Source organism: Leifsonia sp. Leaf264 (assembly GCF_001422325.1).
Taxonomy (GTDB): domain Bacteria; phylum Actinomycetota; class Actinomycetes; order Actinomycetales; family Microbacteriaceae; genus Orlajensenia.
Map to the genome: position 1 here is coordinate 570,103 of NZ_LMMR01000007.1, position 110,639 is coordinate 680,741.

The 110,639-nt window shown below is 69.6% G+C and carries 109 protein-coding genes and 3 pseudogenes (2 of these 112 only partly in view); 65 read left to right on the forward strand and 47 right to left on the reverse strand.

Features of this window, described 5'->3' with window-relative positions; all coding sequences use genetic code 11:
• The 4 genes in view from ASF30_RS18410 to ASF30_RS18425 are tightly spaced (at most 45 nt apart) and all read left to right on the forward strand, a layout consistent with a single transcriptional unit that may run on beyond the window.
• On the forward strand, nt 1-648 hold the 3' end of the coding sequence (locus ASF30_RS18410; RefSeq protein WP_055910075.1) for an ABC transporter substrate-binding protein. It extends 1,008 nt beyond the left edge of the window; the window shows 648 of its 1,656 coding nt (coding positions 1,009-1,656); its start codon lies beyond the left edge, outside the window; its stop codon occupies nt 646-648.
• Between the two features lie 45 nt (nt 649-693).
• A complete protein-coding gene (locus ASF30_RS18415) occupies nt 694-1,653 on the forward strand; it encodes an ABC transporter permease (RefSeq protein ID WP_055910077.1) in 960 nt (319 codons plus the stop codon).
• Entirely contained in the window at nt 1,650-2,510 is an 861-nt protein-coding gene (locus tag ASF30_RS18420) for an ABC transporter permease (RefSeq protein WP_055910080.1), read from the forward strand. The genes ASF30_RS18415 and ASF30_RS18420 overlap by 4 nt, the downstream gene beginning before the upstream one ends.
• Nucleotides 2,507-4,225, forward strand: coding sequence for a dipeptide ABC transporter ATP-binding protein (locus ASF30_RS18425; RefSeq protein ID WP_055910083.1), 1,719 nt, complete (start codon nt 2,507-2,509; stop codon nt 4,223-4,225). The genes ASF30_RS18420 and ASF30_RS18425 overlap by 4 nt, the downstream gene beginning before the upstream one ends.
• Here the strand turns inward: ASF30_RS18425 and ASF30_RS18430 are convergent.
• Together ASF30_RS18430 and ASF30_RS18435 are read right to left on the reverse strand one after the other, a co-directional pair.
• Nucleotides 4,222-4,614 carry a YciI family protein gene (locus ASF30_RS18430; RefSeq protein ID WP_055910086.1) on the reverse strand — a complete coding sequence of 131 codons (393 nt, stop codon included), beginning with the start codon at nt 4,612-4,614 and terminating at the stop codon, nt 4,222-4,224. The genes ASF30_RS18425 and ASF30_RS18430 overlap by 4 nt on opposite strands.
• 22 nt (nt 4,615-4,636) lie before the next feature.
• Complete coding sequence (locus tag ASF30_RS18435; RefSeq protein ID WP_055910088.1) at nt 4,637-5,104, reverse strand: VOC family protein; 468 nt, start codon at nt 5,102-5,104, stop codon at nt 4,637-4,639.
• Between the two features lie 167 nt (nt 5,105-5,271).
• On the opposite strand from ASF30_RS18435, the gene ASF30_RS18440 reads away from it, so the two are divergent.
• The 6 genes from ASF30_RS18440 (at nt 5,272) to ASF30_RS18465 (ending at nt 9,509) form a co-directional block, all read left to right on the forward strand.
• A complete protein-coding gene (locus ASF30_RS18440; protein ID WP_055910090.1) occupies nt 5,272-6,240 on the forward strand; it encodes an ABC transporter ATP-binding protein in 969 nt (322 codons plus the stop codon).
• Complete coding sequence (locus ASF30_RS18445) at nt 6,237-7,010, forward strand: ABC transporter permease (RefSeq protein ID WP_082468048.1); 774 nt, start codon at nt 6,237-6,239, stop codon at nt 7,008-7,010. The genes ASF30_RS18440 and ASF30_RS18445 overlap by 4 nt, the downstream gene beginning before the upstream one ends.
• A 207-nt stretch (nt 7,011-7,217) precedes the next feature.
• A complete protein-coding gene (locus tag ASF30_RS18450; protein ID WP_055910095.1) occupies nt 7,218-7,577 on the forward strand; it encodes a PadR family transcriptional regulator in 360 nt (119 codons plus the stop codon).
• 2 nt (nt 7,578-7,579) lie between these two features.
• On the forward strand, nt 7,580-7,948 hold the full coding sequence (locus ASF30_RS18455; RefSeq protein ID WP_055910098.1) for a DUF1048 domain-containing protein: 369 nt from the start codon (nt 7,580-7,582) through the stop codon (nt 7,946-7,948).
• Nucleotides 7,945-8,748: an ABC transporter ATP-binding protein gene (locus tag ASF30_RS18460; RefSeq protein ID WP_055910100.1), complete on the forward strand. Its 804-nt coding sequence runs from the start codon at nt 7,945-7,947 to the stop codon at nt 8,746-8,748. Before ASF30_RS18455 ends, ASF30_RS18460 begins: the two co-directional genes overlap by 4 nt.
• Nucleotides 8,745-9,509, forward strand: a complete 765-nt coding sequence (locus ASF30_RS18465; protein WP_055910102.1) for an ABC transporter permease — start codon at nt 8,745-8,747, stop codon at nt 9,507-9,509. Before ASF30_RS18460 ends, ASF30_RS18465 begins: the two co-directional genes overlap by 4 nt.
• A 15-nt stretch (nt 9,510-9,524) precedes the next feature.
• Here the strand turns inward: ASF30_RS18465 and ASF30_RS18470 are convergent, their stop codons facing one another.
• On the reverse strand, nt 9,525-9,899 hold the full coding sequence (locus tag ASF30_RS18470) for a hypothetical protein (protein ID WP_055910104.1): 375 nt from the start codon (nt 9,897-9,899) through the stop codon (nt 9,525-9,527).
• Nucleotides 9,900-10,046: 147 nt separating this feature from the next.
• On the opposite strand from ASF30_RS18470, the gene ASF30_RS18475 reads away from it, so the two are divergent.
• Nucleotides 10,047-12,611, forward strand: a complete 2,565-nt coding sequence (locus ASF30_RS18475; protein ID WP_055910106.1) for an ATP-dependent Clp protease ATP-binding subunit — start codon at nt 10,047-10,049, stop codon at nt 12,609-12,611.
• A 34-nt stretch (nt 12,612-12,645) separates the two neighbouring features.
• On the opposite strand, the gene ASF30_RS18480 is transcribed toward ASF30_RS18475, so the two are convergent.
• The gene (locus ASF30_RS18480; RefSeq protein WP_235480390.1) at nt 12,646-13,422 is read right to left on the reverse strand and encodes an EI24 domain-containing protein; all 777 of its coding nucleotides are present in this window, start codon (nt 13,420-13,422) and stop codon (nt 12,646-12,648) included.
• An 86-nt stretch (nt 13,423-13,508) separates the two neighbouring features.
• Here ASF30_RS18480 and ASF30_RS18485 point away from each other — a divergent pair, with 86 nt between their 5' ends.
• Entirely contained in the window at nt 13,509-14,468 is a 960-nt protein-coding gene (locus ASF30_RS18485) for a Dyp-type peroxidase (protein WP_055910108.1), read from the forward strand.
• 24 nt (nt 14,469-14,492) lie between these two features.
• Here the strand turns inward: ASF30_RS18485 and ASF30_RS18490 are convergent, their stop codons facing one another.
• Both ASF30_RS18490 and ASF30_RS18495 read right to left on the reverse strand, forming a co-directional pair.
• Nucleotides 14,493-15,065 carry a GNAT family N-acetyltransferase gene (locus ASF30_RS18490; protein WP_055910111.1) on the reverse strand — a complete coding sequence of 191 codons (573 nt, stop codon included), beginning with the start codon at nt 15,063-15,065 and terminating at the stop codon, nt 14,493-14,495.
• A 15-nt stretch (nt 15,066-15,080) separates the two neighbouring features.
• Nucleotides 15,081-15,677 carry a dihydrofolate reductase family protein gene (locus ASF30_RS18495; RefSeq protein ID WP_055910114.1) on the reverse strand — a complete coding sequence of 199 codons (597 nt, stop codon included), beginning with the start codon at nt 15,675-15,677 and terminating at the stop codon, nt 15,081-15,083.
• A gap of 149 nt (nt 15,678-15,826) precedes the next feature.
• Here ASF30_RS18495 and ASF30_RS18500 point away from each other — a divergent pair, with 149 nt between their 5' ends.
• Both ASF30_RS18500 and ASF30_RS18505 read left to right on the forward strand, forming a co-directional pair.
• Complete coding sequence (locus ASF30_RS18500) at nt 15,827-16,642, forward strand: CPBP family intramembrane glutamic endopeptidase (RefSeq protein ID WP_055910116.1); 816 nt, start codon at nt 15,827-15,829, stop codon at nt 16,640-16,642.
• Between the two features lie 99 nt (nt 16,643-16,741).
• Entirely contained in the window at nt 16,742-17,536 is a 795-nt protein-coding gene (locus ASF30_RS18505) for an SDR family NAD(P)-dependent oxidoreductase (RefSeq protein ID WP_055910118.1), read from the forward strand.
• Between the two features lie 6 nt (nt 17,537-17,542).
• Here the strand turns inward: ASF30_RS18505 and ASF30_RS18510 are convergent, their stop codons facing one another.
• Nucleotides 17,543-18,544 (reverse strand): LacI family DNA-binding transcriptional regulator, encoded by a 1,002-nt coding sequence (locus tag ASF30_RS18510; protein WP_082468109.1) that lies wholly within the window; start codon nt 18,542-18,544, stop codon nt 17,543-17,545.
• Nucleotides 18,545-18,738: 194 nt separating this feature from the next.
• On the opposite strand from ASF30_RS18510, the gene ASF30_RS18515 reads away from it, so the two are divergent.
• The 4 genes from ASF30_RS18515 (at nt 18,739) to ASF30_RS18530 (ending at nt 23,862) form a co-directional block, all read left to right on the forward strand.
• On the forward strand, nt 18,739-19,659 hold the full coding sequence (locus ASF30_RS18515) for a carbohydrate ABC transporter permease (protein WP_055910124.1): 921 nt from the start codon (nt 18,739-18,741) through the stop codon (nt 19,657-19,659).
• A complete protein-coding gene (locus ASF30_RS18520; protein WP_055910125.1) occupies nt 19,656-20,540 on the forward strand; it encodes a carbohydrate ABC transporter permease in 885 nt (294 codons plus the stop codon). Before ASF30_RS18515 ends, ASF30_RS18520 begins: the two co-directional genes overlap by 4 nt.
• A gap of 94 nt (nt 20,541-20,634) precedes the next feature.
• Nucleotides 20,635-21,984, forward strand: coding sequence for an ABC transporter substrate-binding protein (locus ASF30_RS18525; RefSeq protein ID WP_055910126.1), 1,350 nt, complete (start codon nt 20,635-20,637; stop codon nt 21,982-21,984).
• 84 nt (nt 21,985-22,068) lie between these two features.
• Entirely contained in the window at nt 22,069-23,862 is a 1,794-nt protein-coding gene (locus ASF30_RS18530) for a glycoside hydrolase family 35 protein (protein WP_055910128.1), read from the forward strand.
• Nucleotides 23,863-23,880: 18 nt separating this feature from the next.
• On the opposite strand, the gene ASF30_RS18535 is transcribed toward ASF30_RS18530, so the two are convergent.
• From ASF30_RS18535 to ASF30_RS18565, 7 genes and pseudogenes are all read right to left on the reverse strand, one after another.
• Nucleotides 23,881-24,837: a hypothetical protein gene (locus tag ASF30_RS18535; RefSeq protein ID WP_055910129.1), complete on the reverse strand. Its 957-nt coding sequence runs from the start codon at nt 24,835-24,837 to the stop codon at nt 23,881-23,883.
• Nucleotides 24,838-24,924: 87 nt separating this feature from the next.
• A pseudogene (locus ASF30_RS18540) lies at nt 24,925-25,173 on the reverse strand (ATP-binding protein); the annotation flags it as partial.
• 201 nt (nt 25,174-25,374) lie between these two features.
• Nucleotides 25,375-25,826: pseudogene (locus ASF30_RS22375) on the reverse strand (saccharopine dehydrogenase family protein); the annotation flags it as partial.
• Nucleotides 25,827-25,831: 5 nt separating this feature from the next.
• Nucleotides 25,832-26,674 (reverse strand): annotated as a pseudogene (locus ASF30_RS18550) (saccharopine dehydrogenase family protein); the annotation flags it as partial.
• A gap of 3 nt (nt 26,675-26,677) precedes the next feature.
• Nucleotides 26,678-27,682, reverse strand: a complete 1,005-nt coding sequence (locus tag ASF30_RS18555; protein WP_055910136.1) for a carbohydrate kinase family protein — start codon at nt 27,680-27,682, stop codon at nt 26,678-26,680.
• Nucleotides 27,655-27,981 carry a hypothetical protein gene (locus ASF30_RS18560; RefSeq protein WP_055910138.1) on the reverse strand — a complete coding sequence of 109 codons (327 nt, stop codon included), beginning with the start codon at nt 27,979-27,981 and terminating at the stop codon, nt 27,655-27,657. Before ASF30_RS18560 ends, ASF30_RS18555 begins: the two co-directional genes overlap by 28 nt.
• Nucleotides 27,981-28,907, reverse strand: a complete 927-nt coding sequence (locus ASF30_RS18565) for an SIS domain-containing protein (protein WP_055910139.1) — start codon at nt 28,905-28,907, stop codon at nt 27,981-27,983. The genes ASF30_RS18560 and ASF30_RS18565 overlap by 1 nt, the downstream gene beginning before the upstream one ends.
• A gap of 179 nt (nt 28,908-29,086) precedes the next feature.
• Here ASF30_RS18565 and ASF30_RS18570 point away from each other — a divergent pair, with 179 nt between their 5' ends.
• From ASF30_RS18570 to ASF30_RS18605, 8 genes are read left to right on the forward strand one after another with little or no spacing between them, the layout of a single operon-like run.
• The gene (locus ASF30_RS18570; protein WP_055910141.1) at nt 29,087-30,394 is read left to right on the forward strand and encodes an ABC transporter substrate-binding protein; all 1,308 of its coding nucleotides are present in this window, start codon (nt 29,087-29,089) and stop codon (nt 30,392-30,394) included.
• Nucleotides 30,394-31,335: a carbohydrate ABC transporter permease gene (locus ASF30_RS18575; protein ID WP_082468049.1), complete on the forward strand. Its 942-nt coding sequence runs from the start codon at nt 30,394-30,396 to the stop codon at nt 31,333-31,335. Before ASF30_RS18570 ends, ASF30_RS18575 begins: the two co-directional genes overlap by 1 nt.
• A 9-nt stretch (nt 31,336-31,344) precedes the next feature.
• Nucleotides 31,345-32,262, forward strand: coding sequence for a carbohydrate ABC transporter permease (locus tag ASF30_RS18580; protein WP_082468051.1), 918 nt, complete (start codon nt 31,345-31,347; stop codon nt 32,260-32,262).
• Nucleotides 32,259-33,266, forward strand: a complete 1,008-nt coding sequence (locus ASF30_RS18585; RefSeq protein ID WP_055910144.1) for a D-2-hydroxyacid dehydrogenase — start codon at nt 32,259-32,261, stop codon at nt 33,264-33,266. The genes ASF30_RS18580 and ASF30_RS18585 overlap by 4 nt, the downstream gene beginning before the upstream one ends.
• A complete protein-coding gene (locus tag ASF30_RS18590; protein ID WP_055910147.1) occupies nt 33,250-34,029 on the forward strand; it encodes a DeoR/GlpR family DNA-binding transcription regulator in 780 nt (259 codons plus the stop codon). Before ASF30_RS18585 ends, ASF30_RS18590 begins: the two co-directional genes overlap by 17 nt.
• Nucleotides 34,023-34,901: a class II fructose-bisphosphate aldolase gene (locus tag ASF30_RS18595; protein WP_055910149.1), complete on the forward strand. Its 879-nt coding sequence runs from the start codon at nt 34,023-34,025 to the stop codon at nt 34,899-34,901. Before ASF30_RS18590 ends, ASF30_RS18595 begins: the two co-directional genes overlap by 7 nt.
• Nucleotides 34,902-34,912: 11 nt before the next feature.
• Nucleotides 34,913-35,278, forward strand: a complete 366-nt coding sequence (locus ASF30_RS18600) for a hypothetical protein (protein WP_055910151.1) — start codon at nt 34,913-34,915, stop codon at nt 35,276-35,278.
• Nucleotides 35,275-35,955, forward strand: a complete 681-nt coding sequence (locus ASF30_RS18605; protein ID WP_055910153.1) for a polysaccharide deacetylase family protein — start codon at nt 35,275-35,277, stop codon at nt 35,953-35,955. The genes ASF30_RS18600 and ASF30_RS18605 overlap by 4 nt, the downstream gene beginning before the upstream one ends.
• Before the next feature lie 13 nt (nt 35,956-35,968).
• On the opposite strand, the gene ASF30_RS18610 is transcribed toward ASF30_RS18605, so the two are convergent.
• On the reverse strand, nt 35,969-36,667 hold the full coding sequence (locus ASF30_RS18610; protein WP_055910156.1) for a hypothetical protein: 699 nt from the start codon (nt 36,665-36,667) through the stop codon (nt 35,969-35,971).
• A gap of 86 nt (nt 36,668-36,753) precedes the next feature.
• On the opposite strand from ASF30_RS18610, the gene ASF30_RS18615 reads away from it, so the two are divergent.
• The 5 genes from ASF30_RS18615 to ASF30_RS18635 are packed head-to-tail and all read left to right on the forward strand — an operon-like array spanning nt 36,754 to nt 42,196.
• Nucleotides 36,754-37,590: a fumarylacetoacetate hydrolase family protein gene (locus ASF30_RS18615; RefSeq protein WP_055910159.1), complete on the forward strand. Its 837-nt coding sequence runs from the start codon at nt 36,754-36,756 to the stop codon at nt 37,588-37,590.
• A gap of 31 nt (nt 37,591-37,621) precedes the next feature.
• Complete coding sequence (locus ASF30_RS18620) at nt 37,622-38,989, forward strand: family 4 glycosyl hydrolase (protein WP_055910162.1); 1,368 nt, start codon at nt 37,622-37,624, stop codon at nt 38,987-38,989.
• Entirely contained in the window at nt 38,986-40,830 is a 1,845-nt protein-coding gene (locus tag ASF30_RS18625) for an IlvD/Edd family dehydratase (protein WP_082468055.1), read from the forward strand. The genes ASF30_RS18620 and ASF30_RS18625 overlap by 4 nt, the downstream gene beginning before the upstream one ends.
• Complete coding sequence (locus ASF30_RS23035) at nt 40,830-41,312, forward strand: hypothetical protein (RefSeq protein WP_162240777.1); 483 nt, start codon at nt 40,830-40,832, stop codon at nt 41,310-41,312. The genes ASF30_RS18625 and ASF30_RS23035 overlap by 1 nt, the downstream gene beginning before the upstream one ends.
• Nucleotides 41,309-42,196 (forward strand): 1-phosphofructokinase family hexose kinase, encoded by an 888-nt coding sequence (locus ASF30_RS18635; RefSeq protein WP_162240778.1) that lies wholly within the window; start codon nt 41,309-41,311, stop codon nt 42,194-42,196. Before ASF30_RS23035 ends, ASF30_RS18635 begins: the two co-directional genes overlap by 4 nt.
• A gap of 33 nt (nt 42,197-42,229) precedes the next feature.
• Here the strand turns inward: ASF30_RS18635 and ASF30_RS18640 are convergent, their stop codons facing one another.
• Nucleotides 42,230-42,697 (reverse strand): winged helix-turn-helix transcriptional regulator, encoded by a 468-nt coding sequence (locus tag ASF30_RS18640; RefSeq protein WP_055910168.1) that lies wholly within the window; start codon nt 42,695-42,697, stop codon nt 42,230-42,232.
• A 100-nt stretch (nt 42,698-42,797) separates the two neighbouring features.
• Here ASF30_RS18640 and ASF30_RS18645 point away from each other — a divergent pair, with 100 nt between their 5' ends.
• On the forward strand, nt 42,798-43,979 hold the full coding sequence (locus tag ASF30_RS18645; RefSeq protein ID WP_055910170.1) for an MFS transporter: 1,182 nt from the start codon (nt 42,798-42,800) through the stop codon (nt 43,977-43,979).
• A gap of 36 nt (nt 43,980-44,015) precedes the next feature.
• On the opposite strand, the gene ASF30_RS18650 is transcribed toward ASF30_RS18645, so the two are convergent.
• Nucleotides 44,016-44,363, reverse strand: coding sequence for a hypothetical protein (locus tag ASF30_RS18650; protein ID WP_055910173.1), 348 nt, complete (start codon nt 44,361-44,363; stop codon nt 44,016-44,018).
• A 101-nt stretch (nt 44,364-44,464) separates the two neighbouring features.
• On the opposite strand from ASF30_RS18650, the gene ASF30_RS18655 reads away from it, so the two are divergent.
• Both ASF30_RS18655 and ASF30_RS22885 read left to right on the forward strand, forming a co-directional pair.
• The gene (locus ASF30_RS18655; RefSeq protein ID WP_055910176.1) at nt 44,465-45,994 is read left to right on the forward strand and encodes an ATP-dependent DNA ligase; all 1,530 of its coding nucleotides are present in this window, start codon (nt 44,465-44,467) and stop codon (nt 45,992-45,994) included.
• Nucleotides 45,995-46,077: 83 nt separating this feature from the next.
• The gene (locus tag ASF30_RS22885; protein ID WP_157497495.1) at nt 46,078-46,248 is read left to right on the forward strand and encodes a hypothetical protein; all 171 of its coding nucleotides are present in this window, start codon (nt 46,078-46,080) and stop codon (nt 46,246-46,248) included.
• Here the strand turns inward: ASF30_RS22885 and ASF30_RS18660 are convergent.
• The 4 genes from ASF30_RS18660 to ASF30_RS18675 all read right to left on the reverse strand — a co-directional run bounded on the left by ASF30_RS18660 (nt 46,242) and on the right by ASF30_RS18675 (nt 49,402).
• Nucleotides 46,242-47,333 (reverse strand): DNA glycosylase AlkZ-like family protein, encoded by a 1,092-nt coding sequence (locus ASF30_RS18660; protein ID WP_055910179.1) that lies wholly within the window; start codon nt 47,331-47,333, stop codon nt 46,242-46,244. The two genes, ASF30_RS22885 and ASF30_RS18660, sit on opposite strands and share 7 nt — an antisense overlap.
• A 94-nt stretch (nt 47,334-47,427) precedes the next feature.
• Nucleotides 47,428-47,733 carry a hypothetical protein gene (locus ASF30_RS18665; RefSeq protein ID WP_055910182.1) on the reverse strand — a complete coding sequence of 102 codons (306 nt, stop codon included), beginning with the start codon at nt 47,731-47,733 and terminating at the stop codon, nt 47,428-47,430.
• Nucleotides 47,734-47,786: 53 nt separating this feature from the next.
• Nucleotides 47,787-48,851 carry a trans-sulfuration enzyme family protein gene (locus ASF30_RS18670; RefSeq protein WP_082468061.1) on the reverse strand — a complete coding sequence of 355 codons (1,065 nt, stop codon included), beginning with the start codon at nt 48,849-48,851 and terminating at the stop codon, nt 47,787-47,789.
• A gap of 68 nt (nt 48,852-48,919) precedes the next feature.
• Complete coding sequence (locus tag ASF30_RS18675) at nt 48,920-49,402, reverse strand: tautomerase family protein (RefSeq protein ID WP_082468063.1); 483 nt, start codon at nt 49,400-49,402, stop codon at nt 48,920-48,922.
• 41 nt (nt 49,403-49,443) lie between these two features.
• Between ASF30_RS18675 and ASF30_RS18680 the strand changes: the two genes are divergently transcribed.
• On the forward strand, nt 49,444-50,013 hold the full coding sequence (locus tag ASF30_RS18680) for a TetR/AcrR family transcriptional regulator (RefSeq protein WP_055910187.1): 570 nt from the start codon (nt 49,444-49,446) through the stop codon (nt 50,011-50,013).
• 7 nt (nt 50,014-50,020) lie between these two features.
• Here the strand turns inward: ASF30_RS18680 and ASF30_RS18685 are convergent, their stop codons facing one another.
• A complete protein-coding gene (locus tag ASF30_RS18685; protein ID WP_055910190.1) occupies nt 50,021-50,632 on the reverse strand; it encodes a TOPRIM nucleotidyl transferase/hydrolase domain-containing protein in 612 nt (203 codons plus the stop codon).
• 88 nt (nt 50,633-50,720) lie between these two features.
• Between ASF30_RS18685 and ASF30_RS18690 the strand changes: the two genes are divergently transcribed.
• The 3 genes from ASF30_RS18690 (at nt 50,721) to ASF30_RS18700 (ending at nt 53,774) form a co-directional block, all read left to right on the forward strand.
• Nucleotides 50,721-51,668 (forward strand): cytochrome b/b6 domain-containing protein, encoded by a 948-nt coding sequence (locus ASF30_RS18690; RefSeq protein WP_235480391.1) that lies wholly within the window; start codon nt 50,721-50,723, stop codon nt 51,666-51,668.
• A gap of 65 nt (nt 51,669-51,733) precedes the next feature.
• Nucleotides 51,734-52,618, forward strand: coding sequence for an alpha/beta fold hydrolase (locus ASF30_RS18695; protein ID WP_055910196.1), 885 nt, complete (start codon nt 51,734-51,736; stop codon nt 52,616-52,618).
• Nucleotides 52,619-52,736: 118 nt separating this feature from the next.
• A complete protein-coding gene (locus ASF30_RS18700) occupies nt 52,737-53,774 on the forward strand; it encodes an AI-2E family transporter (RefSeq protein ID WP_055910199.1) in 1,038 nt (345 codons plus the stop codon).
• A gap of 373 nt (nt 53,775-54,147) precedes the next feature.
• On the opposite strand, the gene ASF30_RS18710 is transcribed toward ASF30_RS18700, so the two are convergent.
• The gene (locus tag ASF30_RS18710; RefSeq protein ID WP_055910205.1) at nt 54,148-54,939 is read right to left on the reverse strand and encodes a hypothetical protein; all 792 of its coding nucleotides are present in this window, start codon (nt 54,937-54,939) and stop codon (nt 54,148-54,150) included.
• A gap of 156 nt (nt 54,940-55,095) precedes the next feature.
• The gene (locus ASF30_RS18715; protein WP_055910208.1) at nt 55,096-55,488 is read right to left on the reverse strand and encodes a PLD nuclease N-terminal domain-containing protein; all 393 of its coding nucleotides are present in this window, start codon (nt 55,486-55,488) and stop codon (nt 55,096-55,098) included.
• Between the two features lie 350 nt (nt 55,489-55,838).
• Here ASF30_RS18715 and ASF30_RS18720 point away from each other — a divergent pair, with 350 nt between their 5' ends.
• Both ASF30_RS18720 and ASF30_RS18725 read left to right on the forward strand, forming a co-directional pair.
• Nucleotides 55,839-56,474 (forward strand): ScbR family autoregulator-binding transcription factor, encoded by a 636-nt coding sequence (locus ASF30_RS18720; protein WP_055910211.1) that lies wholly within the window; start codon nt 55,839-55,841, stop codon nt 56,472-56,474.
• A 98-nt stretch (nt 56,475-56,572) separates the two neighbouring features.
• Nucleotides 56,573-57,358 (forward strand): polyprenol monophosphomannose synthase, encoded by a 786-nt coding sequence (locus ASF30_RS18725; RefSeq protein WP_055910214.1) that lies wholly within the window; start codon nt 56,573-56,575, stop codon nt 57,356-57,358.
• On the opposite strand, the gene ASF30_RS18730 is transcribed toward ASF30_RS18725, so the two are convergent.
• Both ASF30_RS18730 and ASF30_RS18735 read right to left on the reverse strand, forming a co-directional pair.
• Nucleotides 57,285-59,858 (reverse strand): transglycosylase domain-containing protein, encoded by a 2,574-nt coding sequence (locus tag ASF30_RS18730; RefSeq protein WP_055910217.1) that lies wholly within the window; start codon nt 59,856-59,858, stop codon nt 57,285-57,287. The two genes, ASF30_RS18725 and ASF30_RS18730, sit on opposite strands and share 74 nt — an antisense overlap.
• A 156-nt stretch (nt 59,859-60,014) precedes the next feature.
• Nucleotides 60,015-60,773: an MBL fold metallo-hydrolase gene (locus tag ASF30_RS18735; protein WP_157497497.1), complete on the reverse strand. Its 759-nt coding sequence runs from the start codon at nt 60,771-60,773 to the stop codon at nt 60,015-60,017.
• 67 nt (nt 60,774-60,840) lie between these two features.
• Between ASF30_RS18735 and ASF30_RS18740 the strand changes: the two genes are divergently transcribed.
• From ASF30_RS18740 to ASF30_RS18760, 5 genes are all read left to right on the forward strand, one after another.
• Complete coding sequence (locus tag ASF30_RS18740; protein ID WP_055910225.1) at nt 60,841-61,515, forward strand: NUDIX hydrolase; 675 nt, start codon at nt 60,841-60,843, stop codon at nt 61,513-61,515.
• Between the two features lie 117 nt (nt 61,516-61,632).
• A complete protein-coding gene (locus ASF30_RS18745) occupies nt 61,633-62,766 on the forward strand; it encodes a ThiF family adenylyltransferase (protein ID WP_055910227.1) in 1,134 nt (377 codons plus the stop codon).
• 16 nt (nt 62,767-62,782) lie between these two features.
• Nucleotides 62,783-63,979 carry a molybdopterin molybdotransferase MoeA gene (locus tag ASF30_RS18750; protein WP_055910230.1) on the forward strand — a complete coding sequence of 399 codons (1,197 nt, stop codon included), beginning with the start codon at nt 62,783-62,785 and terminating at the stop codon, nt 63,977-63,979.
• A complete protein-coding gene (gene moaCB / locus ASF30_RS18755; RefSeq protein ID WP_082468065.1) occupies nt 63,976-65,103 on the forward strand; it encodes a bifunctional molybdenum cofactor biosynthesis protein MoaC/MoaB in 1,128 nt (375 codons plus the stop codon). The genes ASF30_RS18750 and moaCB overlap by 4 nt, the downstream gene beginning before the upstream one ends.
• On the forward strand, nt 65,096-65,509 hold the full coding sequence (locus tag ASF30_RS18760) for a molybdenum cofactor biosynthesis protein MoaE (RefSeq protein ID WP_055910233.1): 414 nt from the start codon (nt 65,096-65,098) through the stop codon (nt 65,507-65,509). Before moaCB ends, ASF30_RS18760 begins: the two co-directional genes overlap by 8 nt.
• Before the next feature lie 9 nt (nt 65,510-65,518).
• Here the strand turns inward: ASF30_RS18760 and ASF30_RS18765 are convergent, their stop codons facing one another.
• Together ASF30_RS18765 and moaA are read right to left on the reverse strand one after the other, a co-directional pair.
• The gene (locus tag ASF30_RS18765; RefSeq protein ID WP_055910235.1) at nt 65,519-65,767 is read right to left on the reverse strand and encodes a MoaD/ThiS family protein; all 249 of its coding nucleotides are present in this window, start codon (nt 65,765-65,767) and stop codon (nt 65,519-65,521) included.
• Nucleotides 65,768-65,769: 2 nt separating this feature from the next.
• The gene (gene moaA / locus ASF30_RS18770) at nt 65,770-66,837 is read right to left on the reverse strand and encodes a GTP 3',8-cyclase MoaA (protein ID WP_055910237.1); all 1,068 of its coding nucleotides are present in this window, start codon (nt 66,835-66,837) and stop codon (nt 65,770-65,772) included.
• A 109-nt stretch (nt 66,838-66,946) separates the two neighbouring features.
• Between moaA and ASF30_RS18775 the strand changes: the two genes are divergently transcribed.
• From ASF30_RS18775 to ASF30_RS18785, 3 genes are read left to right on the forward strand one after another with little or no spacing between them, the layout of a single operon-like run.
• Nucleotides 66,947-67,540 (forward strand): sulfite oxidase-like oxidoreductase, encoded by a 594-nt coding sequence (locus ASF30_RS18775; RefSeq protein ID WP_055910239.1) that lies wholly within the window; start codon nt 66,947-66,949, stop codon nt 67,538-67,540.
• Nucleotides 67,537-68,325, forward strand: coding sequence for a ferredoxin reductase (locus ASF30_RS18780; protein ID WP_200918480.1), 789 nt, complete (start codon nt 67,537-67,539; stop codon nt 68,323-68,325). The genes ASF30_RS18775 and ASF30_RS18780 overlap by 4 nt, the downstream gene beginning before the upstream one ends.
• Complete coding sequence (locus ASF30_RS18785; protein WP_055910242.1) at nt 68,322-68,576, forward strand: DUF6510 family protein; 255 nt, start codon at nt 68,322-68,324, stop codon at nt 68,574-68,576. Before ASF30_RS18780 ends, ASF30_RS18785 begins: the two co-directional genes overlap by 4 nt.
• A gap of 119 nt (nt 68,577-68,695) precedes the next feature.
• Here ASF30_RS18785 and ASF30_RS23235 read toward each other — a convergent pair whose 3' ends face one another.
• On the reverse strand, nt 68,696-68,860 hold the full coding sequence (locus ASF30_RS23235) for a hypothetical protein (protein WP_183060217.1): 165 nt from the start codon (nt 68,858-68,860) through the stop codon (nt 68,696-68,698).
• A 234-nt stretch (nt 68,861-69,094) separates the two neighbouring features.
• Here ASF30_RS23235 and ASF30_RS18790 point away from each other — a divergent pair, with 234 nt between their 5' ends.
• Nucleotides 69,095-70,144: a Gfo/Idh/MocA family protein gene (locus ASF30_RS18790; protein ID WP_055910243.1), complete on the forward strand. Its 1,050-nt coding sequence runs from the start codon at nt 69,095-69,097 to the stop codon at nt 70,142-70,144.
• An 18-nt stretch (nt 70,145-70,162) separates the two neighbouring features.
• Here the strand turns inward: ASF30_RS18790 and ASF30_RS18795 are convergent, their stop codons facing one another.
• From ASF30_RS18795 to ASF30_RS18815, 5 genes are all read right to left on the reverse strand, one after another.
• On the reverse strand, nt 70,163-71,011 hold the full coding sequence (locus ASF30_RS18795; RefSeq protein ID WP_055910245.1) for an SDR family oxidoreductase: 849 nt from the start codon (nt 71,009-71,011) through the stop codon (nt 70,163-70,165).
• Nucleotides 71,012-71,055: 44 nt separating this feature from the next.
• On the reverse strand, nt 71,056-71,967 hold the full coding sequence (locus ASF30_RS18800) for a sugar phosphate isomerase/epimerase family protein (protein WP_055910247.1): 912 nt from the start codon (nt 71,965-71,967) through the stop codon (nt 71,056-71,058).
• Nucleotides 71,964-73,178, reverse strand: a complete 1,215-nt coding sequence (locus ASF30_RS18805) for a dihydrodipicolinate synthase family protein (RefSeq protein ID WP_055910250.1) — start codon at nt 73,176-73,178, stop codon at nt 71,964-71,966. Before ASF30_RS18805 ends, ASF30_RS18800 begins: the two co-directional genes overlap by 4 nt.
• A 2-nt stretch (nt 73,179-73,180) precedes the next feature.
• Complete coding sequence (locus ASF30_RS18810; protein WP_055910551.1) at nt 73,181-74,398, reverse strand: Gfo/Idh/MocA family protein; 1,218 nt, start codon at nt 74,396-74,398, stop codon at nt 73,181-73,183.
• 175 nt (nt 74,399-74,573) lie between these two features.
• Entirely contained in the window at nt 74,574-75,605 is a 1,032-nt protein-coding gene (locus tag ASF30_RS18815; RefSeq protein ID WP_055910252.1) for a LacI family DNA-binding transcriptional regulator, read from the reverse strand.
• A gap of 327 nt (nt 75,606-75,932) precedes the next feature.
• Here ASF30_RS18815 and ASF30_RS18820 point away from each other — a divergent pair, with 327 nt between their 5' ends.
• The 6 genes from ASF30_RS18820 to ASF30_RS18845 all read left to right on the forward strand — a co-directional run bounded on the left by ASF30_RS18820 (nt 75,933) and on the right by ASF30_RS18845 (nt 82,077).
• A complete protein-coding gene (locus ASF30_RS18820) occupies nt 75,933-76,871 on the forward strand; it encodes a carbohydrate ABC transporter permease (protein WP_055910254.1) in 939 nt (312 codons plus the stop codon).
• Nucleotides 76,864-77,796, forward strand: a complete 933-nt coding sequence (locus ASF30_RS18825) for a carbohydrate ABC transporter permease (RefSeq protein ID WP_055910257.1) — start codon at nt 76,864-76,866, stop codon at nt 77,794-77,796. The genes ASF30_RS18820 and ASF30_RS18825 overlap by 8 nt, the downstream gene beginning before the upstream one ends.
• 46 nt (nt 77,797-77,842) lie before the next feature.
• Nucleotides 77,843-79,159 (forward strand): ABC transporter substrate-binding protein, encoded by a 1,317-nt coding sequence (locus ASF30_RS18830; protein WP_082468067.1) that lies wholly within the window; start codon nt 77,843-77,845, stop codon nt 79,157-79,159.
• A gap of 139 nt (nt 79,160-79,298) precedes the next feature.
• Nucleotides 79,299-80,414 (forward strand): Gfo/Idh/MocA family protein, encoded by a 1,116-nt coding sequence (locus ASF30_RS18835; protein WP_055910261.1) that lies wholly within the window; start codon nt 79,299-79,301, stop codon nt 80,412-80,414.
• Nucleotides 80,411-81,355: a PmoA family protein gene (locus ASF30_RS18840; RefSeq protein ID WP_055910264.1), complete on the forward strand. Its 945-nt coding sequence runs from the start codon at nt 80,411-80,413 to the stop codon at nt 81,353-81,355. Before ASF30_RS18835 ends, ASF30_RS18840 begins: the two co-directional genes overlap by 4 nt.
• Nucleotides 81,352-82,077, forward strand: a complete 726-nt coding sequence (locus ASF30_RS18845) for a cupin domain-containing protein (protein WP_055910266.1) — start codon at nt 81,352-81,354, stop codon at nt 82,075-82,077. Before ASF30_RS18840 ends, ASF30_RS18845 begins: the two co-directional genes overlap by 4 nt.
• 21 nt (nt 82,078-82,098) lie before the next feature.
• Here ASF30_RS18845 and ASF30_RS18850 read toward each other — a convergent pair whose 3' ends face one another.
• Complete coding sequence (locus ASF30_RS18850; protein ID WP_055910268.1) at nt 82,099-83,562, reverse strand: HNH endonuclease signature motif containing protein; 1,464 nt, start codon at nt 83,560-83,562, stop codon at nt 82,099-82,101.
• A gap of 233 nt (nt 83,563-83,795) precedes the next feature.
• Between ASF30_RS18850 and ASF30_RS18855 the strand changes: the two genes are divergently transcribed.
• Nucleotides 83,796-85,955 carry a DUF6807 family protein gene (locus ASF30_RS18855; protein ID WP_055910270.1) on the forward strand — a complete coding sequence of 720 codons (2,160 nt, stop codon included), beginning with the start codon at nt 83,796-83,798 and terminating at the stop codon, nt 85,953-85,955.
• On the forward strand, nt 85,952-87,034 hold the full coding sequence (locus ASF30_RS18860) for a M24 family metallopeptidase (RefSeq protein WP_055910273.1): 1,083 nt from the start codon (nt 85,952-85,954) through the stop codon (nt 87,032-87,034). Before ASF30_RS18855 ends, ASF30_RS18860 begins: the two co-directional genes overlap by 4 nt.
• Before the next feature lie 57 nt (nt 87,035-87,091).
• Here the strand turns inward: ASF30_RS18860 and ASF30_RS18865 are convergent, their stop codons facing one another.
• Genes ASF30_RS18865 through ASF30_RS18885 form a run of 5 tightly spaced genes read right to left on the reverse strand, consistent with a single transcriptional unit; the run spans nt 87,092 to nt 92,919 of the window.
• On the reverse strand, nt 87,092-88,594 hold the full coding sequence (locus tag ASF30_RS18865) for an aldehyde dehydrogenase (NADP(+)) (protein ID WP_055910276.1): 1,503 nt from the start codon (nt 88,592-88,594) through the stop codon (nt 87,092-87,094).
• Nucleotides 88,591-89,682: a mandelate racemase/muconate lactonizing enzyme family protein gene (locus ASF30_RS18870; protein ID WP_055910279.1), complete on the reverse strand. Its 1,092-nt coding sequence runs from the start codon at nt 89,680-89,682 to the stop codon at nt 88,591-88,593. The genes ASF30_RS18865 and ASF30_RS18870 overlap by 4 nt, the downstream gene beginning before the upstream one ends.
• Nucleotides 89,679-90,578, reverse strand: a complete 900-nt coding sequence (locus tag ASF30_RS18875) for a 5-dehydro-4-deoxyglucarate dehydratase (protein WP_055910281.1) — start codon at nt 90,576-90,578, stop codon at nt 89,679-89,681. The genes ASF30_RS18870 and ASF30_RS18875 overlap by 4 nt, the downstream gene beginning before the upstream one ends.
• Nucleotides 90,575-91,495 (reverse strand): NAD-dependent epimerase/dehydratase family protein, encoded by a 921-nt coding sequence (locus ASF30_RS18880; protein ID WP_055910284.1) that lies wholly within the window; start codon nt 91,493-91,495, stop codon nt 90,575-90,577. The genes ASF30_RS18875 and ASF30_RS18880 overlap by 4 nt, the downstream gene beginning before the upstream one ends.
• The gene (locus tag ASF30_RS18885) at nt 91,492-92,919 is read right to left on the reverse strand and encodes a Gfo/Idh/MocA family protein (protein WP_157497499.1); all 1,428 of its coding nucleotides are present in this window, start codon (nt 92,917-92,919) and stop codon (nt 91,492-91,494) included. The genes ASF30_RS18880 and ASF30_RS18885 overlap by 4 nt, the downstream gene beginning before the upstream one ends.
• 170 nt (nt 92,920-93,089) lie before the next feature.
• Here ASF30_RS18885 and ASF30_RS18890 point away from each other — a divergent pair, with 170 nt between their 5' ends.
• The 6 genes from ASF30_RS18890 to ASF30_RS18915 all read left to right on the forward strand — a co-directional run bounded on the left by ASF30_RS18890 (nt 93,090) and on the right by ASF30_RS18915 (nt 98,771).
• Nucleotides 93,090-94,121 (forward strand): LacI family DNA-binding transcriptional regulator, encoded by a 1,032-nt coding sequence (locus ASF30_RS18890; protein WP_157497501.1) that lies wholly within the window; start codon nt 93,090-93,092, stop codon nt 94,119-94,121.
• Nucleotides 94,118-95,269, forward strand: coding sequence for a hypothetical protein (locus ASF30_RS18895; RefSeq protein ID WP_055910290.1), 1,152 nt, complete (start codon nt 94,118-94,120; stop codon nt 95,267-95,269). Before ASF30_RS18890 ends, ASF30_RS18895 begins: the two co-directional genes overlap by 4 nt.
• Nucleotides 95,270-95,352: 83 nt before the next feature.
• Nucleotides 95,353-96,501 (forward strand): glycerate kinase, encoded by a 1,149-nt coding sequence (locus tag ASF30_RS18900; protein WP_055910291.1) that lies wholly within the window; start codon nt 95,353-95,355, stop codon nt 96,499-96,501.
• Nucleotides 96,502-96,558: 57 nt separating this feature from the next.
• Entirely contained in the window at nt 96,559-97,143 is a 585-nt protein-coding gene (locus ASF30_RS18905) for a hypothetical protein (protein ID WP_082468069.1), read from the forward strand.
• A gap of 246 nt (nt 97,144-97,389) precedes the next feature.
• The gene (locus tag ASF30_RS18910; protein WP_055910294.1) at nt 97,390-97,740 is read left to right on the forward strand and encodes a GntR family transcriptional regulator; all 351 of its coding nucleotides are present in this window, start codon (nt 97,390-97,392) and stop codon (nt 97,738-97,740) included.
• Nucleotides 97,737-98,771, forward strand: coding sequence for a DUF1648 domain-containing protein (locus ASF30_RS18915; protein WP_055910296.1), 1,035 nt, complete (start codon nt 97,737-97,739; stop codon nt 98,769-98,771). The genes ASF30_RS18910 and ASF30_RS18915 overlap by 4 nt, the downstream gene beginning before the upstream one ends.
• A gap of 25 nt (nt 98,772-98,796) precedes the next feature.
• Here the strand turns inward: ASF30_RS18915 and xylB are convergent, their stop codons facing one another.
• A complete protein-coding gene (gene xylB, locus ASF30_RS18920) occupies nt 98,797-100,200 on the reverse strand; it encodes a xylulokinase (RefSeq protein WP_055910298.1) in 1,404 nt (467 codons plus the stop codon).
• A 136-nt stretch (nt 100,201-100,336) separates the two neighbouring features.
• A complete protein-coding gene (gene xylA / locus ASF30_RS18925) occupies nt 100,337-101,527 on the reverse strand; it encodes a xylose isomerase (RefSeq protein ID WP_055910301.1) in 1,191 nt (396 codons plus the stop codon).
• 102 nt (nt 101,528-101,629) lie between these two features.
• Between xylA and ASF30_RS18930 the strand changes: the two genes are divergently transcribed.
• Nucleotides 101,630-102,652, forward strand: coding sequence for a LacI family DNA-binding transcriptional regulator (locus ASF30_RS18930; protein WP_055910305.1), 1,023 nt, complete (start codon nt 101,630-101,632; stop codon nt 102,650-102,652).
• Between the two features lie 30 nt (nt 102,653-102,682).
• Here the strand turns inward: ASF30_RS18930 and ASF30_RS18935 are convergent, their stop codons facing one another.
• Genes ASF30_RS18935 through ASF30_RS18955 form a run of 5 tightly spaced genes read right to left on the reverse strand, consistent with a single transcriptional unit; the run spans nt 102,683 to nt 109,504 of the window.
• Nucleotides 102,683-103,927: an endo-1,4-beta-xylanase gene (locus ASF30_RS18935; protein WP_082468113.1), complete on the reverse strand. Its 1,245-nt coding sequence runs from the start codon at nt 103,925-103,927 to the stop codon at nt 102,683-102,685.
• A 4-nt stretch (nt 103,928-103,931) separates the two neighbouring features.
• Nucleotides 103,932-106,322, reverse strand: a complete 2,391-nt coding sequence (locus ASF30_RS18940; RefSeq protein ID WP_055910308.1) for a beta-glucosidase family protein — start codon at nt 106,320-106,322, stop codon at nt 103,932-103,934.
• The gene (locus ASF30_RS18945) at nt 106,319-107,218 is read right to left on the reverse strand and encodes a carbohydrate ABC transporter permease (protein ID WP_055910310.1); all 900 of its coding nucleotides are present in this window, start codon (nt 107,216-107,218) and stop codon (nt 106,319-106,321) included. Before ASF30_RS18945 ends, ASF30_RS18940 begins: the two co-directional genes overlap by 4 nt.
• Before the next feature lie 2 nt (nt 107,219-107,220).
• Nucleotides 107,221-108,201, reverse strand: a complete 981-nt coding sequence (locus tag ASF30_RS18950; protein ID WP_055910313.1) for a carbohydrate ABC transporter permease — start codon at nt 108,199-108,201, stop codon at nt 107,221-107,223.
• Between the two features lie 10 nt (nt 108,202-108,211).
• A complete protein-coding gene (locus ASF30_RS18955) occupies nt 108,212-109,504 on the reverse strand; it encodes an extracellular solute-binding protein (protein WP_055910316.1) in 1,293 nt (430 codons plus the stop codon).
• Between the two features lie 144 nt (nt 109,505-109,648).
• On the opposite strand from ASF30_RS18955, the gene ASF30_RS18960 reads away from it, so the two are divergent.
• On the forward strand, nt 109,649-110,639 hold the 5' portion of the coding sequence (locus ASF30_RS18960; RefSeq protein WP_055910563.1) for an ROK family protein. It continues 185 nt past the right edge of the window; 991 of the gene's 1,176 nt are visible here — the first part of the coding sequence; its start codon is at nt 109,649-109,651; its stop codon lies off the right edge, out of view.

The window sequence follows — 110,639 nt, forward strand, 5'->3', positions numbered from 1 at the left end:
CTCAAGGGCTACGGCGAGCCGACGAATGCCCTGACGACTCCGTCCGTCTGGGTCGGTGCGAGCGATCAGGGCGTCTCGGATGCCTTCGACGGCCTCGAGGAGTATCCCTACGACCTCGACGCGGCCAAGAAGCTCGTCGAGGAGGCCGGCGCGACAGGGGAGGAGATCACCTACCTGACGGCGCCGATCAGCAGCGACTTCAACGTGTACGCCCAGGCGACGGCCGCGGCCGCGCAGGCGATCGGACTCAAGGCGAAGATCGAGACCGTGACGCCCAGCGCCTACACGGCGCTCTTCTCCGACCCGACGGCTCGCGAGGGCGTCGACCTCTTCTACACGGCCTGGTACCTGTCGAGCCCCGATCCGCTCGAGATGTTCAGCGTGCTGCGCACGGGCGAGTTCAGCAACTACGGCGAGTGGAGCGACGCCGACTTCGACGCCGTGGTGAACGAGGCCATAGCGATCGACGACCCGGCCGAGCGCTCGGAGAAGACCGCGGAGGCCCAGCGGATCGCCAACGAGCAGTTGCCGTGGCTGCCGCTCTACCAGGCGCCGACGACCCTGTTCCTCGGCAAGCGCATCACCGGCGTCGCGCCCTCGATCGCCTTCCTCTACGCTCCGTGGGCGGCCTCCATTGGCGCACGCTAGCCGCGTGCCCACGGGCATCGGCCCCGGCCGGGCGGCGGTCATCCCATGATCGCCGCCCGGCGGGTGGCCGCGAAGCTCGGTTCACTGCTCCTCACCCTGTTCCTCGCATCCCTCCTGGTCTTCTTCTCCAGGTTCCTGGTGCCGGGTGATCCCATCAGCTTCCTGCTGCGGGGCCGCAAGCCGAGCGCCGAGGCCGTCGCCGAGGTCTCGGCGCAGTACGGACTCGACCTGCCGCCGTGGCAGCAGTACCTGAACTGGCTGGGCGGGGTGCTGCACGGCGACTTCGGGCGCTCGCTCCAGTACCGACAGGACGTCTCCCTCGTGATCGGCGATCGCCTGCCGGTCACTCTCGGCCTGGTGGTGATGGCCGGCACGATGATCGCCGTCGTCGGCCTCGCCGCCGGCATCGTCGCGGCCCTCAACCGGGGACGACTGCTCGACCGCGCCGTGCTGATCGGCCTCACCGTGCTCGGCGCCATCCCGTCGTTCGTCGGATCGATCGTGCTCATCGCCGTCTTCGCGGTGCAGCTCGGCTGGTTCCCGTCATTCGGATCGGGGGACGGGAGTCCGCTCGACACGATCTACCACCTCGTGCTTCCCTCGATCGCCCTCGCGATCGTCTTCGTCGTGCTGGTCAGCAAGGTGACGCGTTCCTCGATGGTCGAACAACTCGGCCGGGAGCACGTCGAGGTGGCGACCAGCCGTGGCCTGAAGCGCGGCACGGTCATCCGCCGACACGTGCTCCGCAACGCGATCGGGCCCATCCTCACTGTGAGCGGCGTGCTCGTCGCGGGCCTGCTCGTGGCCAGCGCCATCGTGGAGGCCGCCTTCGGGCTCTCCGGCATCGGCTCGCTGCTCGTGCAGTCCGTCGACAGGCTCGACTTCCCCGTCGTGCAGGCGATCGTGCTCCTCGTCGTCGCGGCGTTCGTCGTGGTGAACGCCGTCATCGACATCCTCGAACCCTGGGTCGATCCGCGATCCGCAGCAGGAGCTGGTGCCCGATGACCACCCCCACCGTCGCCATCAGGGTGCTGCGCGCCCCTCGGCTGCCACGCTCGAGCGCCTGGTTCGTCGCGAGCGCCGTGGTTCTCGCGGCCTTCACCATCGCCGCCGTGTTCGCCCCGTTCCTCGCACCCTACGATCCCGACCACGTCGACCTGCTCAACATCCAGGCGCCGCCGAGTGCCGCGCACTGGCTCGGTACCGACGCCGTCGGTCGCGACACCCTGAGCCGGATGATGTACGGCGCGCGGACGGCACTGTTGGCGCCGCTGCTCGTCGTGGTCTCCTCGACGATCCTCGGAATCCTGTTGGGACTCGTCGCCGGATGGCGAGGCGGATGGCTGGATGCCGTGCTCGGCCGCGTGTTCGACGTGGTGTTCGCCTTCCCGTCCCTGCTCATCGCCATCATGGCCGTCGCGTTGTTCGGCAAGGGCCTCGTGGCCCCGGTCATCGCAATGAGCATCGCCTATGCGCCGTTCGTCGCCAGGCTCACCCGGTCGCTGGTCATCGCCGAGCGCACCCGCCCCTACGTGGCCGCCTATCGGGTACAGGGATTCGGCGGGGCGTGGATCGCATCGCGGCGGGTGCTGCCCAACGTGACGCCGATCATCGGCGCGCAGTCCACGCTCAACTTCGGCTACGTCCTCGCCGAGCTCGCGGCCCTGTCGTTCCTCGGCCTGGGCGTCCAGGCCCCGACGGCCGACTGGGGCGCGATGATCAACGAGGCCCAGGCCGGGCTCATCGGCGGCTACCTCCTTCCGGCCATCGTGCCGGCCGTCGCCGTCGTGCTCGTCGTCGTCGCCGTCAACGTGATCGGCGAAGAGCTCTCTGACCGCATCGGAGGCGGGATCCGCGCATGACACTCCTCGACATCTCCCAGCTCACGCTCGATCTCCCTGGTGGCATCCGCCTGCTCGACGGCGTCAGCCTCACCGTCGCAGCGGGCGAGACCGTCGGGCTCGTCGGCGAGTCGGGTTCCGGCAAGTCGCTGACGGCGCGATCCGTTCTCGGTCTGCTCCCCGCCGGCTCCGCCACGACAGGATCGATCCATCTCGCCGGGCACTCGGTGCTCGACGCGACTCCCGCGCAGATCCTCGAGCTGCGCCGCACGAGTGCGTCGATGATCTTCCAGGACCCGCGCTCCGGCATCAATCCCATGCGCACCATCGGCGATCACCTCACCGAGGTGCTGCGGCTGTGCCGACGGATGCCGGTCGACGAGGCCGAGACCACGGCGCTCGCCCTCCTCGAGGCCGTGCGCCTGCCGCGCCCGGCCGAGCACCTGCGGCAGTACCCGCACGAGCTCTCGGGCGGGATGCTGCAGCGGGCCATGATCGCCGGTGCGCTCACCAGCTCGCCGCAGCTGCTCATCTGCGACGAGCCCACGACGGCGCTGGACGTGACGACGCAGGCCGAGATCATCGCCGTCCTCGCCGAACAGCGCGCGAGCCGGGGGATGGGCATGCTGTTCATCACCCACGACCTGAACCTGGCCGCGTCGATCTGCGATCGGGTCGCCGTGCTGAGCGCCGGCAGGGTCGTCGAGCAGGGTGGAGCCCGCGAGGTGTTCCTGCATCCGAAGGCCGACTACACCCGCAGGCTGCTCGCCGCGACCCCCACGCTGCCCCGACCACGCGCTTCGATCGCCGTCGCGGACGTCGGCACCACCGTCGCCGCCACCGCCACCGCCACCACCGCCACCGCCGACACCGACACCGACACCGACACCGGCACCGGCACCGGCACCGGCACCGGCACCGACGCCGACGCCATGCTGTCGGTGCGGTCGCTCTCGAAGACCTATCACCGTCGGGGCAAGGAGTCCGTGCCGGCCGTCGTCGAGGCGTCGATCGAGATCCCGCGGGGCGGAGCGCTCGGCGTCGTCGGCGAGTCGGGCTCCGGCAAGTCGACGCTCGCCCGCATGATCGTCGGCCTCGAGCGGGCGGATGCCGGCGACATCCGCATTGCAGGCAGTGAACGCACCATCGCCCGATCGCGCGCCGAACGTCTCGCCCATGCGCGGTCGGTGCAGATGGTCTTCCAGGACCCCTACCTCTCGCTCGACCCGCGGATGACGGCCGGCCGGGCGATCGAGGACGCCCTGCGCCTGCACGCGTCCAGCCGAACCGTGGATGCGCGGGCCCAGGTTCTCGCCCTGCTCGACCAGGTCGGCCTGGGCGAGAAGCACGCGCAGGCCCGCCCGCGCACCCTGTCGGGCGGTCAGCGGCAGCGGGTGGCCATAGCCCGTGCTCTGGCGATCGAGCCCGACCTGCTGGTGCTCGACGAGGCGACGAGCGCCCTCGACGTGTCTGTGCAGGCGCAGGTGCTCGGCGTCGTCGAGCGGATCCGCCGGGAGCGCGGGCTCACCGTGCTGTTCATCAGCCACGACCTCGCCGTGGTGCGCAGGGTGTGCGAACAGACCGTCGTCATGAAGACCGGCGTCATCGTCGAGCGCGGGCGCACCGATGACCTGCTCGAGGCGCCGCGGCATCCGTACACCCGACTGCTCATCGAATCGGTGCCGCGGCCGGACTGGGACGGGTCCGAGCGCCCGAGGGCGGAGTCTGCGGTCTAGTCGTCGGGCATCGAGCGGCGGTCGCCGATCGGGGCGCCGCCGTCCGCTGACAGCGGGAAGGCCAGTGAGTCCGCACGCACCCACCACTCCATGACCTCGTAGTCGAGGCGTCTCGCCACCACCGACGGGTCTGCGCGCGTGAGCCGCTCGGCTTCGGCCGTGTCGCAGGCGAAGATCGACATCCCCCGGAACGAGTCGTCGCTCTGCCCGTCGAACGGTCCGTTCACGACCAGCACCCCACGGCGGGCGAGTTCGGCCCTGTAGGAGAGGTGGCGTCGCTGGAGCGCGTCGAGGTCGGCGTCGGTCATCTCCGCCGCATCGGCCGGCCTGCGCAGGATCACCAGCGTGTAGACGTCGAACGCATCGGGGATGTCGGGGTTGTGCGGCATACGTGCCTCCGGTCGGCTGGCGTCAGGCGTTCTCGAGTTCGGCGATCACGATCCTGCCCTGGCCCATCATGACCTGAATCTGTGCCGGCGTGCGGGTGAGGTCGCCCATGTTCGCCGGAATGATCTGCCAGCTCACGCCGAACCGGTCCTTGCACCAGCCGCACTGCTCGGACTCGGGCACGTGCGAGAGCCTCGACCAGTAGTGGTCGATCTCGTCCTGGTCGGCGCACGACACGATGAACGAGATCGACTCGTTGAAGGTGAACAGCGGACCGCCGTCGAGGCAGACGAAGTCGGTGCCGTTCAGCGTGAACCGGCCGTTCAGTACCTTGCCCGTCATTCCGGTGAAGTGCTCATCGAGCGATTCGTCGGGATACTCCTCGATCGAACGGATGCTGGAATTCGGGAACACGTCGACGTAGTACTCCATCGCCTCCCGTGCGGTGTCGTCGAACCACAGGCACGGCGTGATGGGTGAGAGCTCGGCCATGGTGAACCTCCTCGTTCGCGGTGACACGTCGTCTCCACGGTACGCGGATGCAGCGTCGCTGACGAGGGGTGCCGACCGCGGCGCCTGCACGATAGCGTCGATGGAGACGCCACGATCCACCGGCCTGGCGTGCGCCCAGGGGAGGTACGGAACGTGGAGCGGATCGCATGATCGAAGTCGAGGGTCTCACCCAGGTCTTCGGCGACAAGACTGTCGTCGACGACTTCAGCTTCACGGTCCAACCCGGTGGAGTCACAGGAATGCTCGGACCGAACGGGGCCGGGAAGTCCACCACGATGCGGATGATCGTCGGACTCGACCGCCCGGTTCGGGGTTCTGTAAGGGTGAACGGTCGCGACTTCAGACAGTCGTCCACGCCGCTGCGCGACCTCGGAGCGCTGCTCGACCCGACCGCGCTGCATCCCGGACGGTCGGGACGCGTGCACCTCCAGGCGCTCGCGGCCACCAACGGCATCGGCCGCTCGCGGGTCGACGAGGTGCTGGGCCTGACCGGAATGGCGGATGCCGCCGGCCGGCGGGTGGGAACGTACTCGCTCGGCATGCGCCAGCGCCTCGGCATAGCCGCGGCACTCCTGGGTGACCCGCAGACCCTGGTGCTCGACGAGCCCGTCAACGGCCTCGACCCCGACGGTGTGCACTGGGTGCGCGAGCTGATGAAGCACCTCGCCGCCGAAGGCCGCACAGTGCTCGTCTCGAGTCACCTGATGAGCGAGATGGCGCTCACCGCCGATCACCTCGTGGTGATGGGCCGGGGCCGCCTCATCACCCAGGGGCCGGTGGCGCAGGTCATCGCCCAGGCCACCCAGGCCGATGTGCTCGTGCACGCACCGGAGTCCGAGCGGCTCGCTGCAGCGCTCGCCGGCATCGGCGCGACGTCGCGGACGACAGCCGACGGCGCGTTGCTCGTGACGAACGTGACGGCGGCACAGGTCGGCGACGTTGCAGCATCCCTCTCCATCGCCCTGCATGAACTGACGCCGCAACAGGGCTCGCTCGAGGATGCGTTCCTCGCTCTCACGAAGGACGACCAGGAGTACGTGGCCGGGGGAGTGCCGGATGCCCGCACCGCTGCAGCTGCACCCGGTGCCACCACCCAGGACGGACCCCAGCGATGACCACGAGCTCCCCACCCGTAGCTGGCACCCGAGTGAGCTTCGGCGGTGTCTTCGCCTCGGAGTGGCTCAAGTTCCGCTCGCTGCGTTCCAGCTGGTGGCTGGCGGGCTCCGCCATCGTCGGCACCCTGCTCATCGTGGCGTTCTGGAGCGCGGCCGTCCCCGGCGCATCCCTGGCCAATGTGCTCGCGGCCGTGGCGAACGGCTACATCGTCTGCGGATTGCTGCTCATCATCGTCGGAACGATGATCTCGACCTCGGACTACGAGAACCACGCGATCACGGTCTTCCTCGCAGCTGTGCCGAGCCGCACTCCCATCGTGCTGGCGAAGGTTCTCCTGGCCGCGATCATCGGGGCCGTGGTCGGAGGGGTGGCCGGTGCGCTGGCGCTCGCGGTGTCGATAGCGCTGCACGGAGGCGGTGCGTCGTTCGGTGATCCCGGAGTGCTCCGCGTCCTCGGCGACGTCGCGTTCTACGGCGCCGTGCTCTGCGTGACCGGCACGACCGTCGGCCTCGTCTTCCGATCGACCATCGCGAGCGTCGGGGTCGCCATCGGCTACCTGTTCATCGTGCCGATCATCATCAGCCTCGTGCCGCTGGATGCGTTCGGGCTGTTCAGTCAGACCTTCCCCGGGAATGCATCCAGCAACTTCTTCGGGGTCGCCGTCGATCCCGGCCACCTCGACCCGGTGTCCGGCGTGATCGCCTCCGTCATCTGGACGACGGCATGGGTGGTCTTCGCCGTCGTGTGGGTCAAGCGCCGCAACGCCTGAACCTGCGCCGGCCTGCCCCCGGCGCCTCCTCTCGAGTGCCGTGCGCGAATCGCGCACGGCACTCGGCGTCTGCCTGCCCGGAAGCTGCATCGAGGGCTGCGGAAGATTCTCCTTGCGCCCGGCGGTATTCGGTGTCACTATGTACTGGTAGTCAACATCACTGAGTACTAGTACTCATCACCGCAGAGTAGTTGAAAGGAGGGTCCCATGGGCAAGCAGCAGATGACCGAGATGCTCAAGGGCACACTCGAGGGCATCGTGCTCGCGATCGTCGCCTCCGAGCCCGCGTACGGCTACGAGATCACGGCGAAGCTGCGGGACGAGGGCTTCTCCGACATCGTCGAGGGCACCGTCTACGCGCTGCTGGTCAGGATCGAGCAGCGCGGGCTCGTCGATGTGACGAAGGTCCCGTCCGAGAAGGGTCCGCCCCGCAAGGTGTACTCGCTGAACGCACAGGGCGGCGAGTACCTCGAGGAGTTCTGGAAGAGCTGGAGCTTCCTTGCAGAACGGATCGAACAGCTCCACAACCACCACCACACCGACAACGCGCAGCACGAAGGAGAATGACCATGGCCGCGAAGTGGATCGAGACCCTCACCGGGTCGCTCGAACAGAAGAAGCAGTACAAGCAGGACAAGGCCCGCATCGACGGCCTTCCCGAGCCCTACGGAACCGCCGCGAAGGCGATGCACCGGTACCTCATGTACGCGGGCGGCGTCGTCGACGGCGAGACCCTCATCACCATGTTCACCGACCTGGCCGACCTCTGGGAGCGCGCCGCCGTCGACGGTACCCCGGTGCGCGACATCGTCGGCGACGACCCGGCCGAGTTCGCCGAGACCTTCGCGGCGGCCTACAGCGGCAAGCAGTGGATCGAGAAGGAGCGCGCTCGCCTCAACAAGGCGATCGACGACGCAGAAGGAGACGCACTGAAATGACCGGGAACGCAGCCATCAGCGTGCAGGGCATCGAGAAGTCGTTCAAGGACCTGCACGTGCTCCAGGGCGTCGACTTCGACGTCGCATCCGGAAGCATCTTCGCGCTGCTCGGCTCGAACGGCGCCGGTAAGACCACGCTGGTGCGCATCCTGTCGACGCTGCTGAAGGCCGACTCCGGCACCGCATCGGTGCACGGATTCGACGTCGCCGCCAAGCCCGGTGACGTACGCGAGTCGATCAGCCTCACGGGCCAGTTCGCCGCCGTCGACGAGGTGCTCACAGGTAGGGAGAACCTCGTGCTGGTGGCGAAGCTCCGCCACCTGAAGAACCCCGGCGAGATCGCCGACGGACTGCTCGAGCGTTTCGCGCTGACGGATGCCGGCAGTCGGCGGGCCGGCACCTACTCGGGCGGAATGCGCCGCCGACTCGACATCGCGATGAGCCTGATCGGCAACCCGCCGATCATCTTCCTCGACGAGCCTACGACGGGCCTCGACCCGCAGGCGCGCAAGGAGGTCTGGCAGACGGTCAAGCAGCTCGCCGGCCAGGGCACCACGGTTCTGCTCACGACGCAGTACCTCGACGAGGCCGAACAGCTCGCCGACCGCATCGCGATCCTGCACAAGGGCACCATCATCCAGAACGGCACCCTCGCCGAACTGAAGCAACTCCTCCCAGCCGCGACGGTCGAGTACGTCGAGAAGCAGCCGTCCCTCGAAGACGTCTTCCTCGCACTGACCGGCGAGACCGGGGAGGCTGACGCCGCTGCGGCGGCCCAGACAGAAGGAGAACAGCGATGACCACCAACGTCATCGGCGACACCGGTGTGCTCACCGGCCGGTCGCTGCGCCACATCCTCCGCAGTCCCGACACGATCATCACCACGGCGGTCACCCCGATCGCGCTGATGCTTCTGTTCGTGTACGTGCTCGGCGGTGCGATCAACACGGGGTCCGACGAGTCGTACATCGACTACATGCTCCCCGGCATCCTGCTCATCACCATCGCGTCGGGAATCGCGTACACCTCGTACAGGCTCTTCCTCGACCTGCAGGGCGGGATCTTCGAACGCTTCCAGTCGATGCCGATCGCCAGGTCGAGCGTGCTGTGGGCGCATGTGCTCACCTCACTGGTCGCGAACCTGGTGTCCGTCGCGATCGTGATCGGCGTCGCGCTGATCATGGGGTTCCGCACCGGAGCCTCCCTCGGCGCCTGGTTGGCCGTCGCCGGCATCCTGGTGCTGTTCACCCTGGCCCTGACCTGGCTCGCCGTCGTCGCCGGACTCTCGGCGAAGACCGTCGACGGCGCGAGTGCGTTCAGCTACCCGCTGATCTTCCTGCCGTTCATCAGCTCGGCCTTCGTGCCGACGGAGTCGATGCCGGCGCCGGTGGCGTGGTTCGCCGAGAATCAGCCCGTGACCTCGATCGTCGACACCACGCGGGCGCTGTTCGCCGGGCAGCCCGTCGGCAGCGACATCTGGGTCGCCCTGGCCTGGCTCGTCGGCATCCTGATCATCGCCTACGTCTGGGCAGGCTCCATCTACCGCCGCAAGTTCAGTTGAGGTCGGGCGCTGGGCTCAACCCAGCGCCACCAGCAGGCTGAGGATCGCGAGAATCGCCACCACCGGCGTCATCGTGAATCGCTCGGCCTTGCTGCGTGAGACGGCATTGAGCGGGATGCCGAGCACGAAGTATCCGAACGCCACCCACATGCCGACGCTCGACACGAGGTCGGGAACGACGTCGATGACGGATGCGCGATCCAGGGCCAGCGTGCCGATCACCGCGTAGATCAGGATCGCCACGGCGCTCCCCACCCGCAGCTTGGCCGGCAGCACCCGATGCTGACCGCCCCACGCGAAGCGCCCGATGGGGGTGCCGAGGATCAGGGCGAGCTGGAAGACGGCGAGGGCGCCGAGGATCACGCAGAGGGCGATGGCGGCGGCAGGCATGGGCTGAGCCTAGGGGGCGACGTAGCGGCCGGCGCCCACGACGCGAGTTCGAGGGCGCTCCGATGGAATCGAGGTCACCGGGAATACCCGCGCCCCCGCCGCGTTGAAGTTGAGTGCAAGGCACTCAAGTTTCATCCAGGAGGTCCCGTGCCCGACGAATCCACACCCCAGAACGGCGACGCAGGCAACTCGTTCGACGAGTTCCTCGCTCGCTACCTCGACGGCGAGCGAGCCCGCAGCTCCCGCTCGATCGACCTGAGCCGTTTCCTGACCGCGCGCACGCAGGAGATCCTGCAGCAGGCCGGTCGGTTCGCACTCGAGCGCGGCCAGAACGAGCTCGATGCGCTCCACATCCTGCGCATCATCATCGCGGAGGACGCGGCGAAGGACGCCGTGCGGCGCCTCGGCGTCGACCCCGCAGCCATCGCCACCGCCGCCGAGAAGCGGCTGCCCGGTGCGTCGGGTGAGGCATCCGTCAACGCGGCGACCATCACCAACTCGGCCCAGCGCGCGCTCTTCCACGCCTACCAGGTGGCCCGCGCCTCCGGATCGACCTACATCGAGCCCGAACACCTGTTCTTCGCCCTCGTGCTCAACCAGGACACCCCCGCCGGACAGGTGCTGGCGAACGCCGGCGTCACGGCAGAGGCCCTCACCCAGGGCATGCGCGAGACCGTCGGCGACGAGACCGGCTTCGAGGGCACGGATGCGGCAGACGATGAGTCACCGGCATCCGACACCCCGATGCTCGACAGGTTCGGCACCGACCTCACCGCCCTCGCCGAGAACGGCGAGCTCGACCCCGTGATCGGCCGCGCCGACGAGATCGAGCAGACCATCGAGATCCTCAGCCGCCGCACCAAGAACAACCCTGTGCTGGTGGGCGAGGCCGGCGTCGGCAAGACCGCCATCGTCGAGGGTCTCGCCAGCGCGATCGTCGACGGCAGTGTTCCCGAGCAGCTGCGCGACAAGCGCGTCATCTCGCTCGACCTGCCCGCGATGCTGGCAGGCACCCGCTACCGCGGCGACTTCGAGGAGCGCCTGACCAAGACGATGGATGAGATCGCGGCCCACAAGACCGAGATCATCGTGTTCATCGACGAGGTGCACAGCGTGGTCGGAGCCGGGGGAGCCGGCGAGGGCATGGACGCTGGCAACATCCTGAAGCCCCGCCTCGCCCGCGGCGAGCTGCACCTCATCGGTGCGACCACGCTCAAGGAGTACCGCACCATCGAGAAGGACCCGGCCCTCGAGCGCCGCTTCCAGCCCGTGCGGGTCGGCGAGCCCTCCATCGAGGACGCGGTGCTGATCCTGCACGGACTCAAGCCCGCCTACGAGGAGCACCACGCTGTGAGCTACACGGATGCCGCCCTGCGCGCATCGGTCGAGCTCTCGGCGCGCTACCTCACCGATCGGGTGCTGCCCGACAAGGCGATCGACCTCATCGACCAGGCCGGAGCGCGACTGCGCCTGCGCCTCGGCGTGAAGGTCGACGTCTCGGCCCTGATGGAGCGCCTCGCCGACCTGGAGGCGTCGAAGAACGCCGCGGTGAGCTCCGAGCACTACGAGGAGGCCTCACGCATCCGCGACGAGATCTCGGGAGTGCAGGCCAAGCTCGACGAGGCCACGGCCGGGGCCCGAGCGTCGGCGACAGCTGCTGACGCCGTCATCGACGAGGCCGAGATCGCCGCCGTGATCTCCCGCGCCACCGGCATCCCGGTGAACCGCCTCACCGAGGGCGAGCGCGACCGCCTGGCCGTGCTCGAGACCGAGCTGCACTCGCGCGTCATCGGTCAAGACGACGCCGTGACCGCCGTCGCCAAAGCCGTGCGTCGCAACCGCACGGGCATGGGCGACGCCAACCGTCCCGTGGGGAGCTTCCTGTTCCTCGGCCCGACCGGCGTCGGCAAGACCGAGCTGGCCAAGTCGCTGGCGACCTCGCTGTTCGCCGACGAGAGTGCCGTCATCCGTTTCGACATGAGTGAGTTCGGCGAGCGTCACACCGTGTCGCGCCTCGTCGGCGCCCCTCCCGGATACGTCGGCTACGACGAGGCCGGACAGCTCACCGAACGGGTGCGGCGCAACCCGTACTCGATCGTGCTGTTCGACGAGATCGAGAAGGCGCACCCCGACGTGTTCAACCTGCTGCTGCAGGTGCTCGACGACGGGCACCTGACCGACGGCCAGGGTCGCCGCATCGACTTCCGCAACACCGTCGTCATCATGACGAGCAACATCGGAAGCGAGTTCCTCGCCTCGCGCTCCGGCGCCCTCGGCTTCGTCGGGGGAACGGATGCGTCGGGCTTCAGCTCCGAGCAGGACCTGAAGAACCGCGTCATGGGCAAGCTGCGCGAGGCCATGCGGCCCGAGTTCCTGAACCGCATCGACGAGATCGTGCTGTTCCGCAAGCTCGATCAGCCGCAGCTGCGCGAGATCGTCTCGCTCATGCTCGGTGCGACATCCGCCCGTCTGGCCGCCCGTGAGGTGACCATCGAGGTGACGGATGCCGCGGTCGACTGGCTCGCCGAGCACGGCTACGAGCCCGAGTACGGGGCGCGCCCGCTCCGTCGCCTCATCCAGCGCGAGGTCGACGACCGCATCGCCGACCTGTTCGTGGATGGGTCGGTGGGCGACGGCGGCGCCGTGCGGGTCGACGCCCACGACGGCGCGATCGTCGTGACGGCATCTGCTCGCCTGGCTCAGGCGGCCTAGGGACAGAACAGGATGAGCCGCCCGATGGCGTCCCTCAGGGGCGTATCGGGCGGCTCATCCTGTTTTCCGGCTGCGGATGCGGCTGCTCGTCGAGCGCCGCGCGCGCCAGCATCGTCGAGCCGGCGACGGCGGCGGGCATCGTGAGCACGGCGCCGAGCGGGATCATGAACAGCAGTTGCGTCGCGACGCCGAAGCCGAGCACCTGGGCGCGGTGCGGGCGGAGCACGGTGCGGCGCTGCTCGGGAGTGAGACCGCGAGCCTCGAAGGCGCGCGAGGTGAGCTCGCGCGCGAGCAGGCGACCGGAGAGGACGACCCCGAGCACGGGTGCCGCCACGGCACCGACGACGGGGATGAGACCGGCCAGAGCCACCACGAGCGCCGACAGCACGCCGAGGGCGATGAGAGCCGTCGAGTCGCGCACTGCCCGCCAGACGCCCGCGCCCTGATCCGGTACCTCGCCGCCGAGTTCGAGCTCCACCGCGCGCCAGATGCGCTCGTAGAACGGGTCGCCGACAGCCAGGGTGATGGCGGTGAACGTGACGGCGGCCAGCAGCCCGGCGGCTCCCAGGGTGATGGCGCCGAGCGTGAGACGCAGCGCCGTGGCCCAGGCGTCGGGCCAGGATTCGGCGAAGGGGGTGATCGCCTCGATGGCCGGCGCGAGTGCGAAGCCGAGGCCGACGAGGGCGATCACGATCAGCACGAAGACCACGAATGCCGGAACCAGGCCGAGCAGCATGGCGCCCGGGTTGCGTCGCCAGTAGCCGAAGCCCCGGAGGAGCATCGCCACACCAGACAGGAATCCGCTCAGCACGCCGCTCAGCCTAGGCGGTACCGTGGGCGGGACCGGCGCGCTCGACGTTCCGTCCGGCGCCCGTGACAGCAGCGTGAGGAGACCGTGTGACCGATCCGTCCGGCGACCGCGTACCGATCGAGCCGCAGAGCGTGCTCGCGCCGCTGTCGAGCTCCGCCGTCTTCCTCGTGGTCACGATCCGCGCGGGCGCTGCTGCCGCGGCACTGGCCCGCGACGTCATCGTCGACATCGCCGACCTCGTGAAGACCGTCGGCTTCCGCGATCTCGATGCGCGCCTGAGCTGCGTGGTCGGCATCGGAGCAGCGGCCTGGCCGCGCCTGACCACGCAGGCGGCGCCGGCGCAGCTGCGCCCGCTCACGCCGATCGTCGGACGCGTGCACGCGGCGGTGTCGACACCCGGCGACCTGTTCTTCCACATCCGCGCCGACCGTCACGACCTCTGCTTCGAGTTCGAGCGACTGCTTCTGGCGGCCCTCGACGGCGCGGTCGACGTCGCCGACGAGGTCTTCGGCTTCCGCTACTTCGACGCCCGCGACCTGCTCGGCTTCGTCGACGGCACGGCCAACCCCGTCGGAGGAGAGCTGTTCGATGACGTCATCGTCGGCGACGAGGATGCCGTGCATCGCGGCGGCAGCTACGTCACGGTGCAGAAGTACGTGCACGACATGGCCGGCTGGAAGGCTCTCACGACCGAGCAGCAGGAGGCCATCATGGGTCGGACGAAGGCCGACAACGTCGAACTCGACGACGCCCCGGCCGGCGCACAGTCCGCGCACAAGACCCTCGCGACGATCACGGATCCCGATGGCACCGAGCACGGCATCCTGCGCGACAACATGCCGTTCGGCCGGCCCGGCGCCGGCGAGTTCGGCACCTACTTCACCGGCTACGCCCGCTCACCGCAGACGATCGACCGGATGCTGCGACGCATGTTCATCGGCTTCCCCGTCGGCGCCTACGACAGGCTGCTCGACTTCTCGACCGCACTCACGGGATCGACCTACTTCGTACCGAGCCTGCCCGTCCTCGAGGGGCTGGCCGACTAGGGCGTGCCGCATCGCAGCAGGCGCTCAGCTCAGGTCGAGGCGCATGAGGACGCGGGGGAAGCCGTTCAGCACGCTCGTCGTGTCGGCGGCCTTGCGAAAGCCGGCCTTCAGGAACAGCGCTCGGGTTCCGACGTAAGCCATCGTGAGGTCGACCTTCTCGCCTTTGTTGTCGACGGGGTAGCCCTCGATGGCCGGTGCGCCGTTCTCGCGTGCGAAGGCGACCGCGCCGTCGAGCAGCTGATGGGAGATGCCCTGCCCGCGATGACCCGGACGGACCCGGATGCACCACACCGACCAGACATCGAGGTCGTCGATGTGCGGGATCCGCCGGTTCGCAGCGAAGCCCGTGTCGGCGCGCGGGTGCACACCGGCCCAGCCGACCACCTCATCGCCGTCGTAGGCGAGCACCCCGGGCGGCGGATCCTCGCGGCAGAGCTTCTTCACGCGCTCGCCGCGGGCGGTGGCCGACAGTGCCAGATTCTCCTTCGACGGGAGGCGGTAGCTCAGGCACCAGCAGACGTTGGCGTCGGGTCGCTTCGGCCCGACCATGGTCCTCACGTCGGCGAACCGCGTGGCGGGACGCACCTCGATGGACATCGCCGCCGCCGCGCTCTACATCTCGCGAAGCTCGACCTCGTCGGCCGCACGCTCGTAGACCAGCGACACCGCACCGAGCGGGAAGCTGCGCGCCGGTTCGGCGAGTCGGAACGTGGTCGGGAGGGAGGTGCCGTCGAACAGGCGCTTGCCCTGCCCCAGAGTCACCGGATACAGGTACAGGTGCAGCTGGTCGAGCACGTCCTCGGCGAGCAGGGAACGGATGAGGACTCCGCTGCCGAACATGTGCACCTGGTCGTACTGCTCGCGGAGGCGGCCGGCGGCTGCGGCATCCGGGATCACCGTCGTTCCCTCCCATGTCGGATCGGTGAGAGTGCTGGAGACGACGAACTTGGGGATGCGGTTGAGCACGCCGCCGATGTCGTCGGACTGGTTCGGCCAGTAGGCGGCGAAGATGTCATAGGTCGCACGGCCCAGCAGCAGGGCGTCCATGCGGTCGATCTCCGAGGTGATGAGGGCGCCGGCCTCCTCGTCTGACACCGCAGCCTGCCAGCCGCCGAGACTGAATCCGTTCGAGGGATCCTCCTCGCGGCCGCCCGGGCCCTGGTAGACCCCGTCGAGGGTGATGAACATGTTCGCGACGATGCTGCCCACGGATGCGTCCTTCCGTCGTCACCGGAACCTCGTGCGCCGGCGCACGGCATCCATCCTCGAACACTCGCGCAGCGCTGTCCAGCCCCGCCCGCCGGCCGATACGCTCGAAGGGATCGCCCTCCCACCCCACCCTCCGAGAGGACCCTCCCATGACGACCGAGACCCCGACGGCCTCCGCCCAGATCCGCCCGCTCACGCCGAAAGACCGCTTCGGGCGTGCCATCGAGCGCCGAGACGGCGTCGACTTCCCGTTCTACAACGGGGAGCCGATCGAGCTCTCCGTCGGCAGGTGGATCATCGTGTGGGCGGCCGTCGTCGTCGGCTTCGTGGCCCTGATCTCCATTCCGCAGCCGAACAACTTCGTCGCCCTGCTGCCGCGGGCCCTGTTCGTCGCGACCCCGCTGGCCGTGCTCGCCCTCGTGGCCGGCCGGTACTGGTCGGCGATCTTCCGCCGTGTGCGCTGGGTCGACGTGGGCAACATGTTCTTCTTCGCCGTGCTCAACATCGTGATCACCTTCGCCGTCGGTGCCGTCGTCGCCGCGTTCTTCCCGGTGAGCGCCAATACGACGATCTCCGACGCGGGCTCCGGGGGAGTGGCGAACACCATCGCGCTCTACGTGGGCAGCGGCATCCAGCTCCTCGGAGAGGAGCTCTTCGTGATGCTGCCCCTCCTCGCCCTGATGTACTTCCTCTTCGCCAAGGCCGGTCTCTCGCGCAAGACCGCGCTCATCCTGGCGTGGGTCATCTCCTCGCTCTGGTTCGGTGCCGCTCACCTGCCCACGTACGACTGGAACGTCGTGCAGGCGCTCGTCGTGATCGGGTCTGCGCGCATCGCCCTGACCCTCGCCTTCATCCGCACGAAGAACCTCTGGGTCTCGACCGGCGCGCACATCATCAACGACTGGTTCTTCATCACCCAGTCGCTGCTGATCGCCGGTGCTGCCGCGGGGGTGGCCGGAAGCTGAGCCGGGCAGCCCCGGTCACCGAACGTTCGCGCGCGCCTGTTGACCTCTCTCTTCCATCGGCGTACATTCAACCAAAAGGGTGAATGATTGGAGCCGGACATGTTGCTGCAGGACAAGGTCGCCGTGATCCACGGCGGTGGGGGATCGATCGGCGCCGCCGCGGCGCGGGTGTTCGCCCGGGAGGGCGCTCGGGTATTCCTCGCCGGGCGCAGCCTGCCGCGGCTGGAGGCTGCGGCATCCGCGATCGGAGCCGACGGGGGAGCGGCCGAGATCGCCGTGGTGGATGCCATGGACCAAGATGCCGTCGACAGTCACGTCGATGCCGTCGCCCGGGCGCACGGCGGCATCGACGTGGCGTTGAACACCGTCGGCTTCGACCACGTGCAGGGGCTCTCCATCGCCGAGACGTCGCTCGCGGACTACCTGCATCCGGTCACGGGCTACCTGCAGACCAACTTCGTCACCGCGAAGGCGGCTGCGCGTCACATGACGGCGCGGGGGAGCGGCGTGATCCTCACGATCTCGACGCCCGGCGCACGGTTGACCGGACGGGGGCTCATCGGCAACGCCGCCCAGAGTGCCGGGCTCGAGGGGTTCTCACGGGCGCTGGCCGGCGAGCTCGGTCCGGCCGGCGTGCGCGTGGTGTGCGTGCGGCCGAACGCGCTGCCGGATGCCGTCGACACCTCGTACACCGGGGAGATGTTCGGCCGCATCGCCGCGCTCACGGCCACGCCCCGTGCGGACTGGCTGGCCGGGCTGGCCGGCAACACCCTGCTCGACAGGTTGCCGTTGCTGGACGAGGTCGCGGAGTACCTGGCGTTCGCCGCCTCGGATCGCGCGCGCTCGATGACCGGGGTGGTGGCGAACCTCACGGCCGGGATGATCGTCGACTGAGCGCCGTCAGGCGCGGAGCTCCCGAATGCGGGCTGGACCCGTGCTCGCCCGCACGACGAGCTCCGTCGGCACGCGCACGTTCACGGCGGCCGGCAGCTCGCCGTCGATCTCGTCGAGGAGCTGGCTCACGCTCTGACGACCCACCTCATCGAAGTGCTGGTGCACCGTGGTGAGCGGCGGCCAGAAGCTGCTCGCCTCAGCCATGTCGTCGAAGCCCACGACGCTCACGTCACCGGGCACCTCGACGCCGAGCTCGTGCAGGGCGCGCAGCACTCCGAGGGCCATCTGGTCGTTGGCGGCGAAGACGGCGGTGACGGCGGGGTCGGTGGCGAGCTCGAGGCCGGCCCTGTAGCCGGCATCCGTCGACCAGTCGCCGACGATCACCGGTGGCACCTCGCGTCCGTGGGCGGCGAGAGTCTGCTCCCACGACTCGCGACGGCGGCCGGCTGAGAACGAGGTCGGCGGACCGGCGACGTGCCACACGGTGGCGTGGCCGAGTTCGAGCAGGTGCTCTGTCGCGAGGCGCGCGCCCTGGGCCTGATCGGTGTCGACGACGGGGTACTGGTACCGGGCGCTCGAGTCGACGACCACCACGGGCAGGCCGGGGGGAAGGGTGATGTCGGCGTCGTCGAGCATGTGCGCCTCGATGATGATGATGATCCCGTCGACGGCCTGCTCGCTGAGCCTGCCGAAGGCCACCGACACCTCGCCCTGGGTCAGGTGCTGCACCGGGAGCAGGGTGATGGAGTAGCCGGATGCCGCAGCCGTGACGGCGATGGCGTCGAGGGTGCGCAGGTTGCCGTAGGACGACAGGGTGAACATGATGACGCCGAGAGTGCGGAAGCGGCCGGAACGGAGAGCGCGCGCAGCACTGTTCGGGCGGTAGCCGAGCTTGCGCATGGCCGCCAGCACACGATCGCGGGTGGCCTCGTCGACATTGGGACGCCCGGTGGAGACTCTCGAGACGGTCTGGCCCGAGACGCCGGCCTCGCGGGCGACATCGGCCATCGACGGCCCGCGGCGGCGAGCGGAGTCGGCGGCGGGGTCGCCGGGGGCGCCGTTCGCCGGTCCGGCCTCTCCGGTGCTCGTGTCGGTGGTCGTCATCGGTCCGCCTCTCGCATCCTTGAGGATGGTTACGTCAACATGCTACTGTTCCATCACCGCATGTTGACGTAAACATGGGTTCTCCACGAAAGAGTGAAATGACGACGTTGTCACGACAGCAGGGACTTCCGATCCCGCGACCGAGCCGGAAGCCGCGACGCGACTGGCGCGGCTGGGCCTTCGTGGGTCCGTTCATGGCCGTATTCCTTCTGGTGTTCATCGCCCCGGTGATCTACGCGGTGTACCTCAGCCTGTTCCGCGAGCAGCTGGTGGGCGGCAACGCCTTCGTCGGCCTCGAGAACTACCTCCTGGTGCTCTCCGACGAGAAGTTCTGGGAATCGTTCCTGCGCGTGCTGCTCTTCCTCGTCATCCAGGTGCCGATCATGCTCGTGCTCGCCCTGGCCGCTGCCATGGCCATCGACAGCGCGCGTCTGCACGCCACGGGCTTCTTCCGCATCGTGATCTTCCTGCCCTACGCCGTTCCCGCTGTCGTGGCCGTGCTCATGTGGGGCTTCATCTACGGCGGCAACTTCGGCCTGGCCGCCAACATCAACGAGTTCCTCGGCTCCGACGTCATCACGCCGTTCACCCGGGAATGGATCCTCCCGGCCATCGGCAACATCGTCACGTGGGAGTTCGTGGGCTACAACATGCTCATCTTCTACGCCGCCCTGCGCACGATCCCCACCGAGCTCTACGAGGCGGCCGAGCTCGACGGGGCGGGCCCGTTCCGCGTGATCACCGGCATCAAGATCCCCGCGCTCCGCGGCGCGATCGTGATCGCCGCCATCTTCTCCATCATCGGAAGCTTCCAGCTCTTCAACGAGCCGAACATCCTCAAGCCATTGGCGCCGAACATCATCACGAGCTACTTCACCCCGAACATGTACGCCTACAACCTCTCCTTCGCCGGCCAGCAGTTCAACTACTCGGCCACGGTGGCGATAGTCATGGGCGTGATCACCGCGGTGATCGCCTACGTCGTGCAACTCCGCGGCTCGCGGAAGGAAGACCGATGAGCGCCCCCGCCTACGTGCGCAGTCGCGACAACTCGCGGCCGCGGTCGCGCAAGTCCATCGCGCTCACGCTGCTGATGCTCCTGTTCGTGGTCTACACGCTCGTGCCGCTCGTGTGGCTCGTCATCAACGCCACGAAGACCCAGCCCGAGCTGTTCTCCACCTTCGGACTCTGGTTCGGCAGCGACTTCGCGCTGTTCGACAACATCGCCCAGACGCTCAGCTACAACAACGGCATCTTCGTGCGCTGGCTCGGCAACACGCTGCTCTACGTCGTGGTCGGTGCCGGCGGCGCGACGCTGCTCGCGACCATCGCCGGGTACGGCCTGGCGAAGTACCGGTTCCCGGGTCGCCGTGCGGTGTTCGCCGTCGTGCTCGGTGCGATCGCGATCCCCGGAACGGCCCTCGCCGTGCCGACGTTCCTCATGTTCAGCCAGCTGGGGCTCACCAACACCCCGTGGGCGATCATCATCCCGTCGCTCATCAGCCCGTTCGGCCTGTACCTGATCTGGGTCTACGCAGCCGAGTCCATTCCCACGGAACTGCTCGAGGCCGCGCGCATCGACGGTGCCGGCGAGTTCCGCACCTTCTTCACCATCTCCATCCGGCTGCTCGCGCCGGGAATCGTCACCGTGCTGCTGTTCGCCGTGGTCGCGACCTGGAACAACTACTTCCTGCCGCTGATCATGCTGAGCGACCCGGCCTGGTTCCCCCTCACCGTCGGCCTCAACCAGTGGAACGCGCAGGCGACCGGAGTCGCTGCGCAGCCGATCTACAACCTCGTGATCACGGGCTCCCTGCTCACGATCCTGCCCATCGTCGCCGCCTTCCTCGTCCTGCAGCGTTTCTGGCAGTCGGGGTTGAGCGCCGGAAGCGTCAAGTGAGTGTTCGAGAGGCATCCGCTTGCGAGATACAGCACCACTCTCACCCCGGGGCGTCCTGCGCCGGAACCGTTTACAAGGAAGTGAAAGGAACACCATGACCATCAAGCGCAGCAGCTCCGGCATCCGTCGGAGCGCGGCAGCGATCGTCGCCGTCGCGGCCATCAGCGCCGCCCTCGTCGGCTGCTCGGCCGACTCCGGTTCGTCCGGAGGCTCCGGCTCGGCCTCCGACCTCGACGCAGCCCTCGAGAAGGGCGGCACCATCACGTACTGGAGCTGGACCCCCTCCGCCGAGGCCCAGGTCGCAGCCTTCGAGAAGGCCTACCCCAAGGTCGACGTGAAGCTGGTCAACGCCGGAACCAACACCGACGAGTACACCAAGCTCCAGAACGCGATCAAGGCCGGCTCGGGTGCGCCCGACGTCGCGCAGATCGAGTACTACGCCATCCCGCAGTTCTCGCTGTCCGACTCGCTCGTCGACCTCTCGCAGTACGGCTTCGGCGACCTGAAGGACGACTACTCGGCATCGACCTGGGGCTCCGTGACCTCGGGCGACAAGGTCTTCGGCCTGCCGCAGGACTCCGGCCCCATGTCGATGTTCTACAACAAGACCGTCTTCGACCAGTACGGCATCGAGGTGCCGACCACGTGGGACGAGTACGTCGCTGCGGCCGAGAAGCTGCACGCCGCCGACCCGACGAAGTACATCACCTCCGACACCGGTGACTCCGGCTTCGCGACCAGCATGATCTGGCAGGCCGGCGGCAAGCCGTTCCAGGCCGACGGCACGAACGTGACCATCGACCTCGCCGACGCCGGCAGCAAGAAGTGGGCCGACAACTGGAACCGCCTCATCGACGGCGGACTGCTCTCCGACATCCCCGGGTGGAGCGACGAGTGGTACAAGGGCCTCGGCGACGGCACCATCGCCACCCTGATCACCGGTGCCTGGATGCCCGGCGTGCTCGAGGGCAGCGTTCCGGACGCCTCCGGTGACTGGCGTGTCGCTCCGATCCCGACCTACGACGGCACGCCCGTCTCGGCCGAGAACGGCGGCGGCGGACAGGCCGTCATCAAGCAGTCCAAGAACCCGGCGCTCGCCGCCGCGTTCCTCAAGTGGCTGAACAACGACCCGGAGTCGATCAAGGTCTTCCTCGAGAAGGGCGGATTCCCCGCCACGACCGCCGACCTCAGCTCCGACGAGTTCCTCGCCCAGGCCCCCGAGTACTTCGGCGGCCAGAAGATCAACGAGGTGCTCACCGATGCCGCGAAGAACGTTCCGACCGGCTGGCAGTACCTGCCGTTCCAGGTCTACGCGAACAGCATCTTCGGTGACACCGTCGGGCAGTCCTACGCCAACAAGGGCGACCTGAACGACGGCCTCGCCGAGTGGCAGAAGCAGTTGGTCGACTACGGCAACGGCCAGGGCTTCACCGTCAACAAGTAGTACGTGAGAACGGATGCGGACCCGGCGCGAGTCGCCGGATCCGCATCCGTTCCCCATCTCCACCCCCATCGACTGAGGACCTCCATGTCTGAATTCACCATCGGCGAGACCGACTTCCTCCTCGACGGTCGCGCGCACCAGGTCATCTCCGGTGCCATGCACTACTTCCGGGTGCACCCGGAGCAGTGGGCCGATCGCCTGCACAAGGCGCGACTCATGGGTCTCAACACCATCGAGACCTACGTGGCCTGGAACGCGCACTCGCCCCGACGCGGGGAATTCGCGACCGATGGTGGACTCGATCTGGCCCGGTTCCTCGAACTCGTGGCCGCCGAGGGCATGCACGCTATCGTGCGTCCCGGGCCCTACATCTGCGCCGAGTGGGACAACGGCGGCCTGCCGGCCTGGCTGCTACGCGACCCCGAAGTGCGTCCGCGCAGTTCGGAGCCGCGCTACCTCGAGGCTGTGACCGAGTACCTGCAGCAGGTCTACGCGATCGTCGCCCCGCTGCAGATCGATCGCGGCGGACCCGTCGTGCTCGTGCAGATCGAGAACGAGTACGGCGCCTACGGCTCCGACAAGGACTACCTCGCGCACCTCGTGCAGGTCACCCGCGACGCCGGCATCACGGTACCGCTCACCACCATCGACCAGCCCACCCCCGAGATGCTCTCGGACGGGAGCCTGCCGGGCCTGCACCTCACGGCCTCCTTCGGGTCGCGCACCGCCGAACGCTTCGCCACCCTGCGCGAACACCAGCCGACAGGCCCGCTCATGTGCGCCGAGTTCTGGAACGGCTGGTTCGACAGCTGGGGCACGCACCACCACACCAACACCGTTGAGCAGACCGCAGCGGACCTCGACGCCATCCTCTCGGTCGGCGGCTCGGTCAACTTCTACATGTTCCACGGCGGCACGAACTTCGGCCTCACCAGCGGCGCCAACGACAAGGGCATGTACCAGCCGATCGTCACCAGCTACGACTACGACGCCCCGCTCGACGAGGCCGGGCATCCGACCGACAAGTACTTCGCCTTCCGCGACGTCATCGCGAAGTACGCTCCGGTTCCCGCGGAGGTTCCGGATGCCGCAGCCGAGGCGCCGGCGTTCGAGGCGCCGCTGCGGCCCGTCGTGGCCCTGTTCGATGCCGTCGCGGCAGCGGGCTCACCGCTCGGAACGACGAGTGCGCACGGTGATCTGCCGACCTTCGACGACCTCGAGCACGACCGGGGGCTGGCGTTGTTCACCACGACGCTGACGGGTGACGCTGCCGGCAGCGGGATCCTCGGCTTCGAGGAGGTGCGCGACCGCGCCTGGGTGTTCCTCGACGGATCCCCGGTCGGCGTGCTCGCCCGCGACTCGCACGAGAACGCCATCAGGCTGCCGCGCACCGAGGGCGAGCTGAGCATCCTCGTCGAGGACCAGGGCCGGGTGAACTACGGCCAGCGCATCGGCGAGGCCAAGGGGCTCATCGGCGGGGCGCGGCTCGACGGCGCTCCGGTGCTCGACTGGGCGGTGACGCCGATCGACCTGGATGCCGTGCCCGAGGTGGCTGCGGTCGCTGCTGCGTCCGGCGCTGCGGCGAGCCTCGCGGCATCCGGAACCGCCGGACCCGTGATCGCGCGCGGCGAGTTCACCCTCGATGCCGACGTCGACGGCCTGTTCCTCGACACCGCCGGCTGGGGAAAGGGCTTCGTCTGGGTGAACGGCTTCCTGCTCGGGCGCTACTGGCGCCGTGGGCCTCAGCGCACGCTGTTCGTGCCGGGGCCTGCGGTGCACGCCGGCGTCAACGAGATCGTCGTACTCGAACTCGAGGTGCTCGCTGAGGCGAGGGCCGTGTTCCTCGCCGGGCCCGAGCTCGGGCACACCGAGGTCTAGCGGCACAGCCCGCCGGCGCTACCCGAGCTCGCCGTCCCACCAGCGCAGCACCCGGAGTGCTCGCAGCGTGTTCCAGCGGCTCGGCTGGTCTTCGGGAGCGTCGAGGGCGAAGTACACCTCGCCCGGCCACGGCTGCCCGGCCAGCCAGCGACCGTCGTCCTGGCGCTGGGCGATGAGCTTGTCGATGGCGTCCTCGACGCGCGGATCGGCGACCTGCCCCGTGCTGCGGAAGTAGTCGAGCGACCGCAGGATGTCGTAGAACCAGTACGGCGGGAACGACAGGTTGCCGTACCGCGGAAGCACGACCTCGCCGGTGGAGAGCCGGCGGAACAGGTTGTGCTCGAGCAGGTACTCCTCGCCGCGGTGGCGTGCCGTCGTCACGGCCGTCAGCACCACGCGGTCGGCGTCGGTCTCCTCGGAGGTGTTCACCTGGCTCGCCGCGCGCTCGTACTCGGCGAGTCCCTCCAGCACGCAGAGCGTGGTGTCGAAGGAGGCCTTCGACGACTCCGTCTCGCAGTTCCAGCCGCCGTCCTCGAGTTGCTCGGCGAGCAGTCGCGCGATGATGCGGTCGCTGCCCTCGCCGAGCGCGCCGAAGTAGGCTGCCGACGCCAGGACGCCGCCGTTGATGCACGGCTCGACCTCACCCGAGAAGTAGGGCAGGTCGTCCCAGTAGTGCCAGACCACGTTGTCGTGCACGAGCTTCACCGCCGAGGCGACGGATGCCGCATCCGGATCGATGCCGAAACGACGCAGCGATTGCAGCGTCCAGTGCACGCTCTTGCGGTCCTCGCCGTACTCGTCGCCGCCCCAGTAGCCCTTCTCGTCCTGGAGGGCGAGGAGCGCGGCACCCCAGCCCTCCGTCGTCACCTTCGCTCGTTCGGCCTCGGCGACGGATGCCGGTTCATCGGTGAGGTCACGCAGGACCTGCCACCGGATCGCGGGGTCGGAGTCGAGCAGCCAGTCTGTGACGTCCATGGCTCGACGCTAGGCCCGCCCACGGACATGGGCAAGGGGCTGAGGCCCCTTGCCCATGTCCGTGCGTGCGACCCGCGCGTTCGATCGTTACCGCGCGGTGCGGTCGTCGAGTCCCCAGGGTTGGCCGTAGCCGCCGTCGGTCTCGGGGGCGGCCATGAGGGCGAGGAAGGGGGCGGCGTCGAAGGCCTCGGGGCCCAGCACCCCGGTGCCGGTCCAGGCGCCGGAGGCCAGCAGTTCCAGGGCGATGACCGGGTTCAGGGCGGTCTGCCAGACCACGCACTGGCTGTCGTACTCGTTCATCGTCCACTCGTTGTCGGCCACGTGGTAGAGGTACACCTCGCGCGGGTTCCCGTCGGTGCCGGTGCCGGTGACCCATACGCCGGCGCAGGTCTTGCCCGTCATCAACGGTCCGATCCCGGCCGGATCGGAACAGGATCCAGCCGTCGGCCGTGCGCTCGCCGAGGGCGTCGGCGAGGTGCCCGAGGCTCGTGCGCGCCGAGGCGACGGCGACGGACACGACTGCGCAGAGCAGGAAANGCCAGACCACGTTGTCGTGCACGAGCTTCACCGCCGAGGCGACGGCACTCGTTGTCGGCCACRTGGTAGAGGTACACCTCGCGCGGGTTCCCGTCGGTGCCGGTGCCGGTGACCCATACGCCGGCGCAGGTCTTGCCCGTCATCAACGGTCCGATCCCGGCCGGATCGGGCAGCGACGCGGCGACGACATCCCGGGCGGCGACCTCGACGGGGCCGTTCTTGCTCCGCACCCGCACCGGGGTGGTGGAGTCCAACCCGAGCAGGTGCAGGGTCTTCAGCACGGTGATGAACTCGGCGCCGAGACCGTACTTGAACGTGACCCGCTTCGCGTCCAACCAGCGCGGCATCAGGAGCACCTCCTCGTGCTCCACGTTGACGCACTCGACCGGGCCGATACCGCCCGGGAAGTCGAACACCTCCGGCTCGGAGAACGGGGCCGTGGTGAACCAGCCGGCAGGTGCAGGGTCTTCAGCACGGTGATGAACTCGGCGCCGAGACCGTACTTGAACGTGACCCGCTTCGCGTCCAGCCAGCGCGGCATCAGCAGCACCTCCTCGTGCTCCACGTTGACGCACTCGACCGGGCCGATACCGCCCGGGAAGTCGAACACCTCCGGCTCGGAGAACGGGGCCGTGGTGAACCAGCCGGCCTCCTTCTCCCAGATCACCGGCGGGTTCAGGCACTCCTCGATCGTGGTCCAGATCGAGAACGACGGGGCGAAGATCTCGTTCCCGTCACCGTCACGCACCACCAGGTTCGCCCCGTCGCGGGTGCCGAGCTCGTCGATCTCACGGAACAGGTGATCGGAGGCGTACCGGGCGAACACGTCCGACAGGCCCGGTTCGACGCCCATGCCCACCAGGGCGAGCCGACCCGACGCCTCCCAGTCGCCGGCCTGCGCGAACTGATCATCACCCAGCATCACCCCGGTGAGGGTGTGCGGGTCGGTCGGGTGCGGCTCCGACAGGCTCATCGCCATGTCGAGGTAATCAGCACCGGCAGCCAACGCCCCGGCGAAGATCGCCTGCACGAACTTCGGCTCCACCGCGTTCATCACATGCGTCACCGCGAACTCCCGAGCCACAGCCGCGACAGACTCCGGGTCCGACGCGTCGATCCGCGCCGCCGTGAACCGGGCCGCGACATCAGCACCATGCCTGCCGGCGATCCACGCCACAGCACTCTCAGCCCGACCCAGATCGTAATCACTGACCACGATCAGCTCATAGAACGAACGGCGGGCAGCGATCTTGGCAATGGCATTTCCGACGCCTCCGGCGCCGACGAGCAGGACTCGCATGAATCACTCTTTCGTTTCGTGGACCGCGACTGTCGCGGCCAGGTTCTGTGCTGTGTACAGGTCGGGTTGGGCTCCGACGCCGCCGGCTCCGCGGGTGGAGGCCGTGCCGCAGGCGACGGCCAGGGCCAGGGCGTCCGGCAGATCGGCCCCGCGCATCCGTGCCGCGAGGAACCCGGCCGCGAGGGTGTCACCCGCTCCCACGGTGTCGACGAGTTCGCCGTCGACCTGCGGGGTGGTCGCGCTCCAGCGGGTCGTCTCGCGCGTGCCGCTCGCTCGATGCGCGACGACGGCGCCGGCGGCGCCGAGCTTGCAGACGACCACGCCGCCCTGGGGCATCCGATCGAGAATCGATTCGACTGCGGCGTCGAGATCGGCCAGGCCGCTGATGCCGCACGCCTCCTGCTCGTTCCCGAAGAACACGTCGACATGCTGGAGCAGATCCAGCACGCCGCTGTCCCAGTTCTCGGCCGGGTCGAAGTTCCCGTCGAGTGATGTCGTCAGGCCCGCGGCCCGGGCTCGCGCGAACACGGCCGGTGCCTTCGACCAGAGTGCCTCCTGCAGGAAGTAACTGCCGACGTGCAGGTGGTCGTAGTCTTCGAGGCCGTCAGGGATGTCGGCGGGTGAGGTGCGACCGATGGAGCCCATCGACGTCAGGATCGCCCGATCGCCGTCGGCACGCGTGAGGTGGGTCGACGCTCCGGTGGGAACCGTCGTGTCGACGCGCACCAGAGCCGTTGACACTTCGCGACGGATCAGCTCGGCATCGAGGTAGTCCCCGAAGGTGTCGTCTCCTCGCACGCTCGCGAGCGTCGTTCGCAGCCCGAGCGCGGCTGCACCGCAGGCGGTGATCGCCGACGAGCTGCCCATGGTGAGCGTGGTGCTCGGAACGAGCTGCTCGTGCTGGCCGAAACGCAGCTCGCCGTCGAGCGCGATGATGATGTCGACGCACAACTCCCCGGCGATGAGGAGGTGCGGACTGCTCAGGGAAGCGGGTGGGGTGGAACCCATTCGGTCCAGACTCCTTCGAATTCGATCGAGTGTGCAGAGGCCCAGTCTGCAACGGCACCGGCTGCGGCGGCGCGCGCGGCGCGGCTCGCGGCTTCACCACGGTCCGAGCCATGGATGCTGACCACCGGCCATCCGGTGAGGATCGCACCGCCGCTGGCGACGAACGTGGACGCCGGGACCGAAGTCGCGATGACGTCGCCGTCGCTCAACTCGAGAGCGCGAGCCACGCTGTCAGCCACGCTCGTCAGCAGCTCCGTCAGCGCGGGATGGTCGCCGACGGTGATGGTGATGACGGGCATCAGGTCGTCGCCAGCACCGAACGGTTGAGGAACGGGGGAGTGTCGGGGTTGCGGCCGGCCTCCAACGCGAGGGCCAGCGCGAGACGATGCGCCAGCACGAGGTTGGCCTGCGGGTCGAGATCGTTGGAATACACCGTCGCGCCGGTCGACCGCACATCGTCGGCGACGACGTCGGGGGCCGCGTCGAGGAACCACACCAACGAGTCCGGGCCGGCACAGGAGATCGGACCGTGCTGGTATTCCCATACCGGATACGACTCGGTCCAGGCGCCGGCGGACTCGCGCAGCTTCAACGCCGCTTCATAGGCGAGGCCGGTGCTCCAACGGTGTCCGAGGAACACCACGTGCTTGACGCGGGCAGGGTCGGCCGGGAGGTCGACCTCGAGAGCTGTGCGGGCGCCGGAGACGAGGTCGCTCGGAACGGCGCCGATCGAGAGCCTGAGCACCGTGAGCACGGTGGTGGCGAAGCGCGTCTGCACGATCGACTTCTCATCGGCGAATCCGAGGTGAACGGTGCGATCGGCGCACAGTGAGCCGAGGGGGGTGGCGATGTCGCCGAGGATCGCCGTGATGCGATGCGTGTGCTGGTAGCGCTCGACGATCTCGACGACGTCGGCCGTGGTGCCGGAGCGTGAGATGACGACGATGTGCTCGTCATCGTCGACCCAGTTCAGTTCGCTGGGAACGGCGGCGCGGGTGCGGCCGATGCCGGCGTCGTTGCGAAGGAAGGCGTAGGAGTCGCCGATGTAGTACGAGGTGCCGCATCCGATCACGAGAACCTTCTCGTCGGCGTGCGGCAGCAGAGCGAGTTCGTCCGCGCTGAGCGCGAGGGCCCTCGTCCAGATCTCCGGCTGGCTGGTCAGCTCCGACCGGGTGATACTGCCGGGCGCTGTGACGCTGTCGGGCGCTGTGACGCTGTCGTTCATGGGTGTGCTTCCTCACGGGTCCGGCACCGTCGTTCACGGTGACCTGAGCAGATTCAATCAGAAATGAGCAAGATATGGAAGTTATTGACTAATTGGGACGAAATGATGAATACTGCCTGAAACCACCTGGCGCAACGCAGCACCGCGTCCCGCCGTCACATCACGAAGGAGATCGCAGCGTGAAACTCAGCAAGAAGAGGGTGATCGGCACTGCCGGCATCATCATGGCCAGCACCATCGTGCTCGCCGGTTGTTCAGGATTCGGCGGTGGGAGCGGGGGCGGCGACTCCGCATCCGGTGACATCACCTTCACCACGTGGGCGAGCGAGTCCGAGGAGGGCGCGTTCAAGGACCTCATCAAGAAGTTCGAGGCCGAGCACGACGGCGCGAAGGTGAAGCTCAACGTCGTTCCCTACGACCAGATGTTCTCCAACATCGACGCCCAGCTGTCATCGGGCGACGCTCCCGACGTCTTCCGCGTCGACTACGGCAACCTCGGCGTCTACTCCAGCCAGGACCAGCTGCTCGATCTCAGCCCGTACGTCTCCGACGACGAGTCCAAGGCGTTCGTTCCCGCGATGTGGGAGGCGGTCTCGTACGACGGGAAGCCCTACGGCGTTCCGCACCAGACCGACGTGTCGGCGCTGCTCGTCAACAAGGACATGCTCAAGGCGGCCGGGATCGACCCGGCGACGTTGCCGACCAGCCAGGACGACGCCTGGACGTGGGAGCAGTTCGGAGACGTTGCGGCCAAGCTGCGTGCATCCCTTCCGGCCGACAAGTACCCCTTCGTCTACAACTGGCAGCTGGGCGGGGCGCCCCGCTGGCTGAGCTGGCTCTTCCAGGCCGACGGCGCCCTGCTCGAGAAGGATGGAAAGACGCCGGCCATCGACTCTGCGGCTGGCGAGAAGGCCCTCGACTTCACGAAGAACTTCTTCGACAAGGGCTGGGTGCCGCCGACGAGTTCGACGAAGGCATCGACCTACGCGGACTCGCTGTTCGCCGAGGGCACGACCGCGATGGCGTTCATCGGCTCCTTCCTGGTGCCGGACATGGACTACTTCAACAAGTTCGACTGGACCAGCGTGCCGATGCCTCGTGACGAGCGCGGTGCCACCGATCTCGGAGGCAACGCCCTCGTCGCCACCAAGGCGACGAAGAACCCGGAGCTCGCCTCGGAGTTCCTCAAGTTCATGGTGCAGGCCGACAGCATGTCGGCGTTCTGTGCGGTGACCAACGAGCTGCCCACCCGGACCGACCTGGCGGGCGACGCGATCACCTTCGCGGTACGTCCCGACGTGATGCCCGTCTTCGTCGAGCAGGCGACCACCATTGAGCCGAGTGACGTCAAGCAGCTCACCACACCCGCCATGGCGGCCATCTCCACGGCACTCCAGGATCAGCTCGAGGCGGCCTTCACGGGCGGACAGTCCACGGAAGATACGCTGGCCAATCTGACCGCAGCCATCAAGGAAGCAACGAAGTAATGACAGTACTCACCGCCCGCGGCCGGGAGGGCGCACCGACGTCGACCCGGCCGCGGGCGGCGCGCCGCGCCGCCCGCTTCAAGGAATCACTCGTCGGATGGGGTTTCATCGCCCCCAACCTCATCCTCATGTCGGTGTTCCTCTTCATCCCGATCGTGTGGGCGCTCGTGATCTCCTTCCAGGACACGCGCGGCTTCGGGACACCGGAATGGGTGGGCCTGGCGAACTACATCAAGCTCGTCAGCGATCCCGTCTTCTGGCAGAGCCTCGGCAACACCGTGGTGTTCACCCTCCTGACAGTGCCGATCGACATGGCAGCCGGCCTCGGCCTGGCCGTCCTGCTGAACTCCGTGCTTCCGGCGCGAGGGGTGTTCCGCACGTCGATCGTGCTCCCGATGGTCATCTCGGGGGTCGCGTCCGGAATGATCGCGGTGATCATCTTCTACGAGTCGAACGGACTCATCAACAAGATCCTCGTCGCCCTCGGCCTGCAGCCCGTCGCGTGGCAGTCGCAGGGCGTGCCGGCGATGATCTCGGTCGTGATCGTGGCGATCTGGCTGCGAGTCGGCTTCAACATGATCATCTACCTGGCCGGCCTGCAGGGCATCTCGCCCGAACTCTACGAGGCCGCGCGCATCGACGGCGCGAGCCGCTGGCAGCAGTTCCGGTCGATCACGGTTCCGCTGGTCGGTCCGTCGTCGTTCTTCCTCCTCATCATGAACGTCATCGCGTCATTCCAGGTCTTCGACCTCATCTTCGTCATGACGGGCGGAGGGCCCGGCAATTCGACATCCGTCCTCGTCACCTATGCCTATCGCAACGGATTCCAGATCCGAGAGCAGGGCTACGGGGCGGCGATCGGCATCGTCATCCTCATCATCACCCTCGCCTTCACCTTCATCCAGTGGAAGACGAGCCGCACCCGTGACCTGGTCGAATAGGCGAGCGACATGACACAGACAACAGCACTTCTCGAGATCTCCGACGCCGAGATCCTCGGTGACCGTCGAGCGGCGAGGAACACCCGTCGCCGCAATCGCGCTGGCGCCCTCGGCGCTCGCAAGGGGATCGTCTGGCGCACGATCATCGCGATCGTCGTGGCCGTGATCGTCATCTTCCCGCTGTACTGGATGCTCGTGGTGGCGTTCTCCCCCCGGGGAGAGGTCTTCGAACCCGGACTCAGGTTGTGGCCGAGCACGTTCACCCTCGAGAACTTCACGAAGGTGTTCGCCCAGTACCCCGTGTCGAGTTGGTTCGTCAACTCGGTCGTCGTCGGCGCCTTCGTCACGGCGTTCACGGTCGTCGGCAACCTGCTCGCCGGCTACGCCTTCGCCCGCCTGCGGTTCCGCGGCAGCAATGCCGTCTTCATCCTGGCTCTGGCCACCATGATGATCCCGGTGCAGGCCATCATGGTGGCCCAGTTCAAGCTGGTCGCCGGGCTCGGGATCTACGGGACGTACTGGTCGGTCATCCTGCCCGGTGCCGCAGCCGCGTTCGGCATCTTCCTGGCACGCCAGTTCTTCATCGGCATCCCCGACGAGATCATCGAGGCCGCCCGCATCGACGGTGCCGGCCACCTGCGCATCTTCCTCCAGGTGGTGCTCCCGCTCTGCAAGCCGCTGATCGCCGTGCTCACCCTGCTGACCCTGATGGGCAGCTGGAACGACTTCGCCTGGCCGCTGATCGCCCTGAAGGACAACGATCTGTTCACCCTGCCCATCGGCCTGCTCTACCTGAAGGGCCAGACCACCCCCGACTACAACGCCATCATGGCGCTCGCGCTCGTCTCCGTGCTCCCGATGGTGATCCTCTTCCTGGTCTTCCAGCGGTACTTCGTGCAGGGCTTCGCGAGGAGTGGAATCAAATGAGCCTGAACTACCTCTGCACACTGTCCCTCCCCGAGTCCTGGTTCGAGGAGCTCGGGCGCCGGGCGCCCGATGTCGCCATTCATCGTCTGGCCGCGGGTCAGGAGCCTGATCCCGAGCTGCTCGATCGCCTCGACATGCTCCACACCAGCGAGTGGTTCCCCGAAGCCAGCCAGGTGCCGCGACTCCGCTGCGTACAGCTCGACACCTCGGGCGTCGATCACGTGCGCCGCACCACCCTGTGGGACACGACGATCCCGATCGCGACGCTCGGCGGCATCGCGCCGGTTCCCATGGCCGAGTACGCCATGATGACCGTGCTCGAGCTGGCGCACAGGATGCCGCTCATCGAACGGCACCGGGCCGATCGCAGCTGGCCGACGAACGCCGATCGACTGTCGACTCTGACTCCGCGCCAGCTCCCCGGCGCCACGCTCGGGATCATCGGCTACGGCCGGATCGGCCGCGAGATCTCACGCCTGGCGACGGCCTTCGGCATGAACGTGCTCGGACTCAGCCGCACGGGCTCCGCTGCGCCCGCCGCAGAGAAGTTCGACACCGGGCGCCAGACGGCCGGTGCCGACCGGGCGGAGATCCTGCCGATGAGCGGCCTCGATGAGGTGATGCGGCGCAGCGACATCCTGGTGGTGGTCGTGCCGCTCACCGAGCTCACCCGCGACATGATCGGCGCCCGCGAGCTCGGCCTGCTCCCCGCTGGCGCCCTCGTCGTGAACATCGCGAGGGGTGGGATCGTGGACGAGCAGGCGCTGCTCGATCGCCTCCGCAGCGGTGCGATCGCGGGAGTCGCACTCGACGTCTTCGATGAGGAGCCGCTGACGGCGGCGTCTGCCTGGTGGTCGGAACCCGGCACGCTCGTCACGCCGCACGTCGCGGGGCTCGCCCCGCAGTACCATGCACAAACACTCGACCTCGTCGTCGAGAACCTGTCCCGGCTGGCCGACGGCCGTCCACTCGTGAATGAGGTCGATCGTGTCTCCGGTTACTGAACCACTGCTCGGCCCGAAGCGTCAGCGGGAGCTGCTCAACTACATCCGCGCCTACGGCACGGGCTCCGTCAACGAGATGGCGCGCCTGCTCGGCGTGAGCACGTCGACGGTGCGTCGCGACCTCAACGAACTCCAGGAGCGTGGACTCATCGAGCGCGTCCACGGTGGAGCCGCTCCGCTGACCGACGACGTCGAACCGCTGCGGCCCCTCCGTGAGGTCGCCTATGCCGATGAGAAGCGCCGCATCGGCCAGGCTGCGGTCGCGCATGTCGTCGACCACTCCACGGTACTGATCCTCGGCGGAACCACGACCGAAGCCATGCTTCCGTTCCTCGGCTCCGTGCGAGGACTGACGGTTCTGACCAACAGTCTCATGGTCGTCAACCGCCTCGCACAGTACTCCGAGATCGAGATCATCGTGTTGGGAGGCCTGCTCCGACGGCAGGAGATGTCGCTGCTCGGGCACCTCACGATCGCCGGGCTCGACGAGTTCGGCATCGACCAGGTGTTCTCGGGAGCGTTCGGCATCGACCCCGAGATCGGCGTCACCGGCACGAACCTGGGCGAGACCCAGACCGACAGGTCGTTGGCCTCCTCGGCGCGCGAGCTCGTGATGCTGGCCGACCGCAGCAAGCTGACCCAGCGCGGCCCCGCCCGCCTGGTTCCGACGAGCGCAATCGGCACCCTCATCGTCGACGATGAGGCGGATGCCGCCATCCTCGACAACTTCCGCGCGGCAGGGGTGAACGTCGAGACATGCTGACTGACACCGCCCGTCTCCTCGCGGGGGCGGAAGGCGCGAGCCTGCCCGCCGTCGCCGCATTCAACGTGATCACCCTCGAGTACGCCGAGGGGATCGTCGCCGGGGCCGAGCGTGTCGGGCTGCCCGTCCTGCTCTCGATCAGCCACAACGCGGTGCGATTCCACGGCGGTCTCCGACCGATCGCCGCCGCATGCCTCGCCCTGGCCGAACAGGCTCAGGTGCCCGTCGGCCTCCACCTCGACCACTGCGAGGACGCTGCTCTCGTACTGGCCTGCGCCGACCTCGGATTCGGTTCCGCCATGTTCGACGCCTCGACCCTGCCGTACGAGCAGAACGTCGCCCAGACGGCCGAGGTGGCTGCCGCTGGACGAGCCGGCGGCCTCTGGATCGAGGCCGAGCTCGGCGAGATCGGCGGCAAGGACGGCGCCCACGCCCCTGGCGTGCGCACCGACCCGGCCGAGGCCGCTGCCTTTGTGGCGGCCACCGGCGTCGACGGCCTCGCCGTCGCCGTCGGGACCTCGCACGCCATGACCGAGCGCACAGCGGAGCCCGACACGGCGTTGATCAGACGGATCGCCACCGCCCTGCCCGTGCCTCTGGTGCTGCACGGCTCGTCGGGAGTCGCTGACGCGGCGATCCGCGCCGCAGTCGCCGCCGGCATCCGCAAGGTGAACGTCGGCACGCAGCTCTCCGCAGCGTATTCGGCGGCCTTCGCTGCTGCGGCCGGTCCTGGTCCCGATCCGCGAGCCGCGCTGGCTGCAGCGCGCGCCGCGATCTCGGATTCGGTGGCGCACCTGCTTGGCGTCATCTCGACCCCGGTGCCGTCGAACCCGGTGCCCCCGACTCCGGTCGGCTCGAACTCGAACCACTGAAAGGAACACCCATGTCAGCCTCCGTCACCGGGCCGACGTCGCACGACGGCGAGCCCACGGCAGCAGCACTCCTCGAGGCCGGCGACATCGTCGGGCTCATGCGTGCCTGTCACGACCGTCGCCTCGAGCGCGAGGGCATCCCGATGGTGCTCGGCCTCGCCGACGAGCGTCGGGCCATCCCCGCGCCGACCGACTCCGCCCAGATCGCGGAGGGCAACCGCTTCGCCGACGTCTTCGACCGATACAGCGCCGCCCTGGTGCCGTGGGCGCGCGACGAGGACGAGGGCGCCGTGATCACGGCGATGCAGGTTCTCGCCTACACCCACTTCGCGCCGGCAGCGGCGCCCATCACCGACGCCCGGGAGGCATCAGCATGACGCAGCCGTCGTTCACCGCCCAGCGCGAGCAATTGCGCGACGGGCACTTCATCCGCGTGGTCAACTACCACTCCACGCCCATGTCGGCCCGCGACGAGCTCGCCGCCGAGCTCGCAGGCTTCGCTCGCGACTACTCGTCGGTCACGCTCGACGACCTCGACAGGCTCTTCGAGACGGGTACCTGGCACAAGGACAAGCCCGGGCTCATCCCGGTGTTCTACGAGGGCTATCGCAACTCGGCCACCGTGGCCGCCCCGCTGTGCGACGAGCTCGGCCTCACCGGCTGGTTCCCCATCGCCACCTCATTCGTGGACTGCGATCCCGAGCACCAGGAGGCCTTCGCGCGGGCGCACTGGATCTCGCTCGTCGAGGAGGACACCAAGGGCGGCCGCATCGCCATGAGCTGGGACGAGGTCGCCGAGCTGTCGAAGCGCCACGTCGTCTATCCGCACACGGCGCACCACGAGGGCTTCGACACCGTGCTCTCGGATGCCGACATCGAGCGCGAGGTCGTCGAGTCGAAGCGGCAGCTCGAGGCCGTGACCGGACAGGAGGCTCCCGCCTTCGTCTGGCTGCACGGCTCGTCGTACGGCCAGGCCCCGCGGCACGATGCGGCGGTGCAGGCCGCCGGCTACCGCTACCAGTTCGCCAACACGATGATCCACCGCGTCAACTAGCGGGGGCTCCCGCTCACCCGCGAGGCGTCGGGAGTCCGAGATGACGGATGCGTCCCTCCGCATCGCGCCAGGTGAGCTCGACGGTTCCGCCCGCCCGCGTCGATGACGCGAGGCGGGCGGTTCCGGCGCGGATCCCGTCGACAGCGATGCCCGCCGCGCCGAGCGCGGCCAGCGCCGCGTGGTCGGACCCCGGTTCCGGTCCATCGGCCGCCCGCTCCCAGTGGCGGTCGGGATAGCCGACGGCATCCGACGCCAGATGAACGATCGATCCGGTGCCGGTGACCACGGTGACCCGCAGCACACCGTGGTCGATGCTCGCAGCGAAGTGCTGCACCCCCGTCGCCACTGCGGCGGCTCGCCGCGCGAAGCCAGGCCCCGGCGACCAGAACCAGCTCTCCAGTACGCCGTCGTCGGTGCACGCGAGCACTTCGAGATGGTCGGGGCCGAGTGTCGACTGCAGGATGTCGGCCTGGCGGTACCGCGCTCCCGCGGCGAAGTGCAGACCGGCGCTCCACGATCCCGGCGGAACGTCCGGCGTCTCGAGCGGATCGGAGTCGAGGTCGGCGTTGAACCAGAACACCCACAGTCCGTCGAGTTCGTCGCAGGCGAGGAGCTCGAGATTTCCGCGGGCGCCGTAGACGCCCTGAGCGAGGGAGACGGGACCGGCGGTGGAGCGGTCGGGTCCGATGACAGCGGGATCGAATGAATGCATTTGCTTATTCTTGCTCATTTCTGCGTGTTTGTGACAAGATGTTGGACGAGGGCGAGGAGCACGGAAGCTCCGCCCGGAGGAGAGACATGAGAATCGCCCGTGCCGTCGTCGACGGACAGCCCCGCATCGTCGTGAAGGACGAGGCCTCGATCCGGCTGGCTCCCAGCAGCCACGTGGATGACGCCCTCGCCGCGATCGCCTCGGTTCGCTCCGGGGCCTCGGCCTCGTGGCCTGCCGTCGACGAGGCCGCCCTCGAGCTCCTCGCGCCGGTGACCTCTGCCGGCAAGATCATCGCGGTCGGACTCAACTACGCCGACCACACCAGCGAGACCGGCATCGTGCAGCCGGAGCGACCCCTCACGTTCGCCAAGTACTCGAGCTCGATCGCCGGCCCGCGCGACACCGTCGTCGTGCCCGACCACCTCACCGCACAGGTCGACTACGAGGCCGAGCTCACCGTGCTGATCGGCCGCGATTGCGGCGGCGCGACGCCGGCGACCCTCGATGACGTCGCGGCGTACACCGTCGCGAACGACCTCTCGGCCCGCGACGTGCAGTTCGGCGACGTGCAGTGGACGCGCGGCAAGTCGTTCGACGGCTTCACCCCGGTCGGTCCGTGGCTGGTCACGCCCGACGAGTTCGGCGACCCGCAGTCGCACCGCATCTACACGGCGGTCGACGGCGTGACCCTGCAGGACGACACCACGGCGGCCATGATCTTCGACGTCGCCACCCTGCTGGCCTTCATCAGCGACGGTGTCACGCTCCAGGCGGGTGACCTCATCCTCACCGGAACGCCGGCAGGGGCAGGGGCCTTCCGGGAGCCCGCCCGCTTCCTGCAGCACGACGAGGTCGTGACCGTCGGTGTCGAGGGCATCGGCGAGCTGCGCAACCGCATCGTGTACCGCTCGCTCGTCGCGTAGCCCCAGACTGGAACCACTGCAAAGGAGCACCATGCCCACCGCCGACCGCGTCCTCGTTCTCATCGGAGCGGGATCCGCCGTGTTCACCCGAGGCCTTCTCGCCGACCTGATCGGCGCCGACGACCTCGGCGCCTGGGAGATCAGGCTCGTCGATGTCGATCCCGTCGCCCTCGACGTCGCCACCAGCCTCGCCCGATCCATGGTGGAGGCCCGCGATGTGGGCGGGAGCATCCGGGTGACGAGTAGCACCGACCGCCGCTCCGTCCTGCCGGGTGCCGACTTCATCGTCACCTGCGTCGGAGTCGGCGGACGGCCCGCGTGGCAGCTCGACCACGAGATCGTGCAGAGGCACGGCATCTACCAGCCCGTCGGCGACTCGATCATGCCCGGCGGCATCTCACGGCTGCTGCGCACCACTCCGGTGCTCGTCGAGATCGCGCGCGACATCGCCGAACTCGCCCCCGACGCGTTCTACTTCAACTACTCCAACCCGATGACCGCCAACGTGCAGGCCATCCACCAGGAGACCGGGCTCGACGTCGTCGGCCTCTGCCACGGCATGCACCACATCCAACGTGAGCTGGCTCAGCTCATCGACGCCCCGTTCGAGCGCACGTCGACGCTGTACGCCGGCATCAACCACCTGACCTTCATCTACGACTTCCGGCTCGATGGCCGGGACGCCTGGCCTCTCGTGCGCGAGCGGGTGCGACGTGAACTCGCGGAGATCCCGGATCCGGCGGACATCGGCAACATCTTCTACGAGAAGCCGACGGCGTGGCACAATCCGTTCGCCTGGGAGCTGTTCGAGCGCTACGGAGCCTTCGCCGCAGCCGGTGACCGGCACGTCGTGGAGTTCTTCCCGGAGCGCTTCGCCAACGGCGACTACTACGGCAAGAAGCTCGGGGTGGATGCCTTCAGCCTCCCCGAGATCCTCGAATGGGGCGAGAACCGCTACCAGGGCATGAAGCGCCAGGCCCTCGGCGAGGAGCCACTCGACCAGACGATCTTCGAGCGCAGCGGCGGCGAGCAGGAGCAGTTGATCGCGATCATCCGCTCGATCACGTTCGATTCGCGCGAGATGTTCTCCTGCAACGTCGTCAACAACGGGCTGGTGCCGGGGCTGCCCGACTGGTCGGCCGTCGAGATCCCCGGAGTCGCGACGGCCCGCGGCATCCGCCCGGTCGCCGTTCCCGACCTGGGCAAGCCACTGACCGCCGTGCTGGCGCGGCGACTCAGCTCGGTCGACATCGCGGTCGATGCCGCCCTGCACGGCGACCGCGACCTCGTCGTGGAGGCGATGATCGCCGACGGCGCGATCGTCGATGTCGACGCCGCAGCAGCACTCACCGACGACCTGCTCGCCGCACAGGCCCAGCACCTGCCGAGGTTCGCATGAGCGCCCGCAACCTCGGCGCCGAGGAGCGCGCAGCCGCCGAGGAGCGCGCAGCCGCCGAGGAGCGCGCAGCGGCCGAGGACACCGCGTTCGCCGCCAGGACGGGAGTGCCAACCCACGAGTGGGGCGAAGGCCTCCGCAGCCAGCAGTGGTTCGCCGCCGAAGGCAAGACCGGATTCATGCATCGAGCCTGGCTGCGAAGCGAAGGGCTGCCCGACGACAGCTTCCGTGGACGCCCGATCATCGGCATCGCCAACTCGTGGAGTGAACTCACCAGCTGCAACATCCACCTGCGCGCCCTCGCCGAGCATGTCAAGCGCGGAATCTGGCAGGCCGGGGGAGTGCCGTTCGAGTTCCCGACCACCTCGGCCGGAGAGCCGATCGTGCGCCCGACCGCGATGCTGCTGCGCAACCTCATGGCGATGGACCTCGAGGAGACCCTCCGGTCCAATCCGCTCGACGGCGTCGTACTCCTCGCCGGATGCGACAAGACCACTCCCGCGTACCTGATGGGGGCGGCATCCGTCGACCTCCCGGCCCTGCTCATCACCGGTGGACCGATGCTCAACGGAAAGCATCGCGGCACCGACATCGGCTCGGGAACCTCGGTGTGGAAGTTCACCGAGGCGTACCGCGCCGGCCTCATGGACGACACGGCCATCACCGAGGCCGAGGGCTGCATGGCCCGGAGCCAGGGGCACTGCCAGACCATGGGCACGGCATCGACCATGGCGTGCATCTCGGAGTACATGGGCATGCAGTTGCCGGGAACGGCGTCGCTGCCGGCCAACGACTCCAGGCGCGCGGTGGCAGCCCACCTCGCCGGACGGCGCATCGTGGAGATGGTGGCAGAAGATCTGCGGCCGTCGAAGATCCTCACCAGGGCGGCCTTCGAGAACGGCGTGCGCGCGAACGCGGCGCTCGGCGGATCCACCAACGCGGTCATCCACCTGCTCGCCCTCGCCCGTCGCGTCGGGGTCGAGCTGACCCTCGACGACTTCGACTCCCTCGTTCGCGACATCCCCGTGCTGGCCGACCTCATGCCGAGCGGCCGGTTCCTCATGGAGGACTTCGAGTACGCCGGTGGCACCGCCGGCTTCGCCGAGACCCTGGGCGATCTGCTGCACCGCGACACCCTGACCGTCACCGGAGCGACCCTCGGCGAGAACTACGCCGGCGCCGAGGTGTTCGATCGTGACGTCATCCGCCCGCTCGACAACCCGGTCAAGCCGGTCGGCTCCGGCATCGCGGTCCTGCGGGGCAACCTCGCTCCGCGCGGCGCCGTGATCAAGCAATCGGCCGCGACGCCCGAGCTCATGCAGCACACCGGGCGTGCGCTGGTGTGGGATTCGCTGCAGGCCTACCTGACGGACGCGGACGACCCAGACCTCGACGTGAACCCCGAGGACATCCTCATCGTGCGCAACGTCGGTCCGAAGGGCTACCCGGGCATGCCCGAGGTGGGCAACCTGGCGCTGCCCCGCAAGATCCTGGAGGCCGGCGTCACCGACATGGTGCGCATCTCGGATGCACGGATGAGCGGTACGTCCTACGGCACCGTCGTACTGCACGTCGTGCCGGAGGCCGCGGCCGGCGGACCCCTGGCGTTCGTGCGCACAGGGGACACGGTGACGGTCGACGTCGCCAACCGCTCACTCCACATGGACGTGTCCGACGAGGAGCTCGAGGCGCGCCGCGGGGACTGGCGTCCGCGGACGGTTCCCGGAAGCGAACGCGGCTGGACCCGTCTCTACATCGACCATGTGACCCAGGCCGACGAGGGCCTCGACCTCGACTTCCTGCAGGGGCGCAGCGGCGCCGCGGTCGGGCCGCAGGCCTTCTGATGACAGCGGATCGGCGCGTGCTCGTGGTCGGGGCATCCGGGGTCCTCGGCCCCGCCGCGACGATTCTCGCGTCGCGCGACTGGCGGGTGACGGGCGTCGCGCGCAACCGCCGCCTCCCTGATGGCGTCGAGGCGCTGTTCGTCGACGCGGCACAACGGGAGCGACTCGAGAAGGCGCTCGCGGGACGCCGATGGGACGCGGCGATCGTCTACGCGCCGGCGCTGAGCGACGCGTCGCTCGACGTGGTGCGCGCCGCGGTCGACGGAGCAGTCGTCGAGGTGCGCGTCAGCGCGGCCGCCGACCCGGCGCTCGGCGAGTTCGTCGTGCTGCCGAACGTGCTCCAGCTGGGCTGGCGTGCGGAGGCCGACGGATCGACCGCGTGGCACGATGCAGCCGAGATCTCCGCCGCTGCCGTTGCCGTGCTCGACGACGGACGGGGTCGCGTGCTGGGCGCTGTGCGTCCGTGGGAGCACCGCCCGTGATCCTGGTTCTCGCCCTGTCGCCGAGCCTGGACGTCACCTACGAGGTGTCGTCGTTGGCGGTGAACGGCATCACGCGACCGGCATCCGTCACCAGGGTCGCCGGCGGGAAGGCTCTCAACATGGCCAGGGTCGCGGCCGCCCTCGGATCCGAGGTGCATGCCGTCGTACCGCTCGGCGGCCACACCGGGGCGTGGATCGACGAGATGCTCGCGGGAGACGGCGTCACGGCCGACATCGTGCCCAGCGCTGCGCCGACCCGCACCTGTGTCGCCATCGTCGAAGACGGCGATGCGCCCGAGAGTACGGACGTCTACGAGCGGGCCGCCCCGGTGAGCGCGCAGGAGTGGCGCGGCATCCGTTCCGCCGTCGAGCTGGCGCTCGAGCGTCACCGACCCGCCTACCTCGTGCTCTCGGGATCGATCCCCGACGGTGTCGTCGTCGAGGAGCTGGTCGAGCTGCTGCTGGAGGCGCGGAGGATGGCTGCACGCGTCGTCATCGACGGCTCCGGCGCTGGACTCCGGGCCTGCGTCGTCGCGGCGGACCTGATCAAGATCAACCGCTCGGAAGCGGCCGAGCTGCTCGGTGTCGAGACGGCGGCGTTGCCCGACGGAACGACGGCGTGCCGCGAGCTGCGTGCCCGGTACGCCGTCGATTCGGTCGTGACCGACGGCATCCGCGGTGCAGCGGCATCGAGCGTCGAGTTCACAGGCACTGTGGCGGCACCGCGGCGCCGTGGCCGCTTCTCGGCCGGCAGCGGTGACGCCTTCCTCGGCGGACTCGTCGCGGCTCTCGATCGCGGCCTCGGCTGGGCCGACACCCTCAGTGCGGCCGCTGATGCCGCCGAGCGCAATGCCCTCGTGCCCGGTCAGGGCCGACTGGCGTGATCCGCTGGTCGTAGGGGTGACCGGCCGAGTCGTTCAGGCGACTGATGCCGCTCCGGGCCCGCGCACGACGGCGACGTCGGCCGTATCGTGCTCGACTCCGTCGGCGTCGAGGAAGGCCAGCCGCACCGGTGACCCCGTGGCCCGGTCGGTGTAGACGGCGGCCGAGCCGAAGCCCGTCGGACGGAACTCGTCGCCCCAGGCGTTCATTGCGGCGAGCACGGGAAGCAGGGCGGTGCCGGCATCCGTCAGCACGTACTCCTCGCGCTCGCGTTCCCCGTCAGCGCGATAGGGGCGCCGCTCGAGGATGCCGGCGTCGACGAGCCGGCCGAGTCGATCGGTGAGCACGTCGGGGGCGACGCCGAGTCGGGAGCGGAACTCGGCGAACCTGGTGCGGCCCCAGAACGCCTCGCGCACGATGAGCATCGACCACTTCTGGCCGAGCACCTCGAGGCTGCGGGCGATGGAGCAGCGCTCCAGGCTAGGGGTCGGCGTGCTGTCCATGAAGCGATCATAGCAACTGAGTAGGAGAAACGTAGTCAGCATGCTAACTTCGACAAACCAATCCAGGTGGGGCTCGGATGAGCTCGGAAGGCGGAGCCGCATGACGTTGTCGCAGCGCGGGAGTTTCTGGACGGCGGCGTCGGTCGCCGGTCTCGCCCTGTGGGCGAGCGGGGCGCCGACGGTGGTCTATCCGCTGTACGCCCAGGAGTGGGGACTGCCTCCTGCCGTGAGCACGGCGATCTTCGCGGTCTACCCGATCGTGCTCGTGCCCGTGCTCATTGTGTTCGGCAACCTCTCGGACGTCATCGGCCGCCGAGCGGTCATCCTCATGGGGTTGGGGGCACTCGGCGCTGGATCGGTCGTGTTCGGACTCGCACCGGACCTCGCCTGGGTGTTCGTCGGCCGTGCCCTGATGGGCGTGGGTGTCGGACTCTCGCTGAGTCCTGCGACGGCGGCGATGGTGGAGTTCGGCGGTCGTGATGGCGCACGTCGAGCGAGCTCTGCGACGACGGCGGCGACAGCCACGGGCCTCGCCCTCGCCACCCTCGTCGGCGGAGCCCTCGTGCAGTACGCGCCGGCCCCCATGCACCTCAGCTTCTGGGTGCTCACGGCGGTCATCGTCGTGGTCGCCGTCGCCGCGTACCTGCTACCGCGGCACGTGCGCGACGACAGCCAACGCTGGCAGCCGCGCCTGCCCCGGATGCCGCTCGGCGAGCGCCCGTCCTTCATCGCCGGCACCCTCGGCATCTCGGCGGCCTACGCCATGGGCGCCATCTTCCTCGCACTCGGCGCGCAGATCGCCCGCGACCTGGTGCGCAGCGACAACGCCTTCGTCGACGGCGCCATCATCTCGCTCTCGGCCGTCGCCATCGGCGTGGTCGCCGTGCTGTCGCGGCCGCTGCGGCCCCGACTGGCCGTGACCTGGGGCCCGGTCTTCGCGACGGCCGGACTCGGCCTGCTCATCGTCGCCGGCCTCGCGCACTCCCTGCCGGCCTTCATCGTCGCCTCGCTCGTCGCCGGCGCCGGCTACAGCCTGATGTTCTCGGGCGGACTCGGCCTCGTGACGGCCAGCGCCCCGGCGCACCACCGCGCCGGCGTCATCTCGGCCGCCTACGTGATCGGCTACCTGGTGCAGGCCGTCGCGGCTCTCGGCCTCGGCGTGCTCGCCACCTCCGTCGGCCTGCAGGCCGCCCTCGAGATCGGCGCCCCGATCATCCTGCTCATCGGCGTCGCCTCTCTCGTCGTGGCGAACACGCAGCGACGGATGCCGCTGGCGGCGTAGCGGCATCCGCGGGTCGCCCGCCGGTGACGGAGGGCGCTACCGCGGCGTGATCTCGTCGACGAAGGCGTGCGCCTCCTCGCAGATCGCACGCCACCGATCGGCGCCGTCGGCGAACGGCACCGAGGCCCACTCCTTCGCCGGACCACCGTGCATCACCATGTTGTCGAGGCCGAGCGCCTCGATGCGCTCGGCCGGCAGCTTGACCACGAGCGAGCCGTCTGTAGAGACGAAGGCGAACAGCTTGCCGCGCACCGAGTAGCCCTCGGAGCCGAACATCCTGCCGACGGCGACGTCGGGCTGCTTCTGCAGCTCGGCCGTCACGGCGTCGAGGAGTTCACGGCCGGCCAGTCGCTCGGGCCTGGGTCCTGCCGGCTTCTCGGTCATGCCTCGACGGTACGACCGGCACCTCCCCTGGGCAAGGGGCGCTGGTCCTCGTCCGTGTCAATGCCCCGACCTGTGTCGGCGGGCGGTGGCAGACTGGCGACGTGCTGCTCCAGGAGCTTGTGACGACGACGGATGCCGTGACTGCGACGCGCTCGCGCATCGCCAAGGTCGACGCCCTCGCCGGGTTGCTGCGCCGCCTCGACCCCGACGAGATCGCCCCGGCCGTCGGCTTCCTCGTCGGAAAGCCCCGCCAGGGGCGCGTCGGCGTGGGCTGGCGCGGCATGGAAGCGGCCATGGGATCGCCGGCCGAGGAGGCGTCGCTCTCGGTCGCCGATCTCGACGCCGTGCTCGATCAGCTCCTCGCGATGGCGGGAGGTGGCGCGGGTTCGTCAGCCGCCCGCGCCGACGTGCTCCGTTCCCTGACCGCACGCGCGACAGCGACCGAGCAGGACCTCGTCGGCCGGGTGCTTCTCGGAGAGGTGCGCACCGGCGCCCTCGAGGGCGTGCTCACCGACGCCGTGGCTCGGGCATCCGAACGTCCGATCGCGAGCGTGCGCCGGGCGGCCATGCTGTCGGGAGACCTCGGCGAGACCACACGGCTGGCCCTCACCGGCACGGCCGAGGAGCTCGATGCCGTCGGCCTCGTGGTCGGGCGGCCCTTGCTGCCGATGCTCGCGGGAACAGCGGCCAGCGCCGCGGCCGCGCTGGAGGCGACCGGAGAGGCATCGGTCGAGTTCAAGCTCGACGGCGCCCGCATCCAGGTGCACCGCTCCGGAGACGACATCCGCGTCTTCACCCGCAATCTCGCCGACATCACCCGTCGGCTGCCCGAGGTCGTCGACGTCGTCCGGCGGATGCCGGTGCACGACGTCATCCTCGATGGCGAGACCCTCGCGCTCGACGAGGACGGCGCGCCGCGGCCGTTCCAGGAGACCATGTCGACGTTCGGGGCCGATGCAGCGCGCACGACGGTGCTGCATCCGTGGTTCTTCGACGTGCTCCATCTCGACGGACGCGACCTGCTCGACGAGCCCCTCGCGATCCGCATCGCCGAGCTCGAGCGCATAGCGCCGGCCAATCGCATCCCCGGCGAGATCACGAGTGACCCCGAGGTGGCCGAGCGAGTGTCGCGCGAGGCGCTGGCCGCCGGTCACGAGGGCGTCGTCGTGAAGGCGATCGGGTCGACGTACGCCGCGGGCCGACGTGGGTCGAGCTGGATCAAGGTGAAGCCCGTGCACACCTACGACCTCGTCGTGCTGGCGTGCGAGTGGGGTTCGGGCCGGCGCACCGGGCTGCTGTCGAACCTGCACCTCGGAGCCCTCGACCCGACCGGCGAGTTCGGGGAACCCGGCGGCTACGTGATGGTCGGCAAGACCTTCAAGGGGCTGACCGATGCGCTGCTGCGCTGGCAGACCGAGTGCTTCCAGGAGATCGAGGTGCGTCGCACGGCCGGCACTGTCTGGGTCGAGCCCGTCACGGTGGTCGAGATCGCGATCGACGGCGTGCAACGCTCGAGCCGCTATCCCGGCGGAATCGCCCTGAGGTTCGCCCGCGTCAAGCGCTATCGCGACGACAAGCAGGCGACGGATGCCGACACCATCCAGACTCTGCGGGCGATGCTGCGCGAGTAGTCCACGGCTTCGCCTCCAGTGGCGCACGCGGCCGGCGAGTGCCATGCTGGCGGCACGCGACCCGATCGTCGGAAGGAGACCTCATGCAGGACCTCACGGGCACGGCCACCGAGCGCCTGGAGCAGCTCGCCCGCATCAGCAGCTCGGAGCGGGACCGGGACTGGCTCGATCGGCAGCTCACTGCGGCGTTGGAGGGCTGGCAGCGGTCCGAGGATGTCGTGAACGAACAGCGCGAGGGTCACGCGGACTACTGACGCTGCTCGAGCCCCAGCCACGCAGCGAGGTTCGCGATCTCGGCGTCGACGGCCGACAGCATCCGTTTCGAGAATGGAACGTCTTCGTGCACGGCGTTGACGGTGAAGGTGCCGGCCTTGCGATCGGCCTTGGCGTCGAGCTTTCCGACGAGGGAGTCGTCGTGGAGGATCGGCAGCGCGAAGAAGCCCCACCGGCGGGCGTCGGCGGGCTTGTACATCTCGAGCGTGTACTCGTACTCGAACAGCTCGAGAGTGCGCTGGCGGTTGTGCACCAGCCTGTCGAACGGTGAGAGCAGGGCGGTGCGTCCGATGAACGGCTCGCTCAGCCGGGCGAGCTGTGCGGCATCGACGCGCCATTCGCCCGGCACGCCGTCGACGATCGCGGGCTCGCCGGCGGCACCGACGTCGCCGGGTTCCATCGGGAAGGTCGTGGTCTTCGCCCGGGCGATGCCGAGGGAGGCGAGACGACGCTCGTTCCGGATGCTGACGGCCTCGTCGGCCGGTACGGTCTCGAGGTCGGGCGGGTAGACCCTGTCGGCGAGGTCGAAGATGCGCTCGCGACCGCGGCGGGAGGAGATGGCCACCTCGCCCCGCGAGATCAGGAACTCGAGCATCTGCGTGGTGTTGCGGTCGTTCTTCCAACCCGACGATGGCCACGGCACCACCGAGGTGTCGGGGATCTCCCGGGACGTCAGCGGTCCCGCGGTGCCCAGCCGGTCGAGGATGTCCTGGCGGAACCCGGCGTTCTGCTCGAACCACACCCGGCTGCGCTCGTAGACGGGGTACTCGGCCATGGCAGCGCGGAACAGCGCGAGATCCTCGACCGGCCGGATCAGCACCTCGAACTCCACCAGCGAGCGGTCCTGCTCGAGGGCGCTGGTGAGCTGCGCCGGCTGGTAGCCGTTGCCGATCCGGCTCCAGGCGACGAGGTCGGCATTCGGCGCGACCGCCGCGGTCGGGTCGATCTGCAGCAGGGTGACGTGACGCACGAGCTCGACCAGGTCGGTCGGCCGCTCGGCGTCGAGCAGCTGCGCCCGCACGGCGATGCGGCGCGCGTCGGTGCGGCTGAGGCGGTGCGGCTCCATGCGTCCACGGTACGGCGGGGCTGCGACATCCGTCAGTCTCGGCGGCGAAGAGCCGTCGCGGCTGCAGCTGCCCGTGACCAGCGAGACCGTCGCCTCAGCGCCGCACCACGGGGAACAGCTCGGTGCGTGCGATCACGCGATCACGCTCGGAAGCCAGCGCGAGACGGCGCGGGTCGGCGAGGTAGGACTCCATCGCCGCGCGGCTCGGAAAGCCGTAGGCCTGCACCTCGACCGGATGCCCGTCGGATCCCGAGCCGATCATGCGCTCGAGGATCTCACCGCCGTGTTCGGGCATGAGCGCGAGCACGGCGTCCTCGTACGCTGTGAGCTCGGTCTCGAGCCCGGGAGTCGCCCAGAGCAGGCAGCAGAGCGTCAGTTCCCCGGTGGGCGGCGTCGTCATGCGGGGAGTCTAGCCACGGGCCGAAGCCGACGGTGGGCCGAAGCCGGCGGCGCCTAGCCCAGCGCCGCGACCAGGTCGTCGTAGAGGTCGTCGACGTGCTCGAGGCCGACCGAGAGGCGCACCAGGCCCTCGGGGATGGTCTCGTGCTCGGCGGCCCAGCGACGACGACGCTCGAAGGTCGACTCCACGCCGCCGAGGCTGGTGGCGTGCAGCCAGAGCGCCGTGCGCGGAACGAGGGCGTCAGCGGCATCCGCCCCGCCCTTCACGACGATCGAGATGATGGCGCCGAATCCCGGGTAGCGCACCTCCTCGAGGGCGGGGTGGTCGGCGAGGCGGCGCACGAGCTCCCGGGCTGTGGCCTGCGCGCGCTCGAGCCGCACCGAGAGGGTGCGCAGGCCCCGCAGCGCGAGGAAGGCCTCGAGCGGCGACGGGATCGCCCCGTAGAGCGAGCGCCGGCCGAGCACGGCGTCGTGGTGCGCATCCGTCGCCGTGATGACGGCACCGAGCAGCACGTCGCTGTGGCCCGCGATGTACTTGGTCGCCGAGTGCACCGAGATGTCGGCGCCGAGCTCGAGCGGGCGCTGCAGCACCGGCGTCGCGAAGGTGTTGTCGACCACCACGATGGCGCCGGCTGCGTGAGCGGCCTCGGAGATGGCGGGGATGTCGGCGAGCTCGAGGGCCGGGTTGGTGGGCGATTCGATCCAGACCATGGCGGCGCCGACGGATGCCGCAGCCACGGCGGCGGCATCGGCGATGTCGACGTACTCGACCTTCAGGCGCCCCTCGCGGGCGCGGTCGTCGAGTTGCAGCACCGTGCCGGTGTAGGACCGGCGGGGCGCGACGACGACGCCGCCGGGCTCGACCAGGTCGAGCACGGCCGAGATGGCGGCGAGGCCGGAGGCGAACGACAGGCACCGGCCACCCTCGAGTCCGCCGAGGGCGTCTTCGAATGCGGTCCACGAGGGATTGGCGTAGCGGCCGTACTCGCGCTCGCCGCCGGCGACGTAGGTGGAGGCCAGCGTGAGCGGGACGTTGAGCGGCTCGTCGACCTTCCGTGCCGGGCGACCCGCGATGATGGCGAGGGTCTCGGGGTGGAAGGCTGGGTTCTGCTCGTGCACGGGTCCTCCGGTGTGGCTGGGGCGCTCGGTGCCGCGCCCCTCCCAGTATCGAGGATCGGCGGTGCGCGTTACGCCCCGCCCTGCAACCGCCCGATCTCCGCCCGCGCAGCCTGCACGATCTCATCGTTTGTGTGGGCGTGACCCCAGAGGCCCCAACCGCCGGGGGTCGCCTCGGTGAGCAGCACCCAGACGCGATCCGCGGCGATGGACCCGCCGCTGGCCTCAACGACGAGGTCGGTCAGCCTCCGGACCACCTCGATCTGCTTGTCGCGGTCGAGAGCGTCGGCGTTGGTGAGCACCTGCACGCGCACGTGGTCGTCGGCGCCATCCACATCGGACAGGGCTCCGGCCGCCAGGTCATGCACGAAGGCCGCGGTGTTGCTGCGGAACATCGGGATGTCGGGGACCTGCTCGACCTGCTTGACCACGGATGCCGCCTGCCGGGCGAGGCCGTGCACGTCGGCGAAAGTTCCGGCGACGGCGTAGATGTCGATCATGGGCATGGGATGCCTGCTTCCTGCGGGTCGGGTCGAGATTATGACGATCGTCATAACGCTAGGCTATGAACCTCGTCATAGTCAATGGAGGTCCGATGGTCGCCGATGCCCGAGCGCGGATGATCGACAGCGCAGCGGTGCTGCTCGCGCGCCATGGCTCCCGGGGTGCCTCGTTCAGCGAGGTGCTGGCGGCATCCGGCGCACCACGAGGTTCGCTGTACCACCACTTCCCCGGTGGGAAGGAGGAGCTCGTGCTCGCGGCACTCGACGCTGCCGGCGCTCGGGCCGACGGAGTGCTCGACGGCCTGGTCGGGCGCGACGCCGTAGCCGTCACCGAGGTGTTCCTCGGGCTCTGGCGGCGTCTCCTCGTCGCGACGGATTTCGCCGTCGGCTGCGCTGTCGCCGGCGTGACTGTCGACGCGGAGTCCCCGGTGCTCATCGAGCGCTCAGCCGCCGTGTTCCGCGGCTGGCGCGGTCGCCTGGCGACTCTTCTCGAAGCAGGGGGAGTGCCATCGGCTCGCTCGGCTGCCCTCGCCGCGACCGTCATCGCCGTGAGCGAGGGTGCCGTGCTGTTGGCACGGGCCGAGCGCGACCTCGCGGTCTTCGACCTGGTGGCCGATGAGACCATCGCGGCGGTCAGGGCCGCGCTGTCCATCGGCGTCTGAGCGCCGGCTACGGCAGCGTCGCCGCGAGCAGGCCGAGGATCGGGGCCGGGATGCCGTCGGCCGGGATGCGCTCGGCGAAGGCCCGTGCCACCCGGGCCTTGCGACCGGCTCCGGCGCCGATGAAGCGGTGCAATTGATCGACGAGCGCGCGTTCGCGCTGCGCCGGCTGTCGCCGCATCCGCTCGAACCGGGCACCCTCGCCCTGCTCGGCGACGATCGCGACGGCGACATCGATGCCCAGCGCGCGGATGAGCTCGTCCTCGAGGTCGTGCCGGCAGGCGAAGAAGCCCAGCTCCTCGAGGGCCACCGGAGTGGCGGCATCCGCGAGTCCGGCGCGTTCGAGCGCACGGCGGAAGACCGGCACCTCCTGCTCGTCGCAGAGGCCGCTGAGGGTCAGCCCGTGGCCGCCGGGGCCGGCGATCTCGAGGAATCGCGGCAGGCTGTTCGCGCCGCCCATGCCGACGACGGCCGTGCCCTCTGAACCGAGATCGCGGCCCACCGTGAGCGCGAACTGCAGTACGGCCTCCCGATCGCTGTCGCCCTCGACGAGCACGACGCGTCGGAGCGGGCGGATGCCGTCGCTCGCAGCGGCGAAACGCCTGAGGTCGGCGGGATCCATGCCCTCAGGCTGGCACATCGGCGCCGGCCCCGGACGTAGGGTGAGAGCCGGCTTGCATCCGTGCCGCTGCTTTGCGAAGGTGAGAGACGTGCCGAGACCCGACCGCCCCACCTTCGCGGGCGTGCCGATGCGTCGGCTCGCGTGGATGATCCCCGCGGCGATCGTGGCGTTCGCCATCGTCGTGCTGGTGGCGCGCTGGCTGCGGGAGCAGCCCGAGGTGATCGCCTTCATCGAGCAGTACCCCGGCGGCACGACCCCGCCTGACGGTTCTCCGGTCGGCATCCCGGCGTGGCTCGCGTGGCAGCACTTCCTGAGCGCATTCCTCCTCGTGATGCTGGTGCGCACGGGGCTGCTGCTCAAGTCGGGTGAGCGGCCGCCGGCCTTCTGGACCCGCGACAACACCCGGTGGCCGCGCACCAGGCGCGCCCCGCGTCGGCTCGGCATCCCGCTCTGGCTGCACCTCGTGGTCGATGCGCTCTGGGTGCTCTGCGGCCTGTCGTACATCGTGCTGCTGTTCGCGACCGGCCAGTGGGTGCGAATCGTGCCGACGGACTGGGGCATCGTGCCGAACACCATCTCGGCGCTGCTGCAGTACGCCTCGCTCGACTGGCCCGTCGAGGACTCCTGGGTCTCCTACAACGCAGCCCAGCTGCTCAGCTACTTCGCCGTGGTGTTCATCGCGGCGCCGCTGGCGATCATCACCGGCCTGCGGCTGTCGCCGGCGTGGCCGCTCGAGGGCGCCTGGGCGCGGGCGTTCCCCGAGAAGCTCGCACGGGCGCTGCACTACCCGGTGATGCTGTTCTTCCTCGGGTTCACGGCCGTGCACGTCTTCCTCGTGCTCACGACCGGCGCGCTGCGCAACCTGAACATCATGTACGCCGCCCGCGACTCCGAGGACTGGGTGGGCTTCATCATCTTCGTCATCTCGGTGGTGGCGATGGTGGGGGCGTGGCTGCTGGCCAAGCCGTTGGTGCTGGTTCCCCTGGCCGCCCGCTTCGGACGCGTGCAGGGGGTTCGGCCGCAGCAGAAGCGCTGAGCTCGCGCGGCTCGTGTTGCCTGCGCCGATCGCGCGGATCGCACCCGCGGTCGTACACTCGCCGGATGACCACCGAGCTCGACGTCTCCACTCCAGACGGTCGGATCCTGCACGCCTATGACACGGGGCCGGATGCCGCATCGGGCCTCACCCTCGTCTGGCACCACGGTTCGCCGCAGACCGGGGCGCCGCTCGAACCCGTGCTCGCGGCCACGCTGGAGCGCGGCATCCGCCTGGTCTCCTACGGTCGGCCCAGTTACGGCGGATCCACGCCGAACCCCGGACGCGACGTGGCGTCGGCCGCCGGCGACGTGGCGGCGGTGACGGATGCGCTGGGCATCGACAGCTTCGCCGTGATGGGGGCGTCAGGCGGCGGGCCACACGCTCTCGCCTGCGCCGCGCTGCTGACCGATCGGGTGCGCGGCGTCGTGACCATCGCTGGCATCGCGCCGTACACCGAGCGCTTCGACTGGTTCGCCGGCATGGTCGCGCCGGGTGGACTGCGGTCGGCTCTCGACGGCGGTCGCGACGGGCGGGTGGCGTTCGCTGCGATCGACGAGTTCGACCCGGAGCAGTTCATCGCCGCCGACTTCGCGGCCCTCGACGGCGAGTGGTCGTCTCTGGGAGCCGATGTGGGCCGCTCGGCGCAGTGGGGCGATGACGGCCTCATCGACGACGACGTGGCGTTCGCCTCCCCCTGGGGCTTCGACCTCGAGCAGGTCTCGGCTCCGGTCCTGCTCGTGCAGGGCGACCTCGACAGGGTGGTGCCGCGCCTCCACGGCGCGTGGATGCTGAGCAGGCTCCCGAACGCGCAACTCTGGGCGCGGCCGGACGACGGCCACGTGTCGGTGCTCTCGGTGATCCCCGATGCGCTGGACCGCCTGGCCGTGCTTATCGACGCCGACCGAACCACCGACCGACCCGCCGACCGACCCGCTGACGCCGGCTGACCCGCGGGCGCGGCGGGCGGCATCCGTCACCGACAGACGTGAACGCACCGCCGTGTCAAGGTGGTGAATTTCGCCGGTCAGGCGCCCATACTGGGATTCCCTACCGCAGGAGCCAGCAATGAAGATCCAGAACGCCTTCCGCCTCGGCCTGATCGGCACTCTGGGCGTCGGACTCGGCATCCTGATCCTGATGTCGATCGTGTCATTGGCGACCATCCTCACCTACGTCGGCGCGGCACTGTTCCTCGCTCTCGGGATCGAGCCGCTGATCTCGTTCCTCGAGCGTCGCGGCTTCAAGCGCTGGCTCGCCCTCCTCACCACGATGGTGGTGTTGCTGGCGGCCATCGCCGGACTGATCTGGGCCATCGTGCCGCTGATCGTCGATCAGTCGACGCAGGCGATCGACGGCATCACGAAATGGGTGCAGAGCGGCGACGCCCTCGACTGGCTGCATCAGCTGCAGCAGCAGTTCCCGACCGTCGTGAACCAGGACAACCTCGATTCGGTCGTGCAGTACTTCCAGGACAACGCCGGGAAGATCGGCGGCGGCGTGCTCCAGGTGGGCCTCGGCATCATCACCGGGCTGTTCGCCACGATCATCGTGGTCATCCTGACGATCTACTTCACCTCATCGCTGCCCGCCATCAAGCGCAGCACCTACCAGCTCGTGCCGGCCACGAAGCGTGCCCGCTTCAGCGAGCTGGCCGATCAGATCACCGACTCGGTCGGCAAGTACGTGATGGGGCAGGTGGCGCTGGCCCTCTGCAACGGAATCCTCAGCGCGATCTTCCTCACGATCATCGGCGCCAAGTTCGCGATCCTGCTGGCCGTCGTGGCCTTCACCTTCTCGCTGATCCCGCTGGTGGGAACGATCACCGGTTCGGTCATCATCGTTCTCGCCTGCCTGATCACCAGCCCGGCCACGGCGATCGCGGCGGCGATCTACTACATCATCTACATGCAGGTGGAGGCCTACGTGCTGAGCCCGCGCATCATGAACCGCGCGGTCTCGGTGCCCGGAGCCGTCGTGGTGATCGCAGCCCTGGCCGGCGGATCACTGCTCGGCATCCTCGGCGCACTCGTGGCCATCCCGGTGGCCGCGTCGATCCTGCTGATCATCAAGCAGGTCGTGGTGCCGCGCCAGAACGAGCTCTGAGCGGGCTCAGCCGACAGGATGGACCGGTTGTGGCTGCGGGAGGAGCGACGTAAGGCGATGGTCGGACACGTCCGTCAGGCGCAAGCAATCCAGTCGAAGTGGCTCACCCGCCTCCAGACCCTCGAACCGAACCAGTTGACGACGTCCGATCTGATCCGGTGGGCGGAGGTCGCGACCCGGATGGAGCGAGACGCGCTGTCCCTGTCCGGCTCGACGGTGGATGTGAATGTGAGTGGTGCCATCGGCATTACCGACGTGACGTCGCTCTCCCCGGAGGACGTCCACGAGCGGCTTGGTCTGCTGCAGATGGAGGTCGCCACCCGATCGAGGACGCCTGTCGCAACGCTCAGACCGCTACGAGCCCATTCGGACCTCAGGTTGAGGCATCGTCATAAAGCTCTCGCAGCATTCGGAGAAGCCGCTCCACCACCACGCCGAAAAGTGCGAGCGGGCCGATGTCCAGACTGAACAACATGTGCGGGTTCCCGTTGGAGTCCACAGTGCCCAAGTCGACGGTCTTGCTCATGTCCATCATCATCCCCCGGCTTCCGTGCGCCATCCCGCTGCATAGTTTCCACGCGCCCAGGGGACTCTGCTGCTCATGATTAGGGAATTTGCGACCGACCTCGATCAGCATGTCCGTCGTCGACCCGGGGTCACTCAATGCACGCTGAAGCCTGTTCTCGACTCTCACCTCCTCCAGCCGATCGACGATGTCCGAAGCCTTCCAGCTGACGCCGAACACGGCAGCAGCAGATCCGAAGTCGTTTGCATCCTTGTAGGTGACGCTCAATGCCCTGTTCATCCGCTTGACGCGAGTGCCGCCCGCAAGCAGCCAGCACCCCCACGCCGCGGTCTCTATCGCCGCCCGCATCTGCGGGTACAGCGCCATGGTCGGCAGTTCATCCAATCCGCCAAGGCCCGCATCATGGCACGCCTTCAGTACCGCCACGACGTTCTCGCGAGCCGCCGAATCGAAGTGCCGCACCAGATACGACAGCGGATCAACCCGAAGTGCTACGTCATCGCCATCCATCTGCGAGCCGGGCGTTGGACTAGGCAAGTCGTCCAGAGTTTCAAACCAGCGCAACGTCTCGGTCATCACGTCTAGCGCGTCGGCAGGCTCAAGCGGAAGTTGATGGTGGCTGTCGGCCGAGGCATTCATGCCACTCACGCTAGTGACCTCGCCCTACGTATCGACGCAAGCGAAACCACGCGTTGTTTCGGGTTCCAACAGTGACGATCAACTCCATCATCGCCCCGCGAATCACCATTTTGAGATATGACTTCGACTCTCGGACCTACACAGGCCGAACCGGGCTCAGAACTTCTTGCCCTCGGCCTTCGCCTTGATGGCCTCGAACTCGCCGGGAGTGATGATCCCCTGATCGCGCAGGGCTGCAGCCTTGGTGATCTCGGCCTGCGGATCGGCGAAGGACTCCGCCTGGATCTTCGAGCGGTCCTCGGAGAGGATCTCGGTGTTGGCGCGCGCCGCTGCACGTTCGTTCATGCCGGTGCCGCGGGCGATCAGGTAGACGAGGGCCGTGATGAACGGCAGGAACACCATCGCGACGATCCACAGCGCCTTCAGACCGCCGTTGAGCGACTTGTCGCGGAAGATGTCGGCGAGGATGTAGATCAGCACGAAGAGGTAGGCGACGTAGGCGAACGCCCAGAAGAAGAACCAGACGAAGCCCCAGAAGTCGTTGAACATGATCGCTCGCTCTCATATGCAGACACCGGCCCGCCCGTGCGTCTGACCACAAACTATCGTTCGGGCGCGAGAAATGGAGCGAAGCTCACTGTCGAGTCCGCAACATACCGAGCGACAGGTTTTGTTTCGAATATGCTGTTCCCAGAGGTGGCGCGTACGGGGGTCTGCGCCGCGCATCCGTCATGCGGATGCGGGAGGGAAGCCCAGGGGGACACGGGCTTCCCTTTCCTTCTCCCCGGGCTCGTGATCTCCGGTCTCGAGACTGATCTCGCGACCGGCCGAGCGGCCGGGGTGGATCGGCGGCTCGGATCGCGCGGCTAGCATGGCGGCAGTGCGCTGACAGGAGGCCGATGGTGTCGCAGGAACGTGCCCGTGTCACGCGGGAGCGGATCATCATCGGCGCCGCCGAGACCTTCGATCGTTGCGGCTTCGGCGCGGCATCACTGTCCGACATCGCCGAGGCGGCGGGCGTGACCAAGGGGGCGCTGTACTTCCACTTCAGGTCGAAGGACGAGATCGCCGGTGCCGTCATCGACGCCCAGCACGCAGCGGCGTCGCACTCGGCCAAGACCATGGTGCTCACGAGCGAGACCGCTCTCGAGACTGCGGTGCAGCTCTCGGCAGGGTTGGCGCGGCGCCTGCAGTCGGACCCGCTCACCAGGGCCGGCATCCGACTCACGACGGAGTCGTCGTCGTTCGACGCTCCAGTCCGTGGGCCGTACGAGGACTGGTTGACCACCTTCGAGTCGATCGTGGCAGCCGCGATCGAGGCCGGCGACGTCAGGCCGGGGACTGACCCGGCCATGCTCGCCCGATTCATCATCCCGTCGTTCACGGGCATCCAGATCATCTCCGAGGTCTTCAGCGCCCGCTCCGACATGCCGGAACGGGTCGCCGAGATGTGGGACATCATCTTCGCTGCCACGGTTCCGGCCGATCGCCTCGACGGGGCGCTCGCCCTCGTCGACAGGCACCTGCGGAGCTGAGCGAGCGTCGTGACGAGCGGAGCTGGTGCTCAGCGTGTGCGGGCGATAATGGAGACGATGAACGACAACCGGGCGGACCAGCCGAAACGACGGGCGCAGTGAGCGCGAACGCACCTCGCGTGCTGGTGGTGGTGCCCACCTACTGCGAGGTCGATTCCCTGCCTCCGCTGGTGGAGCGCGTTCTCGCCTCGGCGCCGCACCCCGATGTCCTCATCGTCGATGACAATTCGCCCGACGGAACCGGGGCGCTGGCCGACAGCATCGCTGAGGGCGACCCTCGGGTACAGGTGCTCCACCGAGCGGGCAAGGAGGGCCTCGGTCCGGCCTACATCGCCGGATTCCACCGCGCGCTCGAGGGGTCACGGGCCTACGACGTCATCGTGGAGATGGACGCCGACGGATCGCACCAGCCGGAGGAACTCGCCCTGCTCGTCGCCGCCATCACGGCGGGAGCCGACCTGGCCATCGGGGCACGCTGGATCCCGGGCGGCCGCACTGTGCACTGGCCGTGGTACCGCAAGCTCATCTCTCGCAGCGCCACCGCTTACGCGCGGGTGATGCTGCGCTCCCATCTGCACGACATCACCTCGGGGTACCGCGCCTTCCGGGCGCCGTTCCTCGCCTCGCTCGACCTCGACGGCCTGCAGAGCGCCGGCTACGCCTTCCAGATCGAGGTGGCCTGGCGTGCCGAGCGTGCCGGCGCCGACGTGCGCGAGGTGCCGATCACCTTCGTCGAACGCCGGGACGGGGCGTCGAAGATGACGACCGGCATCGCCATCGAGGCGATCGGCCAGGTGACCCGCTGGGGCTTCAGTCGTCGCCAGTGGCGGTCGGCGTCGGCGTCGGTTCGGGTGCCGGCGCCGCCTTCCCCACCACGAGCGTGATCGTCGAGCCCGGCGGCACAGCGCTGCCGGAGGGCGGGTCCATGGAGAGCACGGTCCCGACGGCCTTGGCGTCGGTCGTCGCCTGCTCGGTCAGCTTCACGGCGAATCCGGCATCGCGCAGCGTCTTCGCGGCCCCCTCGGCGTCGCCGCCGACCGACGGCACGATCACGAGCGCTCCGTTCGACGTGTAGGCCGTGATGAGCGACCCGCGAGGTGCTGAACCCGATGGGTCGGTTCCGGCGACCTGACCGGCCGGCAGCTCGGAGTCCCTGGCGCCGCCGTCGATGAATCCGAAGCCGGCGTTCTCGATCAGCTGTTCGGCCTCGGCGATCGACTTGCCACGCACATCCGGAACATCGGCCATCACGGTCACGAGGGTGCTGCCGTCCGGGTCGGCGAACTCGCCGCCCGGGTAGCGCGCGTTCGCCGTCGACATGATCCTCGGCCAGATCTGGTGACGGATGACGGCGGCCTGCGTGCCGTTGAAGTAGGTGTCGCGCAGGTTGACGTGACCGCTCGCGTTGTAGACGCCGACCGTGGTGGCCACGCGCGTGCTCGCGCCGCTCATCCAGGTGGCCTCGGCCTCGTCGGTGGTACCGGTCTTGCCGATCATCGGCGAGTGCGGCTCGGTGCGGCCGTCGGAGGCCGAGCCGGTTCCGCCGCTCATGACCCGCTGCATGGCGTAGGCCATCGCCGAGGTGATCCGGGCGTCGACCTTCTGGGCGCAGCCGGCCGACGGGACGGGGATCTCCTTGCCGTGCCTCAGCACCCGATCGATCACGATGGGCTTGCAGACCTTGCCGTTGGCCGCGACGGCGGCGAACGCCGCAGCCATCGTGACCGGGGCGACCTCGTTGGTTCCCAGGATCGAGGCGGGCCCCTGCTGGAGCGGGTCGCCGTCGGCGCGGTGCACCCCGAACGCCTCGGCGGTCTGGCGGATGCCGCACAGGTCGAGCTGCTTCGCCATCGCCACGAACCCCGTGTTCTCGGAGTTCTGGGTGTTGTACAGGGCCGTCCAGGTGCCGCCGCCCCCGCCTTCATCGTTCCGCGGGCTCCAGGACGGGTCGGACTGCGGTCCGAGGCAGCTGTCGTTGAAGGTGCCCCAGTCGCTTCGCCTGTAGGCGTTGACGTACTCGTTGAGGGAGTGCCCCTCCTTGATCCACTCGCCCAGGGTGAAGATCTTGTAGGTCGATCCCGGCTGGAATCCGGCCGATCCGCCGTAGTCGCCGTCGGTGTTGTAGTTCACGGCGCTGTACTCGGGATTGGTGAGCACTTCGGGATCGTCGGAGAACTGCTTGTTCTGGGTCATCTCGAGTACCCGTCCCGTGCCGACCTCGACCGATACGCTCGACGCCCCGACGTCGATGCCCGGTGCGGTCCGCGGGATCAACTCGGTCATGGCGGCCTCGGCTGTGCCCTGCAGATCCAGGTCGATGGTGGTGAACACGTCGAGGCCACCGCGCTTGAGCAGGTTCAGGCGTTCGGCCTCGGTCGCACCGAAGGCCTCGTCGTTGCGGATGGTCCAGTAGACGTAGTCGCAGAAGTACGCCGACCCGCCGGCGCTGGTGCAGCCCGTGCTCGGCTCGGTGATGACCGGGGCGATGGCCGTGGCCACGGCCTCGTCGTGCTGCTCCTTCGTGATCTTGTCGTACTCGAGCATCTTGTCGAGGATGTAGTCCCGACGCGACAGCGTGTGGGCGTAGCCGTTGTCGGCCCCGTTCGCGGCGCTGTCGGGCTTGTCGAGCCGGAACTTCTCGGGATTGTTGACGATGGCGATGAGGGCGGCGGCCTGCTCGAGGGTGAGCTTCGCGGCCGAGGTGCGGAAGTAGTAGTTCGCGGCCGATTCGATGCCGTAGACCCGCCCGCCGAAGAAGGCGATGTTGAGGTAGCCGAGGAGGATCTGGTTCTTCGTGTACTTCTTCTCGACGCCGATCGCGAGTCGCATCTCCTTGAGCTTGCGGTCGGGGGTCTGCTGGATGGCGGCCTCGACCGCCGCGTCCTCCTCCTCGGGCGTCTTCGCCGTGGCGACGGCCTGCTGCACGCGCACGTTCTTGACGTACTGCTGGGTGATGGAGGACCCGCCCTGGATGTCGCCGCCGGCGACGCTCACGAGGGCTGCGCGCAGGGTGCCCTGGATGTCGATGCCGCCGTGCTCGTAGAAGCGCGGATCCTCACCGGCGACGGCGGCATCCTTCGCGTACTGCGACACGTTCTGCCAGTCGACCTCCTCGCGATCCTGGTCGAAGAACGATGCGAGCAGGTAGGGATCGCCGTTGTCGAGGGTCGCGTAGAGGTTGGTCTTCTGTGCGAGGTCGGTGATCTCGAGGTAACCGGGCAGCTTCTCGAACAGCGAGATGCTGCTCGTCGCGGCCATTCCTCCCACGGCGAGCGCCGGGGTCACGGCCACGACAGCGAGTACCGCCGCTGCGACGCTCAGGCCGGCGATCGCGAGGAGGGCACGGCCCCGTGACGACGCGGTCTCCCGGGAATCGCCCGCCATCCTCGCCCCTCTCGTCACGAGCATCCGATCGACGGAGGCTCGGGCCCGCACCCTCCCATCCCCGGGGGTGCGCCGCTCTCCTCCTGACTCTGACAGATGGCGCCGAGAACAGCGGTATTGGATGCGCGATCGTGATGAGCATCCGTGATCCGTCGGTCAGTCGGTCCCGGCGCGCAGGTAGGCGAGCTGGGCGCGAACCGACGCCTCGGCCGCGGGCCGCACAGCCGGATCCGTTCCCGCATAGACGAGGTCCGTGACGGCGCCGACCGAGGCGTCGGCGCCGAGATCCACGAGCGCCCGGCGCACCTCGTCGAGGCGCCCGGCGCGGTGTGCGAGGTAGGCCGCAGCGACCAGGGAGAGGTCGTCGAGCTCCGGCCCATGCCCGGGGAGCACCCGGGCCGACCCCAGCGACCGCAGCGTCTCGAGCGAGCGCAGGTAGGGGCCGAGGGCGCCGTCGGGATCGGCGATGATCGTCGTCCCGCGGCCGAGCACGGTGTCGCCGGTGAGCACGGCCCCGGCGGCGCCCTCCTCGGCCAGGTGGAAGCAGACGGAGTCCGCCGTGTGGCCCGGGGTGGCGATCACCCGGAGTCGTACGCCCGCGGCCTCGATCACCTCGCCGTCGACGAGAGCGCCGGCGTTCCGGCAGAGGGCAGCGTCGAACGCGCGCACCGGCGCACCGGTGGCTGCCGCCAGGGCAGCGGCCCCCTCCACGTGATCGGCGTGGTGGTGGGTCAGCAGGATGAGCTCGACGTGGCCGCCTGCCGCGAGTTCGGCGAGGTGGCCGTCATCGGCGGGTCCGGGATCGACCACGATGACGGATGCCGCACCCGGCGCTGCGAGCAGGTACGAGTTCGTGCCGTCGAGAGTCATCGGACCGGGGTTCGGGGCGAGCACGCGACGGAAGAGGGAGGCCATGCCAGCAGCGTAATCCCGCTGCCGGGCGCCTTGTATCGTGGCAGCAGGGCTGAGCCGAGGAGGACCCATGGCAGCGCTCGCCGCAACGGTCGTGCTCCTGCGCGACGCCGCCGACGGCCCCGAGGCGCTGCTGCTCGAGCGTCCGTCGGACCGGGGCTCCTTCCGCGGCGCCTGGGTCTTCCCCGGTGGCGCGGTCGATGCCGGGGACTTCGACGCCGGGAGCGATGACGGCACCGCTGCGGCTGCGGCATCCGCGGTCCGGCGTGCCGCCGTGCGCGAGACCGTCGAGGAGACCGGTCTCGTCGTCGACCCCGGCGCCCTCGTGGCCCTCTCCCGGTGGCACCCGCCGCCCGAGGCGCAGAAGCAGTTGGTCACGTCCTTCTTCGCGGCGCCGGCGCCCGACGGCATCATCGGCCTGAACGAGGTCGAGGCCGTGGCATCCCGGTGGATCGCGCCGTCAGCCGCCCTCGCCGCGCACGGCACCGGCGCGCTGCTGTTGTTCCCGCCGACCTGGGTGACGCTGCACGGACTGCAGGGCGCGGCCTCCGTCGACGATGCGCTGGTGCGCGCCGGCAGCGCCGGGCCGGTCGAGTTCCGCACCAGGTTCACGAGGGGCGCGACGCTCGCCCTCTGGGAGCCCGACGAGGACTACGGCGCCGCTGAGCCGACTGACACGGCGACGACGCTGCATCGCCTCGACATCGCAGCGCTGCCCTGGACGTACGAGCGCACCGGAGGCTGATCCGGCGACAGGCGGGTGATCCGGCGGCAGTCGGGTGTGCCAGCACGGCCAGTGCCCCGCTGCGGCCTATGCCCTGCTTCGGCCTATGCCTCCGGCCGATCGTGCCAGAATCGGCATATGGCTCCGCGCGTCGATCCGTCGTCCCGCCGCTTCGCGCGCCAGCACGTGCTCGCCGGCTTCGGTTCGGACGGACAGCGCGCACTCGCCGAGGCCCACGTGCTCGTCATCGGAGCGGGCGGGCTCGGCAGCGCCGTGATCCCCGCGCTGGCCGCCGTCGGTGTCGGCACCCTCTCCATCGTCGACCCCGACACCGTCGACGAGACCAACCTGCCGCGTCAGACGGCTCACGGCGTCGCCGACATCGGTCGGCTCAAGGTGGATTCGGCCGCGAATGCCGTGACCCGCCTCGCGCCGGAGGTCACCCTCATCCGCCATTCCGAGCTGTTCACGGCCGAGAACGCCGTCGAACTGCTCGACGGGGTCGACCTCGTCGTCGACGGAAGCGACAGCATCGGGGCGCGCTACGCCGCCAACGACGCCGCAGCCGGGCTCGGCATCCCGTTGGTCTGGGGTTCAGCCGTCGGCTTCGGCGCCCAGGTCGGGGTCGCGTGGGATTCCCGCGGCATCGACTACCGCGACCTGTTCCCCGAGCAGCCGAACGATGACGGCGACAGCTGCGAACTCACGGGCGTGCTTCCGATGGTGTGCGGCGTGGCCGGGGCCATGATGGCGGCAGAGGCGGTGAAGCTGCTCACCGGAGTCGGAGAGCCGCTGCTCGGCCGCGTCGCCGTGTACGACGCCCTCTCGGGTCGCACGCGCGAGGTGCCGTACTCCCGTGATCCGGCCCGCGTCATGACGGATGCCGCCCCCACCCCGCCGTCTTCGGTGCCCGAGCCGGCCCTGCCCGAGCCGGCGGCGGCCGGCGCGGCGGACTCGCGGAGCTACTCGGCCCCCGAGCTCGCCGTCGCCCTCGAGGGCGCGCACCCGCCAGTCCTGCTCGACGTGCGTGAGGACTGGGAGGCCGCCATCGCCGAACTGCCGGGATCCGTGCGGATCCCCTTCGGACAGCTCGGTTCCCGGGTCGGGGAGCTCGACCCCGCTGCGCCCGTCGTCGTCTACTGCCATCTCGGGGTTCGGTCGGCGCATGCCCTGGCATTCCTCGAACAGAGCGGCTTCTCTCACGCAGCGCATCTCGCGGGCGGCATCGAGGCGTGGGCTGCATCCGTCGATCCGGGCATGAGGCGGTACTGATGGCGAGGCTGACTCGATGACCGGACGCATCACTGTCGAGGAGCACGCGCAGGGGATCGCGGCGATGCTCGCGCCACTGCGCGAACGACGCGGGGTGGAGACGCTGCCCCTGCTCGACGCCCGCGGTCGGCTGGTGGCGAGCAGCATCCCGAGCCCCATCGACCTGCCGCCCTTCCGCAACTCCCAGATGGATGGCTTCGCGGTGCGCGCCGCCGAGGTCGCCGAGGTTCCGGCGTCCCTGCCGATCGTCGGCGAGGTCGCGGCGGCTCCCGGGGAGCCGCCGGCGCTCGCCCCGGGCACCGTGACCCGCATCATGACCGGGGCGCCGATCCCCGCCGGAGCCGATGCCGTGGTGCCCGTCGAGGACACCACCGTCGATGCCGGGACCGTCACCATCCTGCGCTCCCGAGCGGCGGGGGCATTCGTCCGGGAGGCCGGCTCCGATCTGGCCGCCGGAGCCGTGCTGCTGGGCGACGGAGTGCTGCTCGAGTCGCGTCACCTGGCCGCGCTCGCGGCATCGGGCCTGACCGAGGTCGAGGTGCAGCAGCGCGTGCGGGTCGCCGTGATCAGCACGGGCTCCGAACTCGTCGCCCCCGGGCAGCCACTCGGAGCCGGTGAGATTCCGGACTCCAACGGCGTCGCGCTGCAGGCGGCCGTCGTCGCGACCGGCGCCGATGTCGTCTTCGCGTCGAGGGTGCGCGATGACGTCGAGCGGCTGCGCGCGGCGTTCGACGACGCCATTGCCGCCGGCGCAGAGGTGCTGCTGACCAGCGGCGGAGTGTCGATGGGGGAGCACGAGGTGGTGCGCGAGCTGCTGGAGCCCCTCGGCGCCTGGGTGGGGGCCGTGGCGATGCAGCCCGGCGGACCGCAGGCCACGGCGCACTATCGCGGGCTCCCCGTCATCGGCTTCCCGGGCAACCCCGTGAGCAGCCAGTTGTCGTTCGCGCTGTTCGTCGCGCCGGTGCTGCGCGAGATCGCCGGGCTGCCGCCCGCCGCCCGGGAGCAGCGCCGTCTCGCGGCATCCGTCACCTCGATCCTCGGTCGGAGGCAGTACCTGCGCGGGCGCCGCCTGCCCGACGGCCGCGTCGAGCTCGTCGGAGGGCCCGGCTCGCACCTCGTGGCCGCCCTCGCCGCGGCCGACGTGCTCGTCAGCGTGCCCGACGCCGTCGTCGAACTCGCGGCGGGCGATCTCGTGGAAGTGTTGGGCCTATGAGCGAGCAGGACGAACAGGACGACCGCCGGGAGCACCACGGCCACGAGGGGCACGCCGGGCATCGCGGGCGCTCTGACCAGCGCGCGCACCCCGAGCCGGCCGCGACGGCCCTCAGCCACGTGGACGACCAGGGTCGCGCCCGCATGATCGACGTCGGAGCCAAGGACGTCACGCGCCGCGTGGCCCTGGCCGCCGGGCGGCTCACCACGACGCCCGACGTCGTCGCGCTGGTGATCGCGGACGGCATGCCGAAGGCCGACGTGCTGGCGACCGCCCGGATCGCCGGCATCCAGGGGGCCAAGCGCACGAGCGAGCTCATCCCGCTCTGCCACCTGCTGCCGCTCGACTCCGTGAAGCTCGAGTTCGGCTTCGACGACGACAGCATCGACATCCGGGCGCGGGTCTCGGTGACGGGTCGCACGGGGGTCGAGATGGAGGCGCTCACGGCCGTGGCCATCGCCGGCCTCACGCTGCACGACATGGTGAAGGCCGTCGATCCGGGCGCGGTGCTGGGCGGCATCAGGCTGCTCGAGAAGACCGGGGGCAAGCGCGGGCACTGGGTGGCCGAGGGGGCAGCGGGGGATGCGCTCGCCGATTCGGCGGTGACGGATGCCGCTGCCGAGGCCGCTCCCCTCACCGTGCTCGGTGCCGCCGTCGTGATCGTGGCCTCCACCAGCGCCGCCGCCGGCGCGTCAACCGACCGCACCGGCCCCGTTATCGCGGACTGGCTGCGGGCCGCCGGATACACGGTCGACGCTCCGGTCGTGGTCGCCGACGCCGACATCGCGACAGCACTGGGCGACGCCCTCGCGGCGTCGCCGCGCATCATCCTGACGACGGGCGGCACGGGGCTGCATCCGCAGGACCGGACACCCGAGGCCACGAGTGCTGTGCTCGACCGCGAGCTGCCGGGGATCGCCGAGGCGATCCGCGCGGCCGGACGGGCGGCGACGCCGACGGCGGCACTCAGTCGCGCCGTCGCCGGAGTCGCGGGCGACACCATCATCGTGAACCTGCCGGGCTCCCCGGGAGGCGTGCGCGACGGTCTCGGAGTGCTCGGCGACGTGCTGCAGCACCTCGTCGACCAGCTCGCCGGCGGCGGGCACGGTGGCCACCATGCCTGATGTCTTCGCCACGGTCACGACCGACCCGCTCGACCGCGCCGCCATCGAGGCCTTCGTACTCACGCCGCGGGATGGCGCCATGGTCACCTTCGAGGGCGTCATCCGCGACCACGATCACGGCGAGAGCGTCGAGCTGCTCGACTACGAGGCGCATCCGGAGGCCGAGGCGTTCCTGCGGGCCGTGTGCGAGGAGATCGCCGAGGAGTTCGGCGTGCGCGTGGCCGCCGCCCATCGCGTCGGACGGCTGGGCGTCGGTGACGTCGCCCTGGTCGCGAGCGTGGCGTCGGCGCATCGCGCCGACGCCTTCGCCGCGTGCTCGGAACTCGTCGACCGCATCAAGGAGCGCACTCCCATCTGGAAGCGCCAGCACCTGGCGACGGGCACCACGGAGTGGGTGAACCTGTAGCGCAGTCCCCTACCCGCCCGAGAACGGCGGCAGGACGTCGACGCGCGCGCCGAGGCGCCGTGCCGGGTCGCGCGTCGCGATGCCGTCGACGAGGAACGAACCCGACGCCACCACGCGTGCCATGACCGGACCGTAGCGAGTGACGAGGGCGGAGCCGAGGTCGCCCACGGTGGCGTCGGAGTCGACGTCGAGCACCTCCTCCTCGCGTCCGGCAGCCTCAGCGGCCGCGGCGAAGTAGCGCACGTGCACGTCGGCCACGCCTACCCGCCGATCCCGCCCATCGACCGCACCGGTCGATGGAAGTCGGCGGCGTCGATGCCGTGGCCGGCCTGCTTGTTCCACATGGCAGCACGCCAGCGGTCGGCGATCTCGGCATCCGTCGCGCCGTTGCGCAGCAGGCCGCGCAGGTCGGTTTCGTCATCGCCGAACAGGCAGGAACGCACGGTGCCCTCCGCCGTGATGCGGGTGCGATCGCAGGCCGCGCAGAACGAGCGGGTCACCGAGGCGATGATGCCGACTGTCGCCGGGCCGCCATCGACGGTCCACTGCTCGGCCGGCGCCGACGGATCCTCGCGGGCGACCGGCGTGAGCTCGAACCGCTCGCCGAGAACCTCCAGCAGTTCGGCCGCGTCGACCATGTTCTCGCGTCGCCAGGTCTCGTCGGCATCCAGCGGCATCTGCTCGATGAAGCGCAGCCTGCAGTCGTGCGTCACGGCCCAGGCCAGCAACTCGGCCGCGTCGTGCAGAGTCTCGCGCATGAGCACGGCGTTGATCTTGAGCGGGGTCATCCCGGCCGCGTGGGCGGCCGCGATGCCCGCGAGCACGGCGTCGAGCCTGTCGCGCCGGGTGAGCCTGATGAAGTGCTCGCGGTCGAGGGTGTCGAGCGACACGTTGATGCGCGTGAGCCCGGCGTCGACGAGCGCCTGGGCTTTGCGATCGAGGCCGATGCCGTTGGTGGTCATGGCGATCTGGATGGCCGGGGCCACCTCGTGCGAGCGGGCGATGATCTCCACCATGTCGGCGCGGGTCAGTGGCTCACCGCCGGTGAACCGCACCTCCTTGACGCCCAGGTCATGATGCGCGATCCCGACGAGCCTGGCGATCTCGGATGCCGTCAGCAGGTCGTTGCGCGGAATCGAGGGCAGGCCCTCCGCCGGCATGCAGTACGTGCAGCGCAGGGAGCACTTCTCGGTGACGGAGATGCGCAGGTCCTCGGCGACGCGTCCGAAACGGTCGACCAGCCCCGACGCATCCGGCCGTCCGAGAGTGGACGGCGCCGATGACGGGTCTCGCCGCACTGCGGGGATTCCGAGCGTGATCGGCGTCATTGCTCAACCCTACGATCAATCTCGCACGCATTGCGTGACAGGGCTCCCTCGGCCTCACTATCGTGAGGGAACTGCCGCCTTTTCCATGCCGCAGTCGAAAGGGGATCCGATGTCGTTCATCACCCGAGGATTCTCCGGACGTTCGCGTGATCGCGATCCTCGGATTCCACCCGGACAGACGGAGGTCGGCGACTTCCCGGTGCTCTCAGCGGGCCCGACGCCGCGCATCGACACGGCCGAGTGGGAGTTCTCCATCGTGCCCGAGAGCGGGGAACCGCGCACCTGGACGTGGGATCAGCTCATGGCCGAGAAGATCGACGACGTCACCACCGACATCCACTGCGTCACGCACTGGACGAAGCTGGGCACGACCTGGCGCGGCGTCTCGCTGGACACCCTGTTCGCCGACATCGAGACGAGCCAGGACTACGTGATGGCTCACAGCTACGGCGGCTACACGACGAACGTGCCGCTGGATGAGCTGCTGAACGGCCAGGCCTGGATCGCCTTCGAGTTCGACGGAGAACCCCTCGAGGCCGAGCACGGCGGCCCCGCCCGCCTGATCGTGCCGCACCTCTACTTCTGGAAGAGCGCGAAGTGGGTGCGCAGCCTCGTGATGATGGCTGACGACGAGCCGGGATTCTGGGAGCAGTCGGGGTATCACATCCACGGCGACCCCTGGAAAGAGGAACGCTACTGGTGAGTGCGGCATCCGACACCGCCTGGCGCGTCGGAACTGTCACCGAGGTTCACCCGGAGACTCCGAGCGCCCGGCGCATCATCATCGACGTCGCTGAGTGGCCGGGGAACATCGCCGGGCAGCACCTCGACGTCCGTCTCACGGCCCCCGACGGGTACTCGGCGACGCGCTCGTACTCGATCGCGTCGGCCGGACCGGGCACGCGCGTCGACCTCGCCGTCGACAAGCTGCCAGACGGCGAGGTCTCGCCGTTCCTCGTCGACGACCTCATGGTGGGCGACATGCTCGAGATCCATGGTCCGCTGGGCGGTTGGTTCGTGTGGGAGCCGGATGCCGCCCCGAACGTTCCGGGCGATGGCGCCTCGGCAACGGCAGGGGCTGCGTCCCCACGGCCGGTGCAGCTCATCGGCGGCGGGTCCGGTGTCGTGCCTCTGGTGGCCATGATCCGTTCGCACGTGGCGGCCGAGGACACGACCCCGTTCCGCCTGCTCTACTCCGTCCGCACACCGGAGGACGTGTTCTTCCCGGACGTGCTCGCCGACGACGCCGGGATGCCGGCGCTTCGGGTCGACCTGATCTACACCCGGCGCGCTCCGGACGGCTGGCCGGTGACCCCGGCGCGCATCACCCGCGAGGTGGTGGAATCGTCGGTGTTCCCGGCATCCGCGAATCCACGGGTGTACCTCTGCGGGTCGACGGCCTTCGTGGAGACCGTGGCCGCGTGGCTGGTCGATCTCGGCCACGATCCGCGGTCGATCCGCACGGAACGCTTCGGAGGAACGTCATGACGCATCTCGACGGAAACTCTCTGGCCGGTGTGCTCTCGGAGCTGTTCCGGTTCGACCCGACGACGGCGGCAGCGCGGTGCGGCGGCTGCGGCACGATCGACGTGCTGGCGCGCGCGATGGTGTGGGAGGGGACGCCGGGCACTGTCGTGCGCTGTGCGAGCTGCGACCACGTACTGGCCACCATCGTGGAGTCGGAGGACAGGGTCTGGCTGAACTTCTCGGGCATCACGGCGGTGGAGGTGCGCCGCTGAGGCCGAGCCTTCAGCATCCTGATCCCATCGTCCTGATCCCATCGTCGGCCCGTCACGGCGGGGGAGTACGGAAGAGGGCCCGTGCGCACTGCGCACGGGCCCTCTGACAGTTCTGTGGATCAGACGGACTTGCGTCCGCCGATGGCACGCAGCAGCCACGCGATGACCGCGATGACGAGCAGGATGATTCCGACCCAGATCAGCCAGTTGAGAGCCGAGACGAATCCACCCGTGAAGAGCAGGACGACGGCGACGACGGCCACGATGATGAGAAGAAGATTCATATTCTGTTGTTCCCGTTTTCTGTTGTGGGAGACGGCTTGTGACCGATCTCCCTCCGAGTGACCCGCTTCACGCTCACCCCCGTTGGAGGGGTTCCCGTTTGGGCCTCGCCAATCTTGGCACACCGTGCGAGTTGCGCGGATGGGCTGGTCAGCGGTCGGATTTTTTGCTATGGGAGCGCGATCATGATGAGGATCATTCAGGTCGTCGCGCGCCGCGCCCCTACAATTCCGATCATGACCTCTCTTCCGCAGACGCTCCCGGACTCGTCGGCGGCACCCCTGCGCGGAGGCCCCGTGCTTCGCTGGGGAGTGCTCGCACCCGGGATGATCGCCAACGCCTTCGTCGGCACCCTGCACGCCAACACCGACCAACGGGTCATCGCCGTCGCCTCGCGGAGCGCCGAGCGGGCGTCGCGCTTCGCGTCGGCTCACGGCATCCCGAGCTGGTACGACTCCTACGAGGTCCTGGTCACCGACCCGACGGTCGACATCGTCTACATCGCCTCGCCGCACAGCGAACACCGCGCGCTCGCGCTGCTCGCCATCGCGGCGGGAAAGCACGTGCTGGTCGAGAAGCCCATCGGCACCTCGGCAGCCGAGGCGCGGGAGATCGCGGATGCCGCGACTGCAGCCGGCGTCTTCGCCATGGAGGCGATGTGGTCGCGCTTCCTCCCGCAGACGACCGTGATCAACAGCCTCCTGGCCGACGGGGTGCTCGGCGATGTGCAACTGGTGACGGCGGACTTCGGCGGCAAGCCGGCCTTCGACCCCCAGAGTCGGATCTTCGACCCGGCACTCGGCGGCGGCGCTCTTCTCGACCTCGGCGTCTACCCCATCTGGTTCGCCCACTTCGTGCTCGGCACTCCCACCGAGATCACGGCGACGGGAACCCTCGCCGCCACGGGCGTCGACGGCCAGACCGCGCTCGTGCTCGACGGAGACGAGGGGGCGCAGGCCGTGCTCAGCACGTCGCTGTTCGTGCAGACGACGGCCGAGGCCCGCATCTTCGGCACGCGGGCCCGTATCGAGGTCGACCCGCTCTTCCTCATGCCCGGCAGTTTCGCCCTCGTCGGACCCGACGGCGGCGAACTGCTCTGGCGCGACGAATCGGGGCTGGACGGGCGCGACGGGCTCGCCTGGCAGGCGGCATCCGTCGCCCGCGACATCGCCGACGGACGCCTGCAGTCCGCCCTGCATCCGCTGCGCCGCTCGATCGCGGTGCTCGAGACGATCGACGAGGCGCGGCGGCAGGTGCGGGCGATCGGAGCGCCGCCGCGCGGATAGCCCGAGCGCGAGCAGACCTCAGCGCGCTGCCAGCAGCTCGGCGAGGCTGAGGGGCTTGCGTCCGGTGAGGTGCTCGACGTCGCGGCTGATTCTGCCCATCTCTCCGGCGGCGACGGCGGTGTACGTCGACACCCAGGCGTCGAGCTGCCACTTCGGCGCGCCGTAGGAGGCGCGCGACTCGTAGGCCTCCGCGATGGTCTCGTCGTGGTAGCTCACCGGCCGACCGAGCGCGGTGCTCAGGATGCGGGCGATCTCGTCGAAGGTCAGCGCCTCGGGGCCGGTGAGGTCGTAGCTGTGGCCGTAGTGCGGACTCGGATCCCGCAGCACCGCGACGGCCGAGCGGGCGACATCCGCTCGGGCGACGCCGGCGAGGCGGCCGGTGCCGGCCGGCCCTCTGATGACGCCGTCCTCTCCCATCAGGTGAGTGAAGAAGTCGGCGTACAGCGAATCGCGCAGGAAGGTGTGGGCGATACCGGCGGCCGCGATGTGCTGCTCGGTGGCGTGGTGATCGCGGGCGAGGGTGAACGTGGCTGTGGGGGAGGCGCCGAGGAACGAGGTGTACACGATGTGGCGCACGCCGGCCCGGGCGGCAGCGTCGACGAAGGAGATGTGGTCGGGCACGCGGTGCTCGTCTTCCGTGGCCGAGACCATGAAGAGGGTCTCCACACCGTCGAGGGCTCGGGCAGCGGCGTCCGGATCCGAGTAGGCGGCCTGCACGGCGACGGCGCGCTCGAGCTCGGGCGCCCGGGCGGGGTCGCGCACGATGAGGCGTTGTGGGGTTGCGGATGCCGCGAGCCCACGGGCGACGAGCCCACCGAGGGCGCCGGTCGAGCCTGTGACGGCCAGGGTGGGGAGGGACTCTGACATCGGGACTCCTTCGCTCAGGATCCCATCATCGCAGCGTCGCCGGTCTAAGCGTCGACCGCGTCAGCGCCCGACGGGACGGCTGCGTCGAGGTGGACGCCGACGGCCGCCGAGAAGGCCTCCGAGGTGCGATCGACGACGTCGGCCCAGAGCGAGTCCCAGATCTGCTGGTTGAAGATCTCGACCTCGATGTCAGCGGTGTACCCCGTGGAGAGCACGGCCCGGGTGATGGCGCCGAAGTCGATGACGCCGTCGCCCGGGTAGTGGCGGGAGAGCAGCACGTCGGCGGCCAGCGGTGTGGCCCAGTCGCAGACCTGGTAGGTGGCGATGCGGCCGCCGTCGCCGCCGGCACCTCCGGCGCGGGCGATCTGGGTGAACAACTGCGGGTCCCACCAGACGTGGAAGGTGTCGACGACGACACCCACGGTGGCGGCGTCGAACTGCTCGGCGATGTCGAGGGCCTGTCCGAGGGTCGAGATCACGGCACGGTCGGAGGCGTACATCGGATGCAGCGGCTCGATCGCCAGCGTCACGCCGGCCGCGGCGGCATCCGATGCCAGCTCCGCGATGGCGTCGCGTACGCGCTCGCGGGAGCCCGCGAGATCGGTGCTGCCGGCGGGGATGCCGCCGGCCACCAGCACGAGCACGGCCTCGGAGCCCGGTGCCCCGGCGGCGGCCAGGGTGGCGGTCTCGTCGATCGCGCGGCGGTTGTCGTCGAGCGAGGCACGCCGCTCAGGGCCCTCGGGCGCCGTGAAGAAACCGGCGCGGCAGTAGGTAGACATGCGCAGGCCGGAGTCGGTGAGACGGAGGGCGGCTTCGGCCAGGCCGACCTCGGCCACGGGTTCGCGCCACAGGCCGATGCTCTCGATGCCGGCCTCGCGCACGACCCGGAGGGCGTCGTCGTAGGGTGCGTACTTGAGGGTGGCCTGGTTGATGCTGAGGCGCGGGTGCGCGCTCATGCGAGAGCCTCGGCAGGCTCGTCGGCGACCGTGGCTGCAGGACCAGCTGCCGCCACGTCGATGCCGTTGAGAGTGAGCAGGCCGTGCCAGCGGGCGGCGGCGAGCTCGGGCCGCTCGAGCGAGCCTGCGGCGTTCGCGAGCCGCACGATCTCGGAGAGGTGCGGCAGGCTGCGCGCGGCGTGCAGGCCGCCGACCATGCTGAAGGCGGCCTGGTGGCCGTTCAGCCAGCTGAGGAAGGCGACGCCGGTCTTGTAGTAGTACGTGGGGGCGGCGAATACCTGCCGCGACAGAGCCTCGGTAGGGCCGAGGATGCGGCGGTACTCCTCGGTGTCGCCGCGATCGAGTGCCTGGATGGCGGCCGACGCCTGCGGAGCGAGGGCGGCGAAGGCCCCGAGCAGGGCGTCGGAGTGCTGGTGCTGGTCGCCCTCGATGAGGCCGACGTAGTTGAAGTCGTCGCCGGTGAACATCCGTGTTCCCGCGGGCAGCTTGGCGCGTACAGCGATCTCGGCGTCGGCATCGAGCAGGCTCATCTTCACGCCGGCCACGCGCTCGCGGTTGTACTCGATGATCTGGAGCAGGGTCTCGGATGCCGCCGCAGTATCGGTGCTGCCGAAGTAGCCGGCCAGGCTCGGGTCGAAGGCGGTGCCGAGCCAGTGCAGCACGACGGGGGCGCCGGCGGCCGAGAGGACCTCGCGGTAGACCCGGCGGTAGTCGTCGGCACTGGATGCTGCTCGGGCGAGGTGGCGGCTGGCCATGAGCACGGCGCCGGCTCCGGCATCCTCGGTGAAGTGCAACTGCTCCTTGTAGGCGTCGATGACCTGGTCGAGCGTGAGGCTCTCGGCGTCGACGTGGTCGGTGTTGACTCCGACGACGAGCCTGCCGCCGACGGCGGAGGCCTCGAGGGCGCTGCGACTGATGAGCTCCCGGGTCGCCGCGGCATCGAGTCCCATGTTGCGCTGGGCCGTGTCCATCGCGTCGGCCACGCCGAGCCCCCACGACCAGACGTGGTGGCGGAAGGCGAGGGTGGCGTCCCAGTCGATGGCGGCCGGTTGTCCTGGTGTGTTGTCGGCCCACGGCAACGGCACGACATGGGCGGCCGCGTAGGCGACCCGGCTCTCGAGCGGCGTGCGGGGCCTGGTGATGGCCGAGGCTGCGGCCAGCTCGGTGGAGCTCGTGGCGCCGTCGGCGCTCAGCAGGGTGATGCGGGTCACGGCTACACCCCGGCCGGGCTCAGGGCCGATGTCGAGTGGTCGGAGGCTGCATCCGGAGCCGAATCGGTCTCCTCGGGCTCGGCCGACACCAAGGCGGACTCGTCGAGCGGGGCGAGGTCGATGCGACGGCCGGTGCGCGAGCTCTCGAGACCGGCCTCGGCGAGCAGCATGCCGCGGGCGCCGGCGAGGAAGTCGTACTCGTGCGGGCCGTCTTCGACGACGTGGCGGATGAACTGCTCCCACTGGGTCTTGAAGCCGTTCTCGAACACGTCGTTGGTGGGCAGCTCCATCCAGTCGGCGTCGTAGTCGTGGGAGTCGGCCAGATCGGGGTTCCACACCGGCTTGGGCGTGGCGACGCGCGGCTGCACCTTGGCACCGAACAGGCCCACCACGGCCGAGCCGAGGGTGCCGTCGACCTGGAACTCGACCAGCTCGTCCCGGTTGACCCGCACCACCCAGCTGGAGTTGAGCTGGGCGATGACGCCGCCCTCGAGTTCGAACACGGCGTAGGCGGAGTCGTCGGCGGTGGCCGTGTACGCGTCGCCGTTCTCGTCGACCCGGGTGGGGATGTGGGTGGCAGTGCGGGCGTAGACCGACTCGACCCGGCCGAACAGGTTCTCGAGCACGTAGCTCCAGTGCGGGAACATGTCGACGACGATGCCGCCGCCGTCCTCCGAGCGGTAGTTCCAGCTGGGCCGCTGGGCGGGCTGCCAGTCGCCCTCGAAGACCCAGTAGCCGAACTCGCCCCGCACCGAGAGGATCTCTCCGAAGAAGCCGGAGTCGATCAGGCGCTTGAGCTTCTGCAGGCCCGGCAGGTAGAGCTTGTCGTGCACGACGCCGTTCTTGATACCCGCCGCCGCGGCGAGGCGGGCCAGCTCGAGGGACTCCTCGAAGCTCTCGGCGGTCGGCTTCTCGGTGTAGATCGCCTTGCCTGCCGCGATGGCCTTGCGGATGGCGGCAGACCGGGCGCGAGTCACCAGGAAGTCGGAGTAGATCTGCCAGCGCGGATCGGCGAGGGCCTCGTCGAGGTTCGTGGTGTAGTTCTCGATGCCGTGCTTCGCGGCCAGCTCGGCGAGCTTCGCCTCGCTGCGACCCACGAGGATCGGCTCGACCTGCACCCGAGTTCCGTCGCTCAAGAGCACGCCGCCCTGCTCCCGGATCGCGAGGATCGAGCGCACCAGGTGCTGCCGGTAGCCCATGCGCCCGGAGACGCCGTTCATGATGATGCCGATTGTCTGCTCTGACACGTTCTGCTTCCTTCTGTGCTGGAACCCGGTTCGCCGCACGAGCTGGTTGTGCGGGAAAGCGTTTACCGGAGTGTAGATCAGAAATCGGCCGGTGCGCAACAGCGCGATCGGCGGGGGTGGGCGAGGGTCCGGACGGTGCCGGCCGGGCTCAGCCCTTGCGGGGCGTGCTCGCTCGCAGGATGACCTCGGTGGCGATCGGGTCCTCCGGCGCACCGGTTCCGAGGGCGAGGGCGAGCGCGCGGGCGCCGACCTCCTCGAGCGGGATGCGCACGGTCGTGAGCGCGGGGGTCACGTCGCGCACGGTCGGGATGTCGTCGTAGCCGGCGACGGCGATGTCGACGCCGGGCGTGATGCCGGCATCCCGCAGCGCAGACATGGCACCCACCGCCATCACGTCGTTGACGGCGAAGACGAGGTCGAAGTCGGTGATGCGCGGGATGAGTTGTTCGGCTCCGGCGTAACCGCCGTCACGGGTGAAGGCTGTGACCGCGACGTCGGACTCGGGGAGCTCGAGCCCGTGATCCGCGAGCCCGGCGCGGAAGCCCGAGAGGCGATCGCTGGCAGTGCGGAGCTTCGCGGCCCCGGCGATGGCCGCGAACCGGCTGTAGCCGAGGCCCACGAGTTCGGACGCCAGCGCTCGGGCCCCGGCGTAGTTGTCGAGCAGCACGGTGTGGAACGGCGCCAGGCTCTGGCTGATGAGCGTGACGCGCCCACCCGTCGCCTGGAAGGCCGTCAGCTCGGCCGTCAGCTGCTGCTCGTACTCATCGCCCACGACACGGGATCCGGCGAGGATGATGACGCGCGGACGCTGGCCGCGCATGGCCCGCACCAGCTCGAGTTCACGACGGGTGTCGCGCTCGGTGGCGGCCATCGTCACGACGAGGCCGACCTCATCCGCGGCCCTGATGACGCCGGCGGCGATCGACGAGAAGTACGGGTCGGAGATGTCGGCGACGAGCAGCGCGACGGTCATGGTGGAGCCCTTGGCGACGGCCTGGGCCGAGAGGTTGGGGGTGTACCCGAGGCGCGCCGCCGCCGTCAGCACCTTCTCGCGATAGGGCTCGCGCACCGTGCGGGCGCTGCCGTTGAGGCTGCGGGATGCGGTGGCCAGGGAGACCCCGGCCTCGCGGGCGACGTCGTGCAGTGTCGGGGGGTTCGCCGGCAGGTCGGACGACGTCATTCTCAGGCTCCTCTGTCGGTGCGCGAGCGGGATCTCGGCGCGGTCCGGTGTGCGGGAAAGCATATTCCCCCGGCGTCGTGATCGTGGCCGCATCCGCTCGCCATCCGAGCCGGAGCGGGTACCTTCGCCCGGTCGCTTCCGTCGCCTCGTACCCCTTACCGACGTGGAGGAGCGCTCTCCCGATTGGTGTTTGCGTCTCGCATGCCGACATGCTAGAACTGTCAGAACGGTTCGGAATACGCTTTCCCAAATCGTGAATCAACGGTGATTGAACAGGAGTGTGATCGTGATCACCATCAATGGACACCCCGCTGTGGAGGCTCTTCGATGAGCGCCATCGGCGAACTCCGCAAGATCAGCACCGACAAGAAGACCAAGGCCGAGAAGAAGGCCGATCGTCGCGACAACAAGGCCGCCTACCTCTTCCTGGCCCCCTGGTTCCTCGGTCTCTCGCTCATCACGGTCGGCCCCATGCTGGTGTCGCTGTACCTCTCGTTCACGAAGTACAACCTGCTGCAGCCGCCCAAGTTCACGGGCCTGGAGAACTTCACCCGCATGCTCGGCGACGAGCGGTTGCACAACGCCCTCGGCGTCACCTTCGTGTACGTCTTCGTGTCGGTCCCGCTGCAGCTGGCGGCAGCCCTGGCCTTGGCGGTGCTGCTCGATCGCGGGCTGCGCGGACTCTCCTTCTACCGTTCGGTGTTCTACCTGCCGTCGCTGCTCGGCTCATCCGTGGCCATCGCCGTGCTGTGGAAGCAGGTCTTCGGATCCGAAGGCCTGGTCAACGTCTTCCTCGGGTTCTTCGGCGTGGAGGGGCAGAGCTGGATCGCGAATCCATCGACGTCGCTCAGCACGCTCATCACACTGAACGTCTGGACCTTCGGCGCTCCGATGGTCATCTTCCTGGCCGGCCTCCGGCAGATCCCGACGATGTACTACGAGGCGGCCGAGGTCGACGGGGCGACGAAGTGGCAGCGGTTCTCCCGCATCACCCTTCCCCTGCTCACGCCGATCATCTTCTTCAACCTCGTGCTGCAGATCATCCACGCGTTCCAGTCGTTCACGCAGGCCTTCATCATCTCGGGAGGAACAGGCGGGCCGGCCGACAGCACCCTGTTCTACACGCTGTACCTCTACAACCGAGGTTTCGCGAACTTCGACATGGGCTACGCCTCGGCTCTCGCCTGGGTGCTGCTGCTCATCATCGGGGCGTTCACCGCCATCAACTTCTGGGCCTCCAAGTATTGGGTTTTCTACGATGACTGAAACAATCGAAGCTCCGACGTCGTCCTTCGTCGCCGTCGCCGGCGCGAACGCCACGATGGATCCGCGCGAACGCCGCAGGCTGGCCCGGGCATCCGGCAAGCCGCGCTGGAAGAGCGTGATCAAGCACATCGTGCTCATCCTCGTGGGCCTGCTGATGCTCTACCCGGTCATCTGGCTGGTCGTCAGCTCACTGCGGCCCACCGACGAGATCTTCCGCAACCCGGGCATCATCTTCGACAGCTTCGAGGTCGAGAACTACACGGTCGGCTGGAACACCCTCTCCGAACCGTTCAGCGTCTTCCTCATCAACTCGGTGCTCGTGGTGCTCGGCTGCATCGTCGGCAACCTGGTCTCGTGCTCGATGGCGGCCTACGCCTTCGCCCGACTCAAGTTCAGCGGCAAGCGCTGGTGGTTCGTGGTGATGCTCACCACGATCATGCTCCCCGTGCACGTGATCATCGTTCCGCAGTACATCCTGTTCAGCCAGCTCGGTTGGGTGAACACGTTCCTGCCGTTGATCCTGCCGAAGATCCTCGCGACAGACGCCTTCTTCATCTTCCTGATGGTGCAGTTCATCCGCGGCATCCCGACGGAACTCGATGAGGCCGCGCGCCTCGACGGATGCGGGCATCCGCGCATCTTCCTGCGCATCATCCTGCCGCTCATGGTCCCGGCCCTCGCGACCACCGCCATCTTCACCTTCATCTGGACCTGGAACGACTTCTTCTCGCAGTTGATCTATCTCACCAAGCCCAACATGTACACGATTCCGCTCGCACTCCGCTCCTTCATGGATGCGCAGTCGTCGACCTCGTGGGGCCCCATGTTCGCGATGAGCGTGGTCTCGCTCATCCCGATCTTCCTCGTCTTCCTGTTCGGTCAGCGCTACCTCATCAGCGGTATCGCGACCACGGGCGGCAAGTAGTACCCAGCACCAACCGCACTGCACACACATACGAAAGGACAGCACTATGAGAGGCAAGACTCGCGCGCGCAGCGTCGCCGCCGTGATCGCCACAGGCGTCGCCACCGCCCTGGTTCTGAGCGGATGTTCAGCCGGAGGCGGAGACGAGGCGCCGGAGCTCTCGGACAAGCCGGTGACCCTGCGCTTCACCTGGTGGGGCAACGACGCTCGCACAGCAGCCAGCCAGGAGGTGATCGCGGCCTTCGAGAAGGAGTACCCCAACATCACCATCGAGCCGCAGTTCACCGACTGGGCCGGCTACTGGGACAAGCTCGCGACGGAGACCGCCGCGAACGACGCCCCCGACATCATCCAGATGGACGAGAAGTACATCGCCACCTACGGCGATCGCGGTGCCCTGCTCGACCTCTCGACGCTCGGTGATGCCGTCGACACGTCCGACTTCCCCGACTCCGCGCTGGCGACAGGCAAGGTCGACGACGCCCTGTACGGCGTTCCGGTCGGACTCACGAGCTACTCGATCATGGCCAACCCCGCCCTGCTGGAGAAGGCCGGCGTCGAGGTTCCCGATGACAAGAGCTGGACCTGGGACGACCTCGCCGAGATCGGCGCCAAGGTCTCTGCGGCCGGCGGCGGAGCCGAGTGGGGCGTCGCCCCGTGGGGCTTCGAGGACGGCGGCCTGAACAACTGGGCCCGTCAGCACGGCGATGCGCTGTACACCGACGGCGAGGTCTCGATCAAGCCGGAGACGGTCTCCAGCTGGTACCAGCAGCTCCTCGACATGGTCGACGACGGCACGACGCCTCCCGCCTCGAACATCATCGAGAAGCAGAGCGGTGGCCTCGCCGAATCGTTCACGGCGACCAACACCGCGGCATTCGGACCGTGGTGGAACAGCCAGCTGACAGCTCTCTCCGACGCCAGCGGTTCGCCGCTGCAGTCGCTGCGGGTTCCGACGACGGATGGCAAGGCCGACGGCTCGGCGTACTACAAGCCGTCGATGTACTGGTCGATCTCGTCGCGCAGCGAGCACCCCGCTGAGGCCGCCGCCTTCGTCAACTTCCTCGCCAACAGCGAGGACGCGGCCGACATCCTGCTGACCGAGCGCGGTGTGCCCGCCAACGAGAAGATCCGCGCCTACATCGAGCCGAAGCTGTCGGACACCGACAAGGAGGTCGTGGCGTTCCTCGACGGTCTCTCCGAGGATGTCGGAGACGCCCCCGCGGTGACCCCTCCGGGCGGCAGCGCCATCGAGGCCCTGCTCAAGCAGTACACCGAGCAGGTGCTGTTCAAGCAGCTCACGCCCGACCAGGCCGCCGAGGGGTTCATCAAGGACCTCAAGGACGCGATCGCGAACGCCTGATGATCGGATGAAGGGGAGGCGAGGATTCGCCTCCCCTTCATCCGTCCCGTCCTGCTCCTCTCTTCAGGGCGATGCTCTTCTTCTACGTTCCACCTCGACTCGTCTTCCCACCTCGACCCTGATCGGATTGACAGAACCCATGGTCTATCGCACCGCGATCGTCGGAACCGGCGGCATCGCCGTCGCCCACATCGAAGGCATCCGCGCCCTGGGCGGACGGGCCGAGGTGAGCGCCGTCGTCGACATCGACACCGCCCGAGCCCGCGCCTTCGCCGAGACCTGGGGGATCGCCCGCGTGCACGCATCCGTCGACGAGATGCTCGCCGCCGAGAAGCCCGACCTCGTGCACATCTGCACTCCGCCCGGCTCGCACCTTCCGCTCACCGCCGCCGTGCTGCGCGGCGGGTCGGTGCCGCTGGTCGAGAAGCCACCAGCGATGACCCTGGCTGAGATCGACGAGGCGATCGCCGTTGAGCGCGAGACCGGCAGGCAGGCCGTGGCCGTGTTCCAGCAGCGCTTCGGATCGGGCGCCGTGCGCCTTCGCCAGGCCGTCGCCGACGGCACCTTCGGGCGACCGCTCGTGGCCGTCTGCAACACGCTCTGGTATCGCGACGCCGAGTACTTCGCCGTGCCGTGGCGCGGAAACTGGGAGATCGAGGGCGGCGGCCCGACGATGGGCCACGGCATCCACCAGTTCGACCTGCTGCTGTCGATCCTCGGTCCGTGGCAGACGGTGCGGGCCGTCGCCGCCCGTCAGGATCGCCCGACGGACACCGAGGACGTCTCGGCGGCCATCGTCACCTTCGAGAACGGCGCCATCGCCACGGTGCTAAACTCGCTGGTGTCGCCACGCGAGACGAGCTCGCTGCGCTTCGACTTCGAGCACGCGACGGTCGAGCTCGAGCACCTCTACGGCTACGGCGACGCCGACTGGCGGTTCACGCCGGCTCCGGGGAGCGAAGCGCTGGCCGAGTCGTGGTCCGGCGCCGGTGCTCGTGCCGCCGCATCCGAGGTGCGCAGTGGCCACGCCGCGCAGTTCTCCGCGATCTTCGATGCGCTGGATGCCGGACGCCCGGCCCCTGTCGGCCTCGACGACGCTCGCCAGACCATGGACCTGGTCGCCTCGATCTACGCCTCGGCTTTCGAGGACCGCACTGTCATCCGCGGGTCCATCGACGCCGGTGATCCGTTCTACGCGTCGATGCTCGGCACCGGTGCTCCGTGGCTGACCGCCCTGACTGGAGCCACCGCATGAGCATCACCGTGACCCACGAACTCGACAGCCACGTCGTCATCCGCGATGGCGATGTCGAGCTCGCTCGCTACACCTACCGGCCGGACACCGTGCAGCTGGAGTCGCCCAAGCCCTACCTGCATCCGTTGCGCACCCGCAGCGGTGACCCCGTCACGCTCTTCCGTCCGCACGACCATGTCTGGCACAAGGGCATCGCCTGGTCGCTGCCGCACGTGGGCGAGGAGAACTTCTGGGGCGGGCCAACCTACGTGCACGGCCAGTTCTACGTTCAGCTCGAGAACAACGGGCGTGCCGAGCACGAGCGCATGACCGAGCTCGTGGCGACGGCGGATGCCGCGACCATCGCGCACAGGCTGCGCTGGGTCACGCAGGGCGGGCAGCAGATCATCGAGGAGGACCGTCGGATCAGTGCTCATCTCGTCGATGACGCCTGGGTGCTCGTCTTCGAGACCGTGATGCGCAACACCTCCGAGGCCACGATCTCCATCGGATCACCCACGACCAAGGGGCGGGAGAACGCCGGCTACGGCGGCCTGTTCTGGCGCGGTCCCCGGTCGTTCACCGGCGGCACCGTGCGCACTCCGCTCGGCGACGGGGGCGACGAACTGCGCGGATCCCGCCTGGAGTGGATGGGGTTCACCGGGCGTCAGGACGGCTCCGGCGGAACCTCCACGCTGGTGATCGTCGACGACACGGAGAATCCGCGGCATCCGCCCCAGTGGTTCGCACGCAGCGAGGAGTTCGCCTGCCTGTGCCCGGCGCCGTTCTTCAGCGAGGAGCTGGAGTTCGGAGCGGGGGAGAGCCTCCGCTTCCGCTATGCCGTGGTGATCGCCGACGGCTACGGCGAGGAGGGCGGCGCGGCTCGCCTCGCCGATCTCGGGCGGGGCCTGCTCGCTGCGCGTCGTGCGGAGACGCGGGTTCTGGAGGACAGCCGTTCGTGACCGATGCCGCCTTCCCCGGGGGAACCAGCGTCACCCGGTTGAACGTCTACACGGATGCCGCCCCCGACGCGCTGCACGGCGGAACGCCGCACCTGCACACGGTGTCCACCGAGGCCTACATCGTGACGGCCGGCTCGGGGGAGCTGCAGACCATCGACCGCGCGGGCTTCCACCTCGCCCCCTTGAGTGCCGGGAGCGTCGTCTGGTTCGGCGCCGGCACCATCCACCGCGCGATCAACCTCGGCGGACTCGAGGTGACTGTGATCATGTCGAACGCGGGCCTGCCCGAGGCTGGAGACGCCGTCATGACGTTCCCGGCTTCCGTGGTGACGGATGCCGCGCGCTACGCCGAGGCTGCCACGCTGCCGGATACATCCCTCGATCGAGCGGCCGCTGCCTCGGCTGCGGCCCGCCGTCGTGACCTCGCGGTGGAGGGCTTCGAGGCGCTGCGCGATGCTGCCGTCGCTGGGGACGGGGCTGCGCTCGAGGAGTTCTACGCCTCGGCGGTTCGACTCGTCTCAGCGCGGGCCGACGGCTGGCGTGAGCTCTGGGAGGAGCGGGTGCTCGCTGACGTGGCACGCACTCGAGGCCTGCTCGACGATCTGGCCGCGGGTCGCGTCGCGCAGCTCGGACTGAGCGGCGCGACCGCGGCCCAGCCCCACGAGGGCGAGCCGAAGTTCGGCATGTGCGGGTTGCTGCGCACCTACGACATCAGCGTGTGAGTCTCTGCCCGGAGCGCCGCTTCACTCCCGCAATCGCCTCGTGAGCTGAGCGCTGGCTCTGATGCGCGATTGGAGGGCCGGTCGCCAGACCGGAGGCCCGAGCTCGGGTGGCGGCATGACCTGGGGACTGCCGCAGACCATGCGCACCTTCCACCCGTCGCGGGTCTCGATGGTGCGGTGGTGGTACCAGCAGAGCAGAACGCCGTTGTCGACGTGAGTGCGGCGCTCCAGCTCCCAGGGGATGACGTGATGGGCTTCCGTGTAGACGGCGGCGAGGCCGCAGATGATGCAGCCGCCGTCACGGGCGGCGAGGGCGCGACGTTGGGCGCGGTTGAAGGTGCGCTCGGTGGTGCCGATGCGGTGGATCCTCCCGGACGTGCCGAGGGTGATCGGCTGGACGCCGTTGGCGCAGGCGTGCTGCTTCACGACGCTCATCGGAACGGGTTCGTCGACGCCGTCCATGTGGCCGACGCCGTGCCCACTGGCGTAGTCGTGGTCGAGGACGGTGACGATGATGGTCGGGGATGCGCCACCGAGGGTGGGCAGCTCGCCGCTGCGTCCGGCGAGGTCGAACACTGCCGCGAATGCATCGTGCAGGCGCTGCGCTCGGGTGCGCGGATCCCTCGGCAGCTCGGAGCCGCGGTCTTCCGGGTCGGCCCCCGAGCCTGCGGCACCCTCCCCATCCGTCGGGTTCTCGGGCCGGAACCGGAGCGACTGGCGCGGATTGGTCATCGATTCGGTGACGCGTCGAACCAGTCCGGCGACCTCGGGGAGGAGGAGCCCCGAGATCGGGATGAGGCCGTCTCTGGCTGGATGAAGGCGGACGCCGCGCGACTCGACGTCGCGGAAGCGAGGCTCTGCACCGTCGGGGTCGAGCACGGCCGCCCACACGGCGGCGTAGTCCTTGGTCTCGAAGACTGTCGCAGGGGGCGGCGCGGCACCGCCGGGTTCTGCGGGTTCGCCGAGGGCGGCGCAGACCAGCTCGTGTTCGGCCCGGCGGACGTTCTCGAGCATGTCGGTCGGCACCCCGATCGACGCCTTCGCCAGCATGCCGGTGATGATCTGGGCGTGATCGACGCCCAGGCGCCCGGTGTCGAACGCGACTCGCACCGACTCGAATTCAGCCGGAAGGATCTCGCCCCCCAACGATCCACGGGGGTGGAGTCGACGGCCGAGCCTGATGCGGTCGCGGGCGGTCTCGGCGGAGACCCGGGCGACTCGCTCGATCAGCTCGGTGGCGCTCGCCGCCCCGCACCGGCCGGCCAGGGAGTCCGTGCCGAGCCCGGGCCGGGATCCGTCGCCGACGGCTCCGGCCGCCACGACACGGAGAGCGTCCGACGCGCGTCCCATGTCTTCAGCCGCAGCGAGCAGGCCGATCATGTCGCGCTCTGAGGCAGCCCCTGACCCCAGCATCGCAGAAGCCTCGCCGAGGAGAGCGGCCGTGTGGGCGGCCGCCTCCTCGATGCGGGTGCGTAGCGATTCCATACCTTCACGATACGAACACCCACCGACACTCCAGTCCTGATATATGCAATCTGATCAGGAAATCTCATCCACAGTCTGTGTGTGGCCGATGGACCTCGCCATGCTGGGGAGGAGACCCACTCGCAGAGCTGACCCGGACGCAGTGATTCACGCTGGAAAACGTTTTCCGTCTCGGGTACTGTGGAGTCTGACGCTACAACCGCGAAAGAGTCAACGGCGACCCAGGGAGTTCGATGAGCCAGACCTCGACGACACATGCGACCGACACGGGCGCTCCTGACGCCGTCGCCGCCGCCGCCGCATCCGTCGCTGCCGAGCACGTCGCAGGGAGCCCGCCCGCGACGATCGCCAAGCCGCGCGTGATCCTCGTCGGCGCGAACGGCTTCGGCGCCGTGCACCTGCGCAACCTCGAGCGCCTGCGCGACAGCGTCGAGCTGGTGGCCCTCGCGGACCCGCACCGCGGGCCTGCCGACGGTTTCGGCTCGGAGGTGCCGCTGCATCCGTCGCTCGACGATGCCCTGCGAGCGACGGAAGCAGCCGGCATCCGGGCCGATATCGTCATCGTCGCCACCCCCATCGGCACCCACGCCGACCTCGCGGAGACAGCCATGCGGGCCGGGGCCGACGTCTACGTCGAGAAGCCGCCTGTCGCCAGCATGGCCGACTTCGAGCGGGTGCTGAGAGTTCAGGAGGAGACCGGGCGCGCCGTGCAGGTGGGCTTCCAGAGCCTGGGCTCGCACGCGCTCGACGCCATCGCCGCGCACGGTGCCGTCTGGTCTGTGGCCGCGCACGCGACCTGGCTGCGCGACCGCGCCTACTGGGGCCGTTCGCCGTGGGCCGGCAAGCGCGTCGTCGACGGCAGGCCGATGATCGACGGCGTCGCCACCAACCCGCTCGCCCACGCCGTGGCCACGGCCCTGCGCATCGCCGGCGCCCGTCGGCGGGAGGATGTCGCGAGCGTCGAGGTCGAGCTCTACCGTGCGAACGACATCGAGGCCGACGACACCACCAGCCTGCGGGTGAGGCTCGCGAGCGGCGAGGTGGTGAGCGCAGCGCTCACGCTCTGCGCCGCCGAGCAGCACGATCCGGAGCTCTCGGTGCGCACCGATGCCGGTGAGTTGACGTTCTGGTACACCCGCGACGAGCTTGCGGGGGCGGATCCCGTTCCGGATGCCGTTGACGGAGCTGCGGCATCCGGCAGCGCAGCATCCGTCACGCACGGCCGCACCGACCTGTTCGAGAACCTGCTCGCCCACCGCGCGACTGGGCGCCCGCTGCTGTCGTCGCTCGTCGACGCCGGTGCCTATATGGAAGTGCTCGAGGCCATTCGTACGCACGAGGAACCCGTCGCCATCGACCCGGCCTTCATCACCTGGCAGGGCGAGGGCGATGCCGCGCATCCGGTGGTCGACGACGTCGGCTGGTGGGTGCAGCGCACTGCCGCGGCCGGCGCGCTGTTCAGCGAGATGCACGTGCCCTGGGCCATCGAGGCACCGGCAGGTCGGCAGGAGCCCGTTGTGGTGAAAGCGCCGGCTGGAGCGGCATCCGCGGCCCCGATCGCCATCTGGAACGACGGGACGACGGTCACTCCGACCTCGTCGCCGCGTCAGTTCCTGCATCCGATCATGACGCCGGCGGGCGTCGTCGTGAGCGACGCGCATCCCCGCGATCACGACTGGCATCTCGGGCTCTCGCTCGGTCTCCAGCACGTCGATGGACTGAACTTCTGGGGCGGCCGCACCTATCTGCGCGGTGCCGGGTACCAGTGGCTCGACGATCACGGACGCGTCGAGGCTCGCGAGGTCGTCATCGGCGACGGATCGCTGCGCACGACGTGCGACTGGGTCGGACCGGATGCGGCGACGCGGCTGCGCGAGAGGTTCGAGGTGCGATTCGAGGCGCTGCCCTCCCCGGGCACGTCGGGTGCCCTCGGTGGCCCGGGTGCCTCCGGTCTCGTCGCCTTCGCGCTGTCGTTCGAGCTCGCGAACGTCACCGAGCGCGTCATCAGCCTGGGGAGTCCCGGCAGCAACGGTCGCTCGGGCGGTGGCTACGGCGGACTGAGCTGGCGGCTGCCGGCCGCCGCCGAGGTGCGGGTGCGCACCGATGCTGCCTCCGGGGAGGCCGCCTGTCACGGATCGGTGGCCCCGTGGATCGCGTGGAGCGCTGCCTTCGCCGACGGCACGGCCACGGTCGCTCTCGCCGGAGCCGACGAGGTCACCCGGGCGGATCCGTGGTTCGTGCGCGTCGCCGACTATCCGGGCATCGGCTCGGCTCTCGCCTGGGACGCCGAGGTGGTCCTGCAGCCGGGCGAATTCGTCGCGCGCAGCTTCCGCGGGCTCATCGCCGACGGGGCACTCGCCGACGATCGCGTCGCCGAGCTGCTGCGCCCGTGAGTCTCGGCGACGACGGGAGCGAACTCGCCGTCAAGCACGATCGCGTGCGTGCAATCCTGCAGGAGCGCGGTGCCGCCAGCGTGCTGCTCGAGTCGCACGCCGCCGTGGCCTGGCTGCTCGGGGGCGCTCGTGTTCACGTGAGCCTGGCGGCGCCGCCGATCGTGGCCGTGCGCGTCGATGCGGCATCCGTCACGGTCTTCGCCACGTCCAATGAAGCTCATCGGCTGCGTGCGGAGGAACTGCCGGCCGGCGTCGCGCTCGTCGAGCGCGACTGGTTCGAGGCCGTGTCGTTCGCGCCGGCGACTGAGGGTTCGGATGCCGCCCTGCGCGAGCACGAGGTCGAGGTCGAGCTGCGGGCGGCGCGGCGGGCGCTGCTCCCCGTGGAGCAGCAGCGCTACCGGGAGCTCGGCGCCGATGCGGCCGTGGCGCTCGGCGACGTGCTGCGGGCGGCCAGGCCCGCCGACACCGAGCGCTCCGTCGCGGCTCGCCTCGCCGCTCGGCTGATCGAGGTCGGTGCCGATCCGGTGGTGCTGCTGGTCGCCGGGGCGTCGCGGCTGGCGGAGCGGCATCCGTTGCCGACCGATGCCGCCATCGGACGTCGCGCCATGGCCGTGGTCTGCGCTCGCCGGCACGGGCTGATCGCGAACGTCACCCGGTGGGTGCGGTTCGGGGCGGCGTCCCCGTCGGAGCTCGACGCCGAGAGGCGCATCCTCGAGGTGGAGGCCGACGGCTTCGACGCGCTGCGGCGCCGCACGGGACTCGCCGACGTGCTGAATGCGGTCACCGCGGCGTACCCGGCGCACGGCTTCGCGACGGACGAGTGGCTGCGCCACCACCAGGGCGGCGCAGCCGGCTACCACGGACGCGACCCGAGGTTGGCACCCGGCGTCGACGGGTCGATCGAACTCGGCCAGGCGTTCGCGCTCAACCCGAGTGCGCCGGGCGTGAAGGTCGAGGACACCGTGCTGCTGGCTCCGGATGCCGCCGGCGGAGTCGCGATCGAGGTGTTGACGTGCGACCCGGCGTGGCCGACGATCGCGGTGCGCGGAGTCGAGCGCCCGGTGACGCTGGAGCGCTGAGCGGGCTGCGCCCGTCCAGTTGCCTCTCGCTGCGCGCCCGGGCCTCTGCCGGCGGGGTCAGCCGGCGGCCAGCAGCAGGGTGCCGTCGACGCGACGGGGCGCCGCGGCGAGGTTCGCGTCGCGCAGCGGTGCGGGAAGGAGCGCATCCGGGGCGTCCTGGAAGGCGATCGGGCGCAGGAACCGGCGGATGGCGCTGGCTCCGACCGAGGTGTGCAGTGAGGTCGTGGCCGGCCAGGGTCCGCCGTGGTGCTGCGACCAGGTGACGGCGACGCCGGTCGGCCAGCCCGCGAACAGCACACGACCCGCCACCTGCGAGAGTCGCTCGACGAGGGATGCCACCTCCTCGCCGGGCTCGGAGTGCAGCGTCGCGGTCAGGGATCCGCCGAGGGCGCCGAGAGCCGCGAACAGCTCGGCCTCGTCGGCGTATTCGACCAGCAGCGTCACCGGACCGAAGCACTCCTCGAGGAGAGTGTCGGGGCGGGTGGCGACGGCGCGCGCATCGGTGCGGAGCACGACGGGCTGCGGAGCATCGGTGTCGGAGTCGATCGCGCCGACCACGATCGTCACCGAGTCGTCGGCGGCGAGGGCGGCGAGGCCGACGGGGAACGCCGACGCGATGCGGTCGGTCAGCAGGCGCCCTGTCGTCGCCGGGCCGACGGCGGCCGCGAGGTCGTCGGCGAAGGCCGTTCCCGTCGGCACGAACACGACGCCGGGCTTGGTGCAGAACTGCCCGGATCCCAGCGTGAACGACCCGGCGAGTCCCGTCGCCAGGGAGCCGCCGCGTGCTGCGATGGCGGCCGCCGTGATGACGACGGGATTGATCGAGCCCAGCTCGCCGTAAAAGGGGATGGGGTCGGGTCGGCCGGAGGCGAGGTCGAACAACGCCCGCCCGCCCGAGAGCGATCCGGTGAAGCCCGCTGCGGCGATCGCCGGATGCTGCACCAGCGCGTTGCCGGCCTCGCGGCCGACGACCAGGGCGAAGATGCCGTCGGGCGCGCCGGCCGTGGTGAGGGCATCCGTCACGATCTCGGCTGTGCGGACGGAGAGCCGCGGATGACCCGAGTGGGCCTTCACGATCACGGGGCATCCCGCCGCCAGGGCCGACGCCGTGTCGCCGCCGGCCACCGAGAACGCGAACGGGAAGTTCGACGCCGAGTAGACGGCGACGGGCCCGACCGCCGTGAGCATGCGGCGGATCTCCGGGCGTGGAGGCGTGGCGGAGGCATCCGCGTGGTCGACGGTGATCTCGCGCCAGGCTCCGTCGTCGACGACAGTGGCGAACAGGCGCAGCTGCTCGGTCGTGCGGGCGACCTCGCCGGTGAGTCGTACCGTGCCGAGGTGGGTCTCCTCGTCGGCGATCGCGACGAGTTCGGCGGCGTTCGCATCGAGCGCGTCGGCGACGGCACGCAGCCAGCCGGCACAATCGGCGTCGGCTGAAGCACGTACCAGCGGTGCTGCAGCCGCGGCCGCAGCAGCAACAGCGTCGAGAGTGGCGGCATCCGTCGACGCGGATGGCGACGAAGCGGACGCGTGCGCGGTGAGGACAGCGGAGTCGGTCATGAGGTGAAGCCTTCCGTGAAGAGGAGCCCGAGGCCGGGGGAGCCGGTCTGGGTGAGGCGGGAGTTCGCGATGCGCACGGGGCTCGGTCCGCTGAGCGCGCCGAGTTCGCCGAAGCCGGCGTCCTCCACGTCTTCGACCATCACGGCGCCGGCCGCAGCGTCGCCGTCGAGGGTGAGCGCCAGCTGCCCCGAGAGCTCGGGCAGCAGGTGCGGATGGAGTGGAACGCCGTGATCGCGCGCGATGGCGGCGATGCGGCGGAACGGCGTGATGCCGCCGACCCGCACGATGTTGGGCTGCACCACGCCGGCCGCACCGCTCTGCAGGAACTCCTCGAAGCGCTGCCGGGTGTGCAGGTTCTCGCCGACGGCGATCGGCACGGCCGTGCGCTCGGCGAGGGCGATGTGTCCGGGCAGGTCCTCGGCGCGGAGCGGCTCCTCGATCCACGCGGGGTCGAAGGCCTCGAGCTCCCGCATGGCCGCGGTCGCGCGCTCGAGGTCCCAGCGCTGGTTCGCGTCGATCATCAGGCGGCGGTCGTCGCCGAGCAGCGCGCGTACGGCGCGCACCCGCTCCACGTCTTCGGCCACGGAGGGCCGGCCCACCTTGATCTTCACGGCGTCGTGGCCGGCATCGATCCAGCGCTGCACCTGGGCGAGGAGCTCGTCGGTGGAGTAGTGCAGGTTCACTCCGCTGCCGTAGACCTCGACACTCTGTCGACGGATGCCGATCTCATCGGCGATCGAGCATCCGTTCGCCCGAGCGCGCGCGTCCCAGAGGGCGAGGTCGAGTCCGGCGATGGCGATGGTCGTGAGCCCGCCGCCGCCGGCCTCGTGGAGGTGCTCCCACACGCTCTGCCAGATCGCCTCGGGGTCGCCGTCGCGCCCGATGGCCGTGCGCCAGATGTCGTGCTGCAGCAGGGCGAGCACGGCCTCGGCACCGATCGTCGGCGTCCAGCTGAAGCCGAACCCGACAGCGCCGTCGTCGAGCTCGACCCGGGTGGGCAGCACTGCCACGCTGGTGACGTCGGCGCCCCACGGCCGGCGCAGCGGGATGCGAACCAGTCGTGACTCGAGTGAACTGACGCGGCTCACAGCAGTGCGCGCCCGGCCTCGATGATCGCCGTGAGGCGTTGCTCCTGCTCGGTGCTCGGGTCGACGAGTGGCGCCCGCACCGATCCGACGGGGAGCCCGCCGAGACGGAGGCCGGCCTTCACGAGCGAGACGCCGAATCCCGGGGTCTCGTCGCGCAGGTCGACGAGCGGGCTGTAGAAGCCGTCGAGGAGGGCGAGGCGGCGCGCTTCGTCGCCGTCGACGTACGCCCGGTAGTAGGCGTTGGCGATCTCGGGCACGAAGGCGAAGGCCGCCGACGAGTAGAGCGGGATGCCGAGGCCGCGGTAGGCGCCCTGCGAGAGTTCGGCCGTCAGCAGGCCGTTGAAGAACCTGAAGTCGTCGCGACCCGTGGCGGCGACGGCCCGCACGATCTGCAGGGCGACCCCGACGTCGCCGGTGCCGTCCTTGAAGCCGATCACGCGGCTGTCGGCGGCGAGGTGCGCGACGGTGGCCGGTGCGTACTGGGCCGAACCGCGGTGGTAGATGATCACGGGGAGATCGGATGCCTCGGCGATGGCCTCGACATAGGCGATCAGTCCGTTCTGGGTGCCCGAGACGAGGTAGGGCGGCAGCACGAGCAGGGCCTCGGCGCCAGCATCCTTCGCCGCGCGACCCGCCTCCAGGGCGTGGCCGAGCGCTCCGCCGCTGCCGGCGACCACGGGTACGGCCCCGCCCACCTGCTCGACCGTCGTCGACACCACCGTGGCGACCTCGCTCAGCGAGAGGGCGTGGTACTCGCCGGTGCCGCAGGCCGGGAAGACTCCGCCGGCGCCGTGCCGCACGCCGGTCGCCACGTGTTCGGCGAGAACGCCGGTGTCGACGCGGCCCCGGCCGTCGAAGGGGGTGACGGGGAAGAACAGGATTCCGTCGAAGTTCATGCGTTGCTCCTCGAGAGGGTGGTGTCGGTCGGGATGTCGGCGAGCTCGCAGCGCCAGGAGTACTGCGGGCGCCAGCCGAGCAGCTCGCGCGCCTTCGCGCTCGAGAACGCCGGCTGCGTGCCGGTGAGTCCGGATGCGAGGGCTTCACTGCCCGGCACGAAGCGAGGGAGCAGTTCGGCGAGCGGATGCCGGGCCAGGGCGTCGTCGGCGCCCACGAAGAAGGTCTCGGCGTTCTGGATGTCGCCCAGCCTCTCGAGCAGCACCGCGACGAAGCGCGAGACGTCGCGGGCGTCGACGTAGTTGAACAGCGCCGGCGCCGAGAGGGCGGGGTCGTCGAGGCGTTCGCGCACTGTGTGCCCCTGTTGGGTCGGCGCCCCCTCCCACTCCTCGGGCGCGATGACGAAGCATGGCCGGAACGCGGCGAACCGCACGCTGTCACCGGTGCCGCGGGCGAGCATGCGCATGCTCTCCTCGGCCACGAGCTTCGAGACCCCATAGGCGTGCCAGGGCCGCGGCGGAGTGCTCTCATCGAGCGGGAATGACGGCGGCAGCCAGCCGTTCGGCGCCCCGTAGCCGAGCACGGTCGGGCTGCTCGCGACGGCGATGCGTTGCACGCCGGCCGAGATCGCCGCCTCCATCACGCCGAAGGCCAGTGCCGTGTTGGTCGCCAGGATGGTGCGTTCCGGTGCGCTGAACGGCACGGCGATCGCCGCCAGGTGCACGACGGCATCCGGGCGGAGGCGAGCGAACAACTCGGCCGTGGCTGCGGGGTCGGTGAGGTCGACCGCGAGCTGGTCGACGTCGAGGCCGGATGCCGCAGCCCGGTCGACCGAGACGACGTCGTGGCCGGCATCCGTCAGCCCCGCGATGACGCTGCGACCGAGACGGCCGGAGCCGCCGGTGACGACGGTGGTCATCGGGCGCCCGCAGTCGCGCCGGCGGTCGATTCCGCCACGGATGTGGCCGCCGATGCGGCCGCCGCCGCGTCGAGCGCCGGATGCCCGATCGCGAGCTCTGAGATGTGGACGGGCGACCCCGTCGCCAGCGAGATGTTCGCCGCGATGCCGACCGAGACCGAACGCAGGCCGTCGGTGTAGTCGGACGGGCGGCCGAGCGGGTCGTCCGACGGGCCGCGGAACACGTCGGCGAGCAGCAGCGCGTCGCCGCCCCCGTGGGCGCCGTCGCCGTTCTCGATCGGCACCTCGCGGGCGAGTCCCCAGTGGTTCTGCACGATGAGGCGCTCGCCGCTTGGGCGGAGCGCGGCGCCAACAGAACCACCGGCGGCGGCATCCGCCCGGGGATCCTTCTGCGCACTCGGATCGAGCACGAGAGCGCCGTCGTCGCCCACCGTGACGGCACCACGCTCGACCACCTCGAGTTCGGCGCGGCCCTTCGTGCCGTTGACGGCCACGCGATAGCCCTCCCACGGAGCGTGAGCGTTGAGGGCGTAGCTCAGGGTGGCGCCGGAGTCGTAGTCGGCGATCACGGCGATGTTGTCCTCGATGGTGATGCCGGCGTCGAAGACGTCGCGGTCGCGCAGGTAGCCGTCGTGGTTCTCGGCGTCGAGGTAGAGGGCGCGCAGTCGCTCGTCGTCGCGCAGGTCGAGCTCGAAGGGATCGTGGGCTCCGTCGTGGGTGCCGCGTGGGTTGCGCTCCGGAAGATCGCGCCCGGCGATGTTCTCGGCGCCGTAGAAACGCAGGCCGCCCGAGGCGAAGACGCGGGTGGGGGTGGCGTCGATCCACCAGTTGACCAGGTCGAAGTGGTGCGAGGCCTTGTGCACGAGCAGTCCGCCCGAGTTGGCCTTCTCGCGGTGCCAGCGCCGGAAGTAGTCTGCGCCGTGCGCCGTGTCGAGCACCCACTCGAACGTGGCCGAGGTGACACGGCCGATCGCGCCCGAGCTGATGAGCTGCTTGAGGGCCGAGTTGCGCGGCGAGTACCGGTAGTTGAAGGTGACGACCACGCTGCGGCCGGTGCGCTCGGCCGCCTCGACGATGGCGCGGCATCCGTCGGCGTCGATCGTGAGCGGCTTCTCGACGACGACATCGGCTCCCGCCTCCAAGGCACGCACGATGAGGGCGGCGTGGGTCACGTCGGGGCTCGTGATGATGATGCGGTCGACGGATGCCTCGCTCACCATGCGCTCGAGGTCGTCGGGGTGCCAGCGGCTCGGCTCGGCCGCGCCGGCATCGCGCATGCGCGAGGCGTAGTACTCGATGCGCGTGGGGTTCGGATCGCTCAGTGCCACCAGTTCGGCGACGTCGCCATGCGCGCCGAGGATCGCGTCGACGTACATCTGTGCGCGGTGGCCGCTGCCCACGAGGGCGTATCGGAGGGTCGACATCGGTGTCATCACTCATTTCGCTGATCGGTTCCGGATGCAGGCCGCTGTGCCGCGGTCATCCAGAAAACGCTTTCCACGAGGCTAACACCCCGGAGAAAACGATTTCTAGAGCTAGGTTGGATCTCGATCGATCGACAGCCCTCGCGCGCGACGGGAGAAGCATGGGACGCATGACAGGCATCACCGGCATCGATGACGTCGCCCGCGCTGCCGGCGTCTCGGCGTCGACCGTGTCGCGCGTGATGAACGGCCGCGCCGGTGTCGACGCAGCCCTGGTCGAGCGGGTGCGAACCGCTGCCACGGCCCTCGGCTATCGCCCCAACCCTCTCGCCCGCAGCCTCGTGCTCGGACGCACCCAGACCATCGCCGTCGTGGTGCCCGACCTCGCCAACCCCACCTTCCAGGGCATGCTGCGCGGGGTCACTCTCGCAGCGGCACGCGACGGCTACAGGGTGCTGGTGGCCGACACGTCTGAGGACGTCGCCGCCGAGGAGGCCATCGTGCGCGAGACGCGCCGACGCTGCGACGCGGTCGTGCTCTGCTCGCCGCGGATGCCGACGGACGTGTTGACGGCCGCCGTCGCCGCGCTCGATCCCGTGGTCGTGATCAACCGCTCGGTGCCGGGCATCCCCGGTGTCTCGGCCGACTACCGCGCCGGCATCGTCGACCTGCTCGAGCACCTGGCCGCCCTCGGTCACCGGAGGCTGGTCTACGTCGCCGGGTCGCCGTCGAGTGCCTCGGATGCCGCACGTCGAGCCGGTGTCGCCGCGTTCGCGCAGGCGCGACCCGACGTGGAGGTGCGCACGGTGGAGGCCGGCGCCACCTTCGGCGACGGTGCAGCCGCGGCATCCGTCGTCATCGACAGTGGTGCGACGGGGGTTGTGGCGTTCAACGACCTCGTGGCGATGGGGCTGTTGGCTTCGCTCGCGGCGCGGGGCGTCGCCGTGCCCGCCGAGATGTCCGTCGTGGGCTTCGACGACATCCCGTTCGCGGCTTTCACGACGCCGGCGCTCACGACGGCGGCTGTGCCCGTGGGCGAGCTCGGGGAGCTGGCGTGGGGCAGGCTGGCCGCGCGCTTCGCGGGGGAGGAGCCTGAAGGCGACGTGGTGCTGAGACCCGAGCTTCGAGTGCGGGAGAGCTCGGGCCCTCCACCGGCCGCGGTCGGGCGAACCGCGCGCGCTGCGCGAACGGGGCGATCGTGAGCGGCGTGCTCGACGGCTACGAGGACTGGCCGGCGTACGTCGCGGCCGCCAGGGCCGCCCTCGTCGAGCGGTGTGCCGGAGAGTCGCGACTGTCGGCGGCGCTCGGACTGCCCCGCCCGGTCACCGCCCCCGACGTGCGGGTGATGGGGCGGGAGGCGCGGGACGGCCTCGAGTACACCGAGCTGCGCTGGAATCCCGGCTTCGGCCCCGACACGGCGGCCTGGCTGGTGGTGCCCCTCGATGCCGACGGCCCGCTGCCCGGAGTGCTCGCGCTGCACACGCACGGCGGCCAGAAGGTGATCGGTGCCGAACAGCTGGTCGATCTCGGACCGGCATCCGTCAACCCCACGCGAGCGATGGCCTTCCGAGCGACGTACCACGATGGCCTCGCGCCGGCAGCCGAACTGGCCCGGCGCGGCTTCGCCGTGCTCGTGCACGACGGCTTCCTGTGGGGGAGTCGGCGTTTCGCGGGGGATCGCCGCACCGCCACATCCGGTACTCCGGCCGGTGCGCCCGTCGCGCTCCATCTGCCGGCGCTGGCGCCGGCCCCGGGTGCCGTGGACGGGGGCGAGACAGCCGACGAGGCGGCCGCCGCCGATCGGCGCTCGGTTCAGCTCGAGCATCGCATCGCCAAGGCGGCCGGGGTGATCGGCACCAGCGTGGCCGGCACGGTGCTGCACGACGACCTGCAGGCTCTCGCGGTCCTGGCGGCGTCCGACAGCGTCGATCAGACGCGTCTCGGTGCGTTCGGATTCTCGGGAGGCGGCGCCAGGGCGCACCTGCTCGCTGCAGAGGCACCGAACGTGCGCGCCGTCGTGGTGAGCTGCATGATGACGACCTTCGCGGCGCTCGTGCCCGACCACATCGACCAGCACTCCTGGCTGCTGCTCACGCCGGGCCTGTCGCGGGTGACCGACTGGCCGGAGATCGGGAGGAACGGCGACGGCCCGAACGACGGGCAGCGGATGCTCGCCCAGTACGCGCTGCATGACCACCTCTTCACCGGTGACGGAATGCGAGCGGCCCACGACATCCTGACCGCACGGATGCCGCTCTACACCGGCTCTTTCCACGAGAAGACGCACGTGTTCGACGCCGAGATGCAGGACGAGGCCTGGCGGTTCCTCGCCGACAGTCTCCGCGCCTAGAGCCGGGAATGCGCTTTCCGACTAGAATGGATCGATGATCGGCGCGGAGGTCTGATCAGCGCGGACGAGAGGAATGCCGAGCGATGACAATGGTCGTCTTCGCCCCCGACTCGTTCAAGGGCACGCTCGGCGCAGCGGATGCCGCCAAGGCCCTGGCGGACGGCTGGGCCTCGGTTCGTCCGGCGGACGAGCTGCGCCTCGTACCCATGGCCGACGGCGGTGAGGGAACCCTCGACGCCTTCGAGCTCGCCGTGGCCGGGGCTCGGCGCGTGCCGGTGACCGTCGACGGACCCGATGGCCGACCCGTCACCGCATCGTGGCTGTGGCTGCCTGCCGCTGCCGGGCACGGTCCCACGGCGGTCGTGGAGCTCGCGAGCACCTCGGGGATCACGCTGCTCGATCCGCTGCTGCCGTTCGATGCCCACAGTGTCGGCTTCGGCCAGGCCATCGCCGCCGCGCTCGACGCCGGCGTCGACCGCCTGCTCCTCGCCCTCGGGGGCAGTTCGTCGACGGATGGCGGCGCCGGCGCTCTCGCAGCGCTCGGCCTCCAGCTCAGCGATGCGGCTGGGCGCCCGATCCGGGTCGGGAATCGCGGCCTCGCCAACCTGGCGGCGATCGACGCCTCCGCCCTGCGACCCCTGCCCCCTGGTGGCGCCGTCATCCTCAGCGACGTCGACAATCCGCTGCTGGGCGAGCGCGGCGCTGCGGCCGTGTTCGGTCCGCAGAAGGGGGCGACCCCATCGCAGGTCGAGGGTCTCGAACGGGGCCTGGCTCGCTGGGCGTCGCAGGTTGCGATCTCCACCCTGCCCGTGCGAGCGGATGCCCCCACTCCGGGCGCGGGTGCAGCCGGCGGCACCGGGTTCGGCCTGCTCGCCTGGGGCGCGACCATCGCGCCGGGCGCTGCAGCGGTGGGGGCGGCACTGGGGTTGCCCGCGGCTCTGGCGGGGGCATCCGTCGTCATCACGGGCGAAGGCCGGTTCGACCACCAGTCGCTGGCGGGCAAGGTGCCGTCGTACGTGCTGGATGCCGCGGGCGTGGCCTCGAGCTCCCTCGGTGGCCGGCCGCCGATCGCGGTGGCCCTGGTGGCCGGGGCGATCGAGGCTGATGCCACGGTGTTCGCGGCTTCCGTCTCGCTCACCGACCTCGCCGGCGACAGTGCGGCGGCACGCACTGATCCGTCCCGATGGCTGCGGGAGGCCGGCGCCAGGCTCGCGCGCACCCTCGCCGGGTGAGGACCGTTTCCGCACGCGGTCTGTTGCTCGGAGTGTCAGCGGCGCCATAATCTCCGCATGACCGAGACCTCTGCAGTCCCGACCCCGCGTCAGTCCGCCTCCGCGACGGCTGCCGCCGCGCCGGTCGTCGCCCGTTCCGCCGGCGGCCTGCCGGGCTGGATCGCGGTGTGGTTCCTCATCTCCTGCATCATCCAGATCTACGACGCCCTGTTCGTGCTGACGAAACCGTTGTCGGATGCCGGCCACACCCTCGGCTGGTTCTGGCCCGGGCACCACCTCTATGCCGAATACGACCACAGGTACGCAGCCTTCGACGCCTTCGGCAGCGCGCAGAGCTGGCTCAACATCGTCGAGGCCGCGGTGCTGATCATCGCGCTCGTCTACCGGCGTCGCTGGAGCGGCGTGGTGATCGGGCTGATCGTGAGCGTCGCCACCTTCTGGAAGACGGTGCTCTACTTCGGCGTCGAGATGTGCAGCAACCTCGAGTACACCAGGCACGTGCTCGACTCCGGAGACGCGAAGGGCTTCCTCGCCATCGTGATCGCGCCGAACGCGGTGTGGATCGTCGTGCCCGCCATCGTGATCGTGGTGCTCGGGCGCCGCGTGTGGCGTGTGGGTGCGGCTCTCGCGCCGGCCGGCTGAGCGCTGCGCGGCTGAGTGCTGGGCGGCTGAGCGTCGGGCCTGGCGCCCGCGATCCGTGTCGGCGCGGGCATCCGTTCGCCAGTTCTGGCCGTCTCCGCGGCGGGGGAGCGGCCGAACGTGGCGAGTGAGCACGCGGCGAGCGGCCGAACGTGGCGACTGAGCACGCGGCGAGCGGCCGAATGTGGCGAGTGGATGCCCGTCTAGCGACGCGCAGTTGTTCTAGCGAAAATAGAATAAGCTGGGCCTATGATCATCCGCATCGATCCGGCTTCGGCTGTTCCGCTCTTCGAGCAGATCGTACGCGCGGTGCGGTCCGAGATCCTCGGTGTGAGGCTCGTGGCCGGTGAGCGGCTGCCGTCGGCGCGGGAGCTCGCGACCTCCCTCGACATCAATCTCCACACAGTGCTGCGGGCCTATCAGGAGCTCCGCGACGAGGGGCTCATCGAGCTGCGTCGAGGTCGCGGCGCCGTGGTCATCGGCGGGCCCGACCTCGGGGTCGTGCAGCGGATCATCGCCGAACTCGGCAGCGAGGCCCGTTCGCGCGGCCTCGCCTCGGACACTGTGATCGCCCTGGTCAGAGAGGAGCTCAATCGATGAGCAACCCCGGCAACCCCAGCCCCCGCAACGTCACCCCCGCGTCGACGGCCGCCGTCGACAGGGAGAAGCGCTCGGAGCGACGCGTCATCGTGCTCGTCGGTCTCGTTCTGCCGCTCGTCGTCATCGCTGCATCCGTCGCCCTGATGATTTCGTGGCTGCCGCGCCTTCCCGATCCCGTGGCCACGCACTGGGGCCCGAGCGGCGAGCCCGATGGCTTCGGCAGCCCGTGGACGGCCATCGGCCTACTCGCTGGCATCGGAGTCACGTTCTCGCTGTTGATGACGTACACGGCTCTGCGCGCCGTCGCGCGTGGAGCCGCCCCGTCATCGGTTCGGTTGACCGTGGTGTTCTCGCCCGTGTTCGCGGTGCTGCTGAGCGTGATCATCGCCGGAACGCTCGGAATGCAGGTCGACCTCGATGACGCCACGGAGGCCGGCGGCGTCTTCTGGATCTTCGCGGCCGCGGTGATTGCCGCGGCAGTCACCGGCCTGCTGGTGTGGCTCGTGCTCCCGTCCCGCGGATCGAACCCGCCGACTCCGACGCCCGAGCCGGCTGTCGCCCTCGAGCCCGGGGAGCGGGCCGTGTGGACGCGTACGGTCTCGGCGCCGCGCCCCGTCCTCACCGTGCCCATCGCGGTCGGCGCACTCGGCCTCGTGCCGGTCTTCCTCGACCCCGAGATGTGGTGGTCGAGCGCGCTGCTCGTCCTGCTCGCCGCCGTGATCGCACTCCTGCTCGTGGCCAGGGTCACCGTCGACGCGTCCGGGCTGGCCGTGCGGTCGCTGCTCGGATTCCGGATGCTGCGCGTGAGGCTGGCGGACGTCGTGTCCGCCGCGGCGGTCGAGGTCGATCCGCTGGCCGAGTTCGGCGGATGGGGCATCCGGTTCGACTCCCGAGGTCGTCGTGGGGTCGTGCTCGCAGAGGGCCCGGCCATCCAGGTGGAGCGGTCCTCCGGAGGACCGATCGTGGTCACCGTCGACGACGCACTGACCGGAGCGGCGCTGCTCAACGGGCTGGTGGCGTGCGCTCGCTGATGGGCGCTTCGGCTGCGTCCGGGCCTCAGCGAGCTGCAGCAGCCGCCGCGTACTGCTCCCGGATGACCGGGCGCGTGTCGAGTGGCAACTCCGCCTCGATCGCGAGCGGCCAGGTCGGACGCGCTCCCGTGAGTGCCCACGCCGCCTGCCGGGCGGCGCCATCCGCCACGTACTCGCCGGCAGTCGGCACCACGACGGGCACGTCGAAGACCTGGGCGGCGACAGTCCGCACGCCGGGGTTCTGGGCGGCGCCGCCGATGAGCAGCAGCCGGTCGGCCGTCACGCCCTGGCCGCGCACGGCATCCAGGCCGTCGGCGAGTCCGCACAGCATGCCCTCGATGGCCGCGCGGGCCAGCGACGGCCGGGTCGTGCTGGCGAGGGTGAGGCCGGAGAACGTCGCGGTGGCGTCAGGCAGGTTGGGCGTGCGCTCGCCCTCGAAGTAGGGAACGAGCACGGCTCCGGATGCCGCGGGCTCAGCCTCGAGCGCCAGCCGGCCGAGTTCGGCGTGCGAGACGCCGAGCACTCCCGCGACGGCATCGAGCACGCGCGCCGCGTTGAGCGTGGCGATCAGGGGGAGGGCGTTGCCGCTGGCGTCGGCGAAGCCCGCGACGGTGCCTGACACGTCAGCGGTCGGGGCATCCGTCACGGCGAAGACGGTGCCCGACGTGCCGATCGAGACGACGACGTCGCCCGGCTGAGCGTCGAGGCCGAGGGCTGCAGCGGCGTTGTCGCCGGCGCCGGCGCCCACGACGATGCCGTCAGGCGTCTGGCCGGCGCGCTCGGAGGGGCCGAGAACCCGGGGGAGCACGGCATCGTGGCCGAGCGCGCGCACGAAGAGTTCCCGGTCGTACTCGCCTGTCGCGGCGCTCCAGTACGCGGTGCCGCTGGCATCCGACCGGTCCGTCGTCAGCTCCTCGAGCACGGGGCCGAGCGGCGACTCCCCGACGGGTCCGTAGCCGCGCAGTCGCCACGTGAGCCAGTCGTGGGGGAGGGCGACGGCGGCGACGCGGGCCGCGGCGTCGGGCTCGGCATCCCGCAGCCAGCGCAGCTTGGTCGCGGTGAAGGAGGCGACGGGGACGACACCCGCGCGTCGCGCGTACTCGTCGGCGCCCACCTCGGCGATGAGGTCGAGTGCTGCCTGCGCCGAGCGGGTGTCGTTCCAGAGCAGGGCATCCCTGATGACCCGGCCGTCGGCGTCCAGCACCACCATGCCGTGCTGCTGGCCGCCGATCGACACCGCCGCGACGCCGTCGAGGCCGCCCGCATCGGAGAACGCTGAGAGCAGGGCTCCCCACCAGGCGGCGGGGTCGACCTCGGTGCCGTCTGGATGCGGCGCCCGACCCGAACGCACGAGCGCCCCGGAGTCGGCGTCACGGATGACGACCTTGCAGGATTGGGTGGACGAGTCGACGCCGGCGACGAGAGTCATGGGTTTCCAGAGATCGAGGTGCCGCAACTCCGGAGTGGAGAGGCGTGTCGACCGATGCGTCGCGGATGCGCGACCTTCGACACGAGTCCACTCCGGAGTCGTGGCACTGCGGGATGGGGGATGGAGCGAGGGAGGACTAGCCGCGCGCGCCGAGCAGGTGCTCGGTGGCCAGCTGCTGCAGCCGCACGAAGCCGAAGCCCTTGCCGCCGAGGTAGGCGTCGGCGTCGAAATCCTCGTAGGAGGCGCGGTCGGCGAGCAGGTCGTCGTAGCTCTCACCGGCGCCGAGCGTCGGCTGGGCCAGCTCGGCAACGCGGGCGGCTGCCAGCGCCTCCTGCACCTCGGGGTCGGCGCGGAAGGCCGCGGCACGCTCCTTCAGCAGCAGGTAGGTGCGCATGTTCGCGGCGGCCGAGTCCCAGACGCCGTTCTCATCCTCGGTGCGGCTCGGCTTGTAGTCGAAGTGGCGCGGGCCGTTGTAGGAGGGGCCGCCGTTCGGGCCGCCGTTCTCGAGCAGGTCGACGAGGGCGAAGGCGTTGTGCAGGTCGCCGTGACCGAACACCAGGTCCTGGTCGTACTTGATGCCGCGCTGGCCGTTGAGGTCGATGTGGAACAACTTGTCGTGGTACAGCGCCTGGGCGATGCCGGCGGCGAAGTTGAGGCCGGCCATCTGCTCGTGTCCGACCTCGGGGTTGAGGCCGACCAGCTCGGGGCGCTCGAGCGAGCTGATGAAGGCCAGGGCGTGACCGAGGGTCGGCAGCAGGATGTCGCCGCGCGGCTCGTTCGGCTTGGGCTCGATGGCGAAACGGATGTCGTAGCCCTTGTCGGTGACGTAGTCGCCGAGCAGGTTCACGGCCTCGCGGTAGCGCTCGAGGGCCGAGCGGATGTCCTTGGCCGAGTCGTACTCCGCGCCCTCGCGGCCGCCCCACATGACGAAGGTCTTGGCGCCCAGCTCGGCGGCGAGGTCGAGGTTGCGCAGCACCTTGCGGAGCGCGAAGCGGCGCACGGCGCGATCGTTGGAGGTGAAGCCGCCGTCCTTGAAGACCGGCGCGCTGAACAGGTTGGTGGTGACCATCGGCACGATGAGGCCGGTGTCGGCGAGCACCTGCTTGAGGCGGTCGATCTGGGTCTGGCGTTCGGCATCCGTCGACCCGAAGGCGAACAGGTCGTCGTCGTGGAAGGTGAGGCCGTAGGCGCCGAGCTCGGAGAGCTTCTCGACGGCGTGCACCACGTCGAGCGGGTTGCGGGTGGGGCCGCCGAACGGGTCGGTGCCGTTGTAGCCGATGGTCCAGAGGCCGAAGGAGAACTTGTCGGCGCGTGTGGGGGTGGTCATGGGGTCGCTCCTCGATGAACGGAATTGTTGTTAAGCACAACCTATAACGACGGATGCGACGACGCAAGTGCGCTCGATAGTTTCGGAAACTATGATCGAAACATGACGACAGCCCACGCCGATGATCGCGTCACCCTCGCCTCGGTCGCCGAGGAGGCCGGCGTCTCGCTGTCGACGATCTCCAAGGTGCTCAACGGGCGGGCCGACGTGGCCGCTGCCACTCGGTCACGCGTGGAGGAACTGCTGGCTCAGCGCGGCTATGCCCGCCGGGGCGCCGGAACCGCTGCGAAGGCCGACCTCATCGAGCTGGTGTTCCATGAACTCGAGAGCGTCTGGTCGATGGAGATCATCACCGGAGTCGAGGCCGTCGCCAAGGAGCACGGCCTGTCCGTCGTGCTCACGGAGAGCGGCAGCAGGCACGCGCCCGACCCGGCCTGGGTCGAGGGCGTCATGCGTCGCCGACCCGTCGCCGTCGTGCTCGTGTTCTCGGGCCTCGCGCCCGAGTACCGGGAGAGGCTGCAGTCGCGGGCCATCCCGTTCGTCATCATCGATCCGGCCGGTGATCCGTCGCCCGACGTCCCGTCGGTCGGCTCGGCGAACTGGTCGGGCGGACTCCTCGCCACGCGCCACCTCATCGAACTCGGCCACACGCGCATCGCGACGATCACGGGGCCGGAGGACATGATGTGCTCCCTCGCCCGGGTCGACGGCTACAGGTCGGCGATGAACTCGGCCGGCCTCGCGGTCGACCCCGACTGGGTGCGCTTCGGCGACTTCCACGTGACCGGCGGGCGCGCTCACGCCGCCGAGCTGCTCGCCCTCGACGACCCGCCCACCGCCATCTTCGCCGGCAGCGACCTGCAGGCGCTCGGCGTGCTCGAGGTGGCCAGGTCGCGCGGGCTGCGTGTTCCCGAAGACCTGTCGATCGTCGGCTACGACGACATCCCGTTGGTGCAGTGGGTGAGCCCGAGGCTCACCACCATCCACCAGCCTCTGCGGCGCATGGCCGAGGAGGCGACGCGCATCGCCATCCGGATGAGCACCGAGACGTTCACGGGAACGCCGCGCATCGACCTGGCGACGAACCTCGTGGTGCGCGAGAGCACGGCGCCGCCGGCCGCCTGACGGCCGTCGTGGCGGCTGGAGGGGAACCGACTACAGCGTGACGTCGATCGAGGCGGGCCCGGCCGCCAGGTGCAGCAGCGACGAGCGGCCGACCTCGCTGGGAACGGAGACGGTGTAGCCGCCGGTGAAGCCCTGCAGCCTGAAGCGGCCTGCGGCATCGGTTCGCACCGCTGTCGGCGACACCCACCAGTCGCCCTTCAGCAGGGCGTGCAGGGCGTCATAGGCGGGCTTCCGGGAGCCGTCGGTCCGCACCAACCCGATCGGGGCACCCAGCCAGGCGTCGCGGTCGGTGATGCCCCAGTAGGTGATGGCCTCGACCGACGGATGCGCGACGAGGGAGCTGTAGTGCCGCACGATCTCGTCGGCCTGGCGCGCCTCGCCCTCGGGGGTCGACGGCCAGCTCGCCACCTGGAAGTCGTTGAGATCGACGATGTGGCCCGGCATGAGCTCGCCCGACACCAGTGACGTCTCGGTCAGGTGCAGCGGCAGGCCGTAGCGGGCGAAGCGGTCGACCATCGCCAGCATCACGTCCTCACCCCAGTAGCCCTGGTGCATGTGGGTCTGCAGGCCGATCGCCGAGAGCGGTATGCCCGCTTCGAGCAGACCCTCGAGCAGGCACTCGTAGGCGCTCGACAGGTCGAAGTCGTTGATCAGCAGGGTGGCCGTCGGATTCGTCGCCAGGGCCTCCTCGAAGGCCAGGCGCACCATGGCGATGCGTCCGCGATCGCGTGCCAGCCTGGTGATGCCGTTGTCCTCCTTGTCGAACACCGGCATGATCACGACCTCGTTGATCGCGTCCCAGGTGTCGATCAGGCCGGCGAAGTCCCCCACCTCCCGGCGGATGCGTTCCCGCTGCAGCCGTTCGATGCCGTCGACGTCGTGGTCGAGGAGCCAGGGCGGCTGCACAGTGTGCCAGACCAGCGGATGCCCCTTCAACGCCACACCGCGGTCGGCGAACCACTGCGCCGTCGTGGCGAGGCGCCGCGTGTCCGGTCTGCCGGGCACCGGTTCGAACCCTCCCCAGTAGAAAGGGAGGGTGGCGGTGTTGAAGAGGTCGAGCCAGAGGGCCGCGAGCTCGGCGTCGCCCGCGGAACCCGATCCGTTCGCGTGATCGACGAAGTCGAAGCCGATGTTGCCGAAGGCGAAGGCATGCGCCGTCTGCTGCACGGTCACGGTGGCGTCCACAATCGGCAGGCCCGACGAATCGCGGACGGTGACCACAGCCTCCCCGAGTCGGTGCGGAAGGTCGCCGCGACCCGGGGAGACGAGTTCCATCGGGTCAGCCGACAGGCTCGACACGCACCCCGGCGTGCAGTTCGCGGGTGTGATCGACGACGCGCGTCGCACCGGTGAGCTGCACCGGCTGTGCGAACACGATGTCGCCGCTCGATCGGCCCAGCCCGAGCACGATCTCCCCGGGCTCGACGATGCGCCGGCCGTCGCGGCCGGTGAAGCTCGCAAGGTCGGCGGGAACGTCGAAGGTCACTCGAACGGATGCTCCGGCCTCGAGCGCCACCCGGGCGTAGCCGATGAGCCGCTGAACCGGGCGCACGACGCTCGCCACAGGGTCGTGCAGGTACAACTGCACCACCTCGACGCCCGAGCGCTCCCCGACGTTCGCGACGGCCACGGAGACCTCGACACGACCATCGACGCCGATCGACGCCGTGCTCGCGGAAGGCTCGCTCCATTCGAACGCGCTGTATCCGAGTCCATGCCCGAACGGGAATGCGGAGGCGGGGTCGATGTTCGACACCTCGCTCGCACCGGCCAGCGGAGACGCCAGATACGTCGACGGCTGCGCGCCGGGGTGCGCGGGCACCGAGACCGGCAGGCGTCCACTCGGGTTCACCCGACCGCTGAGTACGCCGGCGATGGCGGGAGTCCCCTCCTCACCGAGGAAGAACGTCTGCACGATCGCGGATGCCGCATCCGTCGCCGATCCGAGGGCATAGGGCCGCCCGGACAGCAGCGTCACGACGCTCGGCGTGCCGGTCTCGAGCACGGCGTCGAGCAGCGCCTGCTGGGCGCCCGGAAGCTCGAGGCTCTCGGCGTCGCAGCCCTCGCCGCTGGTGCCGCGGCCGAACAGGCCGGCGCGGTCGCCGAGCGCGAGCACGACGACGTCGGCAGCGCGGGCCGCGGCGACGGCGTCGGGAATCGCATCCGTCTCACCCCCGTCGACCGTGGTGCCGCGAACGAAGTGCACGGTCGACGCCGGGAACTCGGCCCGGATCGACTCGAGCAGGGTGGGAAGCTCGATGCCGATCGGCACCTCCGGATGCTTCACCCCGACGTGGGCCGGGAACGAGTAGCAGCCGAGCACGGCATACGCATCATCGGCGTTCGGCCCGATCACGGCGATGGTCTGCGGAGCCGCGGATGCAGCACCGAGGGGCAGGAGCCCGTCGTTGCGCAGCAGCACCACGGCCTGCTCGGCGATGGCGCGGGCGATGGCCCGATTCTCGGCCGAGTCGAGGTCGACGCTGCCGCGCAGTCCAGCCGACGAGGAGGAATCGAGGTCCCGCCCGCGGAGGGCCGACGGCACAGGGGAGTAGTCGGCGTCGAGCATGCCGAAGCCGGCCTTCTGGCGGAGCACCCGCCGCAGCGCCCTGTCGACGAGAGCCTCGTCGACGCGGCCGGCCTCGACGGCCGCGACGAACCGCGTCGAGAACGCCTTGACCGTCGGCAGCTCGACGTCGATGCCGGCCTCCAGGGCCTGGGCGGCGGCATCCGTCCAGTCCACGGCGACACCGTGGAGCAGGTGCAGGAATCCGATCGCGAAGTAGTCGGCGACGACGGTGCCGTCGAAGCCCCAGGTGTCGCGGAGCAGCGCCGTGAGCAGCGTGGGGTCGGCTGCCGTCGGCACGCCGTCGATGTCGGTGTACGCGTTCATGACGCTCCTCACCCCCGACTCCCGCACGGCCATCTCGAACGGCGGCAGCAGCACGTCGGCGAGTTCGCGCCGCCCGACCGAGACCGGTGCGAGGTTGCGACCGGCCTTCGACGCCGAGTAGCCCACGAAGTGCTTGAGGGTCGCGACCACGCCCTCCGACTCGAGGCCGCGGATGTAGGCCGAGGCGACGGTGCCGATGAGGTACGGGTCCTCGCCGATGGTCTCCTCGACCCGGCCCCAACGCGCGTCGCGCACGACGTCGAGCACCGGAGCGAGGCCCTGGTGAACGCCGAGACCCCGCATGTCGGAGCCGATGCGGGCCGCCATCCTCTCGACCAGCGACGGATCGAAGGTGGCACCCCAGCTGAGCGGCACGGGGTAGGCGGTGGCGCCCCAGGCCGCGAAACCGGCCAGGCACTCCTCGTGCGCCATCGCGGGGATGCCGAAGCGGCTCTCGCGGATGATGCGCTCCTGGGTGCGCAGCAGCGACAGGGCGCCGAGCGCCGGGTCGACCGGTGCGGTTCCGAACGGCCGGGTGAGCTGGCCGAGGCCCGACGGCAGGAGGGCGTCGAGGTCGGCGACCTCCTCCATGTCGTGCTGGTGGGGGGCCACGTCGCCGCCCTCCGCCGACGCGCCGACCCAGACGCCGTAGAGCTGGGCGACCTTCTCCGACACCGTCATGGCGTCGATCAGGGCGTCGACGCGCTCGTCGATCGGGCGGGCGGTGTCGTGCCAGGCGGCATCCGTCGCCACCTGCAGGTCGTCTGCCGCGGTCATCCCTTCACCGCCCCGGTGAGTCCGCCGACGATCCGGCGTTGGGCGAGGGTGAAGAACAGGATGGCCGGCAGCATCGCGAGCGAGGTGAAGGCGAGCACGGCTGCGGTGTCCTGCGAGTACTGCGTGGAGAACTGCTGCACCCCGAGCGGCAGGGTGTACGTCGAGGCATCGCTCAGCATGAGCAGCGGAAGCAGGTAGGCGTTCCAGCTTCCGACGAAGGCGAGCACGCCGACCGTGACGAGGCCCGGCCCCGACAGCGGAAGCAGGATGCGCCAGAAGAAGCCGAAGCGGCTGGTGCCGTCGATGGCGGCGGCATCCTCCAACTCGGCGGGGATGGCTCGCAGGAACGGCACCAGGATGATGATCGTCGTCGGCAGCGCGAAGGCGATCTGCGGGACGAAGACCCCCGCGAGGCTTCCCAGCAGCCCGATGTTCTTCAGCATCAGGTACAGCGGCAGGATCGCCACGGTGATGGGGAACAGCAGTCCGGCCGTGAACATCGAGTAGATGGCGTCGCGGCCCCTGAACTCGTAGCGCGCGATGACGAAGGCTGCCATCACGCCGAGGATGACGACGCCGATCGTGGTCGCCAGCGCCGTGATGGTGCTGTTGCCCACCTGCAGCCAGAAGGTCGGGGAGGTGATGACCGACGCGTAGCTGTCGAACACCCACGGGTCGGGCCAGGCCGACGGGTCGGCGTTGATCTGCGGCGTGGTGCGGAAGCCGCCGATCCAGATGTAGGCGACCGGCGCGATGGTGATGCCGACGATGATCAGTGCGATCAGGTAGACGAAGGGCTGGCCCCAGTCGAATCCGCGACGGACTCCGGGAACCGGACCGGCTGATGCCGGCGGCTGACCGACGGATGCCGGTGGCGCGATGGTGGGCGTGGTCATGGTCAACCCACTCCTTGGGTGAGGGAACCGGCGAGGTCGCGACGGAGCACGAACCGCTGGTAGACGAGGGCGAAGATGAGGGAGACGATGAACAGGATCACCGCGACAGCGCTGCCGAAGCCCAGCTGGTTGCGCTGGAATCCGAACTGCACCATGTAGGTCGCCATGGTCGCCGTGGCGCCGGCAGGTCCGCCGCCGGTGACGACCCAGACCATGTCGAAGAGCTGGAGCGATCCGATGATCGACAGGAACGCCCAGATGCGGATGGTGGGTCCGAGCAGCGGGATGGTGATGTGGCGCTGGATCTGCCACCAGCTCGCCCCGTCGATGGCCGCAGCCTCGCTCAGCTCCTCGGGCACGCCCTGCAAGCCCGCGAGGAACAGGATGATCGCGAAGCCGATGTACTTCCAGGTGAGGATCCAGAACATGGTCCAGAGCACGATGTCGGAGTCCGCGAGCCAGAGCTTGGTGAAGCCGCCGAGTCCGATCGTCGAGAGGAAGGCGTCGAACGGTCCGTCGGGCTGGAGCAGGAGCTTCCACGACAGGCCGGCGATGACCTCGCTCAACACGTAGGGGATGAAGATGATGACCCGCAGCAGCGTGCGGCCGCGCATCCGTCGATTCAGGAGGAGTGCGATGCCGATGGCTATGGGGCCCTGGATGACCAGGGACAGCACCACGATGAACAGGTTGTGGCCGATGGCCCCGACGAAGACGGGATCGGTCAGGGCCCTGACGTAGTTGTCGGGGAAGTTGAAGTCGGTGAGCGGGCCGAAGCCGTTCCACTTGTACAGGCTGTAGACGGCGGCGAGCACCACCGGGATGAGGACGAACCCGACGTAGACGAGGGTGGCCGGTCCGACGAAGAGGGCGATCTCGAGGTGCTTGCGGCGGCGGGAGCGCGACGGTCGTGTCGACCGCCGGGCCGGGGTCGGGCCCGCGGAGACCGCGGGCCCGACCTGATCGGTGCGTGTGAGTGTCATGGTGCTTTCGTCACTCGGTCGCGGCGGCGTCCTGCATGCCCTTGACGATGTCGTCCGCGGATCCCTTGCCTGCGAACAGGTTGACGATTCCGTCGTTCATGGCACCGCCGACAGTGGCCCCGTAGGCCGTGTCGAGCCAGAGCTGCACGTACGATGCCTTCTGCTTGCCTTCGAGCACCATCTGCAGGTTGGGGTCGGTGACACTGGATGCGGCATCAGCCACGGTCGGGATTCCCGCGCCGGACTCACCGAAGCGCTTCTGCACGTCGGCGCTCATGATGTACTTCAGCAGCTCGACGCACTCCGGCGGAGCCTGCTGCGAGCAGGCGAAGCCGTCGCCGCCGCCGAGGGCAGCGGTCGGGTCGCCGGCGGCGCCGTCGATGCCGGGGAAGTTGAACCAGCCGAGGAACTCCGGAACCTTCTTGTCGTCGGTGAGACCGCCGACGACGCCGGGCTCCCAGTGGCCCATGAGCTCCATGGCGACCTTGCCGCTGGCGAGGAGGCCCGCACTGCTGCCGGCGCCCTGCTGGGCGGGGGTGGCGAGGAAGCCCTCGTTGAACGGCTCGGTCTTGAGGAAGGCCTCGAGGTCGTCTCCGGCCGTGACGAAGCACTCGTCGCTGAAGTCGTGCTTCGACTGCGCGGTCTTCAGGGTGTCGGGGGAGCAGTCCTTGAGCGCGAAGTTGTACCACCAGTGCGCGGCGGGCCACTTGTCACCGGCACCGACCGAGATCGGGACGATGCCGGCCGACTTGAGCTTGGCGACGTCGTCGTTGAGCTCGTCGAGAGTGGTCGGAGGGGCCGTGATGCCGGCCTGGGCGAAGAGGTCCTTGTTGTACCAGAAGCCCTCGATGCCGTAGCTGAACGGCAGGCCGTAGGTGGCGCCGTCGATCTGCCAACCGCTGGCCGTGGGGCCGACAGCGTCGAGCTCGTCCTTCACGTCGTCGGAGATGTCCTTGACGTAACCCGCGGCGACCTGGTCCTTGAGCTCGCCTCCGCCCCAGGCCTGGAACAGGTCGGGCGGAGTGTTCGAGCGCAGCGCGTTCGGGATGAGGGTCTTCTGGAGGTCTTCGTTCTGGTAGCCCGTGACCTTCACGGTGACGTTGGGGTGCGCCTTCTCGAACTCGGTGGCGACGTCCTGCCACAGGCCCTTGAGGGGATCCTGGTTGCCGTTGTGCCACCACGTCAGGGTGACCTTGCCATCGCCGTCGTCGCCGCTGTTCGCGCTACAACCGGTCAGTGCTGCGACCGCGATGCCGATGGCTGCTGCGCCAGCGAGCAGTCGCTTGGTGCTGCGTCTGTTCATCGTTGAACCTCTCGAAAGTTTCGACGTCTGCGTCGAAAGTGATCTGGACGCTCTGATACTACGGCTGCGGAGATATGCCGTCAAGCGCAACATATTCGGCGTGGCCGGGAGGCGCCTCGCCCTGTCGCCCGTAGAGTGTCATCCGTGAGCACCCTGGGGACCTTCGACGGCGTCCATCGCCGAAACCTGTCGAAAGTACTGTCTCTCGTGCACTACGACGGACCCCTGTCACGTGCCGCCATCACGGCGTCCACGGGCCTCAACCGCTCCACCGTGGCCACCCTGGTGGCTGAACTCGCCGCACTCGAACTCGTCGTGGAGAACGCCCCCGACCCGACGAACAGGGTGGGTCGTCCGTCTCCGGTGGTGGGGCCGCATCCGCTCGTCGCCGTCGTGGCCGTGAACCCGGAGGTCGATGCCGTGACGCTCGCCGCCGTGGGACTCGGCGGCAACGTGCTGCACAGCGAGCGCATCGAAGTCGATCACATCGTGAGCCCGGACGAGGTCGCCGACATCGTCGCGAGTGCTGTCGAGGGCTGGTCGACGGGCGAGCTCGCCGCTCTGCGCTTCATCGCCTGCGGGGTGGCGGTTCCCGGACAGGTGCGTCGCGGGGACGGCCTCGTGCGGTGGGCTCCGCACCTCGGATGGTCGGATGCCGCCATCCGCGACCTCCTCGAGGGGGCGACAGGGCTGCCGACGGTCGTCGACAACGACGCCAGCCTCGGTGCCGTGGCCGAGCACCTGTTCGGCGCCGGGCGCGGTGTCGACGACATCGTCTACTTGAACGGAGGCGCCAGCGGAATCGGCGGTGGCCTCATCGTGCACGGTCGTCCGGTCGGCGGGGCGGCCGGCTACGCGGGGGAGTTCGGCCAGAACCGACCGGGCATCGCCGCGATGGACGATCGCCGAGCGCCGGACGGCGTGCTCGAAGACGAGGTGAGCCGTGCCAGGCTCCTCGAGGTCGTCGGCCTCGCCTCCGCCGATGAGCCCACCCTCTCCGAGGCCCTGGTCGAGTCGACGGATGCCGCCGTGCTGCGCGAGCTCGAACGCCAGCGCCGCATCCTGGCCACGGCGCTCTGCAACGCCATCAACGTGCTCAACCCGTCGCTCGTCATCCTCGGCGGGTTCCTCGCGA

Excerpts from the sequence above, each read along its gene's own strand:
- ASF30_RS18910 (WP_055910294.1), top strand. The coding sequence starts at position 97,390 with ATGATCATCCGCATCGATCCGGCTTCGGCTGTTCCGCTCTTCGAGCAG.
- ASF30_RS18800 (WP_055910247.1), bottom strand. The coding sequence starts at position 71,967 with ATGAGCGCGCACCCGCGCCTCAGCATCAACCAGGCCACCCTCAAGTAC.
- ASF30_RS18730 (WP_055910217.1), bottom strand. The coding sequence starts at position 59,858 with ATGGCGGGCGATTCCCGGGAGACCGCGTCGTCACGGGGCCGTGCCCTC.
- ASF30_RS18715 (WP_055910208.1), bottom strand. The coding sequence starts at position 55,488 with ATGTTCAACGACTTCTGGGGCTTCGTCTGGTTCTTCTTCTGGGCGTTC.
- ASF30_RS18420 (WP_055910080.1), top strand. The coding sequence starts at position 1,650 with ATGACCACCCCCACCGTCGCCATCAGGGTGCTGCGCGCCCCTCGGCTG.
- ASF30_RS18445 (WP_082468048.1), top strand. The coding sequence starts at position 6,237 with ATGACCACGAGCTCCCCACCCGTAGCTGGCACCCGAGTGAGCTTCGGC.
- moaCB (WP_082468065.1), top strand. The coding sequence starts at position 63,976 with ATGAGCGAGCAGGACGAACAGGACGACCGCCGGGAGCACCACGGCCAC.
- ASF30_RS18650 (WP_055910173.1), bottom strand. The coding sequence starts at position 44,363 with ATGACCGAGAAGCCGGCAGGACCCAGGCCCGAGCGACTGGCCGGCCGT.
- ASF30_RS18790 (WP_055910243.1), top strand. The coding sequence starts at position 69,095 with ATGACCTCTCTTCCGCAGACGCTCCCGGACTCGTCGGCGGCACCCCTG.
- ASF30_RS18585 (WP_055910144.1), top strand. The coding sequence starts at position 32,259 with ATGAGCCTGAACTACCTCTGCACACTGTCCCTCCCCGAGTCCTGGTTC.
- ASF30_RS18610 (WP_055910156.1), bottom strand. The coding sequence starts at position 36,667 with ATGCATTCATTCGATCCCGCTGTCATCGGACCCGACCGCTCCACCGCC.
- ASF30_RS18735 (WP_157497497.1), bottom strand. The coding sequence starts at position 60,773 with ATGGCCTCCCTCTTCCGTCGCGTGCTCGCCCCGAACCCCGGTCCGATG.
- xylA (WP_055910301.1), bottom strand. The coding sequence starts at position 101,527 with ATGACCACCCCCACACGCGCCGACAAGTTCTCCTTCGGCCTCTGGACC.
- ASF30_RS18945 (WP_055910310.1), bottom strand. The coding sequence starts at position 107,218 with ATGACCACGCCCACCATCGCGCCACCGGCATCCGTCGGTCAGCCGCCG.
- ASF30_RS18700 (WP_055910199.1), top strand. The coding sequence starts at position 52,737 with ATGAAGATCCAGAACGCCTTCCGCCTCGGCCTGATCGGCACTCTGGGC.
- ASF30_RS18450 (WP_055910095.1), top strand. The coding sequence starts at position 7,218 with ATGGGCAAGCAGCAGATGACCGAGATGCTCAAGGGCACACTCGAGGGC.
- ASF30_RS18775 (WP_055910239.1), top strand. The coding sequence starts at position 66,947 with ATGTCGTTCATCACCCGAGGATTCTCCGGACGTTCGCGTGATCGCGAT.
- ASF30_RS18640 (WP_055910168.1), bottom strand. The coding sequence starts at position 42,697 with ATGGACAGCACGCCGACCCCTAGCCTGGAGCGCTGCTCCATCGCCCGC.
- ASF30_RS18850 (WP_055910268.1), bottom strand. The coding sequence starts at position 83,562 with ATGGAATCGCTACGCACCCGCATCGAGGAGGCGGCCGCCCACACGGCC.
- ASF30_RS18535 (WP_055910129.1), bottom strand. The coding sequence starts at position 24,837 with ATGGACGTCACAGACTGGCTGCTCGACTCCGACCCCGCGATCCGGTGG.
- ASF30_RS18830 (WP_082468067.1), top strand. The coding sequence starts at position 77,843 with ATGAGAGGCAAGACTCGCGCGCGCAGCGTCGCCGCCGTGATCGCCACA.
- moaA (WP_055910237.1), bottom strand. The coding sequence starts at position 66,837 with ATGACGCCGATCACGCTCGGAATCCCCGCAGTGCGGCGAGACCCGTCA.
- ASF30_RS18835 (WP_055910261.1), top strand. The coding sequence starts at position 79,299 with ATGGTCTATCGCACCGCGATCGTCGGAACCGGCGGCATCGCCGTCGCC.
- ASF30_RS18675 (WP_082468063.1), bottom strand. The coding sequence starts at position 49,402 with ATGACGATCGTCATAATCTCGACCCGACCCGCAGGAAGCAGGCATCCC.
- ASF30_RS18575 (WP_082468049.1), top strand. The coding sequence starts at position 30,394 with ATGACAGTACTCACCGCCCGCGGCCGGGAGGGCGCACCGACGTCGACC.
- ASF30_RS18440 (WP_055910090.1), top strand. The coding sequence starts at position 5,272 with ATGATCGAAGTCGAGGGTCTCACCCAGGTCTTCGGCGACAAGACTGTC.
- ASF30_RS18740 (WP_055910225.1), top strand. The coding sequence starts at position 60,841 with ATGGCAGCGCTCGCCGCAACGGTCGTGCTCCTGCGCGACGCCGCCGAC.
- ASF30_RS18500 (WP_055910116.1), top strand. The coding sequence starts at position 15,827 with ATGACGACCGAGACCCCGACGGCCTCCGCCCAGATCCGCCCGCTCACG.
- ASF30_RS18760 (WP_055910233.1), top strand. The coding sequence starts at position 65,096 with ATGCCTGATGTCTTCGCCACGGTCACGACCGACCCGCTCGACCGCGCC.
- ASF30_RS18685 (WP_055910190.1), bottom strand. The coding sequence starts at position 50,632 with ATGGATCCCGCCGACCTCAGGCGTTTCGCCGCTGCGAGCGACGGCATC.
- ASF30_RS18460 (WP_055910100.1), top strand. The coding sequence starts at position 7,945 with ATGACCGGGAACGCAGCCATCAGCGTGCAGGGCATCGAGAAGTCGTTC.
- ASF30_RS18595 (WP_055910149.1), top strand. The coding sequence starts at position 34,023 with ATGCTGACTGACACCGCCCGTCTCCTCGCGGGGGCGGAAGGCGCGAGC.
- ASF30_RS18680 (WP_055910187.1), top strand. The coding sequence starts at position 49,444 with ATGGTCGCCGATGCCCGAGCGCGGATGATCGACAGCGCAGCGGTGCTG.
- ASF30_RS18645 (WP_055910170.1), top strand. The coding sequence starts at position 42,798 with ATGACGTTGTCGCAGCGCGGGAGTTTCTGGACGGCGGCGTCGGTCGCC.
- ASF30_RS18600 (WP_055910151.1), top strand. The coding sequence starts at position 34,913 with ATGTCAGCCTCCGTCACCGGGCCGACGTCGCACGACGGCGAGCCCACG.
- ASF30_RS18825 (WP_055910257.1), top strand. The coding sequence starts at position 76,864 with ATGACTGAAACAATCGAAGCTCCGACGTCGTCCTTCGTCGCCGTCGCC.
- ASF30_RS18615 (WP_055910159.1), top strand. The coding sequence starts at position 36,754 with ATGAGAATCGCCCGTGCCGTCGTCGACGGACAGCCCCGCATCGTCGTG.
- ASF30_RS18695 (WP_055910196.1), top strand. The coding sequence starts at position 51,734 with ATGACCACCGAGCTCGACGTCTCCACTCCAGACGGTCGGATCCTGCAC.
- ASF30_RS23035 (WP_162240777.1), top strand. The coding sequence starts at position 40,830 with ATGACAGCGGATCGGCGCGTGCTCGTGGTCGGGGCATCCGGGGTCCTC.
- ASF30_RS18425 (WP_055910083.1), top strand. The coding sequence starts at position 2,507 with ATGACACTCCTCGACATCTCCCAGCTCACGCTCGATCTCCCTGGTGGC.
- ASF30_RS18875 (WP_055910281.1), bottom strand. The coding sequence starts at position 90,578 with ATGAACTTCGACGGAATCCTGTTCTTCCCCGTCACCCCCTTCGACGGC.
- ASF30_RS18915 (WP_055910296.1), top strand. The coding sequence starts at position 97,737 with ATGAGCAACCCCGGCAACCCCAGCCCCCGCAACGTCACCCCCGCGTCG.
- ASF30_RS18665 (WP_055910182.1), bottom strand. The coding sequence starts at position 47,733 with ATGACGACGCCGCCCACCGGGGAACTGACGCTCTGCTGCCTGCTCTGG.
- ASF30_RS18885 (WP_157497499.1), bottom strand. The coding sequence starts at position 92,919 with ATGTCGACCCTCCGATACGCCCTCGTGGGCAGCGGCCACCGCGCACAG.
- ASF30_RS18865 (WP_055910276.1), bottom strand. The coding sequence starts at position 88,594 with ATGACCGACTCCGCTGTCCTCACCGCGCACGCGTCCGCTTCGTCGCCA.
- ASF30_RS18745 (WP_055910227.1), top strand. The coding sequence starts at position 61,633 with ATGGCTCCGCGCGTCGATCCGTCGTCCCGCCGCTTCGCGCGCCAGCAC.
- ASF30_RS18890 (WP_157497501.1), top strand. The coding sequence starts at position 93,090 with ATGACAGGCATCACCGGCATCGATGACGTCGCCCGCGCTGCCGGCGTC.
- ASF30_RS18950 (WP_055910313.1), bottom strand. The coding sequence starts at position 108,201 with ATGACACTCACACGCACCGATCAGGTCGGGCCCGCGGTCTCCGCGGGC.
- ASF30_RS18795 (WP_055910245.1), bottom strand. The coding sequence starts at position 71,011 with ATGTCAGAGTCCCTCCCCACCCTGGCCGTCACAGGCTCGACCGGCGCC.
- ASF30_RS18530 (WP_055910128.1), top strand. The coding sequence starts at position 22,069 with ATGTCTGAATTCACCATCGGCGAGACCGACTTCCTCCTCGACGGTCGC.
- ASF30_RS18810 (WP_055910551.1), bottom strand. The coding sequence starts at position 74,398 with ATGAACGGCGTCTCCGGGCGCATGGGCTACCGGCAGCACCTGGTGCGC.
- ASF30_RS18605 (WP_055910153.1), top strand. The coding sequence starts at position 35,275 with ATGACGCAGCCGTCGTTCACCGCCCAGCGCGAGCAATTGCGCGACGGG.
- ASF30_RS18555 (WP_055910136.1), bottom strand. The coding sequence starts at position 27,682 with ATGGGTTCCACCCCACCCGCTTCCCTGAGCAGTCCGCACCTCCTCATC.
- ASF30_RS18510 (WP_082468109.1), bottom strand. The coding sequence starts at position 18,544 with ATGGCCGATGTCGCCCGCGAGGCCGGCGTCTCGGGCCAGACCGTCTCG.
- ASF30_RS18900 (WP_055910291.1), top strand. The coding sequence starts at position 95,353 with ATGACAATGGTCGTCTTCGCCCCCGACTCGTTCAAGGGCACGCTCGGC.
- ASF30_RS18660 (WP_055910179.1), bottom strand. The coding sequence starts at position 47,333 with ATGGAGCCGCACCGCCTCAGCCGCACCGACGCGCGCCGCATCGCCGTG.
- ASF30_RS18565 (WP_055910139.1), bottom strand. The coding sequence starts at position 28,907 with ATGAACGACAGCGTCACAGCGCCCGACAGCGTCACAGCGCCCGGCAGT.
- ASF30_RS18620 (WP_055910162.1), top strand. The coding sequence starts at position 37,622 with ATGCCCACCGCCGACCGCGTCCTCGTTCTCATCGGAGCGGGATCCGCC.
- ASF30_RS18525 (WP_055910126.1), top strand. The coding sequence starts at position 20,635 with ATGACCATCAAGCGCAGCAGCTCCGGCATCCGTCGGAGCGCGGCAGCG.
- ASF30_RS18470 (WP_055910104.1), bottom strand. The coding sequence starts at position 9,899 with ATGCCTGCCGCCGCCATCGCCCTCTGCGTGATCCTCGGCGCCCTCGCC.
- ASF30_RS18785 (WP_055910242.1), top strand. The coding sequence starts at position 68,322 with ATGACGCATCTCGACGGAAACTCTCTGGCCGGTGTGCTCTCGGAGCTG.
- ASF30_RS18710 (WP_055910205.1), bottom strand. The coding sequence starts at position 54,939 with ATGAATGCCTCGGCCGACAGCCACCATCAACTTCCGCTTGAGCCTGCC.
- ASF30_RS18840 (WP_055910264.1), top strand. The coding sequence starts at position 80,411 with ATGAGCATCACCGTGACCCACGAACTCGACAGCCACGTCGTCATCCGC.
- ASF30_RS18505 (WP_055910118.1), top strand. The coding sequence starts at position 16,742 with ATGTTGCTGCAGGACAAGGTCGCCGTGATCCACGGCGGTGGGGGATCG.
- ASF30_RS18520 (WP_055910125.1), top strand. The coding sequence starts at position 19,656 with ATGAGCGCCCCCGCCTACGTGCGCAGTCGCGACAACTCGCGGCCGCGG.
- ASF30_RS18880 (WP_055910284.1), bottom strand. The coding sequence starts at position 91,495 with ATGACCACCGTCGTCACCGGCGGCTCCGGCCGTCTCGGTCGCAGCGTC.
- ASF30_RS22885 (WP_157497495.1), top strand. The coding sequence starts at position 46,078 with ATGCAGGACCTCACGGGCACGGCCACCGAGCGCCTGGAGCAGCTCGCC.
- ASF30_RS18625 (WP_082468055.1), top strand. The coding sequence starts at position 38,986 with ATGAGCGCCCGCAACCTCGGCGCCGAGGAGCGCGCAGCCGCCGAGGAG.
- ASF30_RS18820 (WP_055910254.1), top strand. The coding sequence starts at position 75,933 with ATGAGCGCCATCGGCGAACTCCGCAAGATCAGCACCGACAAGAAGACC.
- ASF30_RS18855 (WP_055910270.1), top strand. The coding sequence starts at position 83,796 with ATGAGCCAGACCTCGACGACACATGCGACCGACACGGGCGCTCCTGAC.
- ASF30_RS18415 (WP_055910077.1), top strand. The coding sequence starts at position 694 with ATGATCGCCGCCCGGCGGGTGGCCGCGAAGCTCGGTTCACTGCTCCTC.
- ASF30_RS18955 (WP_055910316.1), bottom strand. The coding sequence starts at position 109,504 with ATGAACAGACGCAGCACCAAGCGACTGCTCGCTGGCGCAGCAGCCATC.
- ASF30_RS18560 (WP_055910138.1), bottom strand. The coding sequence starts at position 27,981 with ATGCCCGTCATCACCATCACCGTCGGCGACCATCCCGCGCTGACGGAG.
- ASF30_RS18750 (WP_055910230.1), top strand. The coding sequence starts at position 62,783 with ATGACCGGACGCATCACTGTCGAGGAGCACGCGCAGGGGATCGCGGCG.
- ASF30_RS23235 (WP_183060217.1), bottom strand. The coding sequence starts at position 68,860 with ATGAATCTTCTTCTCATCATCGTGGCCGTCGTCGCCGTCGTCCTGCTC.
- ASF30_RS18580 (WP_082468051.1), top strand. The coding sequence starts at position 31,345 with ATGACACAGACAACAGCACTTCTCGAGATCTCCGACGCCGAGATCCTC.
- ASF30_RS18490 (WP_055910111.1), bottom strand. The coding sequence starts at position 15,065 with ATGTCCATCGAGGTGCGTCCCGCCACGCGGTTCGCCGACGTGAGGACC.
- ASF30_RS18930 (WP_055910305.1), top strand. The coding sequence starts at position 101,630 with ATGACGACAGCCCACGCCGATGATCGCGTCACCCTCGCCTCGGTCGCC.
- ASF30_RS18515 (WP_055910124.1), top strand. The coding sequence starts at position 18,739 with ATGACGACGTTGTCACGACAGCAGGGACTTCCGATCCCGCGACCGAGC.
- xylB (WP_055910298.1), bottom strand. The coding sequence starts at position 100,200 with ATGACTCTCGTCGCCGGCGTCGACTCGTCCACCCAATCCTGCAAGGTC.
- ASF30_RS18430 (WP_055910086.1), bottom strand. The coding sequence starts at position 4,614 with ATGCCGCACAACCCCGACATCCCCGATGCGTTCGACGTCTACACGCTG.
- ASF30_RS18935 (WP_082468113.1), bottom strand. The coding sequence starts at position 103,927 with ATGGAACTCGTCTCCCCGGGTCGCGGCGACCTTCCGCACCGACTCGGG.
- ASF30_RS18815 (WP_055910252.1), bottom strand. The coding sequence starts at position 75,605 with ATGACGTCGTCCGACCTGCCGGCGAACCCCCCGACACTGCACGACGTC.
- ASF30_RS18940 (WP_055910308.1), bottom strand. The coding sequence starts at position 106,322 with ATGACCGCGGCAGACGACCTGCAGGTGGCGACGGATGCCGCCTGGCAC.
- ASF30_RS18905 (WP_082468069.1), top strand. The coding sequence starts at position 96,559 with ATGACCGAGACCTCTGCAGTCCCGACCCCGCGTCAGTCCGCCTCCGCG.
- ASF30_RS18435 (WP_055910088.1), bottom strand. The coding sequence starts at position 5,104 with ATGGCCGAGCTCTCACCCATCACGCCGTGCCTGTGGTTCGACGACACC.
- ASF30_RS18465 (WP_055910102.1), top strand. The coding sequence starts at position 8,745 with ATGACCACCAACGTCATCGGCGACACCGGTGTGCTCACCGGCCGGTCG.
- ASF30_RS18455 (WP_055910098.1), top strand. The coding sequence starts at position 7,580 with ATGGCCGCGAAGTGGATCGAGACCCTCACCGGGTCGCTCGAACAGAAG.
- ASF30_RS18720 (WP_055910211.1), top strand. The coding sequence starts at position 55,839 with ATGGTGTCGCAGGAACGTGCCCGTGTCACGCGGGAGCGGATCATCATC.